Origin of the sequence: Ensifer oleiphilus (genome assembly GCF_013371465.1) — a bacterium.
GTDB lineage: Bacteria > Pseudomonadota > Alphaproteobacteria > Rhizobiales > Rhizobiaceae > Ensifer > Ensifer oleiphilus.
Genome location: NZ_JABWDU010000012.1, coordinates 1 through 115,343 on the forward strand (window position 1 = coordinate 1; position 115,343 = coordinate 115,343).

General features: G+C 61.1%; 102 protein-coding genes (1 of these 102 running past the window's edge). 57 read left to right on the forward strand and 45 right to left on the reverse strand.

Annotation, left to right across the window (positions count from 1 at the left end; all coding sequences use genetic code 11):
• Positions 1–273: 273 nt before the first annotated feature.
• From HT585_RS29210 to HT585_RS29220, 3 genes are all read left to right on the forward strand, one after another.
• Positions 274–3,741, forward strand: coding sequence for a cadherin-like domain-containing protein (locus tag HT585_RS29210; protein WP_176356294.1), 3,468 nt, complete (start codon positions 274–276; stop codon positions 3,739–3,741).
• Between the two features lie 46 nt (positions 3,742–3,787).
• Positions 3,788–5,113: an HlyD family type I secretion periplasmic adaptor subunit gene (locus HT585_RS29215; RefSeq protein ID WP_176356295.1), complete on the forward strand. Its 1,326-nt coding sequence runs from the start codon at positions 3,788–3,790 to the stop codon at positions 5,111–5,113.
• A 184-nt stretch (positions 5,114–5,297) separates the two neighbouring features.
• Entirely contained in the window at positions 5,298–5,798 is a 501-nt protein-coding gene (locus tag HT585_RS29220) for a type II TA system antitoxin MqsA family protein (protein WP_210270620.1), read from the forward strand.
• Between the two features lie 408 nt (positions 5,799–6,206).
• Here the strand turns inward: HT585_RS29220 and HT585_RS29225 are convergent, their stop codons facing one another.
• A complete protein-coding gene (locus HT585_RS29225) occupies positions 6,207–6,434 on the reverse strand; it encodes a BrnA antitoxin family protein (RefSeq protein ID WP_176356296.1) in 228 nt (75 codons plus the stop codon).
• A gap of 391 nt (positions 6,435–6,825) precedes the next feature.
• Here HT585_RS29225 and HT585_RS29230 point away from each other — a divergent pair, with 391 nt between their 5' ends.
• Positions 6,826–7,488, forward strand: coding sequence for an adenylate/guanylate cyclase domain-containing protein (locus HT585_RS29230; RefSeq protein WP_210270621.1), 663 nt, complete (start codon positions 6,826–6,828; stop codon positions 7,486–7,488).
• 440 nt (positions 7,489–7,928) lie between these two features.
• Here HT585_RS29230 and HT585_RS29235 read toward each other — a convergent pair whose 3' ends face one another.
• Positions 7,929–8,171 (reverse strand): hypothetical protein, encoded by a 243-nt coding sequence (locus tag HT585_RS29235; protein WP_176356298.1) that lies wholly within the window; start codon positions 8,169–8,171, stop codon positions 7,929–7,931.
• 271 nt (positions 8,172–8,442) lie between these two features.
• On the opposite strand from HT585_RS29235, the gene HT585_RS29240 reads away from it, so the two are divergent.
• Positions 8,443–9,897, forward strand: coding sequence for a TrkH family potassium uptake protein (locus tag HT585_RS29240; RefSeq protein ID WP_176356299.1), 1,455 nt, complete (start codon positions 8,443–8,445; stop codon positions 9,895–9,897).
• A 35-nt stretch (positions 9,898–9,932) separates the two neighbouring features.
• On the opposite strand, the gene HT585_RS29245 is transcribed toward HT585_RS29240, so the two are convergent.
• The 9 genes from HT585_RS29245 to HT585_RS29285 form a co-directional block, all read right to left on the reverse strand.
• Positions 9,933–12,290, reverse strand: a complete 2,358-nt coding sequence (locus HT585_RS29245) for a Wzz/FepE/Etk N-terminal domain-containing protein (protein ID WP_176356300.1) — start codon at positions 12,288–12,290, stop codon at positions 9,933–9,935.
• Positions 12,291–12,358: 68 nt separating this feature from the next.
• Entirely contained in the window at positions 12,359–13,264 is a 906-nt protein-coding gene (locus HT585_RS29250; protein WP_176356301.1) for a UTP--glucose-1-phosphate uridylyltransferase, read from the reverse strand.
• 4 nt (positions 13,265–13,268) lie between these two features.
• Positions 13,269–14,285: a glycosyltransferase family 2 protein gene (locus HT585_RS29255; protein WP_176356302.1), complete on the reverse strand. Its 1,017-nt coding sequence runs from the start codon at positions 14,283–14,285 to the stop codon at positions 13,269–13,271.
• On the reverse strand, positions 14,282–15,229 hold the full coding sequence (locus tag HT585_RS29260; RefSeq protein ID WP_176356303.1) for a glycosyltransferase family 2 protein: 948 nt from the start codon (positions 15,227–15,229) through the stop codon (positions 14,282–14,284). Before HT585_RS29260 ends, HT585_RS29255 begins: the two co-directional genes overlap by 4 nt.
• Positions 15,226–16,224, reverse strand: a complete 999-nt coding sequence (locus HT585_RS29265; protein WP_176356304.1) for a glycosyltransferase family 2 protein — start codon at positions 16,222–16,224, stop codon at positions 15,226–15,228. Before HT585_RS29265 ends, HT585_RS29260 begins: the two co-directional genes overlap by 4 nt.
• Positions 16,221–17,423 carry a glycosyltransferase family protein gene (locus HT585_RS29270; RefSeq protein ID WP_176356305.1) on the reverse strand — a complete coding sequence of 401 codons (1,203 nt, stop codon included), beginning with the start codon at positions 17,421–17,423 and terminating at the stop codon, positions 16,221–16,223. The genes HT585_RS29265 and HT585_RS29270 overlap by 4 nt, the downstream gene beginning before the upstream one ends.
• Positions 17,424–17,529: 106 nt before the next feature.
• Entirely contained in the window at positions 17,530–18,312 is a 783-nt protein-coding gene (gene exoK / locus HT585_RS29275; protein WP_176356306.1) for an endo-1,3-1,4-beta-glycanase ExoK, read from the reverse strand.
• Positions 18,313–18,314: 2 nt separating this feature from the next.
• On the reverse strand, positions 18,315–19,430 hold the full coding sequence (locus tag HT585_RS29280; RefSeq protein ID WP_176356307.1) for an acyltransferase family protein: 1,116 nt from the start codon (positions 19,428–19,430) through the stop codon (positions 18,315–18,317).
• 410 nt (positions 19,431–19,840) lie between these two features.
• Positions 19,841–21,325, reverse strand: a complete 1,485-nt coding sequence (locus HT585_RS29285; protein ID WP_176356308.1) for a lipopolysaccharide biosynthesis protein — start codon at positions 21,323–21,325, stop codon at positions 19,841–19,843.
• Between the two features lie 123 nt (positions 21,326–21,448).
• Between HT585_RS29285 and HT585_RS29290 the strand changes: the two genes are divergently transcribed.
• Both HT585_RS29290 and HT585_RS29295 read left to right on the forward strand, forming a co-directional pair.
• On the forward strand, positions 21,449–22,414 hold the full coding sequence (locus tag HT585_RS29290; protein WP_176356309.1) for a glycosyltransferase family 2 protein: 966 nt from the start codon (positions 21,449–21,451) through the stop codon (positions 22,412–22,414).
• Between the two features lie 83 nt (positions 22,415–22,497).
• A complete protein-coding gene (locus tag HT585_RS29295) occupies positions 22,498–23,448 on the forward strand; it encodes a polysaccharide pyruvyl transferase family protein (RefSeq protein ID WP_176356310.1) in 951 nt (316 codons plus the stop codon).
• Between the two features lie 44 nt (positions 23,449–23,492).
• Here HT585_RS29295 and HT585_RS29300 read toward each other — a convergent pair whose 3' ends face one another.
• Together HT585_RS29300 and HT585_RS29305 are read right to left on the reverse strand one after the other, a co-directional pair.
• Positions 23,493–24,512, reverse strand: coding sequence for a glycosyltransferase family 2 protein (locus HT585_RS29300; protein WP_176356311.1), 1,020 nt, complete (start codon positions 24,510–24,512; stop codon positions 23,493–23,495).
• Between the two features lie 154 nt (positions 24,513–24,666).
• Positions 24,667–24,951, reverse strand: coding sequence for an exopolysaccharide production repressor protein (locus HT585_RS29305; protein ID WP_173422170.1), 285 nt, complete (start codon positions 24,949–24,951; stop codon positions 24,667–24,669).
• A 771-nt stretch (positions 24,952–25,722) separates the two neighbouring features.
• On the opposite strand from HT585_RS29305, the gene HT585_RS29310 reads away from it, so the two are divergent.
• From HT585_RS29310 to HT585_RS29325, 4 genes are all read left to right on the forward strand, one after another.
• On the forward strand, positions 25,723–26,403 hold the full coding sequence (locus HT585_RS29310; RefSeq protein WP_176356312.1) for a sugar transferase: 681 nt from the start codon (positions 25,723–25,725) through the stop codon (positions 26,401–26,403).
• A 76-nt stretch (positions 26,404–26,479) separates the two neighbouring features.
• Positions 26,480–27,751 (forward strand): polysaccharide biosynthesis/export family protein, encoded by a 1,272-nt coding sequence (locus HT585_RS29315; RefSeq protein WP_176356313.1) that lies wholly within the window; start codon positions 26,480–26,482, stop codon positions 27,749–27,751.
• 109 nt (positions 27,752–27,860) lie between these two features.
• Positions 27,861–29,144 (forward strand): O-antigen ligase family protein, encoded by a 1,284-nt coding sequence (locus tag HT585_RS29320; RefSeq protein WP_176356314.1) that lies wholly within the window; start codon positions 27,861–27,863, stop codon positions 29,142–29,144.
• Between the two features lie 14 nt (positions 29,145–29,158).
• Entirely contained in the window at positions 29,159–30,160 is a 1,002-nt protein-coding gene (locus tag HT585_RS29325) for an acyltransferase family protein (RefSeq protein ID WP_176356315.1), read from the forward strand.
• A gap of 39 nt (positions 30,161–30,199) precedes the next feature.
• On the opposite strand, the gene galE is transcribed toward HT585_RS29325, so the two are convergent.
• Positions 30,200–31,186, reverse strand: coding sequence for a UDP-glucose 4-epimerase GalE (gene galE / locus HT585_RS29330; protein WP_176356316.1), 987 nt, complete (start codon positions 31,184–31,186; stop codon positions 30,200–30,202).
• A 309-nt stretch (positions 31,187–31,495) separates the two neighbouring features.
• Here galE and HT585_RS29335 point away from each other — a divergent pair, with 309 nt between their 5' ends.
• From HT585_RS29335 to HT585_RS29365, 7 genes are all read left to right on the forward strand, one after another.
• Entirely contained in the window at positions 31,496–33,127 is a 1,632-nt protein-coding gene (locus HT585_RS29335; protein WP_176356317.1) for a TIGR04028 family ABC transporter substrate-binding protein, read from the forward strand.
• A gap of 69 nt (positions 33,128–33,196) precedes the next feature.
• Positions 33,197–34,141, forward strand: coding sequence for an ABC transporter permease (locus HT585_RS29340; protein ID WP_176356318.1), 945 nt, complete (start codon positions 33,197–33,199; stop codon positions 34,139–34,141).
• On the forward strand, positions 34,138–35,022 hold the full coding sequence (locus tag HT585_RS29345; protein WP_176356319.1) for an ABC transporter permease: 885 nt from the start codon (positions 34,138–34,140) through the stop codon (positions 35,020–35,022). Before HT585_RS29340 ends, HT585_RS29345 begins: the two co-directional genes overlap by 4 nt.
• Positions 35,019–36,668, forward strand: coding sequence for a dipeptide ABC transporter ATP-binding protein (locus tag HT585_RS29350; protein ID WP_176356320.1), 1,650 nt, complete (start codon positions 35,019–35,021; stop codon positions 36,666–36,668). The genes HT585_RS29345 and HT585_RS29350 overlap by 4 nt, the downstream gene beginning before the upstream one ends.
• A 29-nt stretch (positions 36,669–36,697) precedes the next feature.
• Entirely contained in the window at positions 36,698–37,744 is a 1,047-nt protein-coding gene (locus HT585_RS29355) for a putative FMN-dependent luciferase-like monooxygenase (RefSeq protein ID WP_176356321.1), read from the forward strand.
• A 48-nt stretch (positions 37,745–37,792) separates the two neighbouring features.
• Positions 37,793–38,410, forward strand: a complete 618-nt coding sequence (locus HT585_RS29360) for a CMD domain protein (protein WP_176356322.1) — start codon at positions 37,793–37,795, stop codon at positions 38,408–38,410.
• Between the two features lie 19 nt (positions 38,411–38,429).
• Complete coding sequence (locus HT585_RS29365; RefSeq protein WP_176356323.1) at positions 38,430–39,035, forward strand: alkylhydroperoxidase domain protein; 606 nt, start codon at positions 38,430–38,432, stop codon at positions 39,033–39,035.
• A gap of 246 nt (positions 39,036–39,281) precedes the next feature.
• Here HT585_RS29365 and HT585_RS29370 read toward each other — a convergent pair whose 3' ends face one another.
• Together HT585_RS29370 and HT585_RS29375 are read right to left on the reverse strand one after the other, a co-directional pair.
• The gene (locus HT585_RS29370; RefSeq protein ID WP_176356324.1) at positions 39,282–39,692 is read right to left on the reverse strand and encodes a DUF983 domain-containing protein; all 411 of its coding nucleotides are present in this window, start codon (positions 39,690–39,692) and stop codon (positions 39,282–39,284) included.
• Positions 39,693–39,879: 187 nt separating this feature from the next.
• A complete protein-coding gene (locus HT585_RS29375; protein WP_176356325.1) occupies positions 39,880–41,277 on the reverse strand; it encodes an aminotransferase-like domain-containing protein in 1,398 nt (465 codons plus the stop codon).
• 478 nt (positions 41,278–41,755) lie between these two features.
• Here HT585_RS29375 and HT585_RS29380 point away from each other — a divergent pair, with 478 nt between their 5' ends.
• On the forward strand, positions 41,756–42,544 hold the full coding sequence (locus tag HT585_RS29380; protein ID WP_176356326.1) for a pentapeptide repeat-containing protein: 789 nt from the start codon (positions 41,756–41,758) through the stop codon (positions 42,542–42,544).
• Between the two features lie 28 nt (positions 42,545–42,572).
• Here the strand turns inward: HT585_RS29380 and HT585_RS29385 are convergent, their stop codons facing one another.
• Positions 42,573–43,148 carry a nucleoside 2-deoxyribosyltransferase gene (locus tag HT585_RS29385; protein WP_176356327.1) on the reverse strand — a complete coding sequence of 192 codons (576 nt, stop codon included), beginning with the start codon at positions 43,146–43,148 and terminating at the stop codon, positions 42,573–42,575.
• A gap of 213 nt (positions 43,149–43,361) precedes the next feature.
• Here HT585_RS29385 and HT585_RS29390 point away from each other — a divergent pair, with 213 nt between their 5' ends.
• Entirely contained in the window at positions 43,362–43,781 is a 420-nt protein-coding gene (locus HT585_RS29390) for an acyl-CoA thioesterase (RefSeq protein WP_176356328.1), read from the forward strand.
• A gap of 21 nt (positions 43,782–43,802) precedes the next feature.
• On the opposite strand, the gene HT585_RS29395 is transcribed toward HT585_RS29390, so the two are convergent.
• Positions 43,803–44,762, reverse strand: a complete 960-nt coding sequence (locus tag HT585_RS29395) for a LysR family transcriptional regulator (RefSeq protein WP_176356329.1) — start codon at positions 44,760–44,762, stop codon at positions 43,803–43,805.
• A 141-nt stretch (positions 44,763–44,903) separates the two neighbouring features.
• Between HT585_RS29395 and HT585_RS29400 the strand changes: the two genes are divergently transcribed.
• From HT585_RS29400 to HT585_RS29440, 9 genes are all read left to right on the forward strand, one after another.
• Positions 44,904–45,686 carry an ABC transporter substrate-binding protein gene (locus HT585_RS29400; RefSeq protein ID WP_176356330.1) on the forward strand — a complete coding sequence of 261 codons (783 nt, stop codon included), beginning with the start codon at positions 44,904–44,906 and terminating at the stop codon, positions 45,684–45,686.
• 79 nt (positions 45,687–45,765) lie between these two features.
• Positions 45,766–46,413, forward strand: coding sequence for an amino acid ABC transporter permease (locus tag HT585_RS29405; RefSeq protein ID WP_176356331.1), 648 nt, complete (start codon positions 45,766–45,768; stop codon positions 46,411–46,413).
• Positions 46,414–46,426: 13 nt separating this feature from the next.
• Positions 46,427–47,086: an amino acid ABC transporter permease gene (locus tag HT585_RS29410; protein ID WP_176356332.1), complete on the forward strand. Its 660-nt coding sequence runs from the start codon at positions 46,427–46,429 to the stop codon at positions 47,084–47,086.
• Positions 47,083–47,847 (forward strand): amino acid ABC transporter ATP-binding protein, encoded by a 765-nt coding sequence (locus HT585_RS29415; protein ID WP_281410711.1) that lies wholly within the window; start codon positions 47,083–47,085, stop codon positions 47,845–47,847. Before HT585_RS29410 ends, HT585_RS29415 begins: the two co-directional genes overlap by 4 nt.
• A gap of 8 nt (positions 47,848–47,855) precedes the next feature.
• A complete protein-coding gene (locus HT585_RS29420) occupies positions 47,856–49,493 on the forward strand; it encodes a N,N-dimethylformamidase beta subunit family domain-containing protein (RefSeq protein WP_176356333.1) in 1,638 nt (545 codons plus the stop codon).
• A 12-nt stretch (positions 49,494–49,505) separates the two neighbouring features.
• Positions 49,506–50,873 carry an aminotransferase family protein gene (locus HT585_RS29425; protein ID WP_176356334.1) on the forward strand — a complete coding sequence of 456 codons (1,368 nt, stop codon included), beginning with the start codon at positions 49,506–49,508 and terminating at the stop codon, positions 50,871–50,873.
• 10 nt (positions 50,874–50,883) lie between these two features.
• On the forward strand, positions 50,884–51,831 hold the full coding sequence (kce, locus tag HT585_RS29430) for a 3,5-dioxohexanoate:acetyl-CoA acetone transferase (protein WP_176356335.1): 948 nt from the start codon (positions 50,884–50,886) through the stop codon (positions 51,829–51,831).
• 54 nt (positions 51,832–51,885) lie between these two features.
• Complete coding sequence (locus HT585_RS29435) at positions 51,886–52,395, forward strand: GNAT family N-acetyltransferase (RefSeq protein ID WP_176356336.1); 510 nt, start codon at positions 51,886–51,888, stop codon at positions 52,393–52,395.
• 30 nt (positions 52,396–52,425) lie between these two features.
• Positions 52,426–53,457 carry a histone deacetylase family protein gene (locus HT585_RS29440; RefSeq protein ID WP_176356337.1) on the forward strand — a complete coding sequence of 344 codons (1,032 nt, stop codon included), beginning with the start codon at positions 52,426–52,428 and terminating at the stop codon, positions 53,455–53,457.
• A gap of 35 nt (positions 53,458–53,492) precedes the next feature.
• Here the strand turns inward: HT585_RS29440 and HT585_RS29445 are convergent, their stop codons facing one another.
• Complete coding sequence (locus HT585_RS29445; protein WP_176356338.1) at positions 53,493–54,443, reverse strand: LysR substrate-binding domain-containing protein; 951 nt, start codon at positions 54,441–54,443, stop codon at positions 53,493–53,495.
• A gap of 263 nt (positions 54,444–54,706) precedes the next feature.
• Between HT585_RS29445 and HT585_RS29450 the strand changes: the two genes are divergently transcribed.
• From HT585_RS29450 to HT585_RS29495, 10 genes are all read left to right on the forward strand, one after another.
• On the forward strand, positions 54,707–60,646 hold the full coding sequence (locus tag HT585_RS29450; protein ID WP_176356339.1) for an Ig-like domain-containing protein: 5,940 nt from the start codon (positions 54,707–54,709) through the stop codon (positions 60,644–60,646).
• A gap of 125 nt (positions 60,647–60,771) precedes the next feature.
• Positions 60,772–62,523 (forward strand): type I secretion system permease/ATPase, encoded by a 1,752-nt coding sequence (locus HT585_RS29455; RefSeq protein WP_176356340.1) that lies wholly within the window; start codon positions 60,772–60,774, stop codon positions 62,521–62,523.
• Between the two features lie 2 nt (positions 62,524–62,525).
• Positions 62,526–63,830 carry an HlyD family type I secretion periplasmic adaptor subunit gene (locus tag HT585_RS29460; RefSeq protein ID WP_176356411.1) on the forward strand — a complete coding sequence of 435 codons (1,305 nt, stop codon included), beginning with the start codon at positions 62,526–62,528 and terminating at the stop codon, positions 63,828–63,830.
• Positions 63,831–64,279: 449 nt separating this feature from the next.
• Positions 64,280–65,842, forward strand: coding sequence for an ABC transporter substrate-binding protein (locus HT585_RS29465; RefSeq protein ID WP_176356341.1), 1,563 nt, complete (start codon positions 64,280–64,282; stop codon positions 65,840–65,842).
• A 59-nt stretch (positions 65,843–65,901) separates the two neighbouring features.
• On the forward strand, positions 65,902–66,873 hold the full coding sequence (locus tag HT585_RS29470) for an ABC transporter permease (RefSeq protein WP_176356342.1): 972 nt from the start codon (positions 65,902–65,904) through the stop codon (positions 66,871–66,873).
• A gap of 9 nt (positions 66,874–66,882) precedes the next feature.
• Positions 66,883–67,833 (forward strand): ABC transporter permease, encoded by a 951-nt coding sequence (locus HT585_RS29475; RefSeq protein WP_176356343.1) that lies wholly within the window; start codon positions 66,883–66,885, stop codon positions 67,831–67,833.
• A 3-nt stretch (positions 67,834–67,836) separates the two neighbouring features.
• Positions 67,837–69,030 (forward strand): amidohydrolase family protein, encoded by a 1,194-nt coding sequence (locus HT585_RS29480; RefSeq protein ID WP_176356344.1) that lies wholly within the window; start codon positions 67,837–67,839, stop codon positions 69,028–69,030.
• The gene (locus HT585_RS29485; protein WP_176356345.1) at positions 69,027–70,517 is read left to right on the forward strand and encodes an amidohydrolase family protein; all 1,491 of its coding nucleotides are present in this window, start codon (positions 69,027–69,029) and stop codon (positions 70,515–70,517) included. The genes HT585_RS29480 and HT585_RS29485 overlap by 4 nt, the downstream gene beginning before the upstream one ends.
• A complete protein-coding gene (locus tag HT585_RS29490; protein ID WP_176356346.1) occupies positions 70,510–71,496 on the forward strand; it encodes an ABC transporter ATP-binding protein in 987 nt (328 codons plus the stop codon). The genes HT585_RS29485 and HT585_RS29490 overlap by 8 nt, the downstream gene beginning before the upstream one ends.
• Positions 71,493–72,485, forward strand: coding sequence for an ABC transporter ATP-binding protein (locus HT585_RS29495; RefSeq protein ID WP_176356347.1), 993 nt, complete (start codon positions 71,493–71,495; stop codon positions 72,483–72,485). The genes HT585_RS29490 and HT585_RS29495 overlap by 4 nt, the downstream gene beginning before the upstream one ends.
• 84 nt (positions 72,486–72,569) lie before the next feature.
• Here the strand turns inward: HT585_RS29495 and HT585_RS29500 are convergent, their stop codons facing one another.
• Positions 72,570–73,304 (reverse strand): aspartate/glutamate racemase family protein, encoded by a 735-nt coding sequence (locus tag HT585_RS29500; protein ID WP_176356348.1) that lies wholly within the window; start codon positions 73,302–73,304, stop codon positions 72,570–72,572.
• Between the two features lie 3 nt (positions 73,305–73,307).
• Complete coding sequence (locus tag HT585_RS29505; protein WP_176356349.1) at positions 73,308–73,943, reverse strand: flavin reductase family protein; 636 nt, start codon at positions 73,941–73,943, stop codon at positions 73,308–73,310.
• 193 nt (positions 73,944–74,136) lie between these two features.
• Between HT585_RS29505 and HT585_RS29510 the strand changes: the two genes are divergently transcribed.
• Together HT585_RS29510 and HT585_RS29515 are read left to right on the forward strand one after the other, a co-directional pair.
• Complete coding sequence (locus tag HT585_RS29510; protein WP_173422135.1) at positions 74,137–74,823, forward strand: GntR family transcriptional regulator; 687 nt, start codon at positions 74,137–74,139, stop codon at positions 74,821–74,823.
• Positions 74,824–74,898: 75 nt separating this feature from the next.
• Positions 74,899–75,726, forward strand: a complete 828-nt coding sequence (locus HT585_RS29515) for a bifunctional allantoicase/(S)-ureidoglycine aminohydrolase (protein ID WP_176356350.1) — start codon at positions 74,899–74,901, stop codon at positions 75,724–75,726.
• A gap of 110 nt (positions 75,727–75,836) precedes the next feature.
• Here the strand turns inward: HT585_RS29515 and HT585_RS29520 are convergent, their stop codons facing one another.
• Positions 75,837–77,645, reverse strand: a complete 1,809-nt coding sequence (locus HT585_RS29520; protein WP_176356351.1) for an ABC transporter ATP-binding protein/permease — start codon at positions 77,643–77,645, stop codon at positions 75,837–75,839.
• A gap of 279 nt (positions 77,646–77,924) precedes the next feature.
• On the opposite strand from HT585_RS29520, the gene HT585_RS29525 reads away from it, so the two are divergent.
• Together HT585_RS29525 and HT585_RS29530 are read left to right on the forward strand one after the other, a co-directional pair.
• The gene (locus HT585_RS29525; RefSeq protein WP_176356352.1) at positions 77,925–78,773 is read left to right on the forward strand and encodes a class I SAM-dependent methyltransferase; all 849 of its coding nucleotides are present in this window, start codon (positions 77,925–77,927) and stop codon (positions 78,771–78,773) included.
• A gap of 50 nt (positions 78,774–78,823) precedes the next feature.
• The gene (locus tag HT585_RS29530) at positions 78,824–80,311 is read left to right on the forward strand and encodes a pyridoxal phosphate-dependent decarboxylase family protein (protein WP_176356353.1); all 1,488 of its coding nucleotides are present in this window, start codon (positions 78,824–78,826) and stop codon (positions 80,309–80,311) included.
• A gap of 34 nt (positions 80,312–80,345) precedes the next feature.
• Here the strand turns inward: HT585_RS29530 and HT585_RS29535 are convergent, their stop codons facing one another.
• Together HT585_RS29535 and HT585_RS29540 are read right to left on the reverse strand one after the other, a co-directional pair.
• The gene (locus tag HT585_RS29535; protein WP_176356354.1) at positions 80,346–81,644 is read right to left on the reverse strand and encodes a S41 family peptidase; all 1,299 of its coding nucleotides are present in this window, start codon (positions 81,642–81,644) and stop codon (positions 80,346–80,348) included.
• 186 nt (positions 81,645–81,830) lie between these two features.
• Positions 81,831–82,727, reverse strand: a complete 897-nt coding sequence (locus tag HT585_RS29540) for a LysR family transcriptional regulator (protein ID WP_176356355.1) — start codon at positions 82,725–82,727, stop codon at positions 81,831–81,833.
• Between the two features lie 115 nt (positions 82,728–82,842).
• Here HT585_RS29540 and HT585_RS29545 point away from each other — a divergent pair, with 115 nt between their 5' ends.
• Complete coding sequence (locus tag HT585_RS29545) at positions 82,843–83,829, forward strand: cyclase family protein (protein ID WP_176356356.1); 987 nt, start codon at positions 82,843–82,845, stop codon at positions 83,827–83,829.
• 278 nt (positions 83,830–84,107) lie between these two features.
• On the opposite strand, the gene HT585_RS29550 is transcribed toward HT585_RS29545, so the two are convergent.
• Together HT585_RS29550 and HT585_RS29555 are read right to left on the reverse strand one after the other, a co-directional pair.
• A complete protein-coding gene (locus HT585_RS29550) occupies positions 84,108–84,425 on the reverse strand; it encodes a FliM/FliN family flagellar motor switch protein (protein WP_158556219.1) in 318 nt (105 codons plus the stop codon).
• Between the two features lie 161 nt (positions 84,426–84,586).
• Positions 84,587–84,943, reverse strand: a complete 357-nt coding sequence (locus tag HT585_RS29555) for a hypothetical protein (protein WP_176356357.1) — start codon at positions 84,941–84,943, stop codon at positions 84,587–84,589.
• A gap of 367 nt (positions 84,944–85,310) precedes the next feature.
• On the opposite strand from HT585_RS29555, the gene HT585_RS29560 reads away from it, so the two are divergent.
• Both HT585_RS29560 and HT585_RS29565 read left to right on the forward strand, forming a co-directional pair.
• Positions 85,311–85,577 carry a hypothetical protein gene (locus HT585_RS29560; RefSeq protein WP_176356358.1) on the forward strand — a complete coding sequence of 89 codons (267 nt, stop codon included), beginning with the start codon at positions 85,311–85,313 and terminating at the stop codon, positions 85,575–85,577.
• Between the two features lie 188 nt (positions 85,578–85,765).
• On the forward strand, positions 85,766–86,236 hold the full coding sequence (locus tag HT585_RS29565) for a hypothetical protein (RefSeq protein WP_176356359.1): 471 nt from the start codon (positions 85,766–85,768) through the stop codon (positions 86,234–86,236).
• Here HT585_RS29565 and HT585_RS29570 read toward each other — a convergent pair.
• Together HT585_RS29570 and HT585_RS29575 are read right to left on the reverse strand one after the other, a co-directional pair.
• Entirely contained in the window at positions 86,226–86,882 is a 657-nt protein-coding gene (locus HT585_RS29570; protein ID WP_176356360.1) for a LuxR C-terminal-related transcriptional regulator, read from the reverse strand. The two genes, HT585_RS29565 and HT585_RS29570, sit on opposite strands and share 11 nt — an antisense overlap.
• Positions 86,879–88,273, reverse strand: a complete 1,395-nt coding sequence (locus tag HT585_RS29575; RefSeq protein ID WP_176356361.1) for a sensor histidine kinase — start codon at positions 88,271–88,273, stop codon at positions 86,879–86,881. Before HT585_RS29575 ends, HT585_RS29570 begins: the two co-directional genes overlap by 4 nt.
• A gap of 274 nt (positions 88,274–88,547) precedes the next feature.
• On the opposite strand from HT585_RS29575, the gene HT585_RS29580 reads away from it, so the two are divergent.
• On the forward strand, positions 88,548–89,225 hold the full coding sequence (locus tag HT585_RS29580; RefSeq protein WP_176356362.1) for a hypothetical protein: 678 nt from the start codon (positions 88,548–88,550) through the stop codon (positions 89,223–89,225).
• Positions 89,226–89,422: 197 nt separating this feature from the next.
• The gene (locus HT585_RS29585; RefSeq protein ID WP_176356412.1) at positions 89,423–89,917 is read left to right on the forward strand and encodes a YciE/YciF ferroxidase family protein; all 495 of its coding nucleotides are present in this window, start codon (positions 89,423–89,425) and stop codon (positions 89,915–89,917) included.
• 397 nt (positions 89,918–90,314) lie between these two features.
• Here the strand turns inward: HT585_RS29585 and HT585_RS29590 are convergent, their stop codons facing one another.
• The 3 genes from HT585_RS29590 to HT585_RS29600 all read right to left on the reverse strand — a co-directional run bounded on the left by HT585_RS29590 (position 90,315) and on the right by HT585_RS29600 (position 94,277).
• A complete protein-coding gene (locus tag HT585_RS29590) occupies positions 90,315–90,704 on the reverse strand; it encodes a hypothetical protein (protein WP_176356363.1) in 390 nt (129 codons plus the stop codon).
• A gap of 166 nt (positions 90,705–90,870) precedes the next feature.
• On the reverse strand, positions 90,871–93,210 hold the full coding sequence (locus HT585_RS29595) for a PBP1A family penicillin-binding protein (RefSeq protein ID WP_176356364.1): 2,340 nt from the start codon (positions 93,208–93,210) through the stop codon (positions 90,871–90,873).
• 800 nt (positions 93,211–94,010) lie between these two features.
• Positions 94,011–94,277 (reverse strand): hypothetical protein, encoded by a 267-nt coding sequence (locus tag HT585_RS29600; RefSeq protein ID WP_176356365.1) that lies wholly within the window; start codon positions 94,275–94,277, stop codon positions 94,011–94,013.
• A 726-nt stretch (positions 94,278–95,003) separates the two neighbouring features.
• On the opposite strand from HT585_RS29600, the gene HT585_RS29605 reads away from it, so the two are divergent.
• Entirely contained in the window at positions 95,004–95,471 is a 468-nt protein-coding gene (locus tag HT585_RS29605; RefSeq protein WP_176356413.1) for a BA14K family protein, read from the forward strand.
• A 110-nt stretch (positions 95,472–95,581) separates the two neighbouring features.
• On the opposite strand, the gene HT585_RS29610 is transcribed toward HT585_RS29605, so the two are convergent.
• From HT585_RS29610 to HT585_RS29625, 4 genes are all read right to left on the reverse strand, one after another.
• Positions 95,582–96,208, reverse strand: a complete 627-nt coding sequence (locus HT585_RS29610; RefSeq protein WP_176356366.1) for an MOSC domain-containing protein — start codon at positions 96,206–96,208, stop codon at positions 95,582–95,584.
• A 253-nt stretch (positions 96,209–96,461) separates the two neighbouring features.
• Positions 96,462–97,358 (reverse strand): NAD-dependent epimerase/dehydratase family protein, encoded by an 897-nt coding sequence (locus HT585_RS29615; protein ID WP_176356367.1) that lies wholly within the window; start codon positions 97,356–97,358, stop codon positions 96,462–96,464.
• A 285-nt stretch (positions 97,359–97,643) separates the two neighbouring features.
• Positions 97,644–98,633, reverse strand: a complete 990-nt coding sequence (locus tag HT585_RS29620; RefSeq protein WP_176356368.1) for a sugar-binding protein — start codon at positions 98,631–98,633, stop codon at positions 97,644–97,646.
• Between the two features lie 47 nt (positions 98,634–98,680).
• A complete protein-coding gene (locus HT585_RS29625; protein ID WP_176356369.1) occupies positions 98,681–99,661 on the reverse strand; it encodes an NAD-dependent epimerase/dehydratase family protein in 981 nt (326 codons plus the stop codon).
• Positions 99,662–99,849: 188 nt separating this feature from the next.
• Between HT585_RS29625 and HT585_RS29630 the strand changes: the two genes are divergently transcribed.
• From HT585_RS29630 to HT585_RS29640, 3 genes are all read left to right on the forward strand, one after another.
• Positions 99,850–100,590: an ATP-binding cassette domain-containing protein gene (locus HT585_RS29630; RefSeq protein WP_176356370.1), complete on the forward strand. Its 741-nt coding sequence runs from the start codon at positions 99,850–99,852 to the stop codon at positions 100,588–100,590.
• Positions 100,591–100,625: 35 nt separating this feature from the next.
• Positions 100,626–101,624 carry an ABC transporter permease gene (locus HT585_RS29635; RefSeq protein ID WP_176356371.1) on the forward strand — a complete coding sequence of 333 codons (999 nt, stop codon included), beginning with the start codon at positions 100,626–100,628 and terminating at the stop codon, positions 101,622–101,624.
• Positions 101,625–101,957: 333 nt separating this feature from the next.
• Positions 101,958–102,260 carry a hypothetical protein gene (locus HT585_RS29640; protein WP_176356372.1) on the forward strand — a complete coding sequence of 101 codons (303 nt, stop codon included), beginning with the start codon at positions 101,958–101,960 and terminating at the stop codon, positions 102,258–102,260.
• A 187-nt stretch (positions 102,261–102,447) separates the two neighbouring features.
• Here HT585_RS29640 and HT585_RS29645 read toward each other — a convergent pair whose 3' ends face one another.
• Positions 102,448–102,651 (reverse strand): cold-shock protein, encoded by a 204-nt coding sequence (locus HT585_RS29645; protein ID WP_176356373.1) that lies wholly within the window; start codon positions 102,649–102,651, stop codon positions 102,448–102,450.
• 640 nt (positions 102,652–103,291) lie between these two features.
• A complete protein-coding gene (locus HT585_RS29650; protein ID WP_176356374.1) occupies positions 103,292–103,699 on the reverse strand; it encodes a group III truncated hemoglobin in 408 nt (135 codons plus the stop codon).
• 233 nt (positions 103,700–103,932) lie between these two features.
• On the opposite strand from HT585_RS29650, the gene HT585_RS29655 reads away from it, so the two are divergent.
• The 5 genes from HT585_RS29655 to HT585_RS29675 all read left to right on the forward strand — a co-directional run bounded on the left by HT585_RS29655 (position 103,933) and on the right by HT585_RS29675 (position 108,712).
• On the forward strand, positions 103,933–104,142 hold the full coding sequence (locus HT585_RS29655; protein WP_176356375.1) for a hypothetical protein: 210 nt from the start codon (positions 103,933–103,935) through the stop codon (positions 104,140–104,142).
• Positions 104,136–104,456, forward strand: coding sequence for a DUF6522 family protein (locus tag HT585_RS29660; RefSeq protein ID WP_176356376.1), 321 nt, complete (start codon positions 104,136–104,138; stop codon positions 104,454–104,456). Before HT585_RS29655 ends, HT585_RS29660 begins: the two co-directional genes overlap by 7 nt.
• 770 nt (positions 104,457–105,226) lie before the next feature.
• Positions 105,227–106,375, forward strand: coding sequence for a mandelate racemase family protein (locus HT585_RS29665; protein WP_176356377.1), 1,149 nt, complete (start codon positions 105,227–105,229; stop codon positions 106,373–106,375).
• Positions 106,376–106,394: 19 nt separating this feature from the next.
• Positions 106,395–107,024 (forward strand): SGNH/GDSL hydrolase family protein, encoded by a 630-nt coding sequence (locus HT585_RS29670; protein ID WP_176356378.1) that lies wholly within the window; start codon positions 106,395–106,397, stop codon positions 107,022–107,024.
• Positions 107,025–107,113: 89 nt separating this feature from the next.
• Positions 107,114–108,712, forward strand: coding sequence for an ABC transporter substrate-binding protein (locus tag HT585_RS29675; protein ID WP_176356379.1), 1,599 nt, complete (start codon positions 107,114–107,116; stop codon positions 108,710–108,712).
• 682 nt (positions 108,713–109,394) lie between these two features.
• On the opposite strand, the gene HT585_RS29680 is transcribed toward HT585_RS29675, so the two are convergent.
• From HT585_RS29680 to HT585_RS29715, 8 genes are all read right to left on the reverse strand, one after another.
• Entirely contained in the window at positions 109,395–110,156 is a 762-nt protein-coding gene (locus HT585_RS29680; RefSeq protein ID WP_176356380.1) for an ABC transporter ATP-binding protein, read from the reverse strand.
• Positions 110,156–110,992 (reverse strand): ABC transporter ATP-binding protein, encoded by an 837-nt coding sequence (locus HT585_RS29685; RefSeq protein WP_176356381.1) that lies wholly within the window; start codon positions 110,990–110,992, stop codon positions 110,156–110,158. Before HT585_RS29685 ends, HT585_RS29680 begins: the two co-directional genes overlap by 1 nt.
• Positions 110,993–110,997: 5 nt before the next feature.
• Positions 110,998–111,885 carry an ABC transporter permease gene (locus tag HT585_RS29690; RefSeq protein ID WP_176356382.1) on the reverse strand — a complete coding sequence of 296 codons (888 nt, stop codon included), beginning with the start codon at positions 111,883–111,885 and terminating at the stop codon, positions 110,998–111,000.
• Positions 111,885–112,907 carry an ABC transporter permease gene (locus HT585_RS29695; RefSeq protein ID WP_176356383.1) on the reverse strand — a complete coding sequence of 341 codons (1,023 nt, stop codon included), beginning with the start codon at positions 112,905–112,907 and terminating at the stop codon, positions 111,885–111,887. The genes HT585_RS29690 and HT585_RS29695 overlap by 1 nt, the downstream gene beginning before the upstream one ends.
• A 109-nt stretch (positions 112,908–113,016) precedes the next feature.
• Entirely contained in the window at positions 113,017–113,331 is a 315-nt protein-coding gene (locus HT585_RS29700; RefSeq protein WP_176356384.1) for a cupin domain-containing protein, read from the reverse strand.
• 62 nt (positions 113,332–113,393) lie between these two features.
• Positions 113,394–114,143, reverse strand: a complete 750-nt coding sequence (locus HT585_RS29705; protein ID WP_176356414.1) for a FadR/GntR family transcriptional regulator — start codon at positions 114,141–114,143, stop codon at positions 113,394–113,396.
• Positions 114,144–114,225: 82 nt separating this feature from the next.
• Positions 114,226–114,963 (reverse strand): FadR/GntR family transcriptional regulator, encoded by a 738-nt coding sequence (locus tag HT585_RS29710; protein ID WP_176356385.1) that lies wholly within the window; start codon positions 114,961–114,963, stop codon positions 114,226–114,228.
• An 81-nt stretch (positions 114,964–115,044) separates the two neighbouring features.
• On the reverse strand, positions 115,045–115,343 hold the final stretch of the coding sequence (locus HT585_RS29715; RefSeq protein ID WP_176356386.1) for an aldehyde dehydrogenase (NADP(+)). The gene runs 1,219 nt beyond the window's last position; the window shows 299 of its 1,518 coding nt (coding positions 1,220–1,518); its start codon lies off the right edge, out of view; the stop codon is at positions 115,045–115,047.

Here is a 115,343-nt window from a genome sequence, read left to right on the forward strand (position 1 = left end):
GGTCGCCTTCGGCCCGAAGGAGGAGATCCTGCCGTCGCAGAAGATGCGGCCGCTGGTGGTGGAGAAGAACCGCAGGGACGCCGCCGGCAGGGCGGATGCCGGCATGGGCCAGGCAATGGGCCAGCCGCAACGGGTGCCGGCGGAATAGCCGGTGCGCCCCCCCAGGGGATCGGCCGCCTTCGGGCGGCGGATCCCATCAGACGTCAAGCGACACGAGGCCAAGGCGCAAGACACGCTCCGCGATAGGAGCCAGCACCGGCCGAGGAGGATGTCATGGACGAGAAGCTCATCCTGAAGCGACCCGACAGCCAGCAGGCGGTCGCGCCGATGAACCGTTACGAGATCGCCGACAAGCCGGAGCGCAAGCGCGGCCGCATGCTGTTGTCGGCCCTGTTTCTCGGCGGTCTCGGCTCGGTGTTTGCCGGCCGCGACGAGGCGGGCGGCAATACGCCGGCGCATCAGCCCCTTGGCGACGACGGGGCGATCGCGCCGGAACCCGAGCAGCCAACCGGGCCGGATCTGGCCGGCGCGCTCGATGTCGTCAACGATGTCGCCGATTATTTCCGCGAGCTGATGGCCGACTTCGCGCTGACGACCGGCACGGTGCCAACGGTGACCGGCCGGCTGCGCGCCTCGGTGCGGCTGTCCTTCGACGACGGCCGTCCCGATACCGGCCTGGTCGACGACCGGCCGCTCCAGCAGAAGGCCCGCTCGGCCAACGACAATGGCCTGGAGAGCTTCAACTTCCCGCGGCTGTCTTCCTTCGGCAACCTGCCGTCATCAGGCGGCCGCAAGGACGACGACGACAATGACGACGACCACGGCGGTGGTGACGATGATAATGACGACGGCAATGGCAATGGCAATGGCGGCAATAACGGGGGAAACAACAACGGCGGCGGCAACAACGGCGGTGATGACGACGACGACGATGACGGCGCCACCCGCACCAACCGGCTGCCGGTGGTCACCGGCCGCAACATTCTTGCCAACGGCTTCATGAACCTGTCGGCGATCATCCTGCTCGATGATCTGCTCGCCAACACGCTCGATCCCGACGGCGACCGGCTGACGATCGCCAATCTGACCGTTTCTTCCGGTTCGGTGCGCGCTTACGCCGACGGCATGTGGCTCTATACGCCCGATCGCGGTGACATCGGCGAGGTTACCTTCAGCTATACCGTCTCCGACGGCAGCGGCAGCGTCGCCAATGGCGCGCTGCTTTCGCTGCTCGACTGGCCGGCCAACGAGATCAAGGGCACCGAGGGACCCGACGTGCTCCTCGGCACGCCGCGCCCCGACATCATCGCCGCCCTTGGCGGCGACGATATCGTCTATGGCCGCGAGGACGACGACCTGATCCTCGGCGGCACCGGCAACGACACGCTCTTGGGCGGCGACGGCAACGATACCCTTCATGGCGAAGACGGCGATGACCGGCTGTTCGGCGGCAATGGCAACGACATTCTGTTCGGCGGCGCCGGCAACGACCAGCTCTATGGCGAGGCCGGCGACGACATCCTCATCGGCGAGGCTGGCGACGATACTCTGTCGGGCGGCACCGGCGACGACCGGCTGTTCGGCGAGGACGGCAAGGATCGTCTCGAGGGCGATGCCGGCGACGATCTGGTCGATGGCGGCAGCGAGGACGATACGCTTGCCGGCGGCACCGGCGACGACACGGTTCTGGCCGGCGCCGGCAACGACGTCATCGTCACCGGACCGAGCAGCGAAGAGGCTCGTCTGGCACAGGCATCGCAGGCAACACCGGCCGCAACCACCGACGACGACGATGGCGACGACCATTATTCCGGCGGCACCGGCTTCGACACGCTCGATGCCAGCACCACCACGAACACCATCGTCGTCGACCTCGAAGCCGGCACGGCGTCAGGCGAAGAGATCGGCTCCGACACGCTCGACAGCATCGAGGCGGTCATCGCCGGCTCGGGCGACGACCAGCTTTCCGGCGATGCCGCCTGCAACACGTTGATCGGCAATGACGGTGACGACACCATCGATGGCCGCGCGGGCGACGACACGCTCACAGGCGGAAACGGCGACGACACCGTCAAGGGCGGAAACGGAAACGACACCGTCCTCGTCCAGGCCCGCGCCGAAGACCACAGCGACGATGACGACGGCGATGACACATACGAAGGCGGCGCGGGAACCGATACGCTCGATGCCAGCGCGACGACCGAGAGCATCGTCGTCGATCTCGAAGAGGGAACGGCCACGGGCGAGGAGATCGGCTCCGACACGCTCGACAGCATCGAGACCGTGATCGCCGGTTCCGGCGACGACGAGCTTTCGGGTGACGCGGCGAACAACACACTTGTTGGCAATGACGGCAACGATGCCATCGATGGCCGCGACGGCGACGATACGCTGGCCGGCGGCTGGGGCGACGATGTCGTCTCCGGTGGAGGCGGCGATGACACCATCGTCGTCGAGGCTCCGGTTTGCGCGCCTGGTGAGACGAGCGACGGCAACGATACCTATACTGGCGGGACCGGCTTCGACACGCTCGATGCCAGCGCTACCACCGAGAGCATCGTCGTCGATCTCGAGCAGGGAACGGCCACGGGTGAGGAGATCGGTTCGGACACGCTTCAACGGATCGAAGCCGTTATCGGCGGCTCCGGCGACGATCAGCTTTCGGGCGATGCCGAAGGAAACACCCTCTTTGGCAATGACGGCAACGATGTCATCGACGGCCGCGCCGGCAACGACACGCTGGCCGGTGGCCAGGGGAACGATACCGTCTCTGGCGACCAGGGCAACGACACGGTTATCGTCGTCGTGGCTGAAGGTGCCGGCAATGACGGCAATGACAGCTATTCGGGTGGGGACGGCATCGATACGCTCGACATGTCAGCGCTGGTGCAGGCCGTGCTTGCCGATATCGAGGCCGGTATTGCCGAAGGTGAGGAGATCGGTTCGGACCTGATCGACGGCTTCGACGTCATTGTCGGTGGCGACGGTGGCGACCGCCTGTCGGGTGGGGCCGGCAACAATATCCTGTCGGGCGGCGAGGGCAACGACGTGCTGCGCGGCCGCGGCGGCGACGATGTTCTCGTCGGGGGTGGCGGCAGTGACAAGTTGGAGGGTAACACCGGCAACGACACCTTCCTCGTGGTGATCGCGCCGGATGCAAGCGGTGACGACGGCAACGACCTGATCGACGGCAACGAGGCGGTCGATACCTACGACGCCTCGGCAGCGATGCAGGCCGTGGTGATCGACCTCGATCGTGGCACGGCCGAAGGGGTGGAGATCGGCACGGACCTGTTGACCTCGGTCGAAGGTGCTGTCGGCGGCAAGGGCGACGACGTGCTCATCGCCGGCAATGCCGTCAACTTCCTCGCCGGCGGCGACGGCGCCGACATCTTCGTCTTCCGCACGACCGCGTCGCTGGCCAATGACGGCAGCGGCCGCGACGAGATCCGCGACTTTGAGGTCGGCGACCGCGTCGACCTGTCGAAGATCGCCGAAGCCATCGGCGGGCTCGTCTTCGGCGGACTGCTGGAGGACGGCCAAGCACGGGAGGTGCACCAGATCACCTTCTATCACGAGACCTTCGGCGACGGCGAGCGCACCGTCGTTCGCGCCGTCGTCGACCTCGAACGCGATGAGGATCTGCAGTTCCTGATCGCCGGCCGCCACGAGCTCACCGAACAGGACTTTATCCTGGCCGCAACCGAAAACCCGGCGGACCAGTCGAGAGACACCGTCTGAACAACCACAGAACCCAGTCGTCACGCGTTATCGGGAGAAGAAGACCATGAAGACCACGGACAAGAGCACGACAGAGGCGACCGCCATGACAGTCCCACCGCCGGAAAAACCGCAGTTCGGCATCACCTCGCGCATCGCCGTGTCGGCGATCTTTGCCGCAACGCTGGTGTTCGGCGTCGGCGGCTGGGCCGCCCAGGCGAAGCTGTCGGGCGCCGTCATCACCCAGGGCCAGGTCGCCGTGTCCCAGCAGGTCAAGTTGATCCAGCACCGCGACGGCGGCATCGTCTCGGCCATCCCCGTCAAGAACGGCACCCATGTCCGGAAGGGCGACGTGCTGCTGCAGCTCGACGAGACCCAGACCCGGGTCGAGCTGTCGATCGTGCGCGGCCAGCTGCAGCAGTTCTACGCCATGCGCGCCCGGCTGACGGCCGAACGCGACGGCGACGCCACCGTCTCCTTCGGCGAGTTCGATATTCCAGAGGTGCTCAAAGCCAGCGAAGTGAAGCTGTTCGAAGCCAATCGCCGGATGATCACCAGCCAGGAAGAGCAGATGCGGCTGCAGATCGGCCAGTTCGAGGAGCAGATCCGTGGCCTCAAGGCCCAGACCGGTTCCAGCGACAAGGAGAAGGAGATCGTCGAGAAGGAGATCACCAAGCTCGACACGCTGCTCAAGAGCGGCCTGGTGCCGGTCTCCGAGCATCGCGACCTGTTGCGCCAGATGGCCCGCATCGACGGCTCCAAGGGGGAACTCTTGGCGCGCATCGCCGAGGCGCTCGGCCAGATCAGCGAGCTGCGCATCAAGCTGATGTCGATCGACCAGAACAACCGCAAGGAAACGCAAGGCCAGATCGTCGGGCTCGAGGCCAAGATCGCCGAACTGACGGAACGGGCGGTGGCGGCAAAGGACCGGCTGTCGCGCATGGAAGTGCGTGCCCCCGTCGACGGTCTCGTCTACGACCTGCAGGTCCACACCATCGGCGGCATCATCGCGCCCGGCGCCACCGCCATGTCGATCGTGCCCGAGGGCGAGGACCTGACGGTGGAGATCCGCATCCCGCCTGTCGACATCGACCGCATCGCGCCCGGCCAGAAGAGCCGCATGCGCTTTACCGTCTTCAACCAGCGAACGACCCCCGAACTCGACGGCCGCATCGACGTCATCGCCGCAGCCACCACGCTCGACCGCAACACCGGACAGCCCTTCTATCTCGCAACCGTCGAGATCACCGAACCGCTCGACAAGCTCGGTGGCCGCAAGCTCATGCCCGGTATGCCCGTCGAAGTCTTCGTCCAGACCGACGAGAGAACCGCGATCTCATACCTCACGAAACCATTCACAGACCAGATGCTCAGGGCATTCCGCGAGGAGTGAGGGGAGACGGTCGGTAAGGGCTAAATGATAGCGACAGGAGCTATCGTTTGGTGAACCGGCACCGGATGAGCAGATACACTCAGTATCTTTCGCTTCGGCGGTTGTGTCGCTTGGCTGGCCATCGCTCTTTGGGCCATGAGAAGGGGCGCATTTCCATCCGGTCCACACAGGGGGGAGCCCGTTAATGCAGTTGGGCCAAATTGTCGAGATCGCCTACACTGGCGCTCGTCGCCGCAGACATACATCGCTCGGAGGCTTGAAGATGACATGCCCATACTGCGGAAGAGGCACACTCGTCAGAGATACGCGCGATGTTCCCTATGTCTACAGAGGGGTGGGCATTCTTATCGAAAAGGTGGCGGGCCGATTTTGCAATGAATGCAATGAAGTTGTTCCAGATGACACGGACGGGAGGCGGATCATCAAGGCGATGCTCGAACTCAAGAAGAAAGTGGATACAGAGAAGGTCGATCCGCGATTCATTACGACTGTTCGAGAGAAACTACATCTCGGCCAGAAGGAGGCGGAAGAGCTGTTCGGTGGCGGAATCAACTCATTCTCGCGTTACGAAACAGGGGAGTCAAAGCCGCCGCTGTCTCTCGTTAAACTGTTCTGCATACTCAACCTTCACCCGGAATTGCTTATCGAGGTTCGCAGTGGGTGCCCCACATTACCCGAGGAATAAAGGCCGACAAAACTCGGAACCACTCAATGAGTTACTTCCTTCCAAGGTAGCGTTTTGCGCCATTAGTCTGTGAAGAAAGGGTCCCGCCCTCAGGAGCCTTCTCCCACTACTCTTAGCGGCAAGCACCTTCTTGCGCGATTGCTCACCGCGGGTTGCGACTGGATAGACGTCTGTCGATCTCATCGGGACACCGACCGCAGTCTCAGACGAACCGGGTCCGCGGGTTCACCCAACATCGCAGGGCATGCAGCCCATTTTGCTCGTATCGAGCCCGCCGAATAGTTTCGCAGTATGCGCGAGGGTGCTGATCCTGTGCCTGACGCCCATCACCCGGCGTGCCGATGACGAACGTTCGCCGGTCAAGCCGGGCAGACCCGGCAGTCATTGGTTGGATCAACTGACTTCGGATCAAGCATCCTTGTCGAGATCGGTCGTATCTCGTAGAGCTTTCTGCATTCTTGCGCGCCAATCCCCACCAGATGCCTTGAACCAGGCGATTACGTCGATATCGACGTTGAGGGTGAGTTTGGTTGTAGACCCGTCGGAGGGTGGCGCTTGCTTCTTGAGTGCTCGCGGACGTTCGAGAACCTGCTGCACCAGGTCGCCGGTAGCGCGTGTGGAAATTGCTTTCGCCATATGCCAGCCTTACGTCGTTTTGATGCCAGGCAGTATGTCACGCTTCCATCTGGCCGCCTTATCATTTATTGGCCCCGTGTGGGCACGCAATCGCTTTGCGGGGAACTTCGGGCAATGAACGCTGGTCTGCGCCGGAGCAAGTGCAACTTTGACCTTCTTCACGCATTCCCATTGCGCGTCTGGTCGCGCAGCCGAACTTGGCTGCTCCATTCTCTCAGGAATTGATGCCTTGATGGGGTGGTCGATTTAGTCGGTAGGGCGGTGCATAAAGAAGGCTCGGGCAGCAATGGGTAACGAGGGGCGCTGAGCCAGCCCCCATTCGCCTCATCGCGTCACTGACCGGAATTTGCGTTATGATGTAAGAAATTAGCGCGTCGCAGTGGAGAGGGATATGAGGCCGACACGGAGTTTTGTGCACGCTTCGGCTACCGTTGCGTTTATTGATCTGGCCGGATTCAGCGCAATTGCCGACGTTTATGGAGATTCCACCGCGATTGGCATTCTTGAACTTTTCGAGAGCATGGTCTGCGAAGCTCTTAACGGCTATGAGCCTCCGATCAAATGGATTGGAGATGAGGCAATGCTCTCGTTTCCTGAGCCGCAAATGGCGATCCAGGCGCTGGGAACGCTGTTGCAGGCATGCCGGAACGAACCCCGCCTACCGCTTACTCGGGCAGGGCTGAACCACGGACCCGTCATCCTTAGAGCAGGTGATCTCTTTGGCTCGACCGTCAATATCGCAGCTCGCATCGCCGCGCTCGCATCTCCCGGTCAATTGCTTGCTACCCGAGCCATTGCCGAGGCGGCTGCCGCAAACGGTATTGTTGTAACTGATCTCGGGACGGTGGCGCTTCGCTCGGTAACCGGGGATATCGCTCTTTACGAGATCGAGTTTGCGCCATCCGCGGATCCGGCCTGGATCGATCCGGTCTGCAAGATGCATGCACCGTACTCGGCCTATCGTCGCGCCGCGCCGCAAGGGCCGTGGTTCTGCTCGCCGCGATGCGAAGAGGCATTTCGCAAATCGCCGCAGACCTACGGCTTGCCCCGCTGACGATGCGCTAACGAATAGATCCGGCCACCGCAGCCCGTCGGGCGGCCGTAAAGGTGACCGGCGGACCTGTTGGTGAGCGTTCCCCAGCGCGATAGCCGCGCGCATGTTCCAAATCCCACGAGGGGCAAGCAAGTTTGCTTCACCGCATGCCTCAAATTCTACGCCGGAGCCTGTGGCGAGATCCTTGGGAACTCTCCCGGCAGTGATTTTGCCCTCATAACAGCGGTCTGCAAGGCACTTAACGCACGTTTCGCACCAGGAGCACTCGCCCACAGCGAAAGAGGTGCGAGTAGCTTGGTCCCGAAATCGCAAAGGGCGGCATTCTAGGCAATACGCCATCGTCGATACAGCCTTCAGCGGGTGACGAGCGCCTACCAGGCACAGGAGGCAAGCTTCGGGCCGATGTTCTCCGCTGCGGCCAAAGTCGATGCCAACGATCGCTAGCCACGCGCAACGCGGCTCGTCGCGGGCTCAAGCCCCTTGCCGCGATAGGCGACCGGGATGCCCAATGTCTCATGGGCCGTTGCCAACGCCTCGAGCCAGGTCGCCAGTTCTGCCGGCACCTTTTCGTCGCCCGTTTCCATCGCCTCGATCCACGCCAGATTGCAATGGAGCGCGCTCGCGAGATTGATCGGCGTCCAGCGAAGGGCAAGTAGGCATTGGGTAAATCGTGCGGGGGTCATTTTTTGCTCAGGGTTGCGAGGGCGTCTGTTCAATGAGGCTTTACACGTAGAAATGAGTCAAGGTGATGACGTGTCGCACCACGATCACGTGATCATGCGTCCGGTCCACAGCGATTGTCGGGATGGTGTGACACTTGCCGGTATAAGCGCCGCGTGATGTCGAACTTGCGTTCGTCGGCGCTGCCCGGTAATGCCGATGATGATGGCCGGCGACCCCGACTCGCGCAGTGCGAGCGGAGACCAGGACAGCCAAGACCGGGGCGATTGACCGTTGAACGCGACCATTTACCAGTCCGCCATCAACATTGCCGCAAAGGTCGGCCTCTATCTCTCGCTCACCATGTTCATCCCCGCGCTGGTCGATCTATATTTCGCTCATCCGGACTGGAAGGTCTTCGCCCTCTCGGCCTGCCTGATGGGCAGCCTTTCGCTGGTAACCGTGGCGGCCACACAAGGCGGTCCGCCAGTCTTCAACCGCAAGATGGGCTTTCTGCTCGTCAACCTGCTGTGGCTCGTCGTCTCGTTCGTCGGTGCCATTCCCTTCTGGCTGTCTTCGGTCAATCTCGATTTTGCCGAGGCTCTGTTCGAATCCGTGTCGGGCATCACGACCACTGGCTCGACCGTGATCGCCGGCCTGGACAACGCGCCGCCCGGTATCCTCGTCTGGCGCTCGCTGCTGCACTGGCTCGGGGGCATCGGGATCGTGGCGCTCGGCCTGTTCGTCATGCCGTATCTGCGCGTCGGCGGCCTGTCGTTTTTCAAGATGGAATCGTCCGATACCACCGAGAAGCCGTTTGCGCGCATCGTCACCTACACACGGGCATTCGTCCTGATCTACATCGTCCTGACGGTGACCTGCGCGATCATCTACGGCTATCTCGGCATGAACCGCTTCGATGCGATCAATCACTCGATGTCGACGATCGCGACCGGCGGCTTTTCTACCCACGATGCCTCGCTCGGCTACTTCAACAGCCTGCCGATCCTGTGGGTGGCGACCTTCTTCATGACGGTCAGCAGCCTGCCGTTTTCGGTTTTGATCCTCTTCATCGTGCGCGGTCGGCTGGACACACTGAAAGACCCTCAGATCATCGTGTTCCTGTCCTATCTGACGGTACTGGCGATCGCAGCCAGCCTCTACCAGCGCCTGGAAAACGGCGTCGCCTTTCATGAAGCGCTGGCGCATTCGTTCTTCACGGTGTCGTCGATCCTGTCGACGACGGGCTTTGCCAGCGATGACTACATGCTGTGGGGGGATTTCATCGTAGCGCTCGCCTTTGCCGCGACCTTCATGGGCGGATGTTCCGGTTCGACGGCTGGCGGCATGAAAGCCTATCGCTTTATCATCATCTTCAATTCCATTCGGGCAGGGCTCTATAAGCTCATCTACCCGAACGGGATCCATACGGTTCGCTATGGCAAGGCGCTGGTCGATATCGACGTTCAGCGCACCGTCTTCCTGTTCTTCACCGCCTATATGTTGATCTGGGCCTTCGGCAGCCTTGCCATGGGAGCCTTTGGTTACGATCTCCTGACATCGGCGTCGGCGGTTGCCACGGCTCTTTCAAACGTCGGTGCCGGGCTCGGCCCGATCATCGGGCCGGCCGGAAACTTCTCCACCTTGCACGATCCGGCACTCTATCTCCTGTCGATCATGATGCTGCTGGGACGTCTTGAGATCCTGACCGTTCTCGTCGTCCTGACCCCGCTGTTCTGGAAGGATTGAGGCCGGAGAGCCAAGATCGATTGGGCTCCCGTCGTTCAGACCGGTTCCGCTTCGCGCCGGGTTGCGGCGTTGTCGACGTAGTACTTCTCGAAACGGTGGCGATACTGTTCGGCAGCGCCGAAGTCGCTGTATTTCGCCAATTCCCGCATGTCGGTCTTGTTGAGGATCACGCCCAGGATTTTTGCGTTGATCTCGGGTTCGGCGTGAAGCAGGTCGCGCACGAGGCGTGACGGCGTACGGCCCCATTCGGCGACGAAGAGGAAGCCGTCGGCAAGCGGCGAAAACGCCTTCGCATCGACGACAGGCGCGAGAGCTGCAAGGTCGACGATCACATAGTCGAAGGATTTGCGCGCATTGGCAATCAGGTCCGACATCGCCGGCGAGGCGAGCAGCTCGTGGCTGTCATGCGGATAGTGGTTGGTGGCCTCGCCACCGACCGGGAAGATCGCCAGCTTCGTCTGATGATCGATCTTGATGCCGGCCGGCCAGGAGGTCTCTCCGGTCAGCGCCTCGACAAGTCCGGTCTTCGGCGCCGGGTTGATCATCTTGCTCAAGCCTGGCTTGCGTATATCCGCATCGATCAGCAACGTCCGCTTGCCGCTGGCGGCGAGAAGAGCCGCATAGTTGGCCGCGACGATCGACTTCCCTTCGTCTGGCACCGCCGACACGATACCGACGACCCGACACGCGTTGCCGTGCAGCATCTGGTCGCAAGCGAGCTTGGCGTTGCGGAAGGTCTCGGTAAAGGATGATCGCGGCGCGTCAAGCACGATGCGACTGACCCGTTCGAAGGGAACCGGGTCCGGTGTCGGTTGGACTGGTCCCTTGTCCTTCACCAGCCGCGCGCGCATCTGGTCCGCCGCCGTCGGTGGCCGCGGGCCGATCAGGGGGACATAACCCAGCGATCGGTGGCCGAGGATCGAGCGCACATCGCCTTCAAGGCGGAACGTGCGCTCGCGGAATTCCTGAAACGCCGCAAATGCGCCGCCCGCCATCATGCCGAGAACGGCGGAGAGCGCCAGGATCATCGTCTTCTTCGGGCTCGAGGGCGAAACCGGCACGCCCGCTTCGGAAATCACGCGGGCCTTCGCGATCGGAAACGATCGCTGCTGTGCGGCCTGCTCATAGCGGCCGAGATAGGATTCGTAGAGCGTCTTCAGGGCTGCCGCCTTCTGCTCAAGTTCGCGCAGATGCACGAGTGACCTATTGGCATCGGAGTTTCGGCCGGTGGTTCCCTCGATGTTTTCGCGCAGTGAGGCTTCCCGTGAGCGGGCGACTTCGTATTCATTACGGTAGCTGGACGTCAGCTGCTGCAGTTCCTGGTAGATCTGGCGGCCGATATCGTTCTTCTCGGTCCTGAGCGAAACCGCCTGCGGATGATCGGCGCCGAAGCTCTGCGTCACTTCTTGTTCGCGCTTGCCGACGGAGAGATAGCGCGTCCTGAGGTCACGGATCACCGAATTGTCGCCGTCCTTGGACGAGATTGTCGCGTTGTCGACAGCCTTCTCCGGGCCCTGTTCGACGATTGCTTGAAACTGCTTGTAGCGGGCAGAAGCTGTGGCGGTGTCGGCCTGGGCAATGATGAGCTGGCTGTTCAGGTCAGAGAGCTGCTGCTCAGACATCAGTTCGCCGCGCGCAGAGGTCAGGCCATTGTCGGTGCGGAATTGCTCGACCTCAAGGGAAGCGACCTGCGACCGTTGCCGGAGGTCGGCGAGACGCTCCTGCAGCCACACGGATGCCCGTTCTGTCGCCTCGAAATTGGCGTTCAACTGGTCGGTCAGATAGGCGTCCGCATAGGCGCGCACCACTTGCGCTGCCAGTTGCGGATCGCTCGAACGGAAGGAAAGGGCAACGACCGAGCTTCGTGACACGCGCTCAACCGCAAGGCCCTGCTGGATGAGGGCGGCTGCCTTCTGCCGCCGTCCGCTGCGCGCGGCCTCTTCTGAGACCTCAGGGCCTCCGCCAAAGACGCCGGTGATCGTCTTCATCCAATCCTTGACGACACCGAAAGGCGAGCGCGGTGGATTGAGGATAGTGCCGTTATCGGCAAGGTTGATCTTGTCGACGACGCGCAGTGCCAGTTCGCCCGACTTCAGGATTTCGACGGCACTTGCTATCTGGGTATCGAGCAACTGGCTGTTCTGCGGCGAGGCCTCTTCTTCCGCGTATTTGGAGAGGTTCTCGTCGAGCAGGATCTGCGTCATCGACGTATAGTTCGGCGTCGCGAACATAAGGTAGAGGCCGCCGAGCACGACGAACAGGGCAACGAAAAGCCCAACTGTCTTGCCGCGGCGAACCGCCACCGAAAAAAGCCGGTCGAGGTCGATGAAGCCATCGGATTCCTCGGCTTGTCGGGGCAAGACGCTACTGAACGGTAGACTTCTTTGTTTCATTGGGTCGCTCTGTCCGTTTCCATATAGTCAATCGGCCGGCGCCCTTGTTCAGGGCGCCGGAGCCGGGTTTATGCCGCGCGGATGCGGCCTTCGTGAGACAAAACCATGTCCCGGACCGATTCGTAGACCAGGTCGCCGATATCTTCCCGGGTCAGGGCGAAGGCGACATTCGCCTCGATGAACCCATGCTTTGAGCCGCAATCGAAGGTCCGGCCATCATAGGGATGGGCGTGGAACGATTGATCTTTCGAAAGTTTCAGCATGCCGTCGGTCAGCTGGATCTCGTTGCCGGCGCCGCGCTGCTGGCGGGCGAGAATGCCGAAGATGTCGGGCTGGAGAACGTAGCGGCCATTGAGATAGAAGTTGGATGGTGCTTCTCCTGCGCGTGGCTTTTCGACCATTTCGGTGACCGCGAAACCATGCGGAACACTCGCTCCCTTTCCGACGATGCCGTATTTGGAGGCATCCTCGGGCGCGCATTGTTCGACGCCGACGACGTTGCCGCCGGTTTGACGATAGAGATCCATCAGCCCGGCCATGCAGCCGCGCGCGCCATAGGAAAGCATATCAGGCAGTAGCAATGCGAAAGGCTCGTCGCCGATCAGGTCTCGAGCACACCAGACGGCATGGCCGAGGCCAAGGGGCGCCTGTTGCCGGGTGAAGCTGACGGAGCCTGCTTTCGGCAGCATGCTCTCAAGCTCTGAAATCTGCGCATTCTTTCCCGAGCGCGTCAGCGATGAAATCAACTCGGGCGTGTCGTCGAAGTGATCCTCGATCGCCTGCTTATTGCGGCTGGTGACGAAGACGATGTGCTCGATGCCGGCCTCGCGGGCCTCATCAACGGCATATTGCACGACCGGACGATCGACGATCGTCAGCATCTCTTTCGGCACAGCCTTGGTCGCTGGAAGGAAACGCGTGCCGTTGCCGGCAACCGGAATAACTGCTTTTCTGACAGTTCTGATACGGTCCATGGCATTATCCTTTTTTCGTGTGAGGGCTTTTGCCCGATGTGGATCGTTCAGCCGCCACTGTCATCGTGGCGGGCTTCAAGCGCGACAGCGGCGCGACGAGGCGACGCAGACGCACGGCGAGCGGCATCCGGAGATGCCGAAGCGCGCGGGGGCTGGAGAGTGCCGTCGTGACGGCGCTGCCCAGCGATCTGGATTTGATGTTGTCGACAAGCGTCAGAAAGGCATGCGCTTCCTTGAGGCTGCGGCTGCGCTTGCGCTGCATCGCCATGGCAGGTCCATCGATGGTGTGGGTGCGCAGGAAGTCGGCATCGGCGGCAACCATCGCATCGATGTGACTGCGTTCGAGCACGCGGGAGATCGAGCCTTCCCGGATGTGATAGCGATAGCCGGCTGATGGATCGACGACGCAGCGCCCGCCTTCGGCAAGGGCCGAGGCCAACAGGATATAGTCTTCGCCGATGCGGATATCTTCATTGAAACGCAGACGCTTCTGCTCGAGAAACCGACGGTCGAACATCGGCTTCATGTAGCCGAAATTGTAGGTCGAGCGAAAAAGCACGTTAGAGCCGATGAAGGCGGCAAGGGTGAGGATTGGTGTCTTCTCAAGCGTAGCGTCGGAAAACATCCGCTCGCGTCGGCCATCGAGGTTCAAGACTTCCAGATTGTCGACGGCGATGTCAGCCCTTTCGCTGCGTGCCCGCGCGATCATTCGAGCCAGTCGTCCCGGCCGAACAGTGTCGTCGGCATCGAGAATGGCGACCCAGTCGCCGCGGGCCGCGTCCAGGCCGGCATTGCGTGCGCCACCGGGACCGCGATTGGCGGGAAGCCGGATCAGCCGGATGCGCGGATCTGTCATCGCTTCTACGACGGCTCCGGTTTCATCCGGTGAAGCATCATCAACGACGATGACCTCGACCACGATATCTTCCTGGGCAAGCGCACTGTCGATGGCGCGCACGATCGTATCCGCCGCCCTGAAAGCGGCGATGACAAAGCTGACATCCGGGTTCGTTTTCGTCATGGCGCTGCTACTTCCGATGCGCCGTATTGCTCAAGTTCGCGTACGCCGAAGAGGCCGCTGACGACGCCGGCGTGCATGATGGCACGCAGCGCATAGCGCGAGCGGACCACCGGCGAGGCGACGAAAAGCAGGCTTGCTGTAAGGCAGTACCCGGACTTGGCAGCCGCGCGCACGATCTCAGCTGTCTTGCCGCTGGCGGCCGCAGTTTGCACCAACAGGCGGCCGTGGGTCTGGCCGGACCGAAAACGTCGTCTTGCCAGCCATTCGAAACGGGCGCGTTTTTCCGGCACGATCTCGTAGACCAGGGCATCCGGCGCATAGGCGATACCGCCGCCGTCGTTGTGCATATGGGTGAAGAACTCCGTATCCTCACCGCCGGTCCTGCCGAGCGCCAGGTTGAAACGCCGGCCGGCGAGTGAGGGTCTTTTGCGATCGAGCAGGACATTGCAGGTGTAGCCTGTCACGATCTCGCCGCCGACCCAGACCGGTCGCGTCGAATGGAAGTCGCCGCGGCGCATCCAGGACGGTGCGTCAAGGTCATACCCGGCGCGGACCGGGCCGAGAACTGCTTCCGCTCCGGTTGCTAGTGCCGTTTCCAGCAGGTGCGCCAGCCAGTCGCGCGAAACCGTTTCGTCGTCGTCGACAAAGGCAAGGTAGTCACCCGTAGCGTTGTCGAGGCAGGCGTTGCGCGCGATCGAGATATTGCTTGCCGGGCAATGTACATAGTCGATCTCGAAGGGAACCTCAGTCCGCAACGCGTCGACAAGTCCGGCAGCGCTTGGCTCGACATCGTTGTCGGCGACGATGATCCGGATGGCCGCTCCGTTCGGCACGCTGATGGCCGCCAGAGAGCGCAGGGTTTCGGCAAGCTCGGGCCGGCGAAAGGTGCAGACCGCGATGTCGACCCGCACACCCCCAGGCGTTTCGATGGCTGCCTCCGTCATGGTGCAACCCGCCTGTTGCGAAGGTCGAGCAATTCGCGCCAGAACCCGGCCGACCAGGCAAAATGCATCACCATGGCTGAGATCGCAGCAAGCGGGCCGTAGGGATTTTTCTGGCCGAGCGCCATCCAGGCACCGTAGCCGATGCAGGCGGCGGCCCAGAGCACGACCGGGACAACGGCAACCCAGTTGATCACGGCAAGAAGCGCGCCGATGGCAACAGGCGCGACTGCGAGCGGTAGCAATTGGCGCAGGCTCGGCACCACGCGATGCTTCAGCACATTGCGGGCGCGCCCACGGCCATAGCTGAAATACTGCCGGAACAGCGGCCCGACCTTGGCCCTGGGGTAATAGACCATGCTCGTTCGGTCGGTCATCCAGATGCGATAACCCGCCTTGCGGAAACGATAGTCGAACTCCGCATCTTCGTTGTGGCTGAAGCTTTCGTCATAACCGCCGATCGCCTGGAAGGCTGCGATCCGCATCAGCGCATGATGCCCGTGATCGGCCCAATGGCTTATGGCTCCGAGCCGGTGTTTGGCGCCGCCGTTTCCGAGTTTGGAATTCTGGGCGTAGGCGGTCGCCTTCTGAAAGGGCGTGAAGCCGACGGTCTCCATGGCGACGACGACGGAGTCGGCGCCGGTTGCGATCACTTCCTCGATCAGCTTCTGGCAATAATCATCCGGATAGGTGCCGTGCGCATCGATGCGGATCAGAAAATCGAAGGCGGCTCCATATTCGGCGACCGCAAGATTGATCGCGGCACTCTGGATGCGCCTGGGATTGTCGAGCACCAGGACGGCCGGATCGTCTTGGGCGAGCCGCGCTGCGATTGCGCGTGTGCCATCGGTGCTGCCGCCATCGGCAATCAGGATGACGGCATTGAGCGGCGCCAGTGATGGTCGAAGCTTGGCGACCAGTGCCTCGATATGGTCTGCCTCATTGAGGCAGGGGATGACGATCAGGCTGCGCGTCGACGTCAGATCTGTTGTGTTCATGACAAACCACCTTCGTTTTGACGGGCGTGGGAAAGGGGCGTTGTCGGCTCCGGGGTCGTCGTTGCGATGGTCGACAGGCGGCGCACGAGGTTCTCGCAATCATTGCGACCAAAGACCCAGGTGTCGGAATTGCACGCAGTCACGCGGTGCGACGCATCGGCGTAGCTGACCGCGTCGACGGCGCCGAGAAGTGCAACCAGATTGTCCGGCTCTGCCTCATCAAGCAGAAATCCGAGACTGCGGACTGCGAGAAAGCGTGCGGTCTCCGTGCCGCGCATGGCGATCGGAACTCGACCATAGCGGCAGCCCTCGTAGAGCCGGTTCGGAAGCAGCCATCTCGAGTTCTGGCCCTCCTCGAAGAAATCGATCGCCCAGGTGAAATCGACCTCTTCGTAGATGGCGCCGAGGTCCTCCGGGCTGCGATACGGGCCATGGAAGGTCATGTGCGGTTCGTTGCGAACGAAACCATCGAAATCGTCGAACTCGGAATAGGCGGGACGGCCGCGCAGAACGATTTCGAAGCGGCCCTCCATACGCCGGGAAAAGGCAGACAGCAGTTCGAGCGATTTGCGGCAGCGCAGCGCGCCGAACCAGCCGATCCGCCAGGGTCTGTCCATGCGTGGGGTGGTGACTGCTGCGAGCGGCGGATCACTGCGCTCGCCAAGCGCAAGCACCTTGTTCTCAATCAGCATGATCGGCGCGTCCAGGCCCGACCGCGGGCGGAAATAATGCTCGACGAAGGCGGGGGAACTGGTGATCAACAGCCGTGCGTTTCGTCCGAGATGGGCCTCACAGGCGCGCATGGCGCGTCCGGCCATATCGCTGCGCAGAAGCAGGCGATGAATGTCGAGGCATTCATAGACAATGGGAACGTCGCCGCCGAAAAGGCACACGGCCCTGTTGGCGACAGCGAGCATGTCGAGGTTGCGGGCAATAATCAGGTCCGGCCTGCCGACTGCGCGCAACTTGGCGGACAGCGACAGGCATGCCTTGGCGATCGCCCCCACCCGATGGGCAAAACGACCGTCACGTGTCGTCCCGAGCTCGATCGGCACGATGCCCTCGACGGCAGCCAACGCGTTCGAACCACGGCGAAAGCCGGCTAGCGTCACGCATGCACCGCCCGCCTGGAGCATCAGGATCCGGCGGCGGACCGCGGGGTCAGCCAGATCCTGTGCCAGATAGAGTATCTTCAGCATGAAAACGTCCGTTTTCCTGCTCAGCCAAAGCCAAGCGTCATTCAAGAAATCATGCGTCGCGACATTGGTGGCGCGATGCACGGTTGCGGGTGGCGCTTTGGCGGCTTCAGTCCAATTTGCAGGCGACGGATTCGGCGAACTGGCACTTGTCATCGGGCGCCGTGAAGGCGACCCGGTCGATCTGCAGCGCTGTCGGTCCCTTGTAGTTGAAGGTCCCCATCCAATCGCTGAGCGTGTCGGTCCCCCAAAGACTGAAGAAGATCTTCTGGGCGTTTGTCGGGATCTTGGCGGGATCGGTCACCTCGTGGACCAGCTCGCCATTGACGTAGTAGCGGATCCGTTCCTTCTCCCAGACGAAGGCATAGTCGTTGAAGCCCTGATTGGCGCCGCCCGGTACGTCTGCGAGTTTCTCGTTGCCGCCCTTGGCTGACACATATTGGTTGAGCTGCACCTTGGCCGGGTTTTTGCCGAGCACCTCGAAGTCGATCTCGTCATGGGGCTTCTTGTCGGCCGGACCGATGTAAGTGAAGAAGGCGGAGTTCAGCCCCGATCCGTCGGCGGCCTTGATGCGGGCTTCGTAGGTGCCATAGCCGAAGCGCTTGCGGGTCTGGACTTCGCCGCAGGCATAGCTCCGCTCGCCCTTTTTGCCTTCCTCGAACTTGAGCTCAAGGATGCCGTCGACGACCACCGCCTGCTCCTTCGACCAGGTGCAGTTCTGGTGGGGGCCGTTGTTCCAGCCATCGGAGACATACCAATGGCCAGCGTCGAGCGTGTCGAAAGTGTCGAGGAACGAGGTGCCGGTGGCGCCTTGCTGCGCATATGCGGAGCCGGCAAGCCCGGCTGCGAGGATAGTGAGCAGGGCGAGGCGGTGAGGTCTGATCGATCTCATGGTCAGGTCCTTTGCTGTGGCGAGTAATCGGAACGTCGTCCTGAGCCTGGGTGTGCGCTGGCTTGGGAGGCGCCGGTGCGGCTGCCGGTCAGGACGGCGGTGAAGCCCGGTGCGAGGCGCTTGGCAAAAGCATGCGCGGCAACGAGAAGGGCAATCGTGATGAATGGAATCACGAAGTAGAACAGGCGGTAGTCGGTGAAGCCGGTGCGGTTCCACACCATCCAGAAAAGGATGAGCACGGGGTAGTGGGCACAGAATATCCAGAAGCTGAGGCCGCCGGTGCGCGCCAGCCGTGAGGCGAACTTGGTGCGCATGAGAAGCGCGGAAACCGTCCAGGAACCGACGATGCCGGAAAGGGCCGTCAGGCTGCGCAGCATATCGACCCAGGCGGGAAAATCAGGTCCCGTCTGGTACAGAACGATCGACAACGCGACGGCAGCGGTAAGGAAGGTGGCGGCGACCAATCCGGCATAGGGATCGAGCCGCTTCACGTCGATGCGGTGCAGGCTCAGATAAATGCCGGTTGAAAAGCCGAACAGGATCGATTTTTTCAGGAAGATGCCGTTCGGCAGCGGAAGCACTGTGTAGGCCAGCAGCAGGCCAAGTGTCTGCAGCGGATAGCGCTTGATCAGCCAGGCGAGCAATGGCGAGAGCAGGATGCACAGCAGCAGATCGCGCAGGAAATAGAGGGGCACATTGATCGGCAGGCCCTCGAGCGCAAACGCCAGGCTTAGCCATTCGCGCGGATTGGCATTCGCCACATCCGGAAGGTAGCCGAAGCCGATATTCTTGAGTTGCGCGAGATAGACAAGTGCCAGAAAAGCGAGGTTCCACAGTAGGAAGGGAAGCAATACCGTGCGCGCTTTGGTTCGAAGCGTCTTCCTGTAGTCGAACGACTCCAAACCGCGGCGGAACAGCAGGTAGCCGGAGATCGCACTGAGGCACGGAACGCCGACGCGAAACAGGCTATCGCCCAGAAAAACGCGCAGCCAGTCCCATAACCCATAGGTCCCGAGGAATGGGCTCGTCTGCGGATCATGCGGCACATGTACGAAGACGATGCCCGAGATCAGCACGATGCGCATCAAATTGATCCGCGAGGAAATGTTCGCGTCCATAGCCACGATATCCGTCACTCCTATCTGCCAGCGCCATTTTCGGCGCCGTTTCAACAGAGCAGACTAGAGCCCGCATCCCTTAAGCTAGGGCAGCGGCGAGGCCCAAAATATGGCGGTGCAGCAAAAGAATCGGCCATGTTTTGTTGCGTTGCAGCAATCGCCACATTTCGCTTTCACTGCAAATTGAACGCGAATTGACTGCTACTATCCTCAAAAGCGCACCGGTTGCCGCATGTTGCGCAACATTCTCATATTCTAATCAACCGTGTCTTTGAGTTGAGCTTACTTGAGATTTTCACCAGCAATAAGTGCAGAGATTTCTTCGTTGATCATTGTCAATTGGATCATTTTTGGCTCCGGCCGTGGGAATTGCGGCGAGTGTGGGGCACCGCGCAGCTCACTAATCCATATTATTCCGCAGGTTCTGGAGCCGGTGTCGCTGCGCCACGTTGACGGATCATTTGCTGCAGTTTCCCCAACAATTTGCGCTCCATCAGAGCCATCAAAATGAGGTAGATGACACCGCCAATGGCAGCACCGACGAGCAGCTGCAGGACGGCACTGGGAACGTGCGAGCCGAAGCGCTCAAGGAGGAAGCGCACCGCAAGCGCCATGGCAAAGGCTGCAAACATTGGTCTCGTCGACACGAAGAAACCTCTGAAGAACGGCATGCGGTCCGCGCGGAAAACCACCCAGGAGTATCCGACCAGCGTCAGGACGTTGACGATGCAAAGGGCGATCATTGCCTCGACCAGCGAGCCGTTGATGGCGCCATAGGCAACTGCTCCGGTGGTGACGACCGCGCGGATCACCGCCCACCAGAACAAAACAGCGCCCTGGCCGATGCCCTTCAGATAGGGCACGTAGGTGCTGCACGGCGTAAGGATGCCCTTGGACAGGGCCAGAAGGCCGAGAACCGGCCAGGCGGCCGCCCATTGGCTGCCGAAGAGCACGAGCATTGCCGGCTCGGCGAGCGCCCACAGCCCGAACATCATCGGGGCGAGCAGCACGGTGGTCACCTGCGTGCTCAGCATCAGCGCCTGCGACCGGCGCGCACGGTCCTCGCCCATGTGGCTGAAGGCGGGGAAAAGCACGCCCATGACCGCCGACAGCACGATCTGGTTCGGGATGCTGGAGAAGCGGTTGGCGGCGGAATAGGCGCCCGCATCGGAAAGACCGAGATAGCGCGAAATCACCACCATCGGCGACTGGAAGGTAATAAAGTTGGCGATTTCTGAGCCCATCATGCCAAGACTGAAACGGCTCAATGTCCAGACGCGTCGAAACGAGAAGACCAGTCGAGGCACGTAGCCGGACACGGCATAGAGCCCGGCGAGGCGGATCAACGCCGATACAAAGAGCTGCCCCAAGAGCGACCAGACACCGAAGCCGGCAAGCGCCATGATGACGGCGACGAGTGCGCCAACCGTCTCCGAGATCATGCTCCAGGCGGCATCCTTGCTGAAATTCATGCGTCGGGCGAGAAGTGCATATGCGACATCGCCACCAAGCTGAAGCGGGATCAGCAGGCTCATGATCCGCAGCAGGTAAGCGGCATCGGGCGCGCCGAGCAGCGTCGCGATTGGCAGCGCAAAGACGAAAAGTCCAAGCGCCATAGCCATAGAAATCGCCAGATTTGCCCAGAAAGCCGAGTGGACGATGTCCATTTCCTCCTCGCGCTGAATGATCAGCGCAGAGGCCAGACCGGCGCCGCCGATCATCGCCAGAAACTGCACGACGGTGAGCGCGACGGCCACCGTTCCGAACTCTTCCGGCGTCAGGATGCGTGCAAGAATGGGCACGGTGACAAATTTCAGCCCGAATGTGCCTGTCTTTGAGAGCACGCTCCAGCCGACGTTGCGGGTGACGGATTTGACATTGACGGTTGAGGGCAAGGCGAACATCCCGTGAGCCCTTTGAAGCATGAGTGACAAAGGACAAGCAACAGATATACGGCCGCGACCCGGTGGGAGGTGACCACGCAAGACTCTTTGTAGAGAAACCGCAGGGGCGAAAAGATGGCAAAGCTTACGATTATTATCCCTTACTATCAGAAGGAGCCGGGCATTCTTCGGCGGGCGCTGAAGTCCGTGTTCGATCAGACATTTCAGGACTTTCACGTCTTGGTTGTCGATGATCAGTCGCCTTATCCCGTCGATGACGAATTGGCGCCGCTTGGCGAAGATCTGCGCGCGCGCATCACCATTGTGCGCCAGGCCAACCAGGGGCCGGGCGGTGCGCGCAACACCGGCCTCGACCATGTTCCTCATGACGCGGAGTTCGTGGCATTCCTCGATTCCGATGATGTCTGGACGCCCGACCACCTGAGGAATGCCTATCAAAGCCTGACGCGATTCGGTGCCGACTGCTACTGGGCCTCAATCTCGGGCGGCGATGCCTTCTATTATCATTTCGGTGTTGCCGATCTCCTGAAGAGCGATACCTGCATCCGGCTCCAGGAGAGACCGCTGGTGGTGGAACTGCCCGATCTTTCACAGGTGATGTTGCGGAATTGGAGCTTTCTGCACCTGTCTTGCATGGTCATCGGGCGCCCTCTGTTCGAGAGAATTCGCTTCGATGCCGCACTCCGGCTCGCGGCAGAAGACGTCCTGTTCTTCTGTGATTGCGTGCTTGCAGCGAAACGGGTGGTGCTCTGCGACGCAGCCGGCGCCGAACGTGGCGAAGGCATCAACATCTTCCATTCGATCGACAACGATTCGCCCGAATTCCTGCAGCAGCAGTTCAACACTTTCGTGGCGCTAGAAACGCTCGAAGGCAGGTTTTCGCGCCGGCCGCAGGAGATCGCCTCGATCCGGTCCTACCAGCACACGGCGCGCCGACAGGCCCTGTGGAGCCAGGCGCGGCGGCTGCGTCGCAAGCAAGCCCCGCAGTTGAGGCTGCTGGCACGCTGGGTTTGGCGCGATCCAAAATTGCTGCAAAGCGCGCTCCAACTGGCCGTCGGCAAACTATCACCGCAACGCTGATCACAAAGACAGCATCCCTCAGGAGGGAACAGGGACGCCGCACGCGGCGCCGGACACATTTCATTTGAGAGAAGGGACCGCTTATGAAGCCCTATTATTGGGAATCACATCACGGAAATTTCGGAGACGACCTCAATCTTTGGCTCTGGGATTTCCTCTTGCCTGGTTTCCGCGACAGCCATGACGACATCCTGCTCGTCGGCGTCGGTACGGTGCTCAACCGAGCGTTATTGCCCGACGGTATGCGAAAACTCGTGCTCGGCAGCGGCTTCGGCTATGGCACGCTGCCGGATATGCGCGACAAGGCGGAGTGGGACGTGCGCTGTGTGCGCGGTCCGCTGACCGCCGAAAAGGTCGGTATCGCGCCTGAGCGCGGCATCATCGACCCGGCCGTGATGGTTGCCGAGATGCCCGAGTTCCGAAACCTGCCGAAGATCCACAAGCGCAGCTTCGTGCCGCATTGGGAGAGTGCTATCGCCGGCATGTGGCCGACGACCTGCGGCACGGTCGGCCTGCACTATATCGACCCGCGCGGCGAGGCAGGAGCCGTCATCAGGGAGATCGCCCAGTCAGAGTTGATCGTGGCGGAATCGATGCACGGTGCAATCTTGGCCGATGCTTTTCGGGTTCCCTGGGTGGCTGTCTCGACATCGGACAGCATCAACAGCTTCAAGTGGAACGACTGGGCGCAGACGGTTGGGGTCACCTATCGCCCTCGCCATGTTCCGGTGTCGAGCCGCGCCGAAGCGATGATCAAGGGCACAAAGTTCTGGGGCGTGGGTTTCGATGTCGCTGAAACCGACGCTGAAGACCCGAACCGGCGGCAGATCGACGGTGGTCTGGTCGTCGATGCGGCGCCGCCGAGGCAGACTTTCCTGCGCGGTGCCGCCAAGCAGTTTCTAGCCGCGCCATCGACGTTGGCCTTGTGGCAGGCGAGCAGAGTCGCGCCGCAGCTGAGCGAAGACCGGGTGCTTGCCGAACGCAAGACGCGCTTCCGCGAGGTTCTCGACACCGTTCGTCGCGACTATCTCTAAGGAAAACAGAAACGGCGCCCGAAGCGGGCGCCGTTCCAGCAACGTTAGCTCAACTCGGCCGAGGCCGGCAGCAGATAGCGCAACTGTCCTGAGTGGCCGGCTTCGGCAAGCGTCTCGGACTTGCTCGTCCTCATACGCTCGGTCTTGTCGGCAAAAATTCCACCTGCAACTGCCGAAAACGCTGCCGGTTTGCCGAGCAGATAGCTGATGGCGGCGATCGGGCCGCCTTCGCGTTTTATGTCGAGGAACCGCCGGTGTTCGTAGCGTCCACGGATATGGCGTTCGTGCCGACGGATGACCGCGGCCGCCTCCGCGCTTAATCGATTGTCGGCGAGAATGACACGGTCGGCCTCATAAAGCCTTCTCAGATCTTCGGTGCGGTGACTGCCGCTGAGCGAGTTGCCGCGCACGATCGCCGCATAGCCGCAGCTGTGGATGATCTTGTAACGCGCGCCCTTGGCGAGCGCCCGCAGGTAGAGGTCGTAGTCTTCACCGAGACGAAGGGCCTCGTTGTAGGCGAGCTGATGCGTCAACAGGAAATCACGCCGCATCAGCGGTTTCAAAAAGCCGATCTCGCCACGCCTGACGCCGCGGCGAGATATATTGCCCTCGACGAAGCCGGTGAGATCGAGCAGGCGTGGTTCCGGTTGGAACCGTCCGACGTCGACTGCTGCGCTGGCCGCAGCCGCCTCGTCCATGAAGGCGATGTTGTCGGCAACGAAGTCCCAGTCGGGCACATCAACAAGCTGCGCGAGCCTCCCCGGCAGAAAGAAGTCGTCGGCATCGAGGATGGCAAGGATAGGCGAGCGGCTGATCGCGATCGCGTGATTTCGTGCGGCTGCCGGTCCTCGATTGCGCTCAAAGCGCACGATGTTCAACCGTCCGGTGTCATCTGCGGCGGAGAGGGCAGCCGACGCGGTCGCGTCGCTCGAGCCGTCGTCGATGACGATGATCTCGGCGGTTTCGGGTTCGGCGAGCGCCGAAGCGACGGCCCTTGCAATCGTTTCGGCGGCATTCTTTGCGGCGATGATGACACAGACGTCCATCGTTGCAGCTGCGCTCATTGTGGCCTCCAGCGTTACATCGGGCATGGCCGGCATCGCTGTTGCTTCGCCGGTTCGCCGCAAGATGCAACGGGATCGTGTCGTAACCGCGTCAAAACGTTGACTTTTTTGTCGATGGTATCATTGGCGTCAGGGGGACGCCGCTTTTTGCGCGTCAGGGATTGAAGTGGCCCGGCCTGTTCAAACGCCCGGTCGAGACCTTGCCGGTCTGCTTTTCTTCTGTCGCTGTTCGTGCGTTCTCGGCTGCCTGCCGGTCGCGTTCGCGCGCCTTCTTCCACACGAGGAAGACGACCGCCAGAAAATAGCCGACCTGCATTAGCACGGCGCAGATCAAGGTCTGGATCAGGGTCGAAGTCAGCGAACCGTTCAGCAGGTAGGTGACGATGGCAAAGACCGTCAAGGCGCCAATCATGCTCGCAAAGACGCGGGGTGCGAACATCGCGCTACCTAGCTTTCGGATCTGTTGTTGGTATCTCCATCGGAGCCAAGGCCCTTCCCACCACAGAGGTTCAATATATTGGCGGTTACGCCTGGGTTCAACCGGCAATAGCCGCAGACGCAATATATGCGGCTATAGCCCCCAAAATGTTTATGTCGCCTTTAGAACAGGCCGGCGCCAATCAAATTCCGTTGATTTGGTATTCGGGAGAGGCCGAGGGAATCGATTTGTGTCGGCCGAATTACGGCTGTCCACGGACCGGAGAGAACGTCCCGTTTTCCACCCACTGTGGGTTTCGCCTTGTTTCGTTCGTCTCGAGGTTGGCGTTCGATCCGCTTTCATTATCAACTTTTGTTACAAGCTTCGGGTTGGTGACGGCTTTGTGCGTGCAATGCAAAAGATTGCTGCACTGCAAGATGCGCCGACCAATTTGACGGATTTCAATTTACGCAGAGGGCAAATTTCCCGATGCAAGACGAAAGCAAACATCCTGATATCAAGGTACGGTCGATTATTTCATGAGTAATTTCGATCTATCCGGAAATTGCATCGGCATCTTCAGGAATACACTTGGTCTCCCATGAATAGATGATCTTCGTTGTCGGGGAAATATTACATATTCGCAATCGATGATATACGTCTGAGGGATGTGCGGGGGGTGGTGGTCATCTTTTCGCCTTTAAAAAGCAAATCCTAACCATACACTCATTCTTGGATACGAGTGCGCCCCAAGGGGACCGACCAATCGCCAACGTAAATGGAGTCTTCTCTATGAAGTCTGCGACACGATCGGCCAATTCGCCGTTTTTCAGTACCGCAGAGTCGGGAGCATATCGTCCGGTAGGAGGAATTTCGAAGCGTGGCTTCGACGTCTTTACCGCTTCGCTGGCTCTCGTCTTTCTCAGTCCGCTCTTTCTGCTCTTGATGATGCTCGTCAAGTTTTCCGATGGTGGATCCGTCTTTTACGGCCACCGCCGTATCGGCCACAACGGCCGCTCATTTCGCTGCCTGAAGTTCCGCACGATGCGGGCCGACGGTGATCGGCTCTTGCAGGACTATCTCCGCAACAATCCGGCCGCCTACGAGGAGTGGCGAGCGACCCGCAAACTACAGGACGATCCGCGCGTAACCGTCGTCGGCAGCGTGTTGCGCAAGCTCAGCCTCGACGAACTGCCGCAGTTGATCAACATCATCCGCGGTGAAATGAGCATCGTCGGCCCGCGACCTGTCGTGGAGGACGAACTCGAACTCTACGACGCAGCGGCCGTCTTCTATCTGCAGACTCGGCCGGGCCTGACGGGCCTTTGGCAGATCAGCGGTAGGAATGACGTTTCCTACGCTACACGCGTGGCCTTCGACACCCACTATGTGCAGAACTGGTCGCTGATCCGCGACGTCTCCATCGTCTTCAAGACGATCCCCGCAGTCTGCTTTTCTCGCGGCAGCTACTGACCATCGCTGCGCCACGGAGCCTGACGACCTCGGTCGTTGGACGCCGGCGCGCGCGAACCGCAACCGGGAAACCGTAATGACAGATCAAATTGCCAGCGGGAGATCCGTAATCTCCCTTCGAAAGACCTATTCCCTGAAGGTCGCCCTGCTGGCGGCCGTTACCGTGTTGGGCACGCTGCCTGTCCAAGCCGACGAGTACCATCTCGGCGTCATGGACAAGTTGAAGATCCGCGTTGCCGAATGGCAGACAGCCGAAGGCGCGGTGCGCGACTGGTCGGTGGTGAGCGGCGAATACACCGTCGGCGCCTCCGGCATGGTGTCCATCCCCTTCATTGGTGACTTGCCGGCGGCGGGCAAGACGACGAACGAGATGAGCGAGGCGATCGGCGTCAAGATGCAGACGCTGTTCGGCCTGCGCGACCGTCCCTCGGCCTCGGTCGAACTCGCCCAATATCGTCCGGTGTACCTCTCAGGCGAGATTCAGAAGCCCGGCGAGTACCCTTACGCACCGAACCTGACGGTGCTGAAAGCCGTCAGTCTGGGTGGCGGCTTAAGACGCTCGGAAAGCGGACAACGTTTCGCCCGCGACTACATCAATGCCCGCGGAGATTCGAGCGTGCAGGTCTCCGAGCGCAACCGGCTCCTGATCCGGCGCGCGCGCCTGCAGGCGGAGATAGCCGGCAGAGACAAGATCGAGCTGCCGAAGGAACTCAAGGATGCCCCTGACGTCGCCGGCCTGCTCGAAAGCGAGACGGCCTTGATGGTTTCTCGCGACAAAAGGCAGAAGCGGCAGTTGGCATCGCTGGCCGATCTCAAATCCCTGCTCGAAAACGAAATCGAGGCGCTGGCGAAAAAGTCCGAGACCCAGAACCGCCAATTGGACCTGGTGATCGAAGATCGGGACAAGATCGAAGGCCTTGCCGAAAAGGGGCTGGCATTGGCCGCGCGTAAGCTCGCTCTGGAGCAGCGCGTGGCGGAGTTGCAGGGGGCCGTTCTCGATATCGACACAGCATCCTTGAAGGCAAAACAGGATGTCAGCAAGGCGACGCAGGACGACACCAACCTGCGCAACGATTGGGATGCCCAGCTTGCTCAGGACCTGCAGAACACCGAGGCCGAGCTCGACACATTGGCGATCAAACTCGGCACCAGTCGCGATCTCATGACCGAAGCGCTGCTGCAATCGGCCGAGGCAGCGCAGACCAAGGACAACATGTCGGAGGCGGTGATCAGCTATTCGATCGTCCGCGAGAAGGACGGCAAGGCGATTGAGATTGCGGCCGATGAGAACACGCCGGTTCAGCCGGGCGACGTGATCAAGATCGAAGCCAACGTAGCGATGCGCTAGCGCGCTTCAGCGAGCAGTGCGAGGCGGGACCGTCAGGAAGCGCTTGAGAACAAAGAGATAGAGCGTTTCTCTGATGCCCCATTATCGAGAACCGCTTTGAAGGATCGCGATGAAGATTTCCAAGGCAAGCCTCGTTTCTCCTGGTGAAAACCAGGCCTACGGCACGTTTGCGCTGGCAATTTCGTTCTTCGTCTTTGCCTATTCCTCGCGGTTCGGGCAAGCGTCGATCCTCGTCTATTATGCGCTGTGGCTGCCGCTTGTCCTCGTCGACTATCGACAGGTGCTCGGCAATTACGGCAGATACATCTGGATCCTCACCTTTGCCGTCTTTGCATGTCTGTCGGTGTTCTGGTCGGCAGCGCCGGGGATGACGGCAAGGACAGGGGTGCAGTATCTCTCCCACGTCGTGTGCGCCTTGATCGCCATGCGCACGATCGACATCCGCACGCTCGTTCGCGGTGCGCTTGTGGGTGTCGGTATCGTCCTCGTCTATTCGTTGCTGTTTGGCGTCTACCACCTCGATCCGCTCGACGGCACCTATAGCTTTGTCGGCGCCTTCGCCTCGAAGAATCAGCTCGGCTTCTATGCGTCGCTCGGGATCTACTTTGCCTTTATCGCGCCTGTTGCGCTTAGGGAGCGCAGGCTCTGGCTCGGCATTGCGGGGGCCGTGGGGCTGATATCGGCCTATTCGCTGTTTGCCTCGCAATCGGCGACATCCGTCCTGACGGCCGTCGCTATCGTGTGTTGCTGGCTCGGCATGCGCGCTGTCGGCATGCTGTCACCCAGCCATCGCAAGGGGCTGTTTCTCGCTGCCGTCGTCGTGGGCGGGGTTACGGCCATTGCCGCAGTCTATGGTGGTGGCGTCGATCTCGTTCTCGGCCTCTTCGGGAAGGATTCGACGCTGACCGGTCGAACCTATCTCTGGCAGCAGGGCATTGAGGCTGCGCTCTCCTCGCCGGTCGTCGGCGTGGGCTACCAGGCCTATTGGGTCCAAGGTTTCTCCGAACCGGAGCGGCTGTGGGAAGAGTTCTTTATCGCGACCCGATCTGGCTTCCATTTTCACAACACTTTCATCGAGGCGATGGTGGAGACAGGTGCGATCGGGCTCGTGTTCCTTTGCGCCGCGCTTCTGGTGACCGTCTTCGGCCATATCAAAAGACTGCTCACCTATGACCATCACACGGAATCGTCCGTTCTGTTCGGCGTGGCGATGCTGCTTCTCGTACGGGCGTTCGTCGAGATCGACATCATGAACCCCTATCACGTCGGCTCCTTCCTGCTCTATTTCGCAGCCGGGAAGCTGACGATCAGGCAGGGTCGGAAGGTTGCCAGCGAGCGCCGCGTCGCTGAGGGCAGGGTGCTCGCGAGCCACCACCCGCAGCTGAGGTTCTGATGGCGCAAACGCTGATGAAAACCATCCATGGCATCCAGTATCTGCGCGCGCTTGCCGCACTCGGCGTGGTGCTGTTTCACGCGGCCGAACGCACGGGCCATCATTTTGCGATCGGGGCGGCCGGCGTTGATGTCTTCTTCGTCATCAGCGGCTTCATCATGTGGGTGATCAGTGATCGTCGCCCGGTCGCGCCGATGGCGTTCCTAAAAGAGCGGCTGCGCCGGATTGCGCCGATCTATTGGCTTGCCACACTGGTGATGATCGGTGGCGGAGTTGCCGGCCTCTTCCCCAACCTCGTTCTGATGATCGAACATGTCGTCGCATCCTTGCTGTTCATCCCGGCACGGTCGCCGAGCAGCGGCGAGATCTGGCCGGTGCTCGTGCAAGGCTGGACATTGAATTTCGAGATGTTTTTCTACCTCGTCTTCGCCGCCTCACTGATGTTGCCGAGGCATCGCCGACTGGCAGCGATGGCGGTGTTGTTCCTGTCGTTGGTGGTGACAGGGATCGCTATCGATACGGAGAACGCGCTGATGCTGACCTACACGCGTCCAGTCATTCTCGAATTTGTCGCTGGCATGATTGTCGCCGATTTCTGGCTGCGGGGCCGGATTGCCGGGCCACGCTTCGGCATCGTGCTTGTCGTCTGTGCATTCCTGGGGTTCGCGGCCCTTGCCGTCCTGCGCCTGCCGTTTGACGAACGCATCTTGGGGCCGCTGGCGGTGATGCTTGTCGTTGGCACGCTCGCCCTTGAAGCCGCCGGCTGGTTTCGAAAGTGGGCGTTGCCGACCTTGCTCGGAGATGCCTCCTACTCGATCTACCTGTGGCACACCTTTGCCATATCGGTCGTCGTCAAGGCTGCGGCGATGGTGGGTCTGAATTCAGCGCTGACGCTGCTCGGCGCGTTGGCCGCCGGCACGATTGCCGGTATCGCGGCCTATCTCCTCATCGAGCGTCCGCTTATGCGACGTACCCGCTCCAGATTGCCCCTGAACCGGGTACGCCAGGCATCCTAGCCATGAAGCCAGGGATGCGATCAGTCGCGGTGCCTGATCTCAGGCACCCTGGTTGCGGCGGGAATGCCAGTTCCAGGCCGTGCGCGTAATCGCCGCCAGGTCATACTGCGGCTCCCAGCCGAGCACTTCACGGGCCTTGTCGTTGTTGGCGACGAGCGTGGTCGAATCGCCTTCGCGGCGATCGACATAGTCGATGCCGAACGAGCGTCCGGAGACTTCGGTAATGGCGTTCAGAAGTTCCTTCACCGTCGTGCCGGTGCCAGTGCCGAGATTGAGTTCGACGCTGTCGCCGCCATCAAGCAGGTATTCGACGGCGCGGACATGGGCGTCGGCGAGATCGAGCACATGGATATAGTCGCGCACGCAGGTCCCGTCGCGGGTTTCGTAATCGGTTCCGAAGACCTTGAAGCCATCGCGGCGACCGAGAGCCGCGTCGATTGCCAGCGGGATCGCATGGGTCTCAGGCTCGTGCCACTCGCCGATCCGCCCCTCAGGGTCGGCACCGGCGGCGTTGAAATAGCGCAGGATGACAGATCGCAGACCCTTGTATTGCCCGTAGTCCTTCAGCGCCTGCTCGCAGACCCACTTTGTTCGGCCATAGGGGTTGATCGGCGCCTGGCGATGCTGTTCGTCGATCGGTACGCTTTCCGGCAGACCATAGGTGGCGCAGGTGGACGAAAACACGAAAGCCTCGATGCCGGCCGCCAGGGCCGCCGACAGAAGGGTCAGGGTTCCAATGACGTTGTTGTCATAGAAGGAGACTGGATCCTTGACGGATTCTCCAACCTCGATCATCGCCGCGAAATGCAAGATCGCGCGCGGCTTGTGTCGTGCCAGCACCTCGTCCAGCCGTTGGCGGTCGCGGATGTCTCCCTTTTCCAGAACACCCCATTTGACGAACTCCTCATGACCGTTCGACAGATTGTCATAGACCACGGGCTCGAACCCCTTGGAGGCCAACTGAAGGCAGGTGTGCGAGCCGATATAGCCGGCGCCACCGACGACAAGAACCTTGTTATTTGTCATGAATATCTCAATCTCGGGCTTGGAAGGAATTGGCAAAGTTTTCAATGAATAGGGGCCAAATTGTCAATGGCTCGTGAAGCGTTTCGCGCACGATGCGATACTTCAATTCAGCGCCCTGATCCGTTTGTCGCTTGAGACCAGCAAAAGAAGGCAGGGAGACGGCCTCGGGAGAAATATCTCCATCGCTTCCCACACGGAGATGCTTCTTTCCCTTCGCGCAAAACATATAGCATATTAATTTACTAGATTTAGTTGATAATAAGACGCATCCTCGTACGATAGCCTTCAGATTTTTGAAGGAAGGCTCCCATGACGACGAAACTGAAACGGCTCGCGCTGACGCTGGCGGCAATTTCCGCCTCCGGCCTGTTCCTGCCCGGCGCTTTTGCGAGCGACCCGGTCAAGGGTGGAACGCTGATCTATCTCGAGCAGCAGGCCCACACCAATCTCTACCCACCGGCCGGCGGCTTTTATCCGAACGGTGGCATCCTCAACCAGATCACCGACAAGCTGACCTACCAGAACCCGAAGACGCTCGAAATCGAGCCCTGGATCGCCGAATCCTGGACCGTTAACGCCGATGCGACCGAGTACACCTTCAAGATTCGCTCGGGTGTGACCTTCTCTGACGGGACGCCGCTCGATGCTGCCGCGGTCGCGAAGAACTACGACGTTTTCGGCCTCGGCAACAAGGAGCTGAAGCAACCGGTCTCCGAGGTCATAAACAACTACGAGCGCAGCGAGGTCGTCGATCCCCAGACTGTCAAGTTCTACTTCAAGAAGCCGTCGCCGGGTTTCCTGCAGGGCACGTCTGTCATCGGTTCCGGCCTTGTCGCCGCAAGCACGCTGGCGCTTCCATTCGAACAACTGGGCGACGCTACCAAGATCATCGGTTCAGGCCCGTTCGTCGTCGACAGCGAAACGATCGGTAAGGAGCTGAACTTGAAGGCGCGCGAAGAATACGCCTGGGGTCCGGCGAAGCTGGAACATCAGGGTAGGCCCTATCTCGACGGCATCAAGTACATCATCACCGGCGAAGACAGCGTGCGCATCGGCGCACTGCTTGCTGGCCAGGCCGATTTTATCCGGCAGGTGCAGGCCTATGACGAAAAGCAGGTCGAGGCTCAGGATTACCAGATCTACGCGCCCTCGACGCGGGGCGTGAACAACAGCGTGGTCTTCCGACCCGACAATCCGCTCGTCGCAGACGTCAGGGTTCGCAAGGCGCTGTTGCATGCGACCGACGCCAAGGAAATCGTCACGACCCTGTTTTCAGCCAATTACCCGCAGGCAACATCAATCATCGCCTCCACGGCCCTCGGCTACCGCGATATCTCGGCAAAGCTCGCCTTCGATCCCGAAAAGGCGAAGGCCCTGCTGGATGAAGCCGGCTGGACGGTCGGAGCCAACGGCCTGCGGCAGAAAGACGGCAAGGAACTGGTGCTGACGGCATACGAATCCCTGCCGCAGCCGCAGAACAAGGAAACCTTGCAGCTCGTCGCCCAGCAATGGGGCAAGCTCGGCGTCAAGCTGACCGTTCTTGCAGGCGACAGCGGCAGCCGGATCGTCGACGATCTCGATCCGTTGAAGACGCCGGTATCGCCGGCCATGGTCGGTCGTGCCGATCCCGATGTGATCAAGAGCCAGTACTATCCGAAGAACCGTGACGTGCTGCGCCAGAAGGGCGGCCAGAGCGACAAGGTCCAGAGTTTTGCCGACGACAAGTTGAACGGCCTGCTCGAGGCGCTTTCCTCGGAGCCGGATCGCGAAAAGCGCCTGGCGATTGCCGGCGAGGTTCAGGACTACGTCGTCGACCAGGCCTATGCGATCCCGATCTTCGAAGAGCCGCAAGCCTTTGCCGGTGCGCCTTACGTTCAGGGCATCGCCTTTGAGGCGGTCGGCCGCCCAAGCTTCTACAGCACCTGGCTCGCCGAACACTGAAGTCGACCTCCCGGCCACGCGTTTCGCCGTGGCCGGTCTTTGCAATGAGACCAAGCAGAGGAACGTCTGATGTCCGGATATTTGCTCAATCGGCTGGGGCAGGCGTTGTTCGTCCTGTGGGCGGCTTTCACCATCTCCTTCGTGTTGCTGCAGGCCATGCCCGGTGACGCCATCCTCATCAAGTTCCAGAACCCGGAGCTTGGGCTAAACCCGCAGCAGATCGCCGACATCCGCGCGTCCTATGCTGCCGACAGTGCCATCTGGGTGCAGTATATTCAGACGATCGGGCGGTTTCTCACCGGCAATTTCGGCTATTCCGTTCAGGTTGGCGTGCCCGTCAGCACGATGTTGGCCGCTCACCTGCCGGCGACGCTCAAGCTTGCATCGCTTGGCTTTCTGCTGGCTGCCATCTTTGCCGCTGTCATTGCTTTCGTGTCCAGCCTCACGCCCTTTGTCTGGATCCGGGGTGCGCTGCAGTCCGTGCCGTCGCTCTTCATCTCGATCCCGACTTTCTGGCTCGGCATCATGCTGATCCAGATCTTTTCGTTTCGGCTGAAGCTCGTACCGGTCATCAACCCCGGTCCCTGGCAGGAACTGATCCTCCCGGTCATCACGCTGGCCGTGCCGATCTCCGCCCCGCTTGCCCAGGTCCTCGTCCGCAATATCGACGATGTGCTTACAAGCCCCTTCGTTGCCGTTGCCCGCGCCAAGGGGGCGACCCGCCAGTGGGTGCTGTGGCGGCACGTCGCCAAGAATGCGCTGCTGCCGACGCTGACGATCGCCGGCGTGCTCTTCGGCGAACTTATCGCCGGTGCGGTCGTCACCGAGACGGTGTTCGGCCTCAACGGCATCGGCGGCCTGACCGGAAGGGCCGTCGGCAGTCAGGACGCCGCCGTGCTTCAGGCGATCGTTGTGTTCTCGGCGCTCGCCTTCGTCATCATCAATCTCATCGTGGATCTGCTCTTTCCTGTGCTCGATCCCCGCCTTCGTACAAAAGCTGGAGCCACGGCATGACCACGTTCGATACGATCCACCACGACGCCATCGCGTCCAGGCATGGACAGCGGGCGGGCAGGCGCTTCTCGGTCCCTCATCTCATCCGACGGTTGCCAGTCGGCCTCGCCCTATCCTGGCTGGTTCTCGCCATCGCCTTCCTCTGGGCCGTCGCTCCGTGGCTTTTCACCAGCTACAATCCGCTCGAAGGGGTCGGCGGCGAACAGTTGCGCCGGCCGGATGCCAGCCATCTGCTTGGCACCGACGCGCTCGGACGCGATCTCTATGCCCGCATCGTCTATGGCGCGGTGCATTCGCTGACCGGCGCATTTGTCGCCGTGGCACTCGGTCTTGTCGTCGGCACCAGCATCGGGGTCATCGCAGGCTCGGTCCGGCGCCGCATCGACGATGCAATCATGCGCCTCATCGATGTCTTGCTGTCGATACCGCCACTCATGCTTTCACTCAGCATCATCATCCTGCTCGGTTTCGGCACGGTCAACGCGGCCATTGCCGTTGGCGTGACCTCGGTTGCGCGCTTTGCCCGTCTGTCGCGTTCTGAAGTCGTTCGTGTCCGGCGCAGCGATTATGTCGAGGCAGCGTTCGGCAGCGGCGGCACGTTCGCTGCGGTCCTCTGGCGGCACGTGCTACCGAACTCCCTGACCTCGGTCCTGGCTATTGCGGCGTTGCAGTTCGGGTCGGCGGTGCTGCAGATCTCGACGCTCGGCTTCCTGGGCTATGGCGCTCCGCCACCGACGCCAGAGTGGGGCTTGCTGATTGCCGAAGGCCGCAACTACATCTCGACGGCCTGGTGGTTGACCACTGCACCCGGCGTCATCGTCGTTCTCGTGGTTCTGGCTGCAAACCGCGTCAGCCAATCGTTCGGCAAGGTGGCAGCATGAGCGCGTCGAGTGTTCCCCACCCACCAGTGCTTGAGGTCGAGAACCTGTCGATCGCCTATCATGACGGCATTGCGCATCGCCGCGTCGTGCACGACGTCTCTTTCCGGATCGATCCCGGCGAGGTCGTTGCGCTGGTGGGCGAATCCGGATCCGGCAAGACGACGACGGCGCAATCGATCATCGGCTTGCTCCATGCCAATGGACGCATTGATGGCGGCAGCATCAGGCTCAACGGCACGGACATTTCGCGCTGGTCCGATCGCCAACTCGATACGGTCAGGGGCGCCAAGATCAGCCTGATACCGCAGGATCCGGCAAGCTCGCTCAATCCGGTCAAGACGATCGGCGCACAGGTCGGTGAGATTCTGCGCATCCATGGCGCCGCCAGCGGCCGCGATTTGGACGCGCGGGTGATTTCGCTTCTGGAGCGCGTGGGCTTGAGCGAACCAGCCCTCAGGGCGCGGCAATATCCGCACGAGCTGTCCGGCGGCATGCGCCAGCGCGTATTGATCGCCATTGCCGTCGCGCTGAAGCCGCAACTCATCATTGCCGATGAGCCGACCAGTGCGCTCGATGTGACGGTGCAGAAGCGCATCCTCGACCTGATCGACGAACTGCGCACCGAATATGGAACGTCGGTGCTGCTCGTGACTCACGATCTCGGCGTGGCCGCCGATCGCGCTGATCGGCTCGTCGTCCTGCAAGGCGGGCGTGTTCAGGAAGCGGGAGCGACCAAGGTCGTGCTCGCCGCACCGCGGTCAGCCTACGCCAGACAGCTACTGGCCGACGCGCCGTCGTTCTCGGCCGTTGCGCGCAAAGCGCCGGCGACCGCACGCGAAAAGCCTCTGGCATCAGGCGATGACGTTATCATTGTCGATGGCCTTGTGCAGGACTTCACTCGGACGGATGGCAACGGCAAATCGTTTCGCGCCGTCAATGACCTGAGCTTCCGGGTCCGTCGAGGCACAACCCATGCCATCGTCGGCGAGTCCGGCTCCGGCAAGACCACGACGATCCGGGCCATCGTCGGATTTCAGAAGCCGACTGCGGGCCGGATCGAGATCGATGGCACCGATCTATCGACGCTTCGTGGAGAGACGCTGCGTCAGTTCCGGCGCAAGATCCAGCTGGTCTATCAAAACCCGTACGGCTCGCTCGATCCGCGGCAGACGGTCTTCGAGATCGTCGCCGAGCCGCTTCTGAATTTCGGCAGTCTCGCCCGCCCGGCACGCGAGGAAAAGGTGCGGGCGATCCTCAGCCGTGTCGGCCTGCCGGAGCCGGCGCTTGACCGCCGCCCACACGCGCTTTCGGGCGGCCAGCGACAACGCGTGGCGATCGCCCGCGCACTGGTGCTCGACCCTGACGTGGTCGTTCTCGACGAAGCGGTCTCGGCCCTCGATGTGACGGTGCAGGCCCGCATCCTCGATCTTCTCGATGAACTCCAGCGTGATCTCGGGCTGACCTACCTGTTCGTGTCCCACGACCTCGCGGTCGTGCGGCAGATCTCGGACACGGTGTCGGTGCTGAAGGACGGCCGGGAGGTTGATGGAGGAGCGGTCGAGGACGTCTTCGAGCGCCCCGGCAGCGACTACACCCGCGAACTCATCAACGCCATCCCCGGACAAAAAAGAGCAGCCCTCGTCTGACGACGCGGGAATGAATGACAGGACAGACAATGACAAAGACGACGCCACGCAAGCGCCTTGGGTTCTTTACACGTCTCCTCGACGACGTCCCCGCAGGCGCCCGCTACCACTATGCGGCGGAGCAGATCGCCACCGCAGAGCGTTTCGGCTTCGATACCGCCTGGGTGGCCCAGCATCATTTCCATGCCGACGAAGGTGGCCTGCCGGCGCCGCTCGTCTTCCTGGCGCATGTCGCCGCACAGACCTCGCGCATCGGGCTTGGCACAGGCGTCATCACCCTGCCGCTCGAAAACCCGATCCGGGTTGCCGAGGACGCAGCGGTCCTCGACCTTCTCTCCTGCGGGCGTGTCGAGATCGGCTTCGGCACCGGCGGCACGCCGTCGTCCTTCACCGCGTTCGGCCTTGAGAGTGCGGAGCGTGGCGATATTTTCAGCCGATACCTGCGCGTCGTTCTCGACGCGTGGGCCGGGCGTAGCCTTGCAGGCGGCGACCAACTCTATCCGACTGCTCCGCAACTGCTCGACCGGATCTGGCAGGCGACGTTTTCTGTCGCGGGCGGTGAGCGGGCAGGGCGCGCCGGGGACGGCTTGATGCTGTCGCGCACCCAGCCTCGGTTGGCGGACCGCCCGACTGCCTCGCTCGGCGAACTGCAGAACCCGATCATCGATGCCTATCTCGCGGCATTGCCGGCAGATCGCACCCCGAAAATTCTGGGGTCCCGCAGCCTCTTCGTGGCTGACAGCCGAGACGAGGCGCTGCGCCTGGCCGAGATAGGTTTGCGCCGTGGCGCGGAGCGCTTGATTGGATCAGGTCTGAAGCCTGCCGGCAACTCGCTCGCCGATTTGATTTCCGCCTTCGACGTTCATGTGGGGACGCCCGATGACGTGATCGAAAGCCTGCGTGCGGATACGACACTCGATCGGGTCACAGACCTCGTCTTCCAGGTTCACTCCATCGATCCGCCGCACCCGCTGATCCTGCGCTCGATAGAGCTGATCGCGACCAAGGTGGCGCCGGCGCTCGGCTGGGCACCGGAAGAGAAATTTGCCCCCCGACGGCTCGGAGCCGTCGGCTGACGGTCTCGACGCCAGCGGCGTCGCTCAATTCAACGAAGGAGACTTCAAGTGACCACATCGACACCCGATATCATCGACCTGCTCGCCGGCATCAAGCCGGGCTCATCGCTTGATCGTATTCGCACCCAGCGACCGGAGACGCGCGAGCAGGCGCAGAAGAGCTATCTTGCGCTTTTCGAGCCCGATAATGCTGGCGACGTTTCGCTGGTCGAACGCCAGGCCATCGCCAGCTTCGTTGCCGGGCTGCACCGGCAACCGGATATCTTCGAATTTTACGTCAGTCCCCTGGAGGAAAGCGAAAAGAACCGCTGGTTGGTCGAGGTGCTGAAGGCCGAAATCGGTGCGGCGCACGCTGTCGGCCCCTATGGTCGATACCCGGCCGGTCCGCTGAGCATCGAGGACTCATCCGGTCCGATCCACCGCGTCTCGGACGCCGGCCGGGAAGCGCTCGGCGAAAAGCTCGCCGCAGCGCTTGAACATGCCCATCTGCTCATCTTCCACCTGCGCGACGCAAGCCCCAAGGCACTGCAGGCGCTTCTCGATGCGGGTTGGACGACAAACGGCATCGTGACGTTGTCGCAGCTCGTTTCATTCGTCGCGTTCCAGATCCGGGTGATCGCCGGCCTCGGCCTGCTTGCCGCGTCTGTCCGGCGCGCAGCCGCCTGAGCCTCAAAAGGAGTTTGTCATGACCGACCACATCATCACGCCCGCGATCGAAAATCGCCCGGTGTCGTTCACGCAGGCCGAGATCGGCTGGACACCCTGGCTTGAGCCGCTGGCGGAAGACGATCTGACGGAGGCGCATCTTGCCGGGCTCGTGGAGGCGTCGCGCGCCAAGTCGCCATATTTCCGTCTGCTCGTTCGCGATCCGGCGGTTCTCGAGGCAAGGACGAAGACGGACAAGGATATCTTCTACAATACCCGCACGGGCCTGCCGCGTGCCGAGCGCGAGCTTGCAGCGACGGTCGCATCGCGGTCGAACGGCTGCATCTTCTGCGCATCCGTGCATTCACGTTTCGCCTCGCACCATTCCAAGCGCGGCGACGACGTACAGAAGCTTCTCGACGACGGTGTGGGGGTGGATCTCGGCGAACGCTGGAACGCGATCGTTGCGGCGTCGGTGGCGCTGACGGCGACGCCGCCCACATTCGGCAACGATCATATCGAGCGCCTGTCCGCAGCCGGCCTCAATGAACTTGAGATCGCCGACGTCATCCACGGCGCCGCTTTCTTCAACTGGGCGAACCGCTTGATGCTTTCGCTCGGGGAGCCAACACCGGCAGTGCAGTGAACTGAGATTGAGGGGCGGGGGGAACTGGCGCACAGTATCAACGGATTCCGCCACCGCGGTTTCGTGGTGGAGAATCGGTACCGAGAACTAGGCCGTAACCTTAGCGATACGGCCACGCCGCATTGCTCCGCCCCTGCGACAGCAGGCGAAACGAGGCGCGAGCGTTCCGCGCCTCGTCTGCGTTCGATAGGGAAGCCACCAGCAGGGCTGCCGGCTAGGGTTCAATGCCCGTCAGGCAATCTGTGCCTATTGCGTTGGAGCGAGCGGCGGCTCAACCTGCCTGCGCACGAGCTTTCCTTCCTCGGCCTTGTAGAAGAACTGGCTTGAGACCAGCCAGCCTTTCAATGGTCGAAGCGGCGGAATGCACGTCAGTAACATGAACGGACCGGTCACCAGCAGGTGCATCCAGAGCGGTGCACTGTATTGCACCTCCAGCCAGACGCCGAGCAGCACGCTCGGCACGCAACCGAAGCAGATGACGAAGAAAGCGGGCCCGTCAGCGGGATCGGCGAAGGAGTAGTCGAGGTCGCATACCTCGCACGTCTTGCGCATCTTCAGGAAGCCTTCGAACAAATGCCCCTGGCCGCAACGCGGACAACGGCCGCGTAAGCCGGTTTGCATGGGAGGGATGGGCGGCCAATCGTGATCCGAAGACATATGCGTTCCTTTCAGGCGTCTGCGGCGCAGCCTTTGCCAGTGCGCCTGCTGAGTTGCCTGGGTGCGGTCAACGAATGTCCTGTGCCGCCTCAGGCCTGCGGAGATTAAAGCGCCCAAAACCGTACATTGTCAATTTATTGTATGCATACATTACTGCGACAATTTCGCCAGTCGGCGACGAAATGCCTTAAACGACGAGGCTCGATGCGGCCGGCGTTTGCTGGAGCAGATCCGCAATCGTCATTAGGCTGCGCTGCAGTTCGTCGTGCGTTCGCGCTGCGCCAAGGCCGAGGCGCACGGCCTCTGGCGCCGGACCGATCGCGAAAGCATCGCTGGCGACAACGCTGATGCCCGATGCACGCAGTCGGCCTGCAAAATCGCCCCGCGTCCACGGTGGCGGCAGGCGGAGCCACAGGTGAAAGCCTTCCTGGTCCGTCTGGATAATGTCCTTCGGCAGCAAGCGACTGACCATGGCCTGCCGCATCGTCACCTCCTGGCGAATGGCGCGGAGGACTTCGTTTGCTGTTCCGTCTTCGATCCATCGTGTCGCAACGGCGGCGTTGAAGGGGGGAGCCATGCCGCTCGTCGCGCGGATAGCGCCTTCCACGCGAACGGAGCTTTGGCGATCGGGAACGACGAGATAGGCAATCCGCAATGCTGGCGAAAGGCACTTGGCGAGGCCGGCGATGTGGTAGACGAGATCAGGTGCAAGGGATGCCAAGGGTGGCGGGGCTGCGAGCGGTATGGCGCCATAGGCGTCGTCTTCGATGATCGCCACGCCATAGTGGCGTGCTACGTCAATGATGGCCTTGCGGCGCTCGAGCGGAAGCGTTGATGTGGTGGGATTGTGGAGTGTCGGATTGCAATAAAGCGCCTTTAATTTTTTACTTTTGCAAAGCGCCTCAAGTTGTTCTGGTATCATGCCATTCTGGTCGATGGCGATCCCACAGTGTTCGATGCCGAGATGGGCTGAAAGCGCCCTCAGGCCGGGATAGGCAATGGCCTCCGACGCGATCGCGTCGCCAGGCTTTGCGAGTATGCTTATCGCAGCCAGCAGCGCGCTTTGCGCTCCCGCGCAGATCAGCACGCGCTCGGGCGGAATTTCTCCTAGCCGTGGCTGCAGCCAACTGGCTCCAACAGCGCGATTGTGCAGCGCGCCTCCCGCGGCCTGATACCGCATCAACAGGTCAAGCCCGTGTTCGTTCTGCAGGCTGCCTATGCCGCTCCAAAGTCGCGCCGTCAGTGCGTCATCGTCGAAGAGCGGCGGCAAGTTCATGCTCATGTCGACAAGGCCATCGGTTGCCGGCTGCACGCCCGTCGTCCTTCGCGCCTTGACGTAAGTACCCTGGCCGACGCGGCCTTCCACCAATCCGCGGTGTCGCGCCTCGTTGTAAGCGCGGCTTACCGTAGTGAAGTCGATGCCCAGTGCGGCGGCAAGCGCGCGCTGGGGGGGCAGTCGCGCCCCTCCTGAAAGCCGCCCTTCGGCGATATCAGCAGCGATGGCGTCGGCGATGGCGATATAGAGCGGTCCGTCCGCCTTCCTGATGGCTGGCAGCCAGGTCGGCTTCGGTGCATCGACGGTCATGGCGCTTCCTTCGATCGATATTGTATGCATATTGCATGTTTGTCTAGGTTGGTGCAAGCCGTTGTATCTCTGTGCACATCCGACTGGCGAGTAGGTCCACGCCGTCGCAACGCAGGTGATAGCTGCGAGAAATCCGGTAGCACAAGTGTCGCTATTTCGGTTGTGTCGGAATTCCCTGTCAGTATTCATGAAAACGCGTTGAACCAATGGCCGGATATTGGGTTGTACTTATCTCGATTGGTCGCACGTGACGCTGCCCATCGTAGCGAGCGTTTGCGGTCGAGATTGACAGGTTTCAATCTCCCGCCATCGCGGCGAATCGTGTTGGCTATATCGCGCCGCTGACATTTGCGCGAAGGGCAACAATGTCATACGCTTAAGTGGTAACGCGCTCTTCCGGCGATTGTTTTAGCCTTCGATGCGCGCCAACGAGAAATGCAACAGAGCCGGTCCACATTATGGGCCGCGGAGCAGCGCCATGCATATCCCCAAGCAGAAGCCCATTCGTTCGTTTGTCGCAACCGGGGAGGGTGGGGTCGGCGACCCAATCGGGATCAGGCGCGCCGTTGGCGCGGGCGGCAAACGTTTGGCCCTCGGCCTGTCTGCATTCCTTGTGACGCTCACCCTATCGAGCCTCGCCTATGCGGCGAATTGCAAGGATCCGTCGGCGCCGGGCGCCGACTGGAGCGATTGCAACAAAAAACAGTTGATGCTGGGCGGCATCGATCTCGAAGGTGGCAACCTCGCCAACACTGATTTCACCCTGACGGATCTGAGAGGTGCCAATCTCGCTGCAGCAAACCTGGAGAAGGCGACGCTGGTGCGGTCGTCTCTCGCCGGCGCGAAAGCCGACAAGGCGAATTTCGCCAAGGTCGAAGCCTACCGCAGCAGTTTTGCCGGCATCTCCGCCGAAGGCGCGTCGTTCAACAGCTCCGAACTGCAACGAACCAACTTCAGCGGCGCCAAGCTCACAGGCGCGGATTTCGAGAAGGCCGAACTCGGGCGTGCCAATTTCGACAAGGCGGTGCTGACAGGCACGCGCTTCCCGATGGCCAATCTGTCGCGCGCCACCTTCTCCGGCTCCAGCTTCGAAGGCCCGATCGACTTCACCGATGCCTTCATGTTCCTGACGCGCATCGAAGGCGTGGATCTGTCGGCGGCGACCGGGCTTGAGCAGGAACAGGTTAACCTGACATGCGGAGACAGCGCCACCAAGCTGCCGGCCGGGCTATCCGTTCCGGCCAATTGGCCCTGCCCGGCCGACTAAGCCCGGACCGCTAAGCGGGCTCGATCGCTCAGGCGATGTGTTGCTTGGCGGCAATCGCCAGGCATTCCTTGAAAGCCTCAAGGTCTGTCAGGCGGTCAGCTTCCGCCACTTCGCGCTTCACGAAGGTTCCGCCGCGCGCCAGGATGCCGCCATCGAGCATAAGGTTGTCGGCCATGTCGAAATCCTCGATGCTGACCCCGTCCAGCCCGGCCATGCGACCGTCCGGACGCAGCTCGGCCTTGCCGCCATAGTGGCCGTTGAGGATGCGATCGTAGTAGCTGCGCGAAGTGTTGGTGTAGGCATAGACATGGCGGCCGCGGCCGCACATGAAGCCGAGTTCGAAGACCGTTCCGACATCGGCGCTGATGCCGCGAAACGGCGTCAGATTGGCGATGATCATGTCGCTGGCCAGCATCATGCCTTCGTCGACGCCGTAGATGGCGAGGCCGCGGGCATGCTTGGTGTCGGCCGGCGGGATTTCCAGGTCGCCCGGCACCAGCGGGGTGAAGCCGGCCGCACGGGCAAGTGCTGCCTTTTGCGCCTGGATCTCCACGGCATTGCTGAGGAACACTTCAGGCCCGGCCAGATAGACTTTCACGATCATGCCTCCTTGCGCATTTTTCGGGGCAGCCTAGGGAGGTCGCAGGCAAGTGCCTAGTAGGCGTGCTCGCGCGGCCGGCGCTTACCCACTGATATCTCGATACCGATCAGCAATGATTGCATAAGGGTCGCTGTTGCAACGGCATGGACAGGTGGCTTCGCCATCCGCTATCTCTCAGCCCTTTCGTCCAGGCATATCCTTCAGCGAGGTCCAGCAATGTCGAACCAGCCTTTGACCACCTATGTCGGGGTTGCGCATCCCTGGATGTGCGACACGATGGGCCACATGAATGTACGCCACTACGCTGCGATGTTCGATGATGCCAGCTTCCAACTGCTCGGTCATGTCGCGGGGGTCGAGGCTGAAGGCGAGCCGGGCAGGGGCTGGGCCGATGTGCGGTCGGAAACGGAATACAAGCACGAAACCAAGGCCGGCTCGCTGATCACTATCCGCTCGCGGGTCGTCAAGCTCGGCCGTTCCTCGGTGACCTTCGAGCAGATCATGTCAGGCACGCTCGACGACGTCATTCATGCGGTCAACCGAACCGTCACGGTTCGGTTCGATCTTTTGGCGCGCACGGCGATGGCATTGGAGCCCGCCGCCCGTGCCCGCGCTGAGGCACTGCTTCAGGTTTGATCTGTCGCGACCCACGCGACCTCAGTCCGCATAGATCCGGTCTTCGACCGGGGTTTCGGCGATGAGTGTCTGCAGACCAGCAAGCAGCGCCTTTTCCGCGCGATTCAACGCCTTGTCAGGGTTTGTCAAAAGAAAGATGTCGATGGCAGGCGGGGCTTCGTAAGGGGGCAGCCGCCAGAGCGCACCATCGGCTACATCGCGACGTGCCACGTGCAAGGGCAACGGGCCGACGCCCAGGCCGGCCATGATCATCCTGCGGACCTCTTCGAGACTGGAGGATACGCCGACGACGTTGGCATTCAGCTTAGCCTCGCTGCGCAGCAGCGCCACCGGCCGCAGCGCGTCGGCGATATGGTCGGTGTGAAACGATACCGAAGTCTCGCCTTTGAGATCGGCGAGTTTCAATCCTTCCTTGCCAAACAGCCGGTGATGAGGGCCGCAGAAGAAGCCGAAGAACTCACGGAAGACCAGTAGGTAGTCCAGCGCCGGGTCGCGCACGCTGACGAGGCATAGACCAAAGGATGCCCGCTTTTCCCTGACCTGGCGGGTGACTTCGCCGCTTGCAGCCACTGAGATGTTGAGCGTTGCGCGCGGATAGTCGCGGTGAAACTCCATCAGCGCACGGTCGAAGATCGGGGAAACCACATGGCTGGCAACGGCGATCGTCACGTGCCCAGTCACGTCGTCGCTGACGCCGCGCACCAGTTGCGGCAGTTGGGATATGGTGCCGAAGACCTCGACGGCCTGCTCATAGAGAAGCTGGCCGACTTCGGTAAGGTCGAAGCGGGTCGCATCGCGCTCGACCAGCCTGCGCCCAACCCGGTCCTCCAGCCGCTTCAACGCATTGCTGACGCTCGGTTGTTTCAGGTTCAAGCGCTCCGCCGCACGCGTAATGCTTTTGACCTCCGCGATCACCACGAAGGTGCGCAGCAGGTTCCAGTCTAGCTCCCAGACGAGCCGTTCGGATCGAGGTGTTACCATTCCTGAAATCTATGCCTTCTATTCCCATTATCTATTTGCGCAATGCTGATGCAAAGGCAATCATGAAATTCGGAAGGCGCCTCGATGCCCGTCCCAAGCGCACGAGAAGGCGCATTCGTCCAGAGGAGCAAGGAACATTTCATGAAGACCATTTTCTCCGGCCTTTTGGCCGCTACGCTCACCATTGCCGCAACCTTCTCGGCCGTTTCGGCGCGCGCCGATGACCTCGAAGCCGTAAAATCGGCAGGTGAATTGAAGATCGCGATGAGCGGACAGTACCCGCCGTTCAACTTCGTCAACGAGCAGAACGAGGTCGTCGGCTTCGACGCTTCGATTGGCAAGGCCATTGCCGAGCGCGTCGGCGTCAAGGGCACTCTGGTGACGACAGCATGGGACGGCATCATCGCCGGCCTGCTCGCCAACAAATACGATACCGTCGTCGGCTCCATGACCATCACGCCGGAGCGTGAGAAGGTCGTCGATTTTGTCGGCCCGTACTATCACGCCGGCCGCGCCGTCTTTGTTTCGGAAGACTCCGCCGTTGAGAAACTCGACGAACTCAAGGGCAAGACGCTCGGCGTGACGCTCGGTGAAACCCACGAAAAATGGGCGCGCGAACAGGGCGGCTGGGACGTGCGCACCTACAAGGGCCTGCCCGAGCTGATGATGGAACTCAAAAGCGGCCGGGTCGATGCGATTGTCGTCGACAACATTCCCGTCATGGTCGCCGTCAAGGAAACCGGCGAGAAGGTCCGTCGTCTCGAAACCCCTGATATCGAAGGCGGCAGCGTCGCCATCGGCATTGCCATCCGCAAGAACAATCCGGAGCTGAAGGCTGCCATGCAGAAGGCGCTCGAAGATATGCTGGCCGACGGCTCCTACGAGAAGATCGCCATGGAATGGGTCGGCAGCGACATCCGCTGATCCAAGCCTCGCCTCGTCTCCGGCCGCCCGCTGACGGTCGCGGCCGGAGACCGTCGCATCCTCCCCCCGGAGTTTCCTCATGGACTTTTCGCTGGTGCAGCGCGTCTTCCCGTTCTTCGTGGAAGCGGCGTGGATCACGATCGAGATATCGGCGCTTTCGCTGGCGCTCGGGCTCATGGTCGCCTTTCTCGTGGCGGCGGCAAAGATGTCGCGCTCCTTGCCTTTGCGCATGTTTGGTTCCGCCTATGTCAGCCTGTTTCGCGGCACGCCATGCCTGATCCAGCTGTTCGTCCTCTATTTCGGCGGACCGCAGATCGGCATCAACCTGGAGCCGTTTGCCGCAGGGGTGATCGGCCTCGGGCTCAACATCGGCGCCTATATGGCCGAAGCCATTCGCGGCGCGATCATGTCTGTTGATCGCGGTCAGACCGAAGCTGCGCGCTCGATCGGCTTCAGCCGGTCCCAGACCATGCGCAAGGTGGTGTTGCCGCAGGCCGCACGATTGATGATCCGCCCGCTCGGCGTCAATGCGGTCGCTCTGGTGAAGGGTTCGGCGCTGGTCTCGACGATCTCTGTGGTCGAGCTTACCTACACCGCCCAGCGCTACATCGGCTCGACCTACAAGCCGTTCGAGATCTTCGGCGTCGCCGCCGTGCTCTACATGCTCATCGTTTATGTCGTCGCTCGGATCGTTGATCTCATCGACCGTCGCTACGCCATAGTGTGAGGGGGAGAAACGCATGCAAGGTCTCGATTTCAGCGTCGTTCCGCCCTATGCCGATATTCTCTGGATGGGCGTCTGGTGGACAGTTGTCCTCACCGTCTCGGCGGCCGCGATCAGCTTCGTCTTCGGCGTGGTTTTCGCCCTCGTCGTGCTTTATGCGCCCAAGACGGTCGCATTGCCGGTGCGCGCATTCATGTGGCTCTTCATGGGCACGCCGCTCTTGTTGCAGCTGTTCCTGATCTATTACGGGCTCGGGCAACTCGGCTTCAAGATTCCGGCGCTCGTCGCCGGCATCATCGGCCTCGGCCTCCATTTCGCGGTCTATAATGCCGATATTCTGCGCGCCGGTATTGTCGCGGTGGATGTCGGCCAGATGGAAGGTGCGCGCAGCCTCGGTTTCGGCCGCTTTCAGACGCTGCGCTACTTCATCGTCCCGCAGGCCGTGCGCAATACCATTCCGGCGATGGGCAACAACCTGATCGTGCTCCTGAAGGAGTCCTCGCTAGTGTCGATCATCGGCATTGCCGAACTGGTGCATGCCGCGCAGCTTGCGATCAGCGAAACCTTCCGACCGTTCGAATTCTACATCACGGTTGCCGCCCTTTATTACATCCTAAACCTCGTGCTCGAAGCGGGTCTGCGCCGGGTCGAACAGAACGTGGAGGTATCACGATGACCGCAGAGCGACCCATGGTTGAAGTCAAGGGGGCACGTAAGGCCTATGGCGAGCTTCAAGTCCTGAAGGGCATCGACCTGTCGGTGGCCCGCGGGCAGATCGTCGCCATCATCGGCCCGAGCGGCTCCGGCAAGAGCACGCTACTACGCTCCATCAATCATCTCGAAACCTTGAATGGCGGCGAAGTCTGGCTCGACGGCGTCCAGGTCAACCAGGCCCTGCGCGGCCAGGCCTTCGAGCGCCATATCAATGCGGTGCGCCAGCAGATGGGCATGGTGTTCCAGCACTTCAATCTGTTCCCGCACCTGACGGTGATCGAAAACGTTACGATGGGGCCCATCATCCTGAAAGGCATGGCGAAGGTGGCTGCCCGCGAACTGGCGGTCGAGCTCCTTTCGAAGGTCGGGCTCGCGGAAAAGGTCGATGCCTATCCCTCGCGGCTTTCCGGTGGCCAGAAGCAGCGCGTGGCGATAGCCAGAGCGCTTGCGATGCAGCCGAAGGTGATGCTCTTCGACGAGGCGACCTCGGCGCTCGACCCCGAACTGGTCGACGAGGTCAATGCGGTGATGAAGCAGCTTGCTGCCGAGCACATGACGATGCTGATCGTCACCCACGAAATGCGTTTTGCCGGAGAGGTTGCCGACCGTGTGCTGTTCATGGATGGCGGCGTCGTTGTCGAGCAGGGGGCCCCGAGCGAAATCTTCCGCGAGCCGAAACAGGAGCGCACGCGAACCTTCCTCAAGAAGTATCTTGCAGCGTGATGGATGCGATGAAGACGAGCAGCAACGAGTTTCCCGATTTCGGGTTGACGCCGGAGCAGCGCCGCGAAGCGGTGCTCGGCCACTATTACGAATATCCAGGAATGGATGGCGAGCGCGGCGAGATCTGGTGTTACACAGACGCCTATGCCTACCCCCCGGGTGCAACCGTCCGGCTTCAGGTGAGTTCGACCGCGCCCCAGTTCGCGCTGGAGATCGTGCGAGACGGCGCCGTCGAAACGAACGTCATGACACGGCGGGGCATCGCCGCCCGCTGGCAGGACACGCCTGATCAATGTTCCGTCGTCGGCTGCGGCTGGGAGACCACGCTTGAATTCAATGTGGACGAGAGCTGGCCCTCTGGCGCCTACCGCATCACCCTGACGGCCGAAGGTCGTGACGGGGCGTCCATTCGCTGCCAGCACCTCTTCATCGTCCGCCCTGAGGCCGGACGCAAGCCGGGCCGCGTGCTGCAGGTGGCGGCGACGGGATCCTGGACCTCCTACAACACCTGGGGCGGATCGAACCACTATCAGGGTATCACCGGTCCCAACCGCGACCAGTATGCAACGACTGTGAGTATTGAGCGGCCGTTCTGCCGCGGCTTTGTCACGCTCCCGACTGACGCACCGCGGGTGCCGCTGGAGATCTACTCGCCGATTGCGGTAGCGCCACGCTATCCCCACATGGAATGGGCCTATGCCAACGGCTATTCCAAGAAATACGCTTCCTCCGGATGGGCGAGCTATGACAGTCATTTCTTTCGCTGGGCCGAGCGCGAAGGTTATGCCGTCGATCTCGCCAGCCAACACGAGCTGCATTTCAACCCGGAAATCCTCGACGGTTACGATTGCGTCGTCTTCGTCGGTCATGACGAATACTGGACCTGGGAGATGCGCGACGCGGTCGACAGCTACGTCGAGCGCGGCGGCCATGCTGCGCGCTTTGCCGGCAACTTCATGTGGCAGACGCGTCTGGAGGACGGCGGCAAGCGGCAGGTGTGCTACAAATATCGCGCGCGCGCCGAGGACCCGGTCTATCGCTCCATTGAGCCGACGCGCACGTCCGGATCCTGGGAGGCGAAGGAGATCGGACGTCCCGGCTCTTCGACCTTCGGGCTCATTGCCACGCGCGGGCTTTATGTCGGCTGGGGCGGCTGCGCCCCGCGCGGCGCCCGCGGTTTTCCGGTCTATCGCCCGGAGCATTGGGCTTTTGCCGGAACCGGTATTTACTACGGTGACATCCTCGGCGCGGAAGGCCATGCCTTCGGCTATGAAGTCGACGGCCTCGATTACATCATCCGTGGCGGGCTGCCTGAGCCGACGGAGGATAGCGGTGCCCCCGATGGTCTGGAAATCCTGGCGCTCGGCATGTCGTCGCTGAAGGAAGAAAGTGCCGACATACCCGCCGACGATCAGTTCCTCTCCGACGCGGACGCCAAGTTCGTCGCGGAAACGCTGATCGGCGATGCCGGCGAAGCCTCCGTCGACAAGGTCAAGCGTGGCTGCGGCATGATCGTCAATTTCCCGCGTGGCAAGGGCGAGGTGTTCCACGCCGGCAGCTGCGAATGGGTGGCTGCCCTGAAACGCGGCGACGCGATGGTCGAACGCGTCACCGCCAATGTTCTCAACCGCTACCTCAAACGCTGACAGAGACCGGATATGCTCAAGACGACAGCTTCCAACGAACGGCCCCCTTCACACCTGTTCTACCAGTCGCGTCTGCGTCGGCCGCTGGTCGACCGGGCCGAGGGCATCTATCTCTGGGACCAGGATGGCCGCCGGGTGATCGACGGCTCGAGCGGCGCGATGGTGGTCAATATCGGCCACGGCAATCGCAACGTGCTCGAGGCGATGAAGCGGCAGATGGACCGCGTGACCTTCGCCTATCGCCTTCACTTCGAAAACGAACCGGCGGAAGAATTGGCGCGCCGCGCCGCCGAAAAACTGCCCGAAGGCATGGACAAGATCTTCTTCGTTTCCGGCGGGTCGGAGGCGGTCGAATCCTGCCTGAAGCTCGCCCGCCAATGGGCGGTGGCGACCGGCCAGAAGGACCGCTGGAAGGTGATCTCGCGCTTTCCGTCCTACCACGGCGGCACGCTTGGTGCTCTCGCCATCACTGGCTACGCGGCGCTTTCCGATCCGTTCTCGCCGATGATGCGCGAAATGCCGAAAGTACCGGCACCGACCGCCTATCTCGACCGCGACAACCTGACGATGGAGCAGCGCGGCATCAAGTATGCCGACATGTTGGAAGACAAGATCCAGTCCGAAGGGCCGGAAAGCGTGCTTGCCTTCATCATGGAACCGATCGGCGGCGCGTCGACCGGTGCCTTGGTGGCGCCTGACAGCTATTACCGGCGCATCCGCGAGATCTGCGACAAATACGGCATCCTCCTGATCCATGACGAAGTCATGAGCGGGGCGGGCCGCACCGGGAAATTCCTCGGCGGCGATCATTGGGACTGCAAGCCCGACCTGATCGCGCTATCGAAGGGCTTTGCCTCGGGCTATTGCCCCCTCGGTGCGATGGCGGCTCCGTCGAGGCTGGTTCAGCCCGTGCTCGACGCCGGTGGTTTCCAGCACGGCTTCACCTATGCCGGCAATCCGCTTGCCTGCGCTGCCGGTTTGGCGGTGTTGGATGAAATCGATCGCCTCGGGCTCATCGACAATGCGGCTGTCATGGGCGACGCGCTCAAGGCAGAGCTGGTTGCGCTTTCCGAGCGCTTCCCGTTTATCGGCGATGTCAGGGGCAAGGGCCTTCTGCTTGCCGCCGAGTTCGTCTCGGATCGCGAAACGATGAAGCCGCTGCCGAAGGAATTGAATGCGCACCAGCGGGTCGTCGATCTCGCCTATGAGCGTGGGCTGATCATCTATTCCAGGCGAACCCGCGGCGGCGTCGAAGGCGATCATTTCCTGGTCTGCCCGCCGATGATCATCACCCGGGAGCAGATCGGCGAGATCGTTGCCATCCTTGGCGATGTGCTCGAGCAGCTTGCGACCGAGCTTAATCTTCCCGTCAACCGCTGAGATCGACACCATGACGAAAACCAAGACGTCGCGCAGGAAGGTCATCATCACCTGCGCGGTGACGGGCTCGGTGCATACGCCGACCATGTCGCCCCATCTTCCGATCACCCCGGACCAGATCGCCGCCGAGGCGATCGCGGCGGCCGAGGCCGGCGCCTCGATCCTGCATCTGCATGCGCGCAACCCTGTTGACGGGCGCCCGTCGGCCGACCCTTCGCTGTTCATGCAGTTCCTGCCACGCATCAAGCAGTCGACCGATGCGGTCGTGAACATCTCGACCGGCGGCTCATCCTTGATGGCGCTGGAAGATCGGCTCGCTGCATCGTTGCGGGCCGAGCCAGAGATGTGTTCGCTGAACATGGGTTCGATGAACTTCGCGCTGTTTCCCGCACTGGATAAACCCGCCGAATGGAAACATGCCTGGGAGCCGGAGCTGCTGGAGGCGACGCGCAGCTCGATCTTCAAGAACACCTTCGCCGATATGGAATTCATCCTCACCCGGCTCGGACAGGGATGCGGCACACGGTTCGAATTCGAATGCTACGATGTCGGCCATCTCTACTCGCTGGCACATTTCCGTGACCGTGGGCTGGTTTCCGGCCATCTGTTCATCCAGTTCGTCTTCGGCATCCTCGGCGGCATCGGCGCCGATCCGGAGAACCTGACGCATATGAAGCGGATCGCCGACAAGCTCTTCGGCGACGACTACTCGTTCTCGGTGCTGGCTGCCGGCCGGCACCAGATGCCGATGATCACCATGGCGGCGGCGATGGGCGGCAACGTGCGGGTGGGTCTGGAAGACAGCCTCTACAATGGCCGTGGGCAACTGGCGACCAGCAATGCCGAACAGGTCCACCGGATCCGCACCGTCCTCGACGCCTTGTCGCTGGAGGTTGCCACCCCTAAGGAAGCACGTGAACTTCTCGGCCTCAAGGGCGGAGATCAGGTGGCATTCTGACACCGGAGCTCGGGCGAGATCGCCGGTAGCTTCCGGGCGTCAGCATCAAGGGGGATGATCGTGACGACAACGCAGAGCTTGACGGCCGATATCCGCATTCGCACCGGGGAAATCGGCGACGCGGAAACGATACACGCAACGATCCAGGCCATGGGCCGCGGGCTCGATATGGCCGGCAAGGTGACTTGCACGGTTGATGACTATCGCCAGTTCGGCTTCGGCCCAGACGCCGCCTTCAGCAGCCTGATTGCCGAAGTGGATGGAGGTTTTGCCGGTCTTTGCCTGTTCTTTCCGATCTTTTCGACCTGGCGCGGGCGGCCGGGCGTGTTCATCCAGGATGTCTATGTTGACGATCGCTTCCGTGGACTCGGTATCGGCGAGCGCCTGTTGCGGGAAGTGGCGGCCTGGTCGAAGGCGAGGGGCGGAGACTATCTGCGGCTGGAAGTGGACGTGGAGAACGTGGCCGCGCAGCGCCTTTACGAGCGGCTCGGCATCACCTGGCAGACGAAAGACCGCGCCCACGCCGCCTATGGCGATGCCTTCGTGGCACTCGCCGGAAAATGAAAGTCATAAGACGCAGGAATTGGAGAGAACATGAAAGCCTTCTATGCAGAGGAACAGAAGCGACACGATCCGAAGGCTTTCCTTTCGAGTGGCGCGCCGCAGCCGAACCCGGAGCAGCCGGAGCGGGTCGAGCGGCTACTCACCGGCGCCCGCGATGCCGGATGCACGATCCTTCGACCGGGTAATCACGGCCTCGGCCCGATCGCCGCCGTGCACACACCCGAGTATCTGGATTTTCTCGAACATATCTACGCTCGCTGGCAGCGGATCGCGGAGGCCTCGGACGAGGTGATCCCAAACATCCATCCGCTCGCTCGAGATGGGCGATACCCGGCGTCTGCCGTGGGGCAGGCCGGATATCATATGGCCGACACCGCCTGTCCGATCTCCGGAGAAACCTGGGAGAGCGTGCGCTGGAGCGCCTGGAGCGCGGTCGATGCGGCGGATGCGGTGATGTCAGGCGATCGCGCCGCCTACGCACTCTGCCGGCCGCCCGGCCATCACGCCTTTGCGGATGTCGCGGGCGGCTTCTGCTTCCTCAACAATTCCGCCGTCGCCGCTCAGCGCTTTCTGTCGAATGCGGCGCGCGTCGTGATCCTCGATATCGATCTTCATCATGGCAACGGTACGCAGGGCATCTTCTACCAACGCGCCGACGTGCTGACAGTCTCGATCCACGCGGATCCCGTGCGCTTCTATCCCTTCTTTTGGGGGCATGTCGACGAGCGTGGCGAGGGGCCGGGGCTCGGCTACAATCTAAACCTGCCGCTTGAGCGCAAGTCCGGCGACGCCGAATTCCTTGCAGCTCTCGATTTCGTCTTCCGCCGCATCCGTGCCTACGCACCGGACGCGCTCGTCGTGGCGCTCGGCCTCGACGCCTTCGAAGGCGACCCCTTCGGCGGCCTGTCCGTGTCGACGCCAGGCTTTGGAAAGATCGGTGCGGCGATCGCCGGCCTGGGCCTGCCGACGGCCATCGTTCAGGAAGGCGGCTACCTCTGCGATGCGCTGTCCGACAATCTTACATCCTTCCTGACAGGCTTCGGCACGGCAGCAAAGCTCTGAGGCTGACGTTACGTTAGGTGTCGGTCCTGGCTAATCTATTGCGTCAGCAGTGATGTCGATGTGATTGTTTTAGCAATGTCTTTCCCGCGACGCACCGGCAGATGGAACGTCTCGCCAGCGTCGGGATGCAGTCGGCTTGCCTCGTCGATAAAACCGCGGATCAGCGGCAGATGGCGCCGCTCGGCGAGGCAGATCGCGTATTCGTCGATGACCTCTTTGGCGTCATCGATCGGCACGAAGGAAAGCCTGGCGTCGTGGCCGAATTCGAGGTCGGCAACCACCCCGAAGCCAACGCCATTGGCGATGGCCTCGCGCACGCCTTCGCGCGAGGAGATCTCGACAAGCTGATGAATCGAGATGCCGTGGTCGGCGATGTTCTTCTCGAAGATCTCGCGGGTGCGCGAGCCGCGCTCGCGCATGACGAAGGAGAGACCTTCGAGGTCCTTCATCGTGACCCCGTCGCGCGCTGCCAACGGGTGGGATGACGGCACGCAAAGGCCGAGCCGCATGCTCAGAAAGTGAACGCCGTGCAGGCGCGGATCATCGGGGATCTGCGCCGTGATCGCCACGTCCGCGCGATAGTCGATGATCTGGTCGATGACGCGGGCGGAGTTGTCGACGGCAAGAGAGAAGGTCAGTTTCGGCCGGTCGACCTTCAAGCGCGAGAGGATCGGCAGCGCCAGGATGGGGCCGTCGGCAGCAACGCGCAGATGCCCGCCATTCACACCGGCTTCGCCGCGGAGGAACGCGTTGGCCTCCTTCTCCGCTTGGAACAGCCGCGAGGTGATCTCGAAGAGGCGCTCGCCATGGGCGCTGAGGCTGACGCCGCGTGCCTTTCGATCGAGCAGGTTCTGGCCGCAATCCGCTTCCAGTTCCCGCACGTGCTGCGACAGGGTCGACTGGCTGATCGCCATGTCGCGGGCGGCTTGGGAAAAGCCGCCGGACAGGGCGACGATGTGAAAGGCTTTCAATTGAGTAATCGACATTGCTTCCGGTTCTGTTGCCCGCGGGCATGGCCTGTTGGATCGATGCGGCATCATTGTCGGAGAAGCTGACAGCCGCATGACACAAGCAGTCGTGACATCTGCCGGAGCCCGGCGATGTGGGATGAAACCGATGGCAGCCATCGGAAAACGCTATGGCTGTTTTACGTTTTGTTAAGCAACTGTCATCTGCGCGGTAAGCGTGGCGGTTAACGGTGACGCACGGCCAAGAGCCGATCCCGTTCACCTTTAGAGAGAAAGCCGACATGACTTCCTCCCCCAATTCGATTGCGACTCCGATCCAATCCTCCCCCGATTGGCTCCTGAACATTCCGCGCGTGCAGGCCCAACAGGGCATACTCGTGTCGCCCGGTGGCACCGGCACCGTGTCGTCCTACAGCCTCGTCTATGACGTCTATTTCCCGTCCGCCGGCTCCAGCGGCTGGATCCCGTTCCTGCAGACGGACGTCACCAACACGTCGGACGGCGACATCTTCGGTAAGGTCGGTGGCGAGAGCTTCGGCCTCGGCATCAACAGCGATTATCGCGGCTCTGCCAAGCTCGATGCCTGGAACCGCATCGGCCTGACGATCGACAAGGACACCAGCGGCGGCGTCTCGATGAAGAAATACATCAACGGCGATTTTGTCGCCGAACAGAAGATGACCGGTTCGCTGGCTGCCCGCTTCACCATCGACAAGGCTAAGGGCTTCCTGATCTTCGCCGACGAAGACGGCGAAACGTCATCGGGCTACCTCAGCAACTTCCTCTTCATCGAAAAGGTCCTGACCGGTTCGGAGCTGTCGGCGCTCGGCAAGGCCAAGCCGGAGGGCATCGTGCCGGACGCGCTGAAGACCGACGCGCTCACCTCCAACGGTACCGAGTTCCGTTTCGGTGAAGGCTCGACCACGCCGGCCTTCGGGCAGGGTTCCCTCAGTGGCCAAGGCACCACCGTGACGACGACGACGCCGGCATCGGCCGGCATTCCGGCCGTCGGCCAGGACACGACGAACCCCAACCCGGGCTCCGTCGTTAAGACCTTGGCCATCAAGGACATGATGGTCACGCCGGATGCGGCCAATGTGACAATCGACCTGTCGCAGCACTTCTCCGGCGATAACCTGACCTTCACGGTGCAGAACAGCAAGGGTGAAGTGCTGAATGCCGTCCTCACCAACGGCAACAAGCTGGTGCTGGATTTCGCCGCACTCGGCCATTCCGACGTCCGCGTAACGGCAGCCGATCCTGCCGGCCACGTTGTCACCGACGATTTCCGCGTCCGCGTCGCTGGTGCGAATGCCTATACGATCGCCGTGTTCCCAGACACCCAGGACTACACGTCCAACGATGGCATCAAGCACTTCTTCGGCGACATGACTCAGTGGCTGGTCGACAACCGCCAGAGCCACAACATCGTCTTCATGACCCATGTCGGCGACATCACCCAGAACAACCTTTCCGGTCAGTGGGACATTGCAGAAGCAGCCCTTCGCAAGCTCGACGGCAAGATCCCTTACGCGCTCCTGCCGGGCAACCATGACCAGGCGAACGGCGGCAATGCCGCAGACCACTCGTCGATCCACCTCGATCAGCGTTTCTCGCCCGACAAGCAGACGGCGACCAATCCGGGCACCTTCGGCGGCGCCTACGATCAGGAACTGATGAGCGCCCGCAACACCTACAGCACGTTCACGGCGCCTGACGGCACCAAGTGGCTGTCGATCTCGCTCGAGTTCGGCCCGCGTGACGACGTGATCCGTTGGGCAGGCGATGTCATCGAGGCCCATCCCGACTATCGCGTCATGCTCGCCACCCACTCGCTGACGAGCTATGCCGGCCGGCAGGACAATCTTGCCCTACCGCTTTATGACGAAGGTGCCGGCTACGATTATGGCATGCGCAGCGACCAGCGCGGCGCCAATGATGGCGAATATGTTTCGCGCGAACTGCTCGCCCGCTACCCGAACATCGTCATGACCTTCTCCGGTCACATCTTCGGCGATGGCGCTGAAACCGACATCACCTACAACCAGTATGGCGAGCCGGTGTTCCAGTTCCTGGTCAACTACCAGAACGGCGTGTCGCGCGAGATCACCGGCAACGGCAACGAGGCCAAAGGCAACAACGGCGGCAACGGCGCCATCCGCCTGATCACCATTGACCCCGACAACAACCGCATTTCCACGGAAACCTACTTCACCGGCTTTGACGACTACCTCGACGGCTTCCGCACCAAGCCGGAACTCGATCGTGACGGCCTGACCGGTTACTACCGTGGCCATCAGGAAGTGTTCGAAAACATCGACGTCAGCGGCGGCAAGGCCCGCGCCATGGCCGAAGCCGGTGACGACATCATCGCCGACGCTGCGGCCGGCGCCTCTTCCGCCAATGTCGCGCTGTCCGGCGCCAAGTCGCTGCTGCCGGCAAGCGTCAAGAGCTGGGTATGGACCAACGAAAATGGCGATGTCGTCGCCGAAGGAAAGGACGCCCGCGCCGAACTGGAACTTGGCAAGCACAAGCTGACGCTGACCACGACCGACTTCAACGGCATCAAGACCAGCGACACGGTAGACGTCATTGTCCGCGGCGACCGTACGCTGCTGGTCGAGACCTTCAACGACGGCAATACCAATGGCTGGGCGACCGATATCGGGGCTGCTAACGGCAACACCGGCAACTTCCTGCTCAAGGGAACGGTCTTCTCGCGTCCGACCGGAGCAGTCGGGCTTGCCGCACCGGAGGCAGCGCTCTTCGATCAGAGCGATGCCGCCCGCAACAAGCTGGTCTTTGTCGGCGAAGGCTCGTCCACCTGGACGGATTACGTCTTCGAGGCATCGCTGACGCAACTCGACAACGACACGATCGGCGTTCTCTTCTACTACAAGGACGCCAACAACCACTACCGCTTCACGCTCGATGGCGAGACGAACCGTCGTCAATTGGTCAAGGTTGCCAATGGCGTAGAGACCATCCTTGCATCGGTGAATGAAGGTTCGCCCTACAACATGGAAATCCCGCTGACGGTTGCCGTCACCGGCGGCGTCATCAACATTTTCCTTGGCGACAAGAATGTCTTTGCCGGGCCGGTCACTGACACCAGCGCACCGCTTTCCGGCGGCACGGTCGGTCTTTACTCCAGCGGCCAGCGCGCTTCGGTCTTCGACGACATCGTCGTCACCAGGGCAGACACGACGGCAAAGGCCGGCATCGACCAGCGGACCTACGACATCGACGGCGACGGCAAGGCGTCCGTGAAGCTCGACGCCTCGGGCTCTTTCGGCCCGAAGCAACTGGTCGACTACGTCTGGACCGACCTTGCCGGCAATGTCATCGCCAGCGGCAAGACTGCCAACGTCAACCTCGACACTGGCGTCAACAAGCTGCTGCTCAAGGTGACGGCGGTCGACGGCTCGGTTTCGACCGACCGTGTCGACATCACCGTCGTCGACCGCAGCAAGATCCTGGTTGCCGAAGACTTCTCGTCGCCGCAGGCCCTGTCGCGTTTCAATATCGTCGATGAAGGCGAACTTGGCGGCATGGGACCGGATGGCAAGGCATCCGAATGGCTGCTTGCCGACGGCAAGCTGGTGCAGACGACGGGGCTTGCAAGCCGTGAGCTTACCTGGTCAGGTGCTACCGCCTCGGATCTGTGGAAGCGCGGCTGGAGCCCGCTCGGCGATGGTGTCAACGTCCTTCGTCTTGGCACCTACGCTCTGTTCAAGGACCCGGCAGCCCTTGCCTGGACCGACTATGCGGTTGAAGCGACGATCCAGACGCCGGACAAGGACGGCCTCGGTTTCCTGTTCCGCTACAAGGACAACAAGAACTACTACAAGCTAGAGCTCGATGCCGAAGGCATGCTCGACCGCAGCCCGGGCAATGGTGCCGGCAGCATCTTCAACCTCGTGCGCATGAAGAACGGCGTCGAGGAAATTCTGGCTCAGGTTCCGGGCAAATATGAGCCCGGTCAGGCGATGAAGCTGCGCGTCGAAGTCGTCGGCGACAAGATCACCGCCTTCCTCAACGATGAAGCCCTCTTTGCCTATCCAGTTGGCGACCGTGGTCTCGATGCCGGTACCTTCGGCCTCTATTCCTGGGGCAATGCCGGGCTCACCTTCGACGATCTGACGGTCGTCGATCTGAAGTCGGGCCTCGAAGGCGGCCAGGTCATCAACGGCACCAATGCCCGTGACATGCTGGTCGGCGGTGAGGCCGGCGAGTCGATCTATGGCCTTGGCGGCAATGACACTCTCATCGGCAACGGCGGCGACGATCGCCTCGATGGCGGTGACGGCGACGATACCCTGTTGGGTGGCGCCGGACGTGACGCGCTTGCCGGCGGCAAGGGCAACGACGTGCTGATGGGCGGCGAGGGTGCCGACATCATTGCCGGCGGTCTCGGGGATGACGTAATCGAAGGTGGTGCCGGCAACGACGTGCTGGTCGGCGGCGACGGTTCCGATACCTACGTCTACGGACGTGGTGAAGGCTCCGACGAGATCGTCGAAACGGCAACGGCAGCAGGAGACAGCGACGTTCTCGTCCTGCACGACATCGCCCGCGGCGAAGCGGTCCTCCATAAATACGGTGAGGCAGTCGAAGTCGCGTTTGCCAATGGCGAAAAGCTGACCCTGAAGGGCCAGCTTGCCGGCGGCGGCGTCGAGCTCGTTACCTTCGCCGACGGCACAGTGATGAACCGGGCAGCGATCGCCAACGGCCTCGTCAACCGTGGCCCGCTTGCTGCAGCCGATACGCTTGCCGCGATCGACGAGGACGCACCGTCCTTCGTCATCCCGTTTGCGAGCCTGCTCGCCAACGACAGCGATGCCGACCTCGATCAGTTGAAGGTGACCGGCGTCACCTCGGTCGTCGGCGGCACCGCCACCGTCGAGGAGGGCGGCATTCGCTTCACGCCTTCCGCCAACTTCAATGGCGAAGCCTCGTTCCGCTACCAGATCTCCGATGGTCGCGGCGGCTCGAGCGAAGCCGGCGCCACCTTCACCGTCAAGCCGGTCAATGATGCGCCTGTTGCTTCGTCCCTGACCGTCGAGACGAACGAAGACACGTCGGTCAGCGGCACGATCGCGGCAGCCGATATCGACGGCGATACGCTCGCCTACGCCGTCAAGACGGGGACCGGGCCGGCCAATGGCAGCGTCACTGTTGACGGCAGAACCGGCGCCTGGACCTATGTTCCAGACGCCAATGTCAACGGAACGGACAGCTTCACGGTCGTCGTGTCCGACGGCAAGGGCGGAAGCAGCGAAAGCACTGTCAGTGTCACGATCAAGCCGGTCAACGATGCGCCGGTGGCTGTCGCCGATACGGGGGTCGTTGCCGAGAACGAAACCGCCACGTTCGACCTCGTTGCCAACGATACGGACATCGAAGGCGACCGGTTGACGCTCGTCGGTTTCGCGGTCACGGCCGTTGCCGGCCTGGCATTGACGAACGCGCAGGCGGCTACGGCCTTCTCGATCGTCGACGGCAAGCTCGTCGCCGATCCGTCCTCCGCCTTCCAAGCGCTGCAGGACGGCGAGGCCGCCACGGTCAACGTCACCTATACGGTGCGTGACGCCCAAGGTGGCGAAACGACCGGTACGGCCACGATCAAGGTCGACGGCTACACCGAGTACAACGTGGTCGAAGGCACCGATGGTAACGACACGCTGGTCGCCACCGACGGCAAGGACATGATCGAGGCCGGCAACGGCAACGACACGGTGCTGGCAGGCGATGGCAACGACATGGTCGATGCAGGTGCCGGCAATGACCGGGTGGTCGCCGGTGACGGCAACGACGTGGTCGAAGGCGGTGCCGGCAACGACATCCTGATGGGCGGCGCTGGCAACGACGTGCTCAGCGGCGGCTCCGGCAACGACCAGCTCAATGGCGGTGCGGGCAACGACACGCTGAACGGCGGCACGGGCAATGACGTGCTGACGGGCGGTGCGGGTGCCGACACCTTCGTGTTTGCCGCCGGCGATGGTCGCGACGTGGTGCTGGACTTCCAGGCCGGTGCACATGGCGACGACATAGTCGTGCTGTCGAAGGATGTATTCGCCGATTACCAGGCGCTCCTGTCCTCCGGCGCGTTTACCGATGGTGACGCCGGTGCGCAGATCGCGTTCGATGACGGGTCGTCCATCACCTTCAACGGTGTGAAGACGGAAAACTTCGTCATCGACGACTTCCGCTTCGCCTAACCAAAACGAGGGGCGCACCATCCGGTGCGCCCCTTTTTGCGCGGCGCGGGCTTCAGTCCCTTCAAGCATGTCATCCCCTTGTGATGCCTGCCTGTTACCGCCGCGATCTCAACGGATCAGGGACCATGCGCGACAGTTCTTCCAATGGAAATTTCAGCCAGTTCAAGGGCGTATTCGCCGGTTGCGCCAGCGCCTTCGTCGGCATCGGCCTGATGAGCGCCGTCGTCAACGTGCTCTACCTCACCGGATCGCTCTTCATGATGGAAGTGTACGATCGTGTGCTTCCGAGCCGGAGCCTGCCGACGCTTGTCGCGCTTCTCGGTATCGTTGTCGTGCTCTACGCCTTTCAGGGTCTATTCGACGCGCTGCGCGGGCGGCTCCTGGTGCGCATCGCCGATCGGCTCGATCAGGCGCTATCGCCAAGGATCTACGATGCAATCGTCGGGCTGCAGCTGCAGGTGCCGATCAGTGCGCGTTATGCTCAGCCGTTGCGCGATCTCGATACCATCCGGGCCTTTCTGTCCGGCAGTGGGCCGACAGCCCTCTTCGATCTGCCCTGGCTCCCCTTCTATATTGCCATCTGCTTCGCCTTTCATTTCTGGCTGGGCGTCACCGCACTGGCCGGTGCGATCATCCTGGCGTGCATCACACTGTTGACCGAACTCGTTTCGCAACGGCCGGTCGAAGAGGCCGCGCGCCATTCCTCCAAGCGCAACCGCATGGCCGAAAGCGGTCGCCGCAACGCCGACGTGATCTCGGTGATGGGCATGGGTCCGCATCTGAGGCGCCGCTGGCAGGAGGAAAACCGTGCCTTCACCCGCGAGCAGCGACAGGCAAGCGATATCTCCTCGGGTTTCGGCGTGTTGAGCAAGGTGCTGCGCATGATGCTGCAGTCCGGCATTCTTGCGGTCGGCGCCTGGCTCGTCATCAACGAGCAGGCGACCCCCGGCATCATCATCGCCGGCTCGATCCTGTCTGCCCGGGCGCTGGCGCCGGTCGATCTGGCGATTGCGAACTGGAAAGGCTTCATCGGCGCACGCCAAAGCCGTCGGCGCCTGCAGAAAACATTGGCGCTCTTGCCCGACGCGATTGATCGCATGAATCTGCCGGCACCGAGCAGCACACTTTCCGTCGACCGCGTCAGCGCTCTTCCGCCGGAAACGACGGAAGCCGTCCTGCAGGACGTCACCTTTACGCTTGAAGCCGGAACCGGGCTCGGCGTCATCGGCGCCAGCGGCTCCGGCAAGAGTTCGCTTGCGCGTCTGCTCGTCGGCATCTGGCGCCCGGCGCGGGGCGCGATCCGGCTCGATGGTGCAACGCCCGACCAATGGCCGGCAGCAGCGCTTGCCCGCCATATCGGTTACATGCCGCAATCAATCGAGCTCATCGACGGTACAGTCGCCGAGAACATCGCCTCGTTCGATCCGGATGCCGGGCCCGACGACATCATCGCCGCCGCCCGCGCAGCCCGAGTACACGATCTTATCGTCAGTCTGCCTGAGGGTTATTCCACCGAGGTCGGTGAAAATGGCCGGCCGCTCTCCGCCGGCCAGAAGCAGCGGATCGCACTGGCGCGGGCGCTGTATGGGAACCCCTTCGTCGTCATTCTCGACGAGCCGAATTCGAACCTCGATTCCGAAGGCGAGGAGGCATTGACCTCGGCGATTCTTAGCGTCCGGGAGCGCGGCGGCATCGTCATCGTCATCGCCCACCGACCGAGCGCTCTGCTGGCGGTGGACAAGGTGCTGATGCTTGCCGCCGGCCGCCAGCAGGCCTTTGGCCCGAAAGACGAAGTTCTCTCCAAGGTCCTGAGGCAAACGACCGGCAATCCGGGTGCGCTCAAGGTCGTGCAATCCGCAGAAGCAGCAAAGGCATGAACATGGACGATTGGCAGACACTCAGACGATCGATCCGCACCCATCTCATTGTGGGCGCGCTCGGATTTGCCATCTTGGTCGGGCTCTTTGGCGGTTGGGCGATCGGCACGGAAATCGTCGGGGCGGTTATCGCTCAAGGCTCAGTCGTGGTCGAGAGCAGCCTGAAGAAGGTGCAGCACCCGGTCGGTGGCGTCGTCAGCGATCTGATGGTGCGCGACGGCGACCGGGTCAAGGCGGGAGATGTCGTCATGCGCATCGACGCGACGATGACCAGAGCCAATCTGGCGATCATTCTGAAGAGCCTCGACCAGTTCGCCGCCCGCAAGGCGCGACTGGAAAGCGAGCGTGACCGCACGGAGCGTGTTGTCTTCCCGCAGACATTGCTGTCGCGCGTCGATGATCCGGAAGTGGCGGCGATGATGCGCGCCGAACAACGCCTCTATGAAAGCCGCAGGGATGTGCGCGAAAGCAAGAAGCGCCAACTCGAACGCCGTGTACAGCAGCTGAACGACGAGATCCGCGGTATGGAAGCAGAGCGCACCGCCAGCAGTCACGAGCGCGTCCTGATCAACGAGGAGCTTGGTCGTTACACCTTCCTGCATGACAAGGGGCTGATGGAAAAGAGCCGGCTTAGCACGCTCGAGCGGCAGGCAACCGATATCGACGGCGAGATGGGCCGACTGCTTGCGGGTGTCGCCGGCGTGCATGAGAAGATCGCCGAGACATCGCTGCAGATCATTCAGGTCGATGAGCAATGGGCCGAGGAGGTTGGAACGGACCTGCGCGAAATGGATGCCCGTATCGGCGAATATGTCGAGCGCAAGGTGGCGGCCGAAGACCAGCTGAAGCGGGTCGATATCGTCGCACCGCAGAACGGCATTGTCCATCAGCTCGCCGTTCATACCGTTGGCGGTGTGGTCGCGCCGGGCGAGCCGATCATGATGATCGTGCCTGACATCGACAAGCTCGTCGTCGAGGCCAGGGTCGCACCGCAGGACATCGACCAGATCTATTCCGGACAGAAGGCGATCCTGCGTTTTTCCGCCTTCAGTCAGAAGACGACGCCGGAAATCATTGGCGCGGTCGAGCGGGTATCAGCTGACGTGTCGGTCGACCAACGGACGGGTGCGAGCTTCTACGTCGCGCGCATCGCCATCACATCCGAACAGATAGAGAGGCTCGGCAACGTCTCGCTGATGCCCGGCATGCCGGTCGAGACGTTTATCACCACGGGCGAGCGAAGCGTGGCGTCCTATTTCATCAAGCCGCTGATGGACCAGGTCAGCCGGGCGTTCCGCGAGAGCTGAGCCCTTCGCTACGCGATCTGTCGGCTGGTGCCATTAAAAAAGCAGTCCGTCCCATCTGGTCACCCGGCCATGGTGGGGCGGGCTGTTTGGTATTCTGGAGGGGATGTCGCGGCAACATTCCCCCGGACTACCGCCCTGCTGTTGTTTGCATTGGACCCGTTGAGGTCGGTTCGTCGGGCCTCCGAATACGACATTCTGCCTGGAAAAGCGATTTAGCCGGCAATTTTTCGCGCCAGAATTGCAAGATTTCGACACACCAAAGCCACTGAATTTGCATGGTTTTCCCCTTGAAAGTCGAGTTTGCCATTTCTTGCCAACATAATTGTCGACAAAATAGTTGACATTAGCGCCAACAACTTCAAATCTAGCGTCGTCAGCCTCCAGCGATCGAAGGATCGCGGACCGATCGGATCGGCACGGCGACGAATGGGAAAAACAGAGGGAACCACATGAAACTGAGAAAGCATCTCCTTGCGGGGTTGGCATTCGCCTTTCTCGCCTCGACGGCACAGGCCGAAACGCTGCGCTGGGGCAGCCCGCGGGATATCTTCTCGCTTGATCCGTATTCCTACGGCAGCACATCGAACCTCGCCTTCCTCAATCACGTCTATGAAGGCCTGACGCGGTACACGCCCGAGTTCGTCGTCGAGCCGGCCCTTGCCACCAACTGGGAGCTGGTTTCCGAAAAAGTCTGGCGCTTCCACCTGCGCAAGGGCGTAAAGTTCCAGAACGGCGCCGATTTCACCGCCGACGACGTCGTGGCCTCGATGGCCCGTGTCAGCCACCCGACCTCGCCGCTGCGTGGCAACATCCCGGCCTATGTCTCGACCACAAAGGTCGACGACTACACGGTCGATATCGAAGTGAACACGCCGAGCCCGCTGTTCCTCAACGACATGACCAACATCTTCATGTTCGACAAGGACTGGCTGATCGAGAACAAGTCCGAACTGCCGACCGATGTCGGCGGCAAGGTCGAGGGGTACACCACCTATCACACCAACGGCACCGGCCCGTTCATCGTTGAATCGCGCGTTCCTGACAGCAAGACCGTGCTCGTCAAGAACAACGGCTGGTGGGACACGCCGAAGCACAATCTCGACCGCATCGAATTCACCCCGATCACGTCGGCTGCGACCCGCGTCGCCGCGCTGCTTTCGGGCGAGATCGATCTCACCGACGGCGCACCGGTACAGGACCTCGACCGGCTGAAGAGCGATCCGAACATCAAGGTCGTCGAGCGTTCGGACCTGCGCACGATCCACCTTGTCTTCAACCGCAAGGACAAGCTCAACGACGGCCGCGACAACTTCTTCAACGACATCAAGGTCCGCCAGGCGATCGATCATGCGATCGACCGCCAGCTGATCTTCAAGCGCGTGATGCGTGGCAAGTCGCATGTGGCTGGCACCATGGTTGCGCCCGAGATCCCGGGCTACAGCGCCGAGCTCGACGTGCCGACCGCCTACGATCCGGAACTGTCGAAGAAGCTTCTCGAAGAAGCGGGCGCCGTCGGCACCGAGTTCACGCTCGTCTGCATGAACGACGAAAGCGTCAACGAGGAAGACGTCTGCAGCGCACTCGTATCGATGCTGTCGCGCGTTGGTCTGAAGCCGACGCTCGATATCGGTCCGCGCGCCGTTCAGGCGCCGAAGCGTGCCGGCGGCAAGTCCGATGCCTACATGATCGGCTGGGCCAACGAGCCGACGCTCGATGCCTACTCACTGCTGATCCAGGTGCTTTCGACCCGCGAAGGTGCGGCCGGTGTCGCCAACTACGGCGGCTGGTCCTATCCCGAACTCGACGCCATGGTGAAGAAGGCCGCCGTCGAAATGGATCGCGACAAGCGTCTGGCAATCGAGACCGAAGCGCTGAAGTTTGCCAAGGATCAGGTCATCATGATCCCGTTGCATCAGCAGCCGATGGCCTGGGCGATGTCCAAGGAAGTGACCGATGTCACCATCCGCGCCGACAACAAGCCGCGCCACTGGCTGACCCGTATAGGCGATTGAGCCCACATTGCCCCGGCAGAGCTTGCTCTGTCGGGGTTTCTCACTGAGCGGGAAACCCAATGATTGTCTTTCTGATCAAGCGGCTGGCCAATGCCGTGCTGGTCATGCTTGCCGTCGCGCTGATGGCCTTCATGATCTTTCGTTTCGCCGGCGATCCGGTCGAACTGATGGCCAACGAACAGATGTCGCAGGCAGATCGTCTGGAGCTGCGCGAAAAGCTCGGCCTGAACGATCCGTTCGTGACCCAGTATGTGCGCTTCGTCGTCAACGCGGCGCAGGGCGATTTCGGTATCAGCTACCGCAACGGCCAGGACGTGATGACGCTGATCGCCGAACGTTTCCCGGCGACCATCGAGCTGGCTCTCGTCGCCACGGCCCTGTCGCTTCTGATCGGCATCCCGCTCGGCGTGCTGACCGCGATCCATCGCGGCCGCTGGTACTCGGAAGGCCTGCAATTCGTCAGCATCATCGGCGTCTCGCTTCCGAGCTTTGTCGTCGGCATCCTGCTGATCCTCGTCTTTGCCGTCTCGCTCGGTCTGGTCCCGGCCTTCGGTCGCGGCGACGTCGTGCAGATCGGCTGGTGGAGCACCGGCCTGTTGACCGCATCCGGCCGCGCTTCTCTGCTGTTGCCGTCCTTCGCGCTTGCGCTCTACCAGATCACGCTCGTCATGCGGCTCGTTCGCGCCGAGATGATGGAAGTGTTGCGTTCCGACTTCGTGAAGTTCGCCCGTGCCCGCGGCGTGCCGCGGTGGCGTATCAATTTCCGGCATGCGCTTCGTAACTGTCTGATGCCGGTCGTGACCATGACTGCCATGAATGTCGGCTCGCTCATCGCCTTCGCGTTGATCACCGAAACCGTGTTCCAATGGCCGGGAATGGGCATGCTGTTCATTCAGGCAGTGACCTTTCTCGATATCCCGGTGATGGCAGGTTACCTGTGCATCGTCTCCTTCATCTTCGTCACGCTGAACACGCTGGTCGATATCGCCTACGCGGTTATCGATCCCCGTCTTCGCGATGCCACACGCTGAGGCCGCTCCATGACTGACCAGGCTCAGGAAACTCCCTCGACAGCCAAGATCGGCCGGCTCGCGCGCTGGCGCCAGAGCGATCTCTGGTGGTCTTTCACCCGCAGCCCGTCGGCAATCGCTGGCGCGCTGATCCTCACGCTCCTCATTCTCGCGGCGCTTGCGGCACCGTTGATATCGCCGCAGAACCCGTTCGATCCGGCGCAGCTTGATCTCTGGAACTCGGAACTGCCGCCGATCTGGCAGGCCGATGGCCAGTGGCCCTTCATCCTCGGCACCGATACCCAGGGCCGCGACATGCTGTCGGCCATTCTCTACGGCTCGCGCATCTCGATCCTGATCGGCGTCTGTTCGGTGATACTGTCGCTGACCGTCGGCCTAAGCCTTGGTCTCGTCGCCGGCTATTTCGGGGGCATCGTCGATAACGTCCTGATGCGTATCGGTGATGTTCTGCTGTCGATCCCGACGATCCTGATCGCCATTCTCGTCAGCGCCGTCGCCCGTCAGATGTTGCCTCCCGAACTGCGCGACGTCGGTTCGGCAGCCGTTCTCGTGCTGGCGATCACGCTCAGCGCCTGGGTGCAATATGCCCGCACCGTGCGCGCGCAGACCATCGTTGAGCGCGGCAAGGAATATGTGCAGGCGGCCCGCCTCCTCAAGACGCCGGCGCGGCGCATCATGCTCAACCATATCCTGCCGAACACGCTGACGCCGATCATGGTTGCCGCCACGCTCAACTTCGGCATGGCGATCCTCACGGAAGCGACGCTCTCCTTCCTCGGCATCGGCATGCCGCCGAGCCAGCCGAGCCTTGGAACACTGATCCGGCTCGGCAATCAGTTCCTGTTCTCCGGCGTCTGGTGGGTCGTGCTCTTCCCGGTGCTGCAGCTTTGCCTTCTCGTCGTCTCGGTCAACCTTCTGGGTGACTGGCTGCGCGACGCGCTTAATCCGAAACTGAGGTGAATGATGTCCAATCTCCTGATCCGTAACGTTCGTCCCAACGGCGGGGCGCCGACGGATATCCTGATCCGCGACGGCAAGATCGAAGCGATCGGCCAGAACCTGCAGGCCGAAGGCGTGACGGTCGAGGATGGCCTTGGCCACGTCGCCATCCCCGGCCTGGTCGAGGCTCATACCCATCTCGACAAATCCGTCTGGGGCATGCCCTGGCACGAAAACGCCAAGGTCGCCACATTGCGCGAACGCATCGATTTCGAGCGCGAGAAGCGGCTTGAGATCGGTATCGATCCGCATCGCCAGTCGATGCGCCAGGCGATCCAGCTGGCGGCAAACGGCGCCAGCCATATCCGCAGCCATGTGGACATCGATACCACCCACGGCTTGGCGCTGATGGAAGGCATCATCGAAACGCGCGCGGCGCTCGACGGCGTCATCGACATCGAGATCGTCGCTTTCCCGCAATCGGGTTTGGTGACGCGCCGCGGCACCGTGGAGCTTCTCGACCAGGCTCTGAGCAATGGCGCGGAAGTCCTTGGCGGTATTGACCCTTGTGGCATCGACCGCGACCCGAAGGGGCACCTCGATGCGGTCTTCGGTCTTGCCGAAAAGCACGGCAAGCCGATCGATATTCATCTGCATGAAGCCGGAGAACTCGGCGCCTTCAGCATGGAAATGATGTTCGAGCGCATCCGCGCGCTCGGCATGCACGGCAAGGTGGCGATCAGCCACGCCTTCGCACTCGGCGCTCCGGACTATCTGCGTGTCGCCGGCCTGATCGAGCAGATCGCCGAACTCGACGTGCGCATTGTCACGACGGGCTCGCCGTCCTCGACGGTCCCGTCGATCATGCGCCTCAAGGACGCTGGCGTGAAGGTCGCGGCCGGTTGCGATGGCATTCGCGACACCTGGGGTCCGTGGGGCCAGCCCGACATGATGGATCGTGCCCGCATCCTCGGCATGAAGAACGGCCTGCGGCGCGACGTCGATCTGGAGCATGCGCTTCATGTCTGCTCGACCGGCGGTGCTGATGTCATGGACATCGCGGGCTATGGCCTCGACGTTGGTTGCAACGCCGACTTCACCCTGCTTGTCGGCGAGACGCTCGCCCATGCCGTCGTCGAAGTCGCGCCGCGACCGCTGGTCGTCAAGCGCGGCCGCGTCATCGCTCGCAATGGCGTCGCGGAGGTTGCCATCCCATGATCGATCTCAAGGATTTGAAACTCGGCGCGCGCGCTGACAGCCGCACGCTTTTGACGGCGCAATGGGTGCTCGGTCATCGCGATGGCAGCCATCGCCTAATCCCGAACGGCGAAGTCGTCATCGAAGGTGGTAGCCTGCTCTATGTCGGCCCGCGATTCGAAGGCGAAGTCGCCCGCCGGATCGATTTCGGCGCCGCGATGATCAGCCCCGGCCTGATCGATCTTGATGCGCTGTCCGACCTCGACACGACAATCCTGGCGGTCGACCATCAGCCCGGTTGGGCCAAGGGTCGTGTCTGGCCCCGCTCCTATGTCGAGCGGGGACCCTATGAGATGTACAGCCAGGAGGAACTGGCGTTCCAGAAGCGCTTCTCCTTTGCCCAGCTTTTGCTCAACGGCATCACGACGGCGGCGCCGATCGCGTCGCTGTTTTACCGCGAGTGGGCGGAGACGGTCGAGGAGTTCGCAGCGGCATCGGATGCTGCCGGCGATCTCGGCCTTCGCGTCTATCTGAGCCCGGCCTATCGATCCGGCGGCATGGTGCTGGAGGCGCCGGGCCAACTGGAGGCGGTCTTCGACGAGGCGAGGGGACTGCAGGGGCTCACCGACGCCATCGGCTTCATCCGCGATCACGACGGCCGCCATGGCGGTCTGGTGCGCGGACTTCTGGCGCCCGACAGGGTCGAGACCTGCACCGAGACGTTGCTCAGAAGAACGGCCGACGCCGCCCGCGATCTCGACTGCTCGATCCGGCTTCACGCCGCGCAAGGCACGATGGAGGTTGATACCGTCCGCCGCCTGCACGGCAAGACGGCGCCGGAGTGGATGGCGAGCCTTGGCTTCCTGAGCTCGCGGCTGATCGCGCCGCATGCCACGCAGGCAACCGCCACCGATCTCAAGCTCTATGCCGACAACGGCGTCAGTATCGTCCATTGCCCGATGGTCTCGGCGCGCGGCGGCAGCACGCTCAACTCGTTCCGCTCGGTCAAGGAGCGCGGCATCAACATCGCCATGGGCACCGACACCACGCCGCCTGACATGTTGATGAACCTGCTCATCGGTCTCATTACCTGCCGCGTCGTCGAGGGCGATACCGCAGCCGTCAGCTGCGCCGATCTTTTCGATGCCGCCACGCTCGGTGGTGCGAAGGCCCTGGGACGCAGCGATCTCGGGCGTCTCGAAGCGGGTGCCCGCGCCGATATCGCCGTCTTCGACCTGATGGATCATCATATGGCGCCGGCGATCGACCCGATCACGACGCTCGTCGTCGGCGGATCCGGGCGCGTCACCAAGACCGTCTTCGTCGACGGACGCCTCTCGATGCACGAAGGCAAGGTTGCCGGTTTTGACATGGATGCGGCCCGCCTGCAGGCACAAAAGCAGTTTGACGGGTTGATTGCGAAGTACCCGGAGCGCAGTTGGGCGCACCCGCCCATCAGCGAAATCTTCCCACCCAGCTACCCCTTGGAGGATCTGCGGCATGAGTGAACCCGTAACATCGCCGGTCCTTGACGTACGCGGACTGTGCGTCGAGTTTCCCGGACGCCACGGCACCGTTGCGGCACTGTCCGACGTTTCGCTCAGCATTCGCCCGGGTGAGATCCTGGGTGTGGTCGGCGAATCCGGCGCCGGCAAGTCGATGACCGGCCTTGCGGTCCAGGGCCTGCTCGAACCGCCGGGACGGATTTCCGGTGGCGAGGTCTGGCTTTCGGGCCGCCGCATCGACCAGCTTTCCGACAAGGACATGCAGAGCGTTCGCGGCCGTCAGATCGGCGCGATCTTCCAGGATCCGCTGACATCGCTGAACCCGCTCTTTACCGTCGGCGCGCAACTGGTCGAGACGATCCGCCTTCACCTGAAGCTGTCGAAGCAGGGGGCGAAGGATCGCGCGATCCATCTGCTCAAGGAAGTGGGCATTCCAGCGCCGGAGGCCCGCTTCGATCACTATCCGCATCAGTTTTCGGGCGGCATGCGGCAGCGCGTGGTGATTGCCCTTGCGCTCGCGGCAGAGCCGAAGCTGATCATCGCCGACGAGCCGACGACAGCTCTCGACGTGTCGATCCAGGCGCAGATCACCTCGCTCCTGCGCCGTCTCTGCGACGATCACGGCACATCCGTCATGCTCGTCACCCACGACATGGGCGTTATCGCCGAGACCGCCGACCGGGTTGCTGTGATGTATGCCGGTCGCCTGGTGGAGATTGGCCCAGTGGAAGAAGTGCTGCGCAACGCACGCCATCCCTATACCCGCGGGCTGATGGGCTCGATCCCGGCGCTCGGCCGTCGCGTCGAGCGGCTGAACCAGATTGACGGCTCGATGCCGCGTCTTAACGCCATCCCGCGCGGATGCGCCTTCAATCCGCGTTGTCCCGAAGCGGGGCGGCGTTGCCGTGAAGATCGACCGGAACCGACCCCGGTCGGCCACGGTGTCAGTGCTTGCTGGCTCAATGCAGGAGGAGTTCTATGAGTGACGCCCTGACCGTCAATGATCTGACGTGCAACTTCGATGTGTCGGCCCCCTGGCTGAACCGGGTGCTGGAACGCAAACCCCGCCAGTTCGTACGGGCGGTCGACGACATCAGCTTCACCGTGCCGATGGGCGGTTGCCTCAGCCTCGTCGGAGAATCCGGCTGCGGCAAGTCGACCGTGGCCCGTCTTGTCACCGGCCTCTACCGCGCTTCCGAGGGAGAGGTTCGTTTCGCCCCCGGTCGCTCGGGCGAGCCGCTGTCGGCACAGATGATCTTCCAGGATCCCTTCGCCAGTCTTAATCCGCGCTGGCGGGTGAAGAACATCATCGCCGAGCCGTTGCGCGAACTGAAGCTGCGCAATTCCGACGCCGAGGTGATGGAGCGTGTCGGTGAACTGCTGCGCATCGTCGGCCTTGCGCCTTCTGATGGTTCGAAGTTCCCGCACGAGTTTTCCGGCGGCCAGCGCCAGCGCATCTCGATTGCGCGCGCGCTTGCGGGCGAGCCGGAGTTCCTCGTCTGTGACGAGCCGACCTCGGCGCTCGACGTCTCGGTGCAGGCGCAAATCCTCAATCTGATGCGCAAGCTGCAGGACGAGATGGGGCTGACTTATCTCTTCATCAGCCACGACATGAGCGTCGTCCGCCATATGTCGGACCGGATCGCGGTGATGTATCTCGGCCGTATCGTCGAGGAGGCGGACACGGAGACGCTGTTTGCCAACCCGCGCCATCCCTATACGCGGCTCCTCTTGGAAACGATCCCCGACATCGCCGAGCCGAAGCGTCACCGCAGCATTACAGCCAGCGAAGTGCCGAGCCCGCTCAACCCGCCGTCGGGCTGCACCTTCCATCCGCGTTGTCCGCTGGCTGACGGCCGCTGCAAGAGCGAACGCCCGGCGATGCGAAACTTTGCCGACGGCTCCCGCGCAGCGTGCCACCGTGTCGAGGAAGCTGCAGTCGCAACTGCAAAGGCGATACAGGCCGCGTAAGCAAAACGCCATCGGCTCGACGAGAAAAACTCCGGAGGTTATGCCTCCGGAGCTTTTTTGATTTCAGATACTTGGTGTCGTTTGTTAAGCCACAGCATCCACAGGGCGGGCGACGGCTGCTGACTTGACCCTAGGGTAGTCGTACGCGCCGACCTTGGAGGTGGAATACCCCGCGCCAACTAGGGCTTCGGCGAGCTTGATTGCTGCGGTGACGCCGTCGATCACCGGCATGCCGGTTCTAAGCTTAAGGCGGTCGCACAGTTCCGACATGCCCGCGCAGCCGAGAATGATCGCCTCGGCGCCATCGTCCTGTTTGGCGCGCAGGATCTCGCGCACGAGCATTTCTTCGGTGTGGGCGAGATCTTCTTCTAGCGCCAACACCGGCATGTCGACCGAACGCACCTTGCGACACCGATGACCCGCCCCATAGGCGTCGACCAGATCCTCGATGATCGGCACGGAGCGCGGTAGTGTCGTGATGATGGAAAAGCGCGTGGCAATGTTCATTGCCACCTGGATGGCCGCCTGGCAAATGCCGATGACAGGCCCGCTGGCGATCTCACGTGCCGCACCAAGGCCGGGATCGTCGAAGCAGGCGATGACATAGGCATCGATGCCACGGGCCTCGCCGGCCCGGATTTCGGCCAGCATCGCCGGCACTGCCATTGCCTCGTCCGCATGACCTTCGATGCTGGTGGGGCTTGTCGTCGGGTTGACGGCTTCGACTAGCGTCGTGGGTGCGGCGACCCGCTCGGCGCTGCGGTGCGCCTGTTCGGTCATGGAGGCGGTGGAGTTCGGATTGACGAGAAGGATGCGCATGGGTCAGGCCGTTTTCGCTTTGAGAGCGGTAAAGGAAGCGATGTCGGGGGCCCGCATCTCGAACTGTCGATCCGAGGTGATGTAGTTGTTGGCGTGAAGCCGCGCGATCGGCTGGTAGCTCGACGGATCGACATAGTGGCCGTTCTCATCGAGGCAATCCTTGCGCACGTGCATATGCACGACTTCGCCCAACACGATCACCCGGCGGTCGTATTCGATCAGCCGCTCGACCCGGCACTCCATCGAACAAGGCGATTCGACGATACGGCGGGCGCCGACCTTGAGGCCGTCGGCCGCCGTCAGTCCGGCCATTGCCACTTCGTCGACATCTGCCTCGAACGGGAGGCCACAGATGAGCATGTGATCGGCAATCGCCATGTCGACCATGTTGACCACGAACTCGCTGGTGCGGCGGATGTTGCTGACCGTGTCCTTCTCTTCGCCATCGGGACGTGTCTGAATGCCCAGGATGACGATCGGCGGATCGTGGGAAAAGACGTTGAAGAAGCTCATCGGCGCGGCATTGTCCTGGCCACCAGGCGACAGCGTCGAGACGAGCGCGATCGGCCGCGGTCCGATGAAATTCGTCAGCAGCCGGTAGCGGTCCTGGGCGGGCAGTTTGGTGAAGTCGAAGTCCATCAGTGAGCTCTCGGGGTCAGGCGCGGTCGGTTGTCAAACCGGTCGATGGCCGTTGTTTAAGTGGTTGCCACAGCATATCAAGTTACGGTACACAATATTGTCTACAATTTTGTAGTCAATATCAAACTGCAGTGGGTGGAATTGACTTTGAACGCTGGCCGGCCAGAGTACGCGAACGGCTAAGGGAGATTTCATGTACAATGCGGACGAAACCGCCGGAGCGCCGACGGCTATCATTTGTGAGAAGATCTGGCTCGCCATCGCCGAGCGGCGGTTGCGCCCCGGAACGCGGCTCAAGGAGGAGCAGCTTGCCGAGATTTTCTCCGTCAGTCGAGCCCGTATCCGCCAGGCGCTGACCGCGCTCGAACGGGATGGACTGGTCACAATCATGCCCAACCGGGGCGCCTTCGTTTCCGAGCCTTCGGTGGACGAGGCACGGGACGTCTTTGTTACCAGAAGAGCAATCGAGCAGCGCGTCGTCGAGCGCCTCTGCGAGCGTGCTTCGGTTGAGGACATCGAGCGCATGCGCTCGCATATCGATGAGGAACGGGTTGCGGGCAGGGCAGGCGATCTCTCTGCAATCGTTCGCCTTTCCGGGGGATTCCACCTGCTTTTGGCGGAACTCTCCGGTTCCGCCTTCCTGTTCGGCATCCTGCGCGACCTGGTTTCGCGCACATCCTTGATCACGGCCATGTACCGCTCGAACCACCTGCACAATTGCGGTCCGGACGAACATATGGCGGTCGTCGACCGCATCGCGGCACGTGATGTCGACGCGGCGATCCGCGAGATGGCCGAACATCTGCATCACGTCGAGGCTGAACTGGATCTCGATGAGGAGAAGGATCAGCCGCGCGACCTGCGCGCAGCCCTGCTTTGACATTCCCTTGGCAATGAACCCAACCGCGCCGCTCTTGTGAGGAGGCGGTGCCCGCTTGAGAACTGAAGGACGGAAATGACTGGTCGTAACTACTATGCGCCCCATGGCGGCGCTCCGGCACAAACACAGCTCCTGACCGACCGTGCGGTCTTCACCGAAGCCTATGCGGTGATTCCGAAGGGGGTGATGATGGACATCGTCACCAGCTATCTGCCGTTCTGGGACAGGACGCGCCTGTGGATATTGTCGCGACCGTTGTCCGGTTTTGCTGAAACATTTTCGCAGTACATCATGGAAATCGCTCCGGGCGGCGGCAGCGACCGACCGGAACTCGACGAAGGTGCGGAAGGTGCACTGTTCGTCGTCGAGGGTGAACTGACCGTGACGCTCGACGGCAAGGAACATCGCATGCTGCCCGGCGGCTTCGCCTTCATTCCGCCCGCCAGCAACTGGGCGGCGCATAACAGAAGTGAAGCGCCTGTTCGCTTCCATTGGGTCCGCAAGGCCTATGAATATGTTGACGGCCTTCCTGCTCCCGAAGCTTTCTTCACCAACGAGGCCGATATTGCGCCCAACGCCATGCCGGGCACCGAAGGCAAGTGGGCGACGACGCGCTTCGTCGATCCGACCGATCTTCGCCACGACATGCACATGACCATCGTGACCTTCGAGCCGGGCGCGATCATTCCGTTTGCCGAAACCCACGTGATGGAACACGGCCTCTACGTGCTGGAAGGCAAGGCCGTCTATCGTCTGAACCAAGATTGGGTCGAGGTCGAAGCCGGCGACTATATGTGGCTTCGCGCCTTCTGCCCGCAGGCCTGCTATGCCGGCGGCCCCGGCAAGTTTCGCTATCTGCTTTACAAGGACGTCAACCGTCACATGAAACTGCGTGCGCGCTAAGAGCCGCGACGGCAGTGTATACGCAAACAGCGCCTCGAAAGAAGGCGCTGTTTGTTTTTAATCAATGGGATGCGTTCTTATATTCATAAGCTGCATTAAGGGCGGCGAAGTCAATCCACCAATTGAGGGTTGGTGGGACGCAGGCTCTTTGGCCGGATCAGGCGCAACGAACCACCGGCTGCGTCCTTTTCGAGTTCCAGTACGCGGGTGAAGAAGCCGTTGGCGCGCTCCTTGCGGCCGATGTTGACGATTGCCGCCTTGCCCATTTCCTGATCGAGGAAGGTCATGACCTTTCGATAGGCATCGTCCTCCAGCGTGTCCAAGGCCTCGTCGATGATCAGCCACCGCGGCTTGTGCAGCCCCAGGCGGGCGATGGCCAGAAGGCGCATTTCCACTTCGCTCAGATTGAGCTTCTTGCGCATGTCCTGATCGAGGCGATCGGCGAGACGGCCCAGCCCGACCTTGGTGAGTACGCCGCTGAGTTCGCCATTCTTGAAGCTGTCGGGTGTCTTCGGATAGGCGAGCACCTCTTCCAGCGTGCCGGGTGCAAAGTACGGCGAGCGCGGAACGAAGACGAGGCCGTCATCGATCGGCAGCGAGATGCGGCCATGTCCCCAAGGCCAGAGACCGGCAATGGCTCGAAAGAACGGCGCTTTTTCAACCTCCGTCGCGCCGGTGACCAGCACGCGTTCGCCAGGGTTGATCGTGACATTGGGTTCGGAGAGCTTGATGCAGCCATTGGCGGAGACGATCTCGATATGATCGAACATCATCTGGGGACCGTCCGACGTCACGAACTCGATGCGCTTGTCGCCTTCATGACGGTCGTCGACGACGAGCAGCGCTGAGCGGAAGGCGGCGACGCGCATCAATGTCGCGCGCCAGTCGGCAATGGCGCCAATGTTGTCCACAAACCAGCGCAGCGACGCGTGCACCTGGTTGAAGGCGCCCACGGCCATCATCAGGCCGCCGAAGCTGAGATCGCCGGCGAAATAGACGGGTGAGGCGATGACGATCGGTGCGACAACGGTAATCCAGCCATATCCGGCTGTTACCCAGGTCAATCGCGTGACGGCAAGCAGCAAGCTTTGGCTGATCTCGAGAACCGAAGCCAGATCCGCCTGCAACCGGCGTTTTTCGTTTGCCTCGCCCGATGACAGCGAGACCGCCTCGATATGTTCGTTAATGCGCATCAACGAGAAACGCAGTGACGCCTCGCGGGCGTAGTGTTCGCCGTTAAGCTTGACCAATGGACGCCCGACGAGCCAGCTCAGCCACGATGCCGTGCCAGCGTAGAGAATAGCTGCCCAGACCATATAGCCCGGAATGTTGATGGCCATGCCCGAGATATGAAAGACGAACCCGTCCGACAGCGACCAGAGTACGCCGATGAAACCGGCGAGCAGGATGCCGGACTGGATTAGCCCGATCGTCAGCCCCGCCGAGAGGTCCGAAAGGTGGCGGGCGTCCTCGTGGATGCGCTGGTCGGGATTGATGCCGATGGCACCGGCATTGGCCAATCGGAACGCGCGCGCCGGCTTCATCCATTCGTTGATGAGGTCGAGGGTGAGGCCTTCCCGTAGCTTCAGCCGGACAAGCTGGCCAAGCCATGTCTGCAGGACATTGAGCACGAGCAGTGCGCCGGCGATCTGGGCGAAAATGACGAGTTGGTGCAGGAAAGCCTGCAGGTCACGCCTTTCCAGCGTGTCGTAGAAGGGCTTGTACCAGCGATTGAGGATGATCTGACCGAAGGCAGTGGTAACGATGACGGCCAGTATGCCAAGGGCGAGCCAGATGATCCGGTTTCGGAGGGGCGAAGCCATGAAGGCTGCATGCATCATCCGCAACTGGGCGCTGAGGGGTTGTTCGTCGTTGGCCTCTACCCGACCATTGTTCTTGTCATTCTTAGGCTTCGGCATCGATGCGAATCTCTCCGTCACGATCTCCACATTGGAAATATAGCCTGCCGAGCTCGGTCTCCCTAGCGCCGATTGTCGTTATGCAAATCAGAAGAAGGTAATTTGCGGGGTCCCTGTTGCTCAGACAACAGCATTCGAACTGTGAAACCCCGTTCTTTAGAATGGCCGGGTGACGATGCGGAGGGCGCCTCAAATGGCATGAAATTGATTGTATCCTGATCCAGAGAGTTCATAGTTCCGAGCGACGAGACAGGAAGCGCATCCACGGGAGGAACGTGCATGTCCAGCAATCTCGACCAGATCCGTGAACAACAGAAAGATATCTGGGATCGGTTCTCAGCCGGTTGGAAGAAGTGGGACGAGTTGGTTCTGGGCTGGCTCGCCCCGTTCGGCGATGCAATGATCCACAAGGCCAAGCTTCGGGATGGCGACCATGTCCTTGATGTCGCGGCCGGCACCGGCGAACCGGGGCTAACCGCTGCCGCCCTGATCCCGAATGGACGCGTCACGGTAACGGACCTTTCCGAGCGCATGCTCCACGTGGCTGCCGAGAATGCCCGACATCGCGGTCTCAGCAATTTCACGACCGAGATATGCGACGCCAGCGCCCTGCCGTTTGCTGACAATTCCTTCGACGCCGTATTGTGCCGGTTCGGGTTCATGTTCTTCCCGGATGTCGGGGCGGCGGCGGGCCAATTCGCCCGCGTGGCGAAACCCGGTGCGCGCATTTGTACGGCCGTCTGGAGTGGGCCTGAAAAGAACCCTTGGGCGACGACAATCATGGCAACGATCGCGCGGCACGTGACATTGCCGACGCCGATGCCCGGAGCACCCGGACTTTTTCGTTGTGCCGCCGGAGGCATGATGGCGGCGGCCTTCACTGATGCCGGTTTGCAGGATGTCGACGAACAGGAGATCTCGACGACGATGGTGCACGAGACGCCGGAACGGTACTGGACCTTCATGACCGAAATTGCAGCGCCCGTGGTCGCCGGACTGGCTCAAGCAGACGACGTGACGCGTGAGACGATCAAAAATGAGGTTGTTGAATTGGCCAGTCAGTCCATGCGCGCAGGCAAGGTCGAGTTACGTGCTACCGCAACGATTGTCACAGGAACACGGCAGTAAGGCGCGCCGCTCAATTCCTGAAATGAAGAACCGCAGCGTGGGAGGACCGAATGGGTGCATCTCCGAAAGAACACGAGCGCTTCGACGAAGACACGCTTGATCCACAAGATTGGAGTGAACTGCGGGCGTTATCACATCGGATCGTCGATGACGCCATCGCTTATGTCAGCGGCGTTCGCGACCGTCGTGTCTGGCAGGAAATGCCGCAAGAGGTCCGCGCATCGTTTGCCACAGCGCTGCCACTGGCGCCGACGCCGACGGAAGATGTCTACCGCGAGGTGGCCGCGAACATCCTCGGCTATCCCATGGGTAACATTCATCCGCGGTTCTGGTCCTGGTACATGGGATCGAGCAATTTTACCGGCGCGCTCGGTGACTTCCTTGCAGCCATCCAGGGCTCTAACCTTGGCGGCGGCAATCATGCGGCCGCGCTCGTGGACCAGCAGGTCGTCGATTGGTGCAAGGAGATGTTGGGATTTCCAGCCTCGGCGAGCGGCACGCTGGTCAGTGGCGGATCGGTCGCCAACATCATTGGTCTTGCTGTCGCGCGCAATGCCAAAGCCGGCGTCGATATCAGGGAGCTTGGTGTCGCAGCAATCGAGCGGCCGTTGCGCTACTACGGTTCCGACCAGATGCATAGCTGTCACCGCAAGGCGATGGAGACGCTTGGCCTTGGAAACCAGGCACTCCGGCGCATTCCGACCGATGGCGAGCTGCGCATCGATCTGGATGCGCTGCGGCGTGCGATCACCGAGGATCGCGCGTCCGGGTTCAAGCCGGCCTGTGTGATTGCGACGGCCGGCACGGTCAATACCGGCGCTATCGACGATCTGCAGGCACTCGCTTCAGTCGCGGCAGAAGAGGACCTCTGGCTGCACGTCGATGGCTGCATCGGCGCTCTGATCGCCATTGCGCCTTTGAACCGCTTTCGCGTTGCCGGGATCGAAAAGGCCAATTCAGTGGCGCTCGATCCGCACAAATGGCTGCACGCGCCGTTCGAGGCTGGCTGCGTGCTGGTCCAGGATGCCGGAGCCCATCGCGGGACTTTCGCGGTGACGCCGGAATACCTGGTCGCAACCGCGCGCGGTCTGGCGGCAGCGCCTTGGCTCTATGACTATGGCCTGCAGACGACACGCGGCTTCAGGGCCTTGAAAATCTGGATGGCGCTGAAGGAGCACGGCATTGCCAAGTTCGGCCGGCTCGTCGACCAGAACATAGCCCAGGGACAGTATCTGAGCGACTTGATCGAGGCGGAGCCTTCGCTCGAACTGGTGGCACCGACCAACATCAATATCGTCTGCTTCCGTTATCGCGGCGAGCGAACACAGGGCGACGAACTGAAGGCGCTCAATACCGAGATCATGTTGCGCCTGCAGGACGAGGGGACGGCAGTTCTCTCCGACACGACAGTGCACGGCGAACATTGCCTGCGGGTCGCGATCAACAATCACCGCACCAAACGTCGGGACTTGAAGTTGCTCGTCGAAGAGGTCGTCAGACTTGGTCGGGAAATCGTCCGGGCGAATGCGGCGGCCTGATCGGCCTTGCAAAACGCGACTATGACGCCCGTCATCACGGTGTCAGCAACGGTTCGGCTGGCATGACGACGCGGTTCGAGCTGCCGTCGGCAAGCAGGCGAAGCATCTCCGACACCGCGGCTTCCCGTTGCGGGTCTCGGCCGGCGGCATAGGCAAGCGGTAGGTCGACAGGAATGTCCGGCGCTATTCCGTTTCCTTCCAGTCGAACATTGTCGTCGATGACCGCATCCGAGACGGCAATTTCCAGCAGGCTGTCGTCGGGCAGGATGTAGGCACGGCCTGCCAGCAGGGCGCCAGCGGTGCGCTGGCCGACAAGCGGAATGCCATTGATCCGCAATGCATAGGCAAAAAGCTCAAGGCCACTGCGCGTTCCCTCGTCGATCAATGCAACCACCGGACCGCGCCAGCGAACATTCGCAAGCGTCGGCTGCCCATGCCGCGGGATCAACCGGAACGATGGCGTGTCGCCGACGAAGAGTTCGGCCGCGTCCGCTGCACCGCCGCCCCAGCGTCCGCGAAGATCCACAATCACACCGTCGACACCGCTCAGGCGGCCGTCGTAAAGCTCGCGCGCGACAACATCCAGCCCGTCGCGCGTCGACAGTGTCCAGAAGCGGACATAGCCGATCTTTCTCCCGCCGTGTTCGATCACGGCGATACTGTTCGCTATCGCCTTCGCCAATGTTGGCAGCGGCGGCAGCCGTTCGACAGCAACTTTGACAGTTACTGGAGCCCCGTCGGCCTTGCGGCGCAGCCGGATGCCGACCGACTGTCCGACCTTTCCCTCAAAGGAGGCGATCTCCCGATAGGGCAAGTCATCAACGGAAAGGATCTCATCGCCCATCAGCACTCCCGCCGTTGCGGCCGGAGAACCATCATAGACATCGCTCACGAACCGTCTGTCGCCTATCGTTTGCGTGACCAAGCCGATGCCGGGATAAGTGACGTCTCCTTCGGGGGGGAACAGCCGCCGCAGGTCGTTGCGGATTGCGAAGCGAAAGATGTCGCTCAGCTCGAAATAGGCGATCGTGTCCGGTTTGAAGCGGCCGTTGTGTGAGGCCCGCAGGCTTGCAATTGTTGCGTCGATGGCTGCATCCACGCGAGCGGTCGAGCCGCGTTGGGGCAGTGTCTGTCCCACGTCTTCGATTTCTTTCTTCGCAGTTTCGTTGAAGCGGTCCAGTCCGGTTTCGTCGTGAAACTCGGAGTTCACCAGCGCGATGACGCGGTCGAACACCGGGTCGCCGGATCGTGGCAACTCGGCCGCCGGTGCGCCTGCAGGCATGAGCATCAGCAGCAGCGCAGTTAGCAACACTCTGGATAACGCGACATGCATCGACGATCTCTCGCTTGATTTGCGCCCATTATGGAGCGAAGCGCGGCGGAGGCGAGGCGTCGCGACGCAAAATTGCGTGATCGCCCGGTGTCGGCGCGTGACAGGCAGGCCTGGCGGTTCGCCTGCGACAAGCTGCGCTCGGTTGGTCGTTTGAGAATGCTAATGTCGCTGGGCGGGCAAGCACGGTTAGAAACCTGCTTGCCGAAGTTCGCCCGCGAGAAATTCGGTGAAGAGCTTCACCTTGGGCAGAAGCAGGCGGTTGGTGGGATAGACCGCGAAGATGCTGCGCCGGGCAAGCTTGTGCTGCGGCAGGATCCGCAGGAGTTTGCCGTTGTCGAGCAGCGGCTTGGCGATAAAGGATGGCAGGACGCCGATGCCGATGCCGGACTGGATCATCTCGCACAACATCAGGCTGTTGTCGGCAACGAAGCGTGCGGGCAAATCTATGGTCGTGGCGCCGTCAGGACCTTCCAGCACCCAGCTACCGGGTTGGTCGGCGAGGCGGTAGGCCAGGCAATGATGGTCCTTCAGATCGCCGACAACTGTTGGTGTGCCGCTAGCCGAAAGGTAGGCGGGTGCCGCGCAGACGAATTGTTCGACGTCGCCCATCCGCTTGGCGATCAGCGATGAATCCGTGAGTGTTGCGCGCACGCGAATAGAGACGTCGAACCCCTCCGAGACGACGTCGAGCAGGTGATCGTCAAGCGTCATGTCAACCTTCAGTTTCGGATGATGCATCATGAAGCGGGCAAGCATCGGCGCCAGAACGGTCAGTCCGAAGGACAAGGGTGCATTGATACGAAGCCGGCCATTGATTTCGCCGGCTTCCCCGGACGTCGTGCGCTCGAGGTGGTCGAGTTCGTCGAGTAGCCTGCAACATTCCGCGAAGTAGCTGCGCCCGTTCTCCGAAAGGCTCATGCGTCGCGTTGTGCGCACAATCAGCACGGTGCCCAGACGCGCCTCAAGCTGCCGGATCTGCTTGCTGATCGACGCATTTGATTGTCCCAGCTCTTCAGCAGCCTTGCTGAAGCTCTGCAACTCGACGACGCGACGAAAGGAGCGCATGGCGGCCAAGAGATCCATATTTTCTCCAGCGTGAATTATCTTTTCAACATATGACCGATTATTCGCATGAAAGCTACCAATAGGATGAACTCAGCTTCCCGATATCGAGGAAAGCGAGAAGAAGGAGTTCATCATGTTCGACACCACCATCATCAACCGCGCTTTGGCTGCCTCCCTCATCGCCGGTCTCCTTGGCAGCTCGGCCATCGCGCAGGAAGTGGGCAAGAGCCCCTGGGGCCCGAAGGACGAAATCGGGCGCCTCAATCTGATCACACCTCAATCCCGCGCCGCGATTCTGGGGCGGATCGACGGCGGCAGGTCGTACGATCTCGCGGTCGAGTATTTCATCGGCATGCCAAGCTGGGAGGCGGCGGGCGACCCGCCATACCAGATGTGGATGACCCACACGCCGCATGGCACCGCGGTTTCCGATCCGATGAAAGTCGGCAAGGAAATGAACGATCACGTCAGCTACACCGGCTCGGCCGTGTCGATGTATGCCCATATGGGAACACATATCGATGCGCTGAACCACTTCGGTTTGAACGGCAAGATTTGGAACGGCTACGCTGCAATCGATCACCTGGGCGATCAGGGCTGGACCGTGACAGGCGCCGAAAAGCTGCCACCGATCATCGCACGTGGCGTCATGATCGATGTCGCGGCAGCCAAGGGCATGCAGATGCTTCCGGACAATTACCGGGTAACACGTAAGGACCTGCAGGAGGCGCTCGACGCCCAAGGTGCGACACTGCAACAGGGTGATGTGGTTTTGATCCGCACCGGGCGCATGCAGCATTACGAGAACGCATCCGCCTACATGAGCAATCCTCCGGGCCTGAGCATCGACGCGGCTAAATTCCTGGTCGAAGTCGGCGGTGCGATGGTTGTGGGCGCCGACAATCTCAGCTTCGAGGCGTTTCCTGCCGAAACGGAGAACAACTACGTTCCGGTGCACACGTACCTGCTCGCGCAACAGGGCGCGCCGATCATCGAGCTCGTCAACCTGGAAGGACTGTCGAAAGATCGGGTCTACGAGTTCGCATTTGTCGGCGCTTCGTTGAAGTTCCGCGGAGCCGATGCGGCGCCGATCCGTCCCGTGGCCTTGCCGCTACGATAGGGCCGGATGGCCGCCCACAGGAATAATATATTGAGACGCCGTGCCAACAGCGTGCGGCGCTCTTTCCACTCTTCAAGTCGCACGTCGAAGACCTTGATCCTTTTGCCTTTCGGCAGGCAGCGCCTGAGTGAGGCGCTCGCCAAATTTGCCACGGTAGAAGGCTGTTACCGCCACCTCTTGCCCATCACCGTCGTCCTCCAATCCTGCCACGAATGTCCTTTGCGCAACCAAAAGCGGCAGTTCAGGCTTGGCTTTGGGCTGACAGCGGCTGGTGTCAGTTACCGGCGCCTTCCGTGAGAAATCTCTACGATCTTGACGCCAATGGCGGTCTTGGACTCGTCGAAAACGATCTCGCCCCGGCCAATGACCGTGCCGTTGACCTTGAGGTCCACCGGGTCTCCAAAATTGGTGTCGAGATCGATGTGATCGTCGCGATGCAGCTTGGAAAGCTGCGCCACAGTCAATCGCGTCCGACCGAGGACGGCCTCAATGACGAGGGGGATGCCCTGGACGGCATACTCGCCGATCGGGGCGCTCTCTTGCGGGATAGGGGCATGCTCGATCTCCGGCAAGCCATTGTACAACGTTTCGTTCATCATCATGCACCACCCAAAAACACTGGTTTACAAGTCATTAACGAAAGGGTTGCGCCAGTTCGCCATGACAGGCAATGGCGCCGGGGAGGGCAGGACCCGTGCGTCTTATGCGAGCGTTAACGTTCCATTAACATCCACAGAGCCCGCACCTGAGGCGCCTCCTACAGTGTCATTGCGGACCAACTTCCTTCCTGTTTTTCGAACCCGATCGCTCGACTGCCATCCGGCAGCTTGTCACCGAGTCGCACGACATAGACATAACCGCCATAGACCATCAGCCCGCGATCACCGTCGCTAAATACAATCTCGAACTTCGGGGGCGCTGCGGCAACCGTGCCTTTTGAAGGGGCGGCCTCAGACGGGAATTCCACAGCGGGTTCGCTCCAGGGCAAGCCTGGGGGAGGTGCCAGGTAGAGTATCGCTGCCATGGCCGAAACTGCACAAATGGAAAGCGCCGCTATTTGTGGATTGAACCCAACTGACCCTGTTGTATTCGGCTGAAACGTCGCGGTGGCCAATATAAACTCCTCCTGTAACTTATGTGGTGACTAACCCGATCTGGGCACGCGATATCGTTGCGAGGTTGGCGCCTCTCAATTCACGGCAGGGCAACAGATTGACCTCGGAAATTCGCTTCATCTCGCGAATCGGAGCTTTGGGTGCTTGCTTCGAAACATTCCATTCAGACTTTCGAAGGACAATGTGATGGTGGCGGTTTCCACATCTTTCGATTGCTCGCTTGATGCGATCACACTCGACGGCTTGGGCCGGCCTTCGCATCTTGCAAGACTTTGGTCCTACATCGGATACGACTTCAGTCCGCTTTGACACCAACCTGCTTGTTGCGCACGCTGAGTAGGCGCGTGTTGGACAGGTGTCGCGGAAATGACGGTCAAGAAATCTCTATGCCGACTTCCTTCTAAGCTGGACAAGCAAGGACCGGCGATTAGAACGCACGCTCTTGAGGCGGTTCTCGAACTTTGCCATGCCTACAACCTGGCGGTGGTAGATCTTCATAATTTGCAGGTGGAAAAAAACCCGCGAAAAGAGGCGATCGGGAAGTTGGAAGGTCTGTGTCGAGACATTGAAGCGCAGATCATGTCATGTGACGAGAGGGTGGTTCCCGACGGCAAAGCGGAAGTTTCGAACTGATATCCTGCCACAATTCGTATGCCGGTGCTCCGGCACATTCACTTCAGCGATCCGGCGCTGTCATGTGAGTTTGTCGATCCTGTTGTTTCGATCGGGCTTCAACAATAGACGGCCGGTTTCGATTGGGAGTATGCCCAATCACGACAACCTGTATAAGCCCGGTTGAAAGTCTGATCTGAGGAAGTGCCATGCATACGCGTCGGAAGTTTCTTGCCGCATTCTGCTCGACGGCCGTTTGTCTGTCTGCTGTTGCCTTTCCTTATACGCTCGACCCTGGAGGTCAACGCCTTCAGCTTGTTCCACAGGAGGCCTTCGCCAAGAGCGGGGACAACAACGGCAACGGCGGTGGCAACGGCAACAGTGGTGGCAACGGCAACGGCGGCGGAAATGGTGGAGGCAATAGCGGAGGAAATGGAGGGGGCAAATCCGGAAATGAAAAATCGAGCGGCGGCAATGCTCGCGGCAGTTCGACGGGCGCCGGGGATGGGGGGGCAGCTCTCGGCCGCGATACCACCAGGATTGGCGTGCGTCATGCCGATGGCATGAGCGAGGAGATCCGTGACGGCCGCTACATCATGAAAGATGCACGTGGGCGCATGATCATCAACCGGAGGGCGACACTGGCCGACATGAAGCGAATTAAGTCCCTCACTCAGTGAGAGGGCGCCAATCGGCAGCGTCGCGCAGTAGCATGGCGGCCTCAGTCCGGTTCGTTACACCAAGTTTGGCCATGATCTGCGTCATATGGTGCTTTACGGTTTTCTCCTGAAGGTCGAGCTTCCGAGCGACGTGCTTGTTGCTCATGCCCGCGGCTACCAGCTGCAGCACTTCGTGTTCACGCGCGGTAAGGCTGGCGACCAGGGTCGTTAGGCTTGTTGTCCCTCGTGCGCGGTTGGATAGGAGTTTGGCTGAGAGCGCGGGAGTGACATAGCTTTCGTCCGCGGCAACGCTGCGAATGATTTCTGCCAGCGCTCGACCGCCTACACCCTTCAGGACATATCCGAGCGCGCCTCGGTCAAGGGCCGCGGTGACATCTTCGCTGGTTTCGGAAACGGTCAGCATGATAATCTTTTGCGATGGCGACAACTCGAGGATTGGCAGGATCGCGTTCAAACCGCCCCCAGGCATCGAGATGTCCAGAAGCAAGACGTCGGGACGCAGGTTTTCGGCAATGAGCAAGGCTTCGTCCCTAGAACTCCCCTCGGCAACGATCTCGAAGCCGCCGATCTCCAGCAGACTTCTCGTTACGCCTTCTCGAAACAAGGGATGGTCGTCGACGACGGCCACGCGTATCACTGTCGTCATGCCGCTTTTGTCTCCTGAGTGCTGATTGTCATCCGAACGATGGTGCCGGAGGCAGAGATCATAATCTCAAAGGTTCCGCCCAAGCTCTCGATGCGCTCTCTCAGTCCCTCAAGACCAAGGCCGGTTGGCTCCACGCGATCCGGGTCGAAGCCGGGTCCATTGTCCCCGACTTCGATCGTCACGCAGTCACCCGTCACTGATTGTGAGACACGTTGTCCTGCGCCTCCGGCATGACGATAGGCGTTGTTGAGAGCTTCCTGTACGAACCGGTATATGCAGATCTTTGCCGAAAGTGAGATATCAGCCGGTGGATCGACAATCGACAGTTCCACCATCGTCCCCGTTCGCTGTTGATGAGCGTGAACCACCCGATTCAAGATCTCGGGCAGGGTCGCGGTCTCGATCTGCGGCAGGACGAGGCCGCTGCAGATCGTCCGGATCTCCTGCATCGCTTCATCGAGACTTTCCTTGATTTCGCCTATGACGCGCTCGCGTGCGGCGCGTACTGATTTTGGGTTGGTGAAAGCGTCGCTGTCGAGCCGCAGGGAAGCGAAGGCCAGCAGTTGAGCCGGCCCGTCGTGCAGATCAGCGCCGATGCGACGCAGATGGCTTTCGTTGAGCGCAGTCGTGCGTTGTGAGGCGCGCTGCAGTCTCACGCGCAACCCTTCGTTCTGCTCAAGCAAGGTCGAAAGCTCAGCGATCCGCTCCTTGAGCGCGTGGCGCTGGCTTTCGATCGTCCGGCTGCCTCGCAGCACGATCGCTGAGAGGACCACGAAAAAGGCGAGAGTAAATGCTGCGACAGCCAGCCAGGTATAGAAGCGCGCTTGCTGGAGGCCGTGTTGAAAGTCGTAGGAGACTTCATGAAACTCCGAAACGGCGACGACCTCTCCTGACCATGGTTGCAACACCGGGTTATAGATCTCAAGGATCGGCATGTCGGCTGGGCGCCTGTCGGGCTGCACCGCAGATTGATCGAACAGTGCCACCATGGTGCCCGAGAATGCGGTCCGAAGTTCGTCGCTGAGTTCGAGCCGTTTCCCAATCTGCGCGTCGTCGCTTGAATAGAGAACCGTCCCGTCTGCCCGCCACAGGCGGAAGGACAAAAGACGGTCTCCCAGCGCACCTTGGCCAAGCGTTTCGTCGAGTGCGCGCGCGACTGCACCGTCAAGCACCTGTGTCCGTTGCATATCAGGCAACAGCGGTGCGATCACACTGTCGACATAGAGAGCGGTGGTTGCGGCAGAGTTCCGGGTGACTGCCTCCTCGATAAGGCGTGAAACAAACGCACCGACCAGCACCATTGCAGAGACTGCAACCAGGCCGCCTATCAACAGGAACTGAGTCGCCAGCGAACGGGCGTTCCAATTTTTGATGAGTTGGTTGGCGCGCAAGAGATTTCCCGGATCGACTGCTGGTCGCCAGCGTCGTTGTAGTACAACAAACCGATAATAACCTAAACGCTTGGACTGGCCGGTCAATGCTGCGGACCGGTTCTCACTCTTTCTCGGACCTTTGGCTGTCTGCCCGACCGGACCAAGGTCCTATGGGCTGCAGCAATGGTCCGGGGGGCATAGCCGCTCACTTTTGCTCAAGATAAGTTCGGCCCATCCACAAGCCCGGCCTTCGTCAAATCCTGTGCCGCGGCGATTCTAGGAGGAATTTCTTATGGTTTTCAACAAAGCAATCGCTCGTGGCATCGTGGCGCTGAGTTTGGCCGCAACTCTACCGATAGGCGGGATGGTGGGCACGGCGGGCACTGCCTTTGCCAAGGACGGCCACGGCAACTCGGGTGGCGGTGGAGGTGGTGGGGGCGGCAACGGCAACGGAAATGGCGGCAGCCGCGGCGGGGGCTCGGATTCCAACCGTGGGAAATCGGAAGCCGCGCGCGCAAACAACGACTCCCGCTCCAGCAAAGCCAGCGACAGGTCGACGTTGAAGTCGCTCTTCACACGGGACAAATCACCCGAGACAACAAGAAAACCCGCCAAAGTGGAAAGGCTGGCCAAGGCGCAGCCTCCCGGCGCCGGCGTCGGCACGCCGGGGCTGCGCTCGCTGAACCGCAACTATCACGCTTACATTTCCTCGAACGATCCGCGAATGACTGCAGTTTCTGCCTACGCGATGGCCTATGCTGAGTTCGAAGCGGAGAACGGCGTCGACGCCATCCCAAGTGACCCGGCCCTTAGCGACGAGGCCTTGCGCGATGCGCTAACCGGCTTCACGAAGGATGGCATCGTTACCGATGAGGTGCTTGACGAAGCCAAGGATATTCTTGGAGTTGGACCCGAGGTTGGCAAGATAGACCAGATCCGCGACACGCTTTCTCCCCCGACCGTGGAATGACAGGCCGGTTGGTCAACCAGGTAGACCAGGCCGCAGAGCCACTGGTGTTGTGGTCGACAACTTTGGCTCTGCATTCTCGCTGGCATTGCTGCGGTTTGCCACCTGTCGCCCCGGCGCTCCGTATTTTAGAGAGGCGAACTGGAACGATTTCGCCTTTGAATGCTTTCTCTCCTGCACACAATCAAGGGAGAACGTTTATGAAATCGCTGGCTGATATTTTCGAACACACGCTGCAGGACGTCTATTTCGCCGAGAACGCCATCACCAAGGCGCTTCCGAAGGTGGCCAAAGCTGCGAATAACGCCGAACTGCGGAAGGCGGCCGAGGAGCATCTTTCGGAAACGAAAGAGCAGATCAAGAAGTTGGAGCAGGTCTTCAAGTCAATTGGCAAGACGGCATCCGGTGAAAAATGCGATGCCATCGAAGGTCTGATCAAGGAGGCCGATGGTTTGATGAAAGAGGCTGAAGGGACTGCGCTTGACGCCGGTCTTTTGGCCGCTTGCCAAGCTGTCGAGCACTATGAGATCGCCCGGTATGGTTCGCTTCGCGAATGGGCAAAGGACCTGGGCCATGATGAGGCGCACAAGCTTCTGAGCGAGATTCTCGATCAGGAGAAGGCGACAAACAACAAGCTCACCAATTTGGCTGTCACGTCGATCAACAAGACCTCGGCGCGTTCCAAGGCAGCATAGCAATGACGAGGGCGGCACTGGCCGCCCTTTTCCCCCTTTCACATTGCCCGTAGACCTGCTTCTCGCTGAAGTAAGCGTTTTAGATGTGATAACTGGCCAGGTTACGCCAATTATCGAGTGCTCGGCCACGAATTCGCCAGCGCCCGTGTGGCGAGGATGAGGAAGATCCCATCCCCACCAGTCGTTCTGCATGGCGGGTATACCATCGCTGACGTGACGAGCATGTATGCTGCCCGATTTCTGGGATTAGCTCGGTTCGTCTTGACGGCAATCGCCTTCACTTGAGGTCGAAGCTGGTCTTCACGCTCAGTCGGGGGCCGTCGTCATCCTCAAAGTTAGCCCGAACACGACATGTGCGCATGCGGCGAAATCCGCGAGACGTCGCGGATTTGGGAGTTCACGCCAGACGTCCGACATCCTTCAAAATCGCGTATAGTTCCGCCGCCGCCTCGTTTTCTTCCCCGGCATCGAGCCAGATTGGTCCGATCGCAAGTTCGATTTCTTCTTGATACTTCTTGCCCAATACAAGACTGACGGTGTGGAGCCCCACGGCCTCGGATGTCATCGGATTGAAGGCGATGTGAAAGGAGCCATTCGCTATATCCTGCGGCATGTCGTAGACACGGGCAATATAGCCTTCAAAATCGCTCGTATCGCCTCGTTGCTCAAGCGCTGTCAGCAATGAAGGATGGAGGACCTCCATCGCGACCCTTTGTGGCATGACCCAACGGGAGCCTGGCTCAAGAGCCTCCTCGACATCACCCTTATCGGCTGGTTCATTGAACATTCTTGTTCTCCCCTTCCGAAAGGTATTGCTGTACCCGATCGCGTCAAGTGATGGCGACGTTGATATTTATGTCAACCGACATATGGAAAGCTGCTTCAGGATGGCGCCGCGATTGCGTGCGACGCGTTTCGTACAGCATGGTTCCAATCCAAGTGACAATCGGCGCCTACCGCTCACAAAGCCGTCGCTCTCCCCGATAAGGCTGATAGGTGCAATCCGAAGCTCGAAAAGATTGATAGCTCCGCGAGCAAGCCCTGATGTTGCAGGATGCTGCCGCTGGCGTTCTCTGGCTTGTCATGAGCCCGGTGTCTGGATCAATTTGGGGTGATTGCGACATTGCAGCCTGCATGAAGTCCCGCCAAATGCGCGCGGGAAGCGCTCCACCGGTCACGCCCTTCATTGGCCTGTCGTCATCGTTACCGACCCAGACGCCCGCAACAAGGTCCTCTGTAAAGCCCACAAACCAGGCATCGCGGTTGTTCTGGCTAGTGCCGGTCTTTCCGGCTGCAAATGCGCCCGGAGAAGCGTCTCGGCCAGTACCGCGCTCGACCACGAGTTGCAGGAGGCTGGTCAAATCCTGTTGGTAGGAGCCGAGGTCGACAGCGGCGGGAACCTGCGGCCCGACACGGAATGACTTGGCTTGGCCAGACGCCTGAAAATCGATCACGCCCCAAGGTTCGACAGGGGATTTTCCAAGGCGGATCGAGGCGTAGGCGCCCGTCAGGTCAAGCAGAGTGACTTCGGATGATCCAAGCGCCAATGCCGGCACGGAAGTAAGTGGCGCGTCTATGCCAAGCTCGCGGGCGGCGGCGATAACATTCTCAATGCCCACTTCCTGCGCCAGCGCAACGGTGGCGCCATTGAGGGATCGGGCGAAGGCCTCTGCAAGTGTCACCCAACCGCGGTAGCGGCCGGTTGAGTTTTGCGGCGACCAACCGTCGATTTCAATCGGACCATCGAATATCCTATCACCCGGAGTGAGGCCGATCTTGAGAGCTGCGTAAAAGACGAACAGTTTGAAAGTCGAGCCCGGCTGCCTCTTGGCGGAGACGGCACGGTTGAATTGGCTTGTCTTGTAGTCGCGTCCACCGACCATGGCGACGACCGCTCCGTCTGGCGTCATAGCCACAAGCGCTGCCTGCGACGCACCCAGCGCTTTCCCATCCTTATCGAGATTACGGGCAACCACATCCTCGGCAAGCTGTTGGAGATGAGGTACCAGGGTGGTGCGCACCGTTGTCGAACCTGGAGAGGTTCCCGCGATTTCGCCAGCCTGGGGCGAGATCCAGTCTGCAAACCAACTGCCCAAGCGCGGTGTCGGGCTGGTCGGGTGCAACTCGGCAAACTCCGCCTTCGCGGCGGTCGCATCCTCGGCCCCCAACTTTCCGTTTGCGACCATCGCGTCCAGGACCGTTGTCGTTCGTTCACGTGCGGCGTCAAAATCGTCTATCGGGTTCAATTGGCTCGGGGCCTTCAAGAGACCAGCAAGCATGGCGGCCTCCTGCACGTTGAGTGTGGCGATATCCTTGTTGAAGTAGATCCGCGCTGCCGCCGGCATTCCGGTGGCGCCGGAACCAAGGTAAACGGAATTCAGGTATCGCGTCAGGATTTCGCGCTTGCCCAGTTTCCATTCGAGCCAGAATGCGATGACCAACTCCTGCAGCTTGCGCTTCAGCGTCCGATCGCTCTCGAGATACTGAAGCTTGATGAGTTGCTGGGTAATGGTGCTGCCACCCTGGACAACCGTACCTGCCTGGAAGTTTCTGAGGATCGCACGCATGATCCCCTTTGCATCGACGCCGTAGTGATCCATGAACCGCCGGTCCTCGATTGAAAGAACGGCATCGACCAAATGTACAGGGAACTCCTCATATCGGGCGTAGTGGCCCTGAAAGGCGCCTTGCCTTACGATCGGATCACCGTCAGCGGCTTCAAGGACCACAACGGGTTTCAGGGAGCCATCGGCGATTTCTTTCCAAGGCACGTCCTTCAGTGCCCACACCATCGTCCCGATCGCCGAGATCAAGAAGCTCAGCAACACCGTCGAAATAGCGATCTTCCATGACCGTAGCGGAGCTGCCAAGGCACGAAACCAAGTCGACGGGGTGAAGGCGCCTATTGCACGGGGTATATTTCTGGTGGCTGAGGACAGAGTGGAAGCCGCTTTCCGCTTCAAATCGGGCGGCAATCGTTTGGCCGAAGCGTTCGCTGCGGACTTAAGCCTCTCGATCAGCGCGCGTGAAATCGCCAGGGCGCGCCGCCCGATCCTGCCCAGATCACGGCGAAATGCGGATGCAAGATGGCGAAGCGCGAGCTTGCTTTCCGGGAACACCAATGAAGGCGGCGCGGTGATTTTAGGATCCACTTGCGGGTCAGGACCAACAGTTGCTCCGCCGTCCTTGGAGCAGACAACTGCCTCGACAGAAATCCCAACGTTTTCTGGTCCGGCGCCGGAGGTCGCGTTTCCCCCATCGATCCGATCTGAGTTGTCTGAAGCGTTGTTCATTTCCTGCCGGCGCTGTTGTTGTGTCTAAGATTTAGCGCGGGAAAGGGCAGAAGAAAGGCGTCGATCCCAACGGCGGCTAAAGCCTTCGAGGTGACATGCGCGTTCGTCGTCGTCGCGGCTGGATTGAAGCGCCAGATATGTCGGGAACCTTACCGTGCCTTGGTCGTTCCATTCTCAATGATCAATTTAAGTCACCAAGGAGGCGGATATGCGAAAGTCCCTTCACAATATTCTGGCGGCAGGCCTCATAGCAGTAGGGGCCATTTCAGCCGTTTCATCCACGTCGTCGGCGCAATCATTAGACCTCTACATCGGCCCGGATGGGCGCCCGGACGTTCAGTTCCGCGACCGAGACCGAGACCGTCGCTACTACGACGAGGAGTACGAGCGGCCAGGGTGTAGCGAGCGGCAGGCGCTTCGCCGCGCCTCGAGACTCGGAGTTCGTGATCCGGAAATCCAGGCGGTGACGCGCCGACAAATCGTCGTTGACGGTCAACAACGTGGGCGGTTTGTGACCGTGGCATTTGCCAACCGGCCGGGCTGCCCGCGTCTGGGTTAAGCGAAATACCGCGAAACGATATCCGAGGCCGTCTGCGCGCTATTTGACTGTGCAGACGGAAGAGACTTGAGCAGCAGAGTGGGAAGGGCCCATCGTGATCGGAGGCAGTTCCCGAAGGATAAGCTGCTTCGACGCCCTCATCGCATGCGGGACTGGGAGCTGTGACCATTCCTATCGCCTATGAAACCAAGCCGGGCACGCTGGCAGCCATTCGTTCGGCTGGCAATCGCGAGCGACAAAACTATTGCAGCAGCCGCGCCCTTATCGCTTGTCCGATGATTGTCAGTTGCAGCGACGGTTCTCCACGCACCACGCTCTCTTCGACGAGATCCAATTGCTCCAGTCGCCCGACCAGCTTTTCCGACAGGCGCTTGTCACCAACAAGCCATCCGGTCCCCAGTTTTCTCTGACGGCGGAAGAACGCGATAGCTCTGAGTGCGTCCTGTTGACTGCGCGTCAGGCTTTTTGATGTGTCGACTGCGCTCGGATGTTTTGGCGAAGGGAGCATATAGCTACTCCTTTGCTGTTGCGCTGCGGATGTCGGCTCCACGCTCATAGGCCTCCTGTCGCTTGCCCAGAACGTCCTGCAGGGTTGCGATAACTGGCGCAGCACCATTTCTCGCGTTTGTCGACCGGCGGATAGCGAGCATCAACGTGTCGAGCTTCGATCGTGTTGGACCGAACCTCCGATGGAGCTGTAAAGCACGCTTGGCGCTGAGGTCATAAACCGCCGCGAATTCGTCGACGCTGTAGATCTCGCAGCATGGAGAGGGTGATTGCGATGTGTGATTCCGGGTTTCCATGGATGAGCAACGCCGGAGCTGCGCGACTGTTCCATCCGAGTTGCAGGTTCCCGGTCGCATATGATCCGACAGGCGCCCGCAATGACGTGTTCGATATGGCGCGTTCGTCGGCCGTGCAGGTGAGGGGGAGTGTGAAGGGCCGCACCCGTTTCCAAAAGGATCATCTCGCCGATGATTGTGGATGGCCGAGGCGATAATGAAAATCCTGCGTCGGACACGGCGCGCGCAAGGGTGTGTGTCAAGCCAAGTGCAGGCATTCCTCGACCGAAGGATTTCAATCCTTGGTGAATCGCAATGGATGGTTCCTGGCGATGCATAATTTCCCAACTCCAATCCGCTTTTGGAGTAGAATTATGCGGTTATCGAAATGGCTGCCGTGTTCCTGGCGCGCCGAGTTCGACGTGCAGCGCTGCAGCGGGAAGGTGAAAGCAATGCAAAGGTTTGCAATCGTTGCTCTGTCGCTTGTGACTGCGCTGACATGCGCTCCGCCGGCCAGCGCATTTCCTTTAATTTCTGCGCCGAAGATTGAGGCGCAGCAAGCTCAACCGGTTCAGTATCGCCGATATGGCGGCTATCGCGGTGGCTACTACAATGGTCATCACCATAATGGTGGCGATGATTGGGCATGGGCACTAGGGGGACTTGCAGCTGGCGCAGTTATCGGCGGCCTGTTGGCGCAACCCCGGTATTATGGTCCGAGCTACTACGAACCAGACTACTACGGTCGAAGCTACTATCGGCCGCGCTATTATGCGCCACGCTATTCGCGTCAAGTCTATTATGGCGGTGGCTCGCACACGCGCTGGTGCTATTCGCGATATCGCTCCTACAGGGCCTACGACAACTCGTTCCAGCCGTACCACGGTCCTCGACAAGTATGCGTCTCGCCGTACTATTGACCGCGCGGGCGAGTGTAGGAGGTCGTCTGGCTCATTGCGCATGAGCCGTGTCGCGCGCCCCTGTGAACCCAGGCACAGGGTCGAGCAATGGCTACATTCGGAGCCGCCCACTAGAATTTGACCGTGCCCGTCGAAAGAGAAGCACGTAGCTTGGCGTGGACCGGTACGGTCCGATAGCGCTCGATCAGATCTGTCGACGCCTTCTTGCCATGGTGACCCATCATTTCAGACATCAGGACCCGTTCGCCTTGGAACGGTTGGTACTTCACGACCGTTCCGGCCTCCACAAGACCAGGTCTGAGGACGCGACAATAAAAACCGGGTCGTGCGGCCTTGATATACCGTTTGGCAAATCCAGGATCACCCATTTTGTCGTTTAAGGTTCGACACGGCATTCGTGGCGCGGTCACCTCAAGGAGAAGCTCTCCGATCGTAAAACGATCGCCGACAGCCACGGTCCGGTTGTCGAGCCCTTCAAGGCAAAGATTTTCTCCCAAAACGCCGTGGGCGACGGGCCTGCCAAGTTCTTCTTCCCACCAGAGCCGTGTCAGGTTTCCCTCGACATAGACCGCCTGTTCCGGCCCGCCATGATATTTGCGGTTACAGACAGCGTCGCCGTCAAGACCGTCAAATCCAAACAGCATAGCGCTGCTCGTTGCATGCTTGTTTATCCCCGTCTTCATCTTCTTGCCGGGACGTGCCTCTGCTTTCCCCACGCATACTGTCATAACTCTCATTCGTCGCCCCTTAGCGGCCTGCAAACCGGTACATCGCGCGTTTATGGCAGCGCAAGCAGATTGCGATTATCAGCATCGCGAATGCCACAAGGAAAACATGTAGGGCGTTCAAGCAATTGCCAGATGTTTGTCCCACGAATCGCGACATGAGGAGAATCGAATCGCTCCGGCGGTTGCACGCGGACCGCATCTCTTGCGTGCATACGCGATGAACTGTTGGTTTCCTCGCTGTGCCCGATATTCGCCCGGCACTTCAGCGGGCGGAGACGTACTTTCTCCAGCCATGCTCGCCGCGAAACCCCAGCACTTCTCGCACCTTCCGGTTTGAGAGCAGCGTCTCGAATTCACCGAGTTCCCGCTTGAGCGGCGTGCCTGGATAGAACCGATCGATGAGTTCGCGGGTCGGCAGATCGGAAGAGGTGTCGTCGCTTGCGGCATTGAAAATCTGGAACCCCAGTCCGTCCTTTTCCACCGCGCGAAGCGTGATCTGGCCGAGGTCGCGCGCATCGATGTAGCTCCAGGCGATACGCTTGCGGAAGCCCGGGTCCGCGAACCATCCGGGAAACAATTCGTACTCATGCGGCTCGATAACGTTGCCGATGCGCAAGGCGTAGACGTCGATGCCGCTGCGCGCCGCAAAGGCTCGTGCCGTCTGTTCGTTGACAATTTTCGACAGCGCATAGCTGTCCATCGGATCGACATCGTACTCCTCGTCGAGTGGGAAGTAAGCCGGGTTGCGGGGTTCGTTAGCGAAGACGAGACCGTAGGTCGTCTCGCTGGATGCGATGACGACCTTGCGAATACCCAGTTTCACAGCCGCTTCGATGACATTGTAGGTCCCGAGCGCGTTGACTCGGAAAAGCTCGTTGTCGGGCGCGATCATGATGCGTGGGATGGCGGCAAAGTGCACGACGGCGTCGATCGGCTGCGGCCTCAAGGACAGGTCGAACTCGTGCAGCCCGGTGTAGCTCGAAAGAGCGTTAAAGACCTGCCCGCTATCAGTGATATCGGTGATGAGCGTCCTGACTTTGGGATTGTCGAGCGGACGAGTGTCGAGGTTGAGCACCTCGTGACCTCGTTCGACCAGGTATTGAACGACATGGCGACCGGCCTTGCCGCTACCGCCGGTGAAGATGATCCTCTTTGTCATTCTGCTCCTCACAGTGTGATATCTATGTGTTGTCTCTCACCGAAGCGCTCAAGCACCATAGAGTCGATGGCTCAAACAATCGGCCAGCCAAAGCCGCACGGCAAGGCGACCAACTGTGGTTTCGCGGCTGCCGATCAATAGGTTCCGATGCTGTCGATACCAGCCGCTCGCGTCAACAGGTACGGCGTTATCCTGCCCGCGCCAGCGCCGTCAAAGCGCTACGCGGGCTCGACCGGTTGCAGAAGTTCTATTCGGGCACCGACGACTGGTACCCGGATGAAACCGCTACTTTTGGATGCACGTATCGACCGTGTCTTTGGTGCATTCGTCCAGACCGGTGAACACCGGATCTTCCACCGGCTTGCCGGCGATCAGGTCCAGCATGACAGACGGCGCCTTGTAGCCCATTTCGAACGGACGCTGCCCGACGAGAGCCGTTACCAGACCTTCCCGCGCGATGGCGACCTCGTCACCGATCGTGTCGGCGGCGCCGATGACGAATTCGTTCTTGGCAATCTTTTCCGCCAGCGGCTTGAAGAGATCGCGGTATGGCTGCGGTGCGCCGAACAGCGGCCAGCCACCCATGATGCCGAAGGCGTCGAGGTCCGGGTTGGCTGCAAGAATGTCCGTCATCGCCTGGACGCCTTTGGCCCCGTCATCATTGGTGAAGACCGGGCAACCTGCGACTTCCGTCCAGCCTCCCTCGCCCTTGAGTTCCGTCAGCCCCTCCTTGCCAGTCAGCGTGTCGCGCATGCCCTGGGCCCGGCGCAGAATATTGTCTGCCCCCGGATTGCCTTCGATCGTGCAGATCTTGCCGCCACTCGGCTTGGCCTTCTTGATGTATTCACCTATCCGCGCGCCCATCAGGTAGTTGTCGGTTCCCAGATACGTCTTGCGCAGGGCGGAATCCTCCTTGGCGAGGTCGGCGTCGAGCGTCATGACCGGGATCGTCGGGTTGGCGGTCTTCAGGGTCTGAGCTATCAGTTTGGCATTCGAGGGCGAGATGGCGATTGCAGCCGTGTCGGCCTTGCCGAGCATGTCCTGTACGATCTGCGCTTCGCCGGCCTCGTCGGATGTAGATGCCGGGCCGGTGTAGAAGCACTCATACTCGGAATCCGGGTTTTCCTTGTTCCATTTCTGGCAACCCTGGTTGATCGCTTCGAAGAAGGGGTTGTCGAGGCCCTTCACGACGATGACGAGCTGCTTTTTGGCCAATGCCGGACCGGCGCAGAGCGCCAGGGCGGCAACGGCGGCCAACAATACTGTCTTTCTCATTCTTTCCTCCCGTTGAACAAGCGGACAGCGTCTGTCCGCGGCACAAATCAACCCGGATACCAGACGACACGAGGATCATTCGGCTGACGCTCGTATTGCCAGGCCGAGTCGATAAGCTTTTCGAGATCGTAATCAGGGCGCCAGCCCAAGAGGTACTTGGCCTTACTGTTATCCATCCAGTTCGAGTGGAATGCGCTGGGAACGTCGACCGAACCAAGGCCCCGGGTGCGTGCGAGGTAGCTTGCGACCTCGCCATAGTCGACAGGGCAGTCCATCGCGACATTGAAGAGTTGCCGTTCGGCACGCGGGTTGTCGATTGCCGCCAGGATCGCGGAGACTAGGTCGTTTACGTGCACGAAATTGCGTTTGAGCGGACGGCCATCCGCGTCACGCAGGAGCGGTACGGTTCCGGTTTCGGCGTATCGCCTTGCTTGCTCGGGCGCAAAAAGCGTCTTCCAGTCTGGGCCGCCAAACACATCGTCGCCGAATGACAGTGTGTGTTTGAAGTCATCCTTTTCCATAATCCACGGTGCGCGCAGGCAGCAACCGTTCGTACCGTATTGAATTGCATACTGCTCGAGCATCACTTCCTCGAGAACCTTGGACAGCGCGTAGCAACCGGGATAGGCGCTGTGCGGCGTCTTCTCGGTCACCGGGCCATCGTGGCGGTAAAAGAAATGGCCGATTGCAGCGTCTCCGCCAACGAGGATGAACTGGCTTGCGGAAGGACTGCTGCGGAACGCCTCGAGCACCCAGAACAATCCCTTGACCGTGATGTCCATGATCGCTTCGGGCGTTTCCTTGCAGGTCGCAAGGTGCACGACATGCGTGACGCCCTTCATGGCTGTTTCGACGGTGTCGCGGTCGGCGATCGTCCCGCAGATCAGTTCCACCCGCTCGGTTCGTTCGAGCTGGCGATGATGGCAGAGCGCACGGACCTGCGCCTGCGAAAAACGCGGCTGGTCAAGCAGCCTCTCGATGAGGTTGCGCCCGACCTTGCCCGTTGCACCGGTGACAAGGATAAGCATGCTCGTCTCCCACCGATGTCTAATATACAGAGCAACGTGTATTTGTCATACAAAACAAATTCTACGCAAAGGACGTCATTGACGGCTTCATAAGGATTTGCGTAAATAAACTGTCGACCGCTGGGTGAAGGCTGAGGAAGGTTCGCGCCCGTTGATGTGCCGGCGCGCTTCGGGAGGCGAGACGGCCGGTGGCGACACTCGAGATCACCAACATTTCCAAGCACTTCGGCGCCATTCAGGCGGTCAGCGACGTTTCGCTCTCGCTGGAGGCGGGGGAGGTTGTTGGCCTCATGGGAGATAACGGCGCCGGCAAGTCGACGCTGGTCAAAATGATTGCCGGGAACTTCCGTCCGAGCCAGGGAACGATGCGGCTCAACGGCAGCGAGATCGTGCTGCATCGGCCGATAGAGGCAAGGCAGCACGGCATCGAAATCGTTCACCAGGATCTGGCTCTCTGCAACAATCTTTCGGCGGCGGCCAACGTTTTCCTTGGGCGCGAACTCAGGCGCGGCTTCGGTCCTTTCCGTGTTTTGGACTATAAGGCGATGTACAGGCGCGCTGGAGAAATCTTCAGGGAGCTTCGATCGGAAACACGACCCCGCGATCTCGTCCGACAGATGTCCGGGGGGCAACGGCAGGCGGTCGCGATCGCGAGGACAATGATTTCCGAGGCGAAGATCGTTCTCATGGACGAGCCCACAGCCGCCATATCGGTGCGCCAAGTCGCCGAGGTGCTGCATCTGATCCGAGGGCTGCGCGACCGTGGCATTGCGGTCGTGCTTATCAGTCATCGTATGCCAGACGTTTTTGACGTTGCCGATCGCGTCGTGGTCATGCGGCGCGGCCGAAAGGTTGCCGACAAGCCTATTTCGCAGACATCGCCTGAGGAAGTGACGGGATTGATTACCGGCGCCATCGAAAGAGGATGAGCGCTGCAGGGCTGCATCGAGGGAATGCGTAAACGATGGCAACGACGCTCGACCAAACGATAGCTCAGAAACGGCGCACCCTGGGCGCTGCCGTCCTCGCCAACCAGACCTTCTGGGTGTTGCTCGCCGTGGTCCTGGCGTGCATCTTCCTGTCCTTCGCGACGGATTCGTTCGCAACGTCGAAGAACCTCTACAACATCACCCGCAACGCCACTTTCGTGGCGATTATTGCCCTCGGAATGACGCTGGTTATCATCACCGGCGGCATCGACCTGTCGGTAGGGTCGGTGTTGTGCCTGTGCAGCATGGTGCTCGCGGTGGTCATGCATTCCGGCTACAGTATCGAGGTCGGCATAGCCGCCTCGGTGGCGACGGCACTTCTGATCGGGGCATTCAACGGCTTGCTCATCGCTTATGTCGGGTTTCCCCCTTTCGTCGTCACTCTCGGCATGCTTTCGATTGCGCGAAGTCTGGCGATGGTCGCGTCCAACAACACTGTCGTCTTTCAGTTCGGCCCGGACCACGACAAGCTGCTCGCTCTTGGCGGGGGGGCATGGTTGTTCGGCATCGCCAACCCGGTGATCTACATGATCGCTTTGACGCTGCTGACGGGATTCGTCCTGCGGTGGACACGGCTGGGCCGCTATATCTACGCCATCGGCGGCAACGAACAGGCGGCAACTGCCACCGGTATTCCGGTGCGCCCGATCAAGGTCGGCGTCTACATGATTTCGGCCCTTTCGGCCGGCGTTGCCGGCATCGTCCAGACCGGCTGGCTCGGAGCGGTGACAACCAATATTGGCGCCGGAATGGAATTGCAGGTCATCGCGGCGACCGTGATCGGCGGTGCGAACCTAGCCGGTGGCACAGGCACGGCCCTTGGCGCATTGGTGGGTGCTGCGCTCATCGAGGTGATCCGCAACAGTCTCGGGCTGCTTGGCATCAACGCATTCTGGCAGGGAACGTTCATCGGCGGCGCGACCATCCTCGCTGTCCTTTTCGATCGCATCCGCAATTTCCGGCAATCTGAGTAGCTCAACGACCCCACGCGGCGCTGTGAAGGCGGTCGAGCCACTGCGGTCTCTTCGTGCTCTATATATACTGTCGGCCAAGTACGCCTGAGACGAAATCATCTGCGTCCGCCGGCACTTGCGCCTGCCTGTAAGCTTCCTATCTGTTGTGCCATCGTCGACATGGAGGCTCGAGATGGACCAGCTCTCAACCAATGCCGTTTCCGATCCCGAAACCGAAATCATCCCGCCGGAGCCCAATGAATGTGTCTCGGGGAACGCGATGATATGCCTGTGTTGTCAAAAGATGCGCTCGGCCTCGCGGATGGACAGCGACGGTTGTGGCATTTGTGACGAATGCCTTGCGCCATGACCGGGACGGTTTCAGAGCTGTCGCCTGACGCTCACTTTGAGTTCCAGAAAGCGCTCGAGGAGCTTCCCGAAGGATATGTGACCGGAATTTTCCAAGGTCGCACATGGTGTGCGACCATCAAGCGTTCGAACGATGGGAAACGACTGTGGCTGTACGGCGAGGAGCTGGGTGGCACGGATGTGGTCAGCTTCAACCTTTATGTGCTCGATGCCATGAGCACCCTGAAGCCATGCGAAATGTCATCGGCGAAGGTCGTCGATTTCGTGCTCGGTTTTGAACGCACCTGAATTGGCGATCTCTTTCCGGTATTAAAGCATGTCGCTCAAAAGTGAGCAGCGTTCTTGCGATAACAACATGCGTGAAAACAAGAACTTAAAGCGCGCCAGCGCATCTGAAAGATCGCGGCGCGATTTAGCTCTAGTCGTCATGCCGAGCGCATTCGGCCATGACTGTCCGGTGTGACCTTCAGGAAGCTCAGGCTGGTCTGACGTTTTCTGCCTTGGATTTGCCCGTCTTGCGGTCCTGACCAAGCTCGTAGCTGACCTTTTGCCCCTCGCGAAGCTGACCACCGCCCTCAACGCCCGACAGATGGACAAACACGTCTGCACCGCCGTTGTCAGGGGTAATGAAGCCAAAGCCTTTGTCCTGATTGAAAAACTTAACTGTACCGATTGCCATGATCTTCCTCGCCAACTGAGCGCCTACGCGCTGCCGATGGAGCTTATTCGACGCCGCCTCCTCTCGCAACCGCCCACACGCGCGGAGTGGTTTTATCTCCCAGGGCGAGATCTGCCTCACGGCTCTGTCCGCCGTGATCGAGCAGCCCCTCGGTATTTTCGACGACGTCGTCAGCGTTTTCATCGCCGTTTCAGGTTTGGCAGCGGTGTTTCGGACGGTCAGGCGTGGGCATCGGCGATGAGAGCGAGGGTGTTCGACCGGGGCTATAGCTCTTGCAGGTTCGTGGCCAGATTTTTTCCTCGTCATTGGACCAGAAACGCGCCGCTATTCGAATAGTGCCAAGCCTTGTCGACGGTGCACGTCAAGGACGCATTCACAGGCTATGTCGTGAACACCAGTGAGGACCCCGAATCTCTGGTCGTGGATCCGGAGACGCGCCGTTTTCGTCGTCGCGGGGTTGCGCCATACCAACCGAGATCTCGTCAGCCTGCCTTTGCGGGCCTACGTCTCAATCGGACACCTGGCGGCGTCAGCGGTCTTGAGGGTTCTGTCGGAAATCGGCTTTGTATCGCATTTGCATGGCTCCACGGTGCGGCAAACGCTGTTTTGTGGTCGGTCGGTTCCGCCATATACCTGCCGGCTACAACTGCTTGGGGGGCAGCTTGATCGCATTCGGTCCGATGTTGAGGCCGATCTGCAAGCTCTCGGCGATCCGCTTTGCGCGGTCGAGAAAGAAGCCAGCCGCCTCACCGGTGCAATGTTGGGAAACGGTTGCCTCGAACATTGAGAGCCAACGCTCGAAGTGTTCCGGTATAAGTTCGAGGCCTTGGTGGACGACGTGAGGCTTGCCGCCATACCGGCCCGTTCTCAGGGCAATGGACGACCAGAAGTCGACGAGCGTTGAAAGATGTAGATCCCAATGCTTGCCGATGCGCCCGTTGAAGATCGGTCCGAGCAAGGGGTCGCGACGGATACGGTCGTAGAAGTCGTGTACGATCGCCCTTATAAGGTCTTCGGATATGCTGGTTGGAAGCAGCGTCGCACCCATGGTGTTTCCATCAATGTCCTCTGATTGGGCATTCCTTAGGCCTCAAGAACGATGCTGTAAATCGGCGGCCGTGCGGCATGCTGTCATCCTGGCGACGCAGAGGTGGCCCCTGCCACACATCATGCTTGCGTCAGCGCAACGAGGGCATGCCACCGCGAGCCTAACAAGGACCAGACAGGTTTGCCAAAGTGCGTCCCTTGGGGGCGATCGAAGACAGCGAAGGGCTAAGCGTTATGATCGAGATGGAAGAGAGGGATCCGACATTTTGCGACTGCACACTTGAGATCGCCGAGCTGTTGGCCAGCATGCCGGCCACGGGCGGCGTCGGTGGATCCTTGTTCGATTTTCTTGCCGTTCGCCTGGAGACATCGCGTGACCGTCTGCAGCGGGCCGGCCCAGGCGCGAAAGAAAATGCTTTATCGGAAAGAGCAGTCAAATGCTGACATTGAAAAGCCGGCGCATTCTGCATGTCGAACGCGATGCCACTGGCGATTTCTCTGTGCCAGCGGCAACGATGTCGTCGGCGCTGCGTCTTCCCCCAACGGAACTGAGGAACCGCCTCAGCCGCGGCGAAGTCAGGAGCCAGGTTGAGATCGGTCAGGGGGAGCACGCTGGAACATTCAGGCTGACGCTGCGATGCGGCGGTCGCGTCTGGACGGCGACCGTAGCGGTCGACGGCACCGTGATCGACGAAGCCTTCTCGTTTGATCGCGAGAGGCTGGCCAACTGGCGCCGCCGCCACCGCAGTGCCAGTTAGGGTCCTACAGTGGTTCAGATCATCGGCTGCTGCGATCTCTCCGGACAGAAGTTGCGTTCGACAAGGCACGATCAGGCAATATGGCTCAGGTTCTCAACCGATCAGCGGGTCACTGCTTTGTCTCTCTGCTTCTACCTGCAGCTGGCCGGACGGTTGGTTTCGACCGTCTGACCGCCGGGCGGAGAATGGATGTTATTCGAGCATTGGCCGCATGTTCGTAAAGGCGCTCGTCTCTCGGTCATGATCGCGTCCATGGCAATGTCCGTACCATTGCGGACGGATCATCTCGATCTTCTGCAGTTACAAGCCCACCCCGATCTCAAGAGGTCTTGGTTTGAGACCGGCGAGGGTACCCCGGCCCTTGCCCAGGCGGAGATCGTCTCCGTCGAACCCTATCACAGGTGCGATCACGATCGATCGTTGGATGTCCCGTCCGGCAGCCGGTACGGGTATGCGCCCACGCCCCCTTCCAGCGGCTCACCTTGACGCCACAACCGCTTCCTCAGCTGTCCAAACGCAACTTCCAGATCGGGTGTGAGGCCGGCACGGTACCGGAAATCAGGCAGTTCACGGTGCTGACGGGAAGTGCAACCTATGCCTCCCTTTGCCAAACGGTGGGCAAATGCCATAGGCGCGTCCCAAGATAGGGTGCTTGTCAGTCACATCAATAAAGCTGTTATACAGATTTGACAATCAGACTGGTATCTGTCTAAGTATGCGTAATACAGGGCGGCGCGGGACGCCGTCCATTTTCGCATACCGGAGGAACAATGATCATCACCGACGTCGAGGTGCGGGTCTTCCGCACGACCACGCGCCGCCATTCAGACAGTGCTGGTCACGCACACCCAGGCCCGCCGCATCAGGTGGAGCAGGCAATGCTGACCGTGCGCACGGAAGATGGCCATGAGGGTCACTCCTTCACCGCGCCCGAAATTGTTCGTCCGCATCTTATCGACAAGTTCGTCAAGAAGGTTCTCGTCGGGGAGGACCACCGGGATCGCGAGCGTCTGTGGCAGGATCTCGCCCATTGGCAGCGCGGCTCCGCCGCACAGCTCACCGACCGTACGTTGGCCGTCGTCGACTGCGCGTTGTGGGACCTCGCAGGCAGAACACTCGATCAACCTGTATACAAGTTGATCGGCGGCTACCGCGACAAGGTTTTGGCCTACGGCTCCATCATGTGTGGTGACGAGTTGGAAGGGGGGCTGGCAACGCCGGAGGACTACGGCCGGTTCGCCGAGACGTTGGTCGAGCGCGGCTACAAGGGCATCAAGCTGCACACCTGGATGCCGCCGGTCAGTTGGGCACCTGACGTGAAGATGGATCTCAAGGCCTGTGCCGCCGTGCGCGAAGCCGTGGGCCCGAATATCCGCCTGATGATCGATGCCTTCCACTGGTATTCCCGCACCGACGCGCTCGAACTCGGGCGGGGCCTTGAAAAGCTCGGCTTCGACTGGATCGAGGAGCCGATGGACGAGCAATCGCTCTCTTCCTACAAGTGGCTTGCCGACAATCTCGACATTCCTGTTGTCGGTCCGGAAAGTGCCGCCGGCAAGCACTGGCATCGCGCCGAGTGGATCAAGGCCGGCGCCTGCGACATCCTGCGCACCGGCGTCAACGACGTCGGCGGCATTACCCCCGCGCTGAAGACCATGCATCTGGCCGAGGCCTTCGGCATGGAATGCGAGGTGCATGGCAACACCGCGATGAACCTGCATGTGGTGGCAGCCACGAAGAACTGCCGCTGGTACGAGCGCGGCCTGTTGCACCCGTTCCTCGAATATGACGACGGCCACGACTATCTGAAGTCGCTTTCCGACCCGATGGATCGGGACGGATATGTCCACGTGCCGGATCGGCCGGGGCTCGGCGAGGACATTGACTTCGATTTCATCGAGAACAACCGCGTACGGTGACGAGCGAGAGGATTGGCCAATGAAGACCGTTCTTGCCTTTGGCGACAGTCTGACATGGGGTGCGGATCCGGCAACTGGTCTTCGCCATCCGCCCGAGAGCCGCTGGCCGGACGTTCTCGATCGGGAACTTGGCGGCGCGGCAAAGATCATAGCGGAAGGGCTCGGCGGGCGCACCACCTGCTACGACGACCATGCCGGCCCAGCCTGTCGCAATGGCGCCAAGGCGCTGGAGGTAGCGCTTGCCAGCCACATGCCGCTCGACCTGGTGATCGTCATGCTTGGCACCAACGACATCAAGCCGGTGCATGGCGGACGCGCGGAAGGCGCCGTTTCGGGCATGCGCCGTCTGGCACAGATCGTAGATACCTTTCCTTACAAGCCGAGCGGAGCGAAGCCGAAGTTCTTGATCGTCGCACCGCCGCCATGTTCCGCCGGCCCAGGCGGGCAGCCGGCAGCCGGGCGAAGCGTGGCAGAATCCGAACGACTTTCCACGCTTTACAGCACGCTCGCCAGCGAGCTCGGCCACGCGTTCTTCGATGCCGGCGCGGTCGCGCGCGGATCCGAGATCGATGGCGTGCATCTGGACGCCGCCGCGACTGCGGCCATCGGACGGGCACTCGCAGCCCCCGTCGGTGCAATTCTAGCCTGATCCGTTTCAACGCCTGCGGAGGAGCAGGCGGGCGGGTCGTGAAACTGGTAGGCCGAAATCCGAAAGGGATGGCCGTCAAAGGAGGAAACATGAGACACTTTCTTGTAACAGCCGCGCTTGGCGCGCTTCTCGCCACGGCCGCGCCGATCGGCGTGCTGGCCGAGACACCGGCCGACCAGCTGGTCGTCGCCACGACCATGAGCAACATTCTGACGCTCGACCCCGCCGCCATCACCGGCCGCGAGACCGTGCAGGTGCTCAACAACATCTACGACACGCTGGTCGTCCTTTCGCCGCAGGATCGTAGCGTCCAACCGCGGCTTGCCGAGCGCTGGGAAATTGCCGACGATCGCAAGTCGATCCGGTTTCACCTGCGTGGCGATGCGAAATTTGCCTCCGGCAATCCCGTCACCGCCGGCGATGTGGCCTGGAGCCTGAAGCGTCTTCTCGCCCGCAACCTGGCGCAGTCGTCCTTCCTCAAGACCCGTGGTTTCACGCTTGAGGATGCCGACAAGGCTTTCGTTGCCGAAGACGACCACACCTTCGTGATCAACCTGGCGAAGCCCGATGACCCGAACCTGCTCTTGATGATCCTCGCGCAGAACGGTCCCGGCTCCATTCTCGACAGCAAGACGGCGCTCGAGAACGAGAAGGACGGCGATCTCGGCGCAGCATGGTTGACGCTGAATTCGGCGGGCTCCGGTCCTTTCACGCTCACCCAATGGAAGTCGAACGAATACATCATCCTGACCCGCAACGACGACTATTGGGGCGAAAAGGCCGCGATGAAGCGCGTTCTGATGCGACATCTGCCGGAATCCCAGTCCCAGCGGCTGCTGCTGGAAAAAGGCGACATAGACGTTGCCTATTCCCTCCAGGCTCCGGATCTCAAGTCACTGGAGGCCGACAAGGCGATTACCATCGCGTCGACGCCGGGTTCGGGATTCTACTATCTGAGCGTCTCGATGAAAGACGAACGCTTCGCCAACAAGAAGGTACGCGAGGCGCTGCGCTACCTCATCGACTACGAGGGCCTCGACAAGGCCGTCATGCCCTATTACGGCAAGTTGCATCAGCGGCCGCTGTCGACCGGCGTTATCGGCGCACTGGTGGATCAAGGCTACAAGCTGGACGTGGCGAAGGCCAAGACCCTGCTCGCCGAAGCCGGCTACCCCGACGGTTTCAAGACCACGCTCCGGGTTCTCTCAGAAGACCCGTTCATGAAGGCGGCGACCGCCATCCAGAATACGCTGGCGCAGGCGGGGATCGAGGCCGAGCTCATCAGCGGTTCTGGCGACCAGATCTACGGCGCCATGCGCGAACGAAACTTCGAACTTCTGCTTGGTCGCGGCGGCGGCGGTCAACAACCGCATCCGGACAACAACCTGCGTTCCATCGCCTATAATCCCGATAACTCCGACGATGCGAAGCTGACGAACTACCAGAGCTGGCGCACCAGCTTCTACGACGAAAAACTGAACAAGCTGATCGAGGAAGCACTGGTCGAGCGCGACCCAGCCAAACAGGCCAAGCTCTATGAAGGCGTGCAGGCCTACATGGACGAGATCGTCATGTCGATCCAGCCATTCTCGGAGGTGGTCGATACGGCCGCGTTCCGTAGCGATGTGAAGGGAATGATCGTCAGCCCCTGGCTTTCCCGCTTCGAGGGTGTTGCCAAGGAGCGCTGATCCTTTCTGTTTTTCTCGGCGAGTTCGGAAAAAGGCGCGTGGCAACACGTGCCTTTTTCACGTTCGTCGGACCAGAACCGCGTCGGCGACCCGAACCGGCACCTCATCGGCAAACGCGAAAACATGGATCTCTGCCGTGATGAGCGAGAGCGAGCATGTGCAAGGAGCGCCGTTGCCCGCGGGTCTCTGGGATCACGTCCAATCCCCAGGGGGCAATGAACGGCGCGCCGAATGCACGTTGGGCGTCACTCTGTCCACGTGCGACAGGTCGACCTGAGTAGGACAGACGCTGAAGGCGGGCCAATCGGTGCGCGCTACGCCGAGAGGACTTTGAGTTTGTGCGCACATCGTGCTGGGGCACAGTCCCGCGCAGTCGAGCGTTCTGATCAAAGGGATCCGCAACGCATTAAAGGCAGACGGCTTGCAAGATTTCGTCGCAAGGCACTACGGCGCAGACACCAGTGATAGCCTTCGTTTGTGGTTAGGGGAGGGCTGCCGGATCCGGCCGTGCGCGGAGGTCTCAGCCTTGCTGATAGCGACAAGGTTGCAGCACACGTGAACGCGTCCGATGACTTCCCGCATCAGTGAAAGTTCCGCTGGATCGCCCCCGACGTCAAAAGGCGCCCTTGAGCTTCAAGGGCGCCTTGTCGGGATTATTGGAGCTGAAACGGCGTGAGGTCGATCAATGTGCGCTTTCGTATTCAAGCGAAGCGCCGATAAGTTCCCGTGCGTAAGGGTGGGTAGCGCCGTTTACGGGGATCGCTTCGCGTGGCAGCACTTCGGTGATCTCCCCGTGCAGCATGACCGCGAACCGGTCGCACATGTGGTCGACCACGGCCAGATCGTGCGTCACCATGATGTAGGTGAAGCCGCGCTCTTCGCGCAGACGCTGGAGCAGGTTAAGGATTTCAGCCTGCACTGACACATCGAGTGCTGACGTCGGCTCGTCGAGAAGCAGGAGCGAAGGCTCGAGGATCAACGCCCGGGCGATGGCCACCCGCTGCCGTTGGCCACCGGAAAGCTGGTGCGGAAAGCGATCGAGGAACGAAACGGGCAGGCCGACATCGGTGATCGCCTTGCGCATGCGCTCCTCTCGGTCGCCGAGACGATGGATCACCAAGGGTTCGTTGAGCACGGTGCGCACTGACTGGCGCGGGTGCAGCGAGCCATAGGGATCCTGGAACACCATCTGAAGCGTGCGGCAGCGCTCGATCAGCGGCATCTCGCGAACCGACTTGCCGTTGATGAGAATGTCGCCCGTCCAGATATCGGTCAGCATCGAGATGCAGCGCAAAACCGTGGACTTGCCCGAGCCGCTTTCGCCGACGAGCCCGAAACATTCGCCGGGGGCGACGGAAAAGCTGACGCTCGGCAGGACCCTGACTGCGGCAGGGCCTGCGCCGAAGGTGATCGACACATCGCGAGTTTCGACGGAAACGGACATCAGGCTTTCTCCTCCAGCCATTCGGGTTGGCGGTCGAGCACGGCGAGGGGCGCACGCCCGCCACCGATCCGCGGTTGGGCCGCCAACAGGCCGCGCGTATAGGGGTGTTCAGCCCTGTCGAGATCGCGGGCGGCGAGCGTTTCGACAACGCGGCCGGCATACATGATGAGAACGCGGTCGCAGAAATTGCGCACGAGGTTCAGGTCGTGACTGATCATGATCAGGCCGATGCCGCGGTCGCGCACCAGGCTGTCGAGGATGTTCAACACCTGAAGCCGGACCGTCACGTCGAGCGCGGAGGTGGGCTCATCTGCGATAACCAGGTCCGGGTCGGCCAAAAGCATCATGGCGATCATCACACGCTGGCCCATGCCACCGGATATTTCATGAGGGTACTGGTCATAGACCCGTTTCGGGTCACGGATCTTGACTGCCTCCAGCATGGTCAGCGCCTTGTCACGCGCCTCTGCCTTCGAGCACTTGAAGTGGCGTAGATAGGTCTCGGCCACCTGGTCGCCGACGCGCCGGATCGGGTTGAGCGAGAATTTTGGATCCTGAAGGATCATCGACATGCGCCGGCCGCGGACTTTCAGCATTTCTCGTTCCGAAAGCGTCAGGAGATCGAGGTCTCCAAAGCGCAGCTTGTCGGCGGTGATCGTGGCGCCTGGCAGAAGACGCAGCAGGGCACGACCGACGGTCGACTTGCCGGAGCCGGATTCACCGACGATACCCAGCCGTTCCCGGCCAAGTGTGAAGGAGACCCCACGTACGGCTTCGGTCGATGCGCCGCCGTAGCGGATACGGAGATTGTCGACCTCGAGAATGGGCTTTTCCATCGCGGTTATCTCCGGTTCATCTGCTTGGGGTCGAGTGCATCGCGCAGTCCATCGCCGAGCAGGTTGAAAGCGAGGCTGACAGAGAGGATTGAGATGCCCGGAAAGGTGACAAGCCACCAACTGTCCAGCATGTACCGGCGACCGGTCGCGATCATGGCGCCCCATTCTGGCAGCGGCGGCTGGGCTCCGAGGCCCAGGAAGCCCAGGCCGGCAGCCGTGAGGATGACGGTCGCCATGTTGAGGGTCAGGCGGATGAGGACGGAAGGCAGGCACATGGGCATGATCGACTTGACGATGATGCGCGCCGGCGATGCCCCCTGCAGCCTGGCAGCGGAGATATAGTCCGCCTTTCGGAAGGTCATTGCCTCTGCCCGCGCCAGTCGTGCGATCGGCGGCCAGGAGGTGAGCGCGATGGCGATGATGGCGTTGTTGAGACTTGGACCCAGCGCAGCGACGAAGGCGAGCGAGAGAATGAGCCCCGGAAACGACAGGAAAATGTCGGTGATTCGCATCATCACCGTATCGACCTTGCCGCCGAGATAGCCGGCGGTCGTGCCGATGATGAGGCCGATCGGCCCGACGACGATCGACACCAGGAAGATGATCGTCAGCGTGATGCGAGCGCCCCAGACAAGGCGGCTGAAGATGTCGCGGCCAAGCTCGTCGGTACCGAAGAGGTGCCCGTTGCCCGGCGCCTGCAGCGTCAGGGCAAGATCCTGCGCATAGGGATCGTGCGTGGCAATCAGCGGCGCGAAGGCGGCAACCAGGATGAGCAGCGTCAGCACGGCGAGGCCGAAGGCTGACGTCGGGCTCTTCAGGAGAAACAGCACGATGTTCTTCAACGCAAGCAATGGCGCCGGCAGGCGGAAGGTGGATGCGGTGCGGGTAGACATCAGCGTGTCCTTGGATCGAAGATACGATAAAGAACATCGGACAGAAGATTGAGCCCGATGAAGATGACGCCGACGATCAGCACGCAGGTCATCACGGCATTCATGTCGCCGGTAATGAGATTGTTGGTGAGGTACTGGCCAAACCCCGGCCAGGCAAAGACGGTCTCGATCAGGACGGCGCCTTCGAGCAGCGATCCGTAGGCGAGCGCGATGATGGTCACGAGCTGAACACGGATGTTGATGAAGGCGTGCTGCCATATCGTCTGATTTCGCGACAACCCCTTCACTCTGGCCGTCGTGACGTACTCCTGGCCAAGCTGATCGAGCATGAAGCTTCGGGTCATACGGGTGATGTAGGCGGAAGAGGAATAGCCAAGCAGGGCTGCCGGCAGGATGATGTGGTTCACCGCCGACCAGAACACATCCATTTCACCGGCGATCAGGCTGTCGATCAGCAGGAAACCGGTGCGTTCCTCCACGAGACCAATGTAGAACTGGTCCATACGTCCGCTTCCGCCGACCAGCCCGAGATGAGCATAGAAGACGATGAGGGCGATCATGCCCGTCCAGAAAATCGGCATCGAATGGCCGAAAAGGCTGAAGACACGCACGACATGGTCTGGCCAGCGGTCCTTGTTGACGGCGGCGAAGACACCGAGCGGCACGCCGAGGCCGGCGCCGATAAGGATGGCGAAGGTGGCGAGTTCTATGGTCGCCGGCATGACATGCAGGATGTCCTGGATAACCGGTCGGCCGGTCCGGATGGAGGTTCCGAAGTTGCCCGTGAAGACGTCGCCGAGGTAATAGAAGAACTGTTCCCAAAGCGGACGATCAAGGCCCAGCGAGCGGTACACCTGCTCATAGGTCTCACGGGTCGCATCCTCGCCAACGATGGCGCGCACGGGATCGGCGGGCATCAGCCGGCCGATGAAAAAAGTCAGGAGCAGCAGGCCGAGCAGGGTGACCGCAATGGTCCCGACCTGCCCGGCCGCGCCGTAGAAGCGTATGCGACGATGTGACATAATTCCTCCGTTTGTCATTCGCCAGACGGTGAGGCGGTACAGGCTCCTATCCTGTATGACAACTTAAGAAAACCTGTCACAGGTTGTTGGTGCTGTCAAGCCATTCCGCTCAGAGGAAGTCATCCCGCCTTGGCGTGAAGCAGTCGATAAGCTCTCCTGCCTCAAGGCATTGGCAGCCGTGTTCGGTGTTTCCGGGAATGACGAGACTATCGCCGGCCTTCAACTCATAAGGAACGCCATCGCGGAAAAAGCGAAAGCGGCCGCGTGCGACATAGGTGGATTGCACGTGCGGATGGCTATGCAGGCGGCCTTGGGCACCGCTTTCGAAGCGGAAGGACACGACCATGATCTCTGGTGAGTGGGACAACACTTGCCGGGTGATGCCGGTGTCGGTCGGGGTTGCGGGAAAGACGGGAAGGGACATGGAGGCCTCGCTGATGATGTGTGACATCATCAGCATACATGTACTTACATCTGTATGACAAGCTAGGACAGGTTTATATCTTCCGGCGACAAGGTGCGTGAACGCAGCAGGATCTTGTAGCGATCAAGACTGCCGCGAAGATGGGCGCGCATCCGCTCGCGTGCTGTCTCGGCATTGCCCTCGATGATGGCATCGACGATCAGGCCGTGTTCCTCCTGAAGGTGGAGGTTGTAGTCCTTCGGGCGCGCGCCGGGTGCGGAGCCCTGCAGTTCGCCGCGCGGGATGATGCCGGATCGGATCAACTGGAGAAATTCCGGGAACCGGCGATTTTGCGTGGCCTCGGCGATGGCGAGATGCAACTCGAAATCCGCATCTCGGGTAGGGCTGCCAGTCGCCAGGCATTCGCCAACGTGATGGTGTGCCTCGAGAATGGCTTCGATCTGTGCTGCGGAACGGCGTGACGCGGCGAGTCCCGCCGATTCCACCTCGAAGACCGTCCTCAGTTCCAGAAGCTCGATCACCGAAGAAATCCGTTCGGTGGTCAGGTCCTTGAATGGCTGTTTCTTGCCCTCTGAGGTCTCGAGCGCGAAGATGCCCGCACCCTTGCGTGCCTCCACCAGGCCGTCGGCTCGAAGGATGGCGATCGCCTCGCGCACCACGGTGCGGCTGACGGAATACTCACGGGTCAGCGCGCTTTCGCTCGGAAGCCGGTCGCCGGGTTTGAATACGCCATCCGTCAACTCGCGACGCAGGTCGGTGCTGATCTTCGCGGCCAGCGACGTGCCTCTGGCGTGATTGTTCTCGGCTTCCATTTCTGCTGCACCTGCATTGAACCTGTCTGGCATGTTATCGGTTATCTGTCCGAATGCAAGTGCAGGATGTTTGCGCCGATGCTCAGCGGGGCGTTCGCAGCATGGAGCGGTAGCGCATCTGGCTGTTTTTCAGGTGAGCGCGCATCGCGGCGCGAGCCGCCGTCTCATCACCATCCTGAATCGCGATGAGAATCGCTTCGTGTTCATCGACGAGCCGCTCGATGTCAGCCGGGGGCAGTGTCGTCTCTTCACCGTTCTCGGTGACAGCCCGCCGGGGAATGAGCGTCGGGCCGAGCATTTGCAGGAATTCGCCGAACCGGGGATTATTGGTCGCCTGGGCAATTGCGAGGTGGAAGGCGAAATCGGCCTCGGCGCTGGGCCGGCCCTCGGCCGAACTTGTGCGGAAGGCATCGAGCGCCTCCACGATCTTTTCCTCCTGCCCTGGGGAGCGCCGCAGCGCGGCAAGGCCGGCGGCATCGCCTTCCACGGCCGTACGCAGTTCGAGCATCTCGATCAGCGACGACACGCGGGCGAGGTCTACATTCTGAAATGGACGGCGTTCGGCCAGGGCAGGATCAAGAACAAAGACGCCTGCGCCCTGGCGCGGTTCCACCAGCCCATCGGAACGAAGGGCCGCGATCGCCTCGCGCACCACCGTGCGGCTCACTCCGAACTCTTGCGTCAGTTGGGCTTCTGAGGGCAGCCGGTCGCCTGGCCTGTGGTGCCCCTTGGAAATGCGGACGCGAAGCGCATCCGCAACCTTGACCACCAGCGTCGTGGTTTGCAGGGGCGCTGTATCTTGGGCTGTCGCTTTCGTCATACACTTAGCCATTCGATGCAAGAGTCGGTCATCCGCTGTTGGTTGTGGATACGCCATTGCCAGGCAATGGCGCAATCCGTGCTAACTCGATTTGAGGTCCTCGCACTGCAGCGCCTCGGGAATGTTCTGATAGGAGACCGGCCTCAGGAACCTTCGGATAGACAGGGTCCCGACGGATGTGGCGCCGAAGTTGGTGGATGCGGGGTATGGGCCGCCGTGCACCATGGCGTCGCAGACTTCGACCCCTGTCGGGTAGCCGTTTGCAAGCACGCGACCTGCCTTGCGCTCAAGGATGGGCAGCAGTCTGAGCGCCATTGGCGTGTCGGCCTCATCTAGATGCAGCGTGGCAGTGAGTTGACCAGCAAAGCTCCTTGCCACCG

Bases quoted from the DNA above. Each gene is read 5' to 3' on its own strand.
- HT585_RS29210 (WP_176356294.1), top strand. From the start codon at position 274: ATGGACGAGAAGCTCATCCTGAAGCGACCCGACAGCCAGCAGGCGGTC.
- HT585_RS29215 (WP_176356295.1), top strand. From the start codon at position 3,788: ATGAAGACCACGGACAAGAGCACGACAGAGGCGACCGCCATGACAGTC.
- HT585_RS29220 (WP_210270620.1), top strand. From the start codon at position 5,298: ATGCAGTTGGGCCAAATTGTCGAGATCGCCTACACTGGCGCTCGTCGC.
- HT585_RS29225 (WP_176356296.1), bottom strand. From the start codon at position 6,434: ATGGCGAAAGCAATTTCCACACGCGCTACCGGCGACCTGGTGCAGCAG.
- HT585_RS29230 (WP_210270621.1), top strand. From the start codon at position 6,826: ATGAGGCCGACACGGAGTTTTGTGCACGCTTCGGCTACCGTTGCGTTT.
- HT585_RS29235 (WP_176356298.1), bottom strand. From the start codon at position 8,171: ATGACCCCCGCACGATTTACCCAATGCCTACTTGCCCTTCGCTGGACG.
- HT585_RS29245 (WP_176356300.1), bottom strand. From the start codon at position 12,290: ATGAAACAAAGAAGTCTACCGTTCAGTAGCGTCTTGCCCCGACAAGCC.
- HT585_RS29250 (WP_176356301.1), bottom strand. From the start codon at position 13,264: ATGGACCGTATCAGAACTGTCAGAAAAGCAGTTATTCCGGTTGCCGGC.
- HT585_RS29255 (WP_176356302.1), bottom strand. From the start codon at position 14,285: ATGACGAAAACGAACCCGGATGTCAGCTTTGTCATCGCCGCTTTCAGG.
- HT585_RS29260 (WP_176356303.1), bottom strand. From the start codon at position 15,229: ATGACGGAGGCAGCCATCGAAACGCCTGGGGGTGTGCGGGTCGACATC.
- HT585_RS29265 (WP_176356304.1), bottom strand. From the start codon at position 16,224: ATGAACACAACAGATCTGACGTCGACGCGCAGCCTGATCGTCATCCCC.
- HT585_RS29270 (WP_176356305.1), bottom strand. From the start codon at position 17,423: ATGCTGAAGATACTCTATCTGGCACAGGATCTGGCTGACCCCGCGGTC.
- exoK (WP_176356306.1), bottom strand. From the start codon at position 18,312: ATGAGATCGATCAGACCTCACCGCCTCGCCCTGCTCACTATCCTCGCA.
- HT585_RS29280 (WP_176356307.1), bottom strand. From the start codon at position 19,430: ATGGACGCGAACATTTCCTCGCGGATCAATTTGATGCGCATCGTGCTG.
- HT585_RS29290 (WP_176356309.1), top strand. From the start codon at position 21,449: ATGGCAAAGCTTACGATTATTATCCCTTACTATCAGAAGGAGCCGGGC.
- HT585_RS29295 (WP_176356310.1), top strand. From the start codon at position 22,498: ATGAAGCCCTATTATTGGGAATCACATCACGGAAATTTCGGAGACGAC.
- HT585_RS29300 (WP_176356311.1), bottom strand. From the start codon at position 24,512: ATGAGCGCAGCTGCAACGATGGACGTCTGTGTCATCATCGCCGCAAAG.
- HT585_RS29305 (WP_173422170.1), bottom strand. From the start codon at position 24,951: ATGTTCGCACCCCGCGTCTTTGCGAGCATGATTGGCGCCTTGACGGTC.
- HT585_RS29310 (WP_176356312.1), top strand. From the start codon at position 25,723: ATGAAGTCTGCGACACGATCGGCCAATTCGCCGTTTTTCAGTACCGCA.
- HT585_RS29315 (WP_176356313.1), top strand. From the start codon at position 26,480: ATGACAGATCAAATTGCCAGCGGGAGATCCGTAATCTCCCTTCGAAAG.
- HT585_RS29320 (WP_176356314.1), top strand. From the start codon at position 27,861: ATGAAGATTTCCAAGGCAAGCCTCGTTTCTCCTGGTGAAAACCAGGCC.
- HT585_RS29325 (WP_176356315.1), top strand. From the start codon at position 29,159: ATGAAAACCATCCATGGCATCCAGTATCTGCGCGCGCTTGCCGCACTC.
- galE (WP_176356316.1), bottom strand. From the start codon at position 31,186: ATGACAAATAACAAGGTTCTTGTCGTCGGTGGCGCCGGCTATATCGGC.
- HT585_RS29335 (WP_176356317.1), top strand. From the start codon at position 31,496: ATGACGACGAAACTGAAACGGCTCGCGCTGACGCTGGCGGCAATTTCC.
- HT585_RS29340 (WP_176356318.1), top strand. From the start codon at position 33,197: ATGTCCGGATATTTGCTCAATCGGCTGGGGCAGGCGTTGTTCGTCCTG.
- HT585_RS29345 (WP_176356319.1), top strand. From the start codon at position 34,138: ATGACCACGTTCGATACGATCCACCACGACGCCATCGCGTCCAGGCAT.
- HT585_RS29350 (WP_176356320.1), top strand. From the start codon at position 35,019: ATGAGCGCGTCGAGTGTTCCCCACCCACCAGTGCTTGAGGTCGAGAAC.
- HT585_RS29355 (WP_176356321.1), top strand. From the start codon at position 36,698: ATGACAAAGACGACGCCACGCAAGCGCCTTGGGTTCTTTACACGTCTC.
- HT585_RS29365 (WP_176356323.1), top strand. From the start codon at position 38,430: ATGACCGACCACATCATCACGCCCGCGATCGAAAATCGCCCGGTGTCG.
- HT585_RS29370 (WP_176356324.1), bottom strand. From the start codon at position 39,692: ATGTCTTCGGATCACGATTGGCCGCCCATCCCTCCCATGCAAACCGGC.
- HT585_RS29375 (WP_176356325.1), bottom strand. From the start codon at position 41,277: ATGACCGTCGATGCACCGAAGCCGACCTGGCTGCCAGCCATCAGGAAG.
- HT585_RS29380 (WP_176356326.1), top strand. From the start codon at position 41,756: ATGCATATCCCCAAGCAGAAGCCCATTCGTTCGTTTGTCGCAACCGGG.
- HT585_RS29385 (WP_176356327.1), bottom strand. From the start codon at position 43,148: ATGATCGTGAAAGTCTATCTGGCCGGGCCTGAAGTGTTCCTCAGCAAT.
- HT585_RS29390 (WP_176356328.1), top strand. From the start codon at position 43,362: ATGTCGAACCAGCCTTTGACCACCTATGTCGGGGTTGCGCATCCCTGG.
- HT585_RS29395 (WP_176356329.1), bottom strand. From the start codon at position 44,762: ATGGTAACACCTCGATCCGAACGGCTCGTCTGGGAGCTAGACTGGAAC.
- HT585_RS29400 (WP_176356330.1), top strand. From the start codon at position 44,904: ATGAAGACCATTTTCTCCGGCCTTTTGGCCGCTACGCTCACCATTGCC.
- HT585_RS29405 (WP_176356331.1), top strand. From the start codon at position 45,766: ATGGACTTTTCGCTGGTGCAGCGCGTCTTCCCGTTCTTCGTGGAAGCG.
- HT585_RS29410 (WP_176356332.1), top strand. From the start codon at position 46,427: ATGCAAGGTCTCGATTTCAGCGTCGTTCCGCCCTATGCCGATATTCTC.
- HT585_RS29415 (WP_281410711.1), top strand. From the start codon at position 47,083: ATGACCGCAGAGCGACCCATGGTTGAAGTCAAGGGGGCACGTAAGGCC.
- HT585_RS29420 (WP_176356333.1), top strand. From the start codon at position 47,856: ATGAAGACGAGCAGCAACGAGTTTCCCGATTTCGGGTTGACGCCGGAG.
- HT585_RS29425 (WP_176356334.1), top strand. From the start codon at position 49,506: ATGCTCAAGACGACAGCTTCCAACGAACGGCCCCCTTCACACCTGTTC.
- kce (WP_176356335.1), top strand. From the start codon at position 50,884: ATGACGAAAACCAAGACGTCGCGCAGGAAGGTCATCATCACCTGCGCG.
- HT585_RS29435 (WP_176356336.1), top strand. From the start codon at position 51,886: ATGATCGTGACGACAACGCAGAGCTTGACGGCCGATATCCGCATTCGC.
- HT585_RS29440 (WP_176356337.1), top strand. From the start codon at position 52,426: ATGAAAGCCTTCTATGCAGAGGAACAGAAGCGACACGATCCGAAGGCT.
- HT585_RS29445 (WP_176356338.1), bottom strand. From the start codon at position 54,443: ATGTCGATTACTCAATTGAAAGCCTTTCACATCGTCGCCCTGTCCGGC.
- HT585_RS29450 (WP_176356339.1), top strand. From the start codon at position 54,707: ATGACTTCCTCCCCCAATTCGATTGCGACTCCGATCCAATCCTCCCCC.
- HT585_RS29455 (WP_176356340.1), top strand. From the start codon at position 60,772: ATGCGCGACAGTTCTTCCAATGGAAATTTCAGCCAGTTCAAGGGCGTA.
- HT585_RS29460 (WP_176356411.1), top strand. From the start codon at position 62,526: ATGGACGATTGGCAGACACTCAGACGATCGATCCGCACCCATCTCATT.
- HT585_RS29465 (WP_176356341.1), top strand. From the start codon at position 64,280: ATGAAACTGAGAAAGCATCTCCTTGCGGGGTTGGCATTCGCCTTTCTC.
- HT585_RS29470 (WP_176356342.1), top strand. From the start codon at position 65,902: ATGATTGTCTTTCTGATCAAGCGGCTGGCCAATGCCGTGCTGGTCATG.
- HT585_RS29475 (WP_176356343.1), top strand. From the start codon at position 66,883: ATGACTGACCAGGCTCAGGAAACTCCCTCGACAGCCAAGATCGGCCGG.
- HT585_RS29480 (WP_176356344.1), top strand. From the start codon at position 67,837: ATGTCCAATCTCCTGATCCGTAACGTTCGTCCCAACGGCGGGGCGCCG.
- HT585_RS29485 (WP_176356345.1), top strand. From the start codon at position 69,027: ATGATCGATCTCAAGGATTTGAAACTCGGCGCGCGCGCTGACAGCCGC.
- HT585_RS29490 (WP_176356346.1), top strand. From the start codon at position 70,510: ATGAGTGAACCCGTAACATCGCCGGTCCTTGACGTACGCGGACTGTGC.
- HT585_RS29495 (WP_176356347.1), top strand. From the start codon at position 71,493: ATGAGTGACGCCCTGACCGTCAATGATCTGACGTGCAACTTCGATGTG.
- HT585_RS29500 (WP_176356348.1), bottom strand. From the start codon at position 73,304: ATGCGCATCCTTCTCGTCAATCCGAACTCCACCGCCTCCATGACCGAA.
- HT585_RS29505 (WP_176356349.1), bottom strand. From the start codon at position 73,943: ATGGACTTCGACTTCACCAAACTGCCCGCCCAGGACCGCTACCGGCTG.
- HT585_RS29510 (WP_173422135.1), top strand. From the start codon at position 74,137: ATGTACAATGCGGACGAAACCGCCGGAGCGCCGACGGCTATCATTTGT.
- HT585_RS29515 (WP_176356350.1), top strand. From the start codon at position 74,899: ATGACTGGTCGTAACTACTATGCGCCCCATGGCGGCGCTCCGGCACAA.
- HT585_RS29520 (WP_176356351.1), bottom strand. From the start codon at position 77,645: ATGCCGAAGCCTAAGAATGACAAGAACAATGGTCGGGTAGAGGCCAAC.
- HT585_RS29525 (WP_176356352.1), top strand. From the start codon at position 77,925: ATGTCCAGCAATCTCGACCAGATCCGTGAACAACAGAAAGATATCTGG.
- HT585_RS29530 (WP_176356353.1), top strand. From the start codon at position 78,824: ATGGGTGCATCTCCGAAAGAACACGAGCGCTTCGACGAAGACACGCTT.
- HT585_RS29535 (WP_176356354.1), bottom strand. From the start codon at position 81,644: ATGCATGTCGCGTTATCCAGAGTGTTGCTAACTGCGCTGCTGCTGATG.
- HT585_RS29540 (WP_176356355.1), bottom strand. From the start codon at position 82,727: ATGGATCTCTTGGCCGCCATGCGCTCCTTTCGTCGCGTCGTCGAGTTG.
- HT585_RS29545 (WP_176356356.1), top strand. From the start codon at position 82,843: ATGTTCGACACCACCATCATCAACCGCGCTTTGGCTGCCTCCCTCATC.
- HT585_RS29550 (WP_158556219.1), bottom strand. From the start codon at position 84,425: ATGAACGAAACGTTGTACAATGGCTTGCCGGAGATCGAGCATGCCCCT.
- HT585_RS29560 (WP_176356358.1), top strand. From the start codon at position 85,311: ATGACGGTCAAGAAATCTCTATGCCGACTTCCTTCTAAGCTGGACAAG.
- HT585_RS29565 (WP_176356359.1), top strand. From the start codon at position 85,766: ATGCATACGCGTCGGAAGTTTCTTGCCGCATTCTGCTCGACGGCCGTT.
- HT585_RS29570 (WP_176356360.1), bottom strand. From the start codon at position 86,882: ATGACGACAGTGATACGCGTGGCCGTCGTCGACGACCATCCCTTGTTT.
- HT585_RS29580 (WP_176356362.1), top strand. From the start codon at position 88,548: ATGGTTTTCAACAAAGCAATCGCTCGTGGCATCGTGGCGCTGAGTTTG.
- HT585_RS29585 (WP_176356412.1), top strand. From the start codon at position 89,423: ATGAAATCGCTGGCTGATATTTTCGAACACACGCTGCAGGACGTCTAT.
- HT585_RS29590 (WP_176356363.1), bottom strand. From the start codon at position 90,704: ATGTTCAATGAACCAGCCGATAAGGGTGATGTCGAGGAGGCTCTTGAG.
- HT585_RS29595 (WP_176356364.1), bottom strand. From the start codon at position 93,210: ATGAACAACGCTTCAGACAACTCAGATCGGATCGATGGGGGAAACGCG.
- HT585_RS29600 (WP_176356365.1), bottom strand. From the start codon at position 94,277: ATGCTCCCTTCGCCAAAACATCCGAGCGCAGTCGACACATCAAAAAGC.
- HT585_RS29605 (WP_176356413.1), top strand. From the start codon at position 95,004: ATGCAAAGGTTTGCAATCGTTGCTCTGTCGCTTGTGACTGCGCTGACA.
- HT585_RS29610 (WP_176356366.1), bottom strand. From the start codon at position 96,208: ATGAGAGTTATGACAGTATGCGTGGGGAAAGCAGAGGCACGTCCCGGC.
- HT585_RS29615 (WP_176356367.1), bottom strand. From the start codon at position 97,358: ATGACAAAGAGGATCATCTTCACCGGCGGTAGCGGCAAGGCCGGTCGC.
- HT585_RS29620 (WP_176356368.1), bottom strand. From the start codon at position 98,633: ATGAGAAAGACAGTATTGTTGGCCGCCGTTGCCGCCCTGGCGCTCTGC.
- HT585_RS29625 (WP_176356369.1), bottom strand. From the start codon at position 99,661: ATGCTTATCCTTGTCACCGGTGCAACGGGCAAGGTCGGGCGCAACCTC.
- HT585_RS29635 (WP_176356371.1), top strand. From the start codon at position 100,626: ATGGCAACGACGCTCGACCAAACGATAGCTCAGAAACGGCGCACCCTG.
- HT585_RS29640 (WP_176356372.1), top strand. From the start codon at position 101,958: ATGCCTTGCGCCATGACCGGGACGGTTTCAGAGCTGTCGCCTGACGCT.
- HT585_RS29645 (WP_176356373.1), bottom strand. From the start codon at position 102,651: ATGGCAATCGGTACAGTTAAGTTTTTCAATCAGGACAAAGGCTTTGGC.
- HT585_RS29650 (WP_176356374.1), bottom strand. From the start codon at position 103,699: ATGGGTGCGACGCTGCTTCCAACCAGCATATCCGAAGACCTTATAAGG.
- HT585_RS29655 (WP_176356375.1), top strand. From the start codon at position 103,933: ATGATCGAGATGGAAGAGAGGGATCCGACATTTTGCGACTGCACACTT.
- HT585_RS29660 (WP_176356376.1), top strand. From the start codon at position 104,136: ATGCTGACATTGAAAAGCCGGCGCATTCTGCATGTCGAACGCGATGCC.
- HT585_RS29665 (WP_176356377.1), top strand. From the start codon at position 105,227: ATGATCATCACCGACGTCGAGGTGCGGGTCTTCCGCACGACCACGCGC.
- HT585_RS29670 (WP_176356378.1), top strand. From the start codon at position 106,395: ATGAAGACCGTTCTTGCCTTTGGCGACAGTCTGACATGGGGTGCGGAT.
- HT585_RS29675 (WP_176356379.1), top strand. From the start codon at position 107,114: ATGAGACACTTTCTTGTAACAGCCGCGCTTGGCGCGCTTCTCGCCACG.
- HT585_RS29680 (WP_176356380.1), bottom strand. From the start codon at position 110,156: ATGTCCGTTTCCGTCGAAACTCGCGATGTGTCGATCACCTTCGGCGCA.
- HT585_RS29685 (WP_176356381.1), bottom strand. From the start codon at position 110,992: ATGGAAAAGCCCATTCTCGAGGTCGACAATCTCCGTATCCGCTACGGC.
- HT585_RS29690 (WP_176356382.1), bottom strand. From the start codon at position 111,885: ATGTCTACCCGCACCGCATCCACCTTCCGCCTGCCGGCGCCATTGCTT.
- HT585_RS29695 (WP_176356383.1), bottom strand. From the start codon at position 112,907: ATGTCACATCGTCGCATACGCTTCTACGGCGCGGCCGGGCAGGTCGGG.
- HT585_RS29700 (WP_176356384.1), bottom strand. From the start codon at position 113,331: ATGTCCCTTCCCGTCTTTCCCGCAACCCCGACCGACACCGGCATCACC.
- HT585_RS29705 (WP_176356414.1), bottom strand. From the start codon at position 114,143: ATGGAAGCCGAGAACAATCACGCCAGAGGCACGTCGCTGGCCGCGAAG.
- HT585_RS29710 (WP_176356385.1), bottom strand. From the start codon at position 114,963: ATGACGAAAGCGACAGCCCAAGATACAGCGCCCCTGCAAACCACGACG.